The following is an 87,455-nucleotide window of genomic DNA, read 5'->3' on the forward strand; positions in this document are numbered from 1 at the left end:
CTCGATCCGGGTGGACGGGATCGGCGCGCTGGGCTCCTCGGTCACCGCCACCCTGGAGTACACCCCGGGCACCGGACGCACGACGAACGTGTCCGGGCCGACCACGGTGTCCTCGACCGCCTACACCCTCACCAACGGAAGCCTCACCATCCCGATCGCCAACCAGGACGCCAACCGGGCCTACCGCCTGGTCCTGACCCCGCGCTGACTCCTCCCCGAGCAGTTTCCTCCCCGAGCGGTTTCCTCGCTGGGCGGTTTCCTCGCTGGGCGGTTTCCTCGCCGGGCGGCGAACGCATCGGGCCATCGGCACCCCCGAGCGCCGATGGCCCTTCGCGTTCCCGCGCACCCGGTGACCAGGGCGCTCGCGTGGTCGCCGGGCGGTCAGGCCGGCGCCGGGCCGCTGCTCTCGCGGACGATCAGTTCCGGCTCGCTCCAGACCGGAACGGCCGGCGCGGCCTCCGGGTCAAGCCGGCTCCAGGTCGGGCTCCAGCACGCTGATGCCCACCGAGAAGCCCGCCCTCCTGGCCGCCTCCTCCATGCCGCGCAGCGTGGCGGCCGCGCCGTACAGGGCGGTGTCGGAGGTCAGCACGGTGACCGACCGCGCCGGGCCGCCGGCCAGCGCCTGGGCCAGCCGGTTGGGGCGGTAGCCGAGCTCGGCGATGACCTGCAGGACCTTGGCCCTGGTCGCCTCGCTCACCCTGGCCTTGCCGTTGATGACACGGGAGACGGTCTGCTGGGAGACCCCGGCCACCCGGGCGACATCCCAGATGCTCGCGGACCGGCCGCGAGGAGCGTCGTCCATGTGACCGGTAACTCCCATAGCCCCAAATCTATCCCTTGCAAGCATTCGTCAAGCGAGGCTGATCACACTAGACCGCCGGAAATTTCCGAAGAGGGAGACGATTACGGTGTCTGGCACGACGCTACGGGTCCGCCTCCGCCTTACCGGGGGGCTGCCGCCGCTGGACCGAAGCGTCCCCGTGGACGCCTCCCAGCTGCCCGCCGACGCGGCACGTGAGCTGGAATCGCTGCTCAGAGCGCTGCCCGCCGAGGACTTCCGTGGCCTGTTCCCCCCACCGGTGCCCGATTCGACGTTCTACGAACTGCACGTCGAGCGGGACGGCGAGCGCCGCTCCTACTGGTACCACGAGGGCAGCCTGCCGCCCGAGATCCGGCCGCTCGTCCAGTTCCTGCTGAACACCGCAGGCAGCGCGTGACGCTGGGAGACTGGGCGAGGTACGCGATCATCGTCCTGGCGGTGGCGATCCCGCTCGGCTCCTACCTGTACGCCCGGAGGATGCCGAAATTCCAGCCGCCACGATGGACGAACGAGGAGTTGCGTACCTCCTACGAAGCCCTCAGCTCCGGCAGCCCGGCCGCCGCCGGGCTGGCCCGCCCAATCGGCACGCACGTGTACACCCTCGGTGTGGTCCAGGCGCTCTGGCCCGGCCCCAAGGGCAGGTACGACCTGCGCTTCCAGGTCAGGGTGCTCGACGCGACGGTGGTGACGGCGACCTTCGCGCAGCGACTGTGGTGGCGCCACCCCAACGTGCGTCCGGGTGACCTCGTCGTGGTCTTCCACACACCGGGAACCGGCTCCGGGCTCCTCACCCGCGTGTTCCGATAAATGGCAGAAACAGGGATCGAATGAGTTTTGACTGGTTCGGCGTCATCCTGGACTTCGGTTCCATGCTGGATGAGCCGGGATCCAAGGCCGCCATAGGGCTCCAAGCGCTCACCGACGACCTCGGGCTGAGATTCGTGCCCAAAGACGTGCCGCGGCACGAGTCCGAACACTGGGCGGACTGGCTGCAGACGGTAGGGGAAGCCGGGACGCCCGCGCTCCTGGCCCGGCTGGAGCACCCGAGCCTGGCGGTCCGGCGTGCGTCCGCGTTCGTGCTGACCTACTGCTCCGATCCCCTGCTACCCGAAGCACTGCGCGCCCACCTTGAGAAGGAGCAGGACGCGCCCACCACGCTCACTCTCCTGATCGCCCTCGGCGGGTTTCCCGAGCAGCGTGCGTACCTGCGCGAGCTCACGACCCCCACGCATGCGCCGATCACCCGCTGCGGCGCCGCGCTGGGCCTGGTGATGCGGCCGTTCAAGGTGTCACGATTCGAGGAGGATCCCACCGCGGGCGCCGAACTCGACGACCACGTGATCGAGGCGCTGACGATCGGCTTCACCGACGACGATGTCGCCTCCCACGTGCGGGAGCTCCCCTGGACGGAACCGGAGTGGAACCACCTCGAAGACGTCGTCGACATGCAGCTGCGCCCGCTCGCCGACGCGCTGGCCCGCTGGCTGACCAGGATGCTCACCCTGGTCCAGGACGGACAGGTCCACAGCACGTGGGCCGAAAGCCTGTGCTGGGACGCGGGCGACCTGCACAATCGCCATCCGGGGCTGGGCGAGCCGCTGGGCCGGCTCGTCGGGGAACTGCTCCGGCATCCGGAGACCAACGTGCGGCTGGCCGCCATGCGGAGCATCTCGTGCTGGCTCGGCGACCCGGAGGACCCGGCCAGGGCGCGCCACCTCGACCAGATCGCCGCCGCGCTCGACACGCCCGGGCTGGACGAAATGGCGCTCGGCGTCCTCATCACCCACGGTGACCCCAGGTGCGTGCCCACGCTGCAGCGGATGATCCGCGAGGAGTCCATGTCGCTCAGGATGGACGGGCCACGAAACCTGCAAACGAACACGACGCTGCTGAATTCCCTGCTGTCCAAGGCCGCTCCGTTCGCGGAGGAGCTGATGCCCGCCGTACGCGCCCGGCTGGCCTCCGAAGAAGACCCGCAGGAACTGGTGCAGCTGATCCGAGCCATCACGCCATGGGCCGGACTCCAGGCGGCGCTGCCCGAACTCCGAGGGTTGGAGGAGTCGCCCGAGCGCTGGACGTACGGAGAGCCGAAAGAACTCCGCAACCTCCTGAACCGGCTCGCGGGTTAGCCGTCAGGGTGCCTTCCACACTCTGGCGGGAGTGAAAACGGGGACGGCCTCGCCTCCTTCGGGGTGTTCGAAAGTGGCGCGGACCCGCAGGTCGGCCAGGTCCTCGGGGAGGTCCCCGGTGAGCTGGAGTTGGAGCCATGGGCCCTCGTCGAGTTCGACGATCCCGACTGTGTAGGGCGGCAGGCCCTTGGTGTGGACGACGGACCACGTCACCACCTTTCCCGTACCGGCGGCCGGGGCCCACGACAGGCCGGGCGAGGCGCAGTGCGGGCAGGTGCGGGCCTGGGGCGCGGACCAGCCGTCGCAGGTGTCGCAGTGGCGGATCAGCAGGTCGCCGCGTGCGGTGCCGTCGAAGAATTCGGCGGTGGCCGCGTCGCGCTGGACGATTCCCACGGGCATCGGCGGGCTCCTATCGCGGGTTCGGGCTGAGGATGAGGGTCGAGTGGTGGTCGAGCAGGCCGCCGTTGCCGCTGACCAGCACCAGGTCGTGCCGGGGGACCTGACGCTCGCCACCCTGGCCACGTGCCTGGATGACGGCCTCCGACAGCGGTGTCATGCCCCACATGTAGTACGAGGACAGCTGGCCGCCGCCGGTGTTGACCGCCAGCGAACCGAGCGCGCCGCCGGCCACGAAGGGGCCACCTTCGCCCTTGGCGCAGAAGCCGTAGTCCTCCAGGGAGAGGAGCACGGTGAAGGTGTAGCAGTCGTACAGCTCGACGACGTCGATGTCGGCGATGGTCACCCCGGCCATCTTGAGTGCGGTCGGGCCGGAGATCGCCGCACCGCTGACCAGGCCGAGTTCGCTGCCGGGGCCCATGACATAGCCGGGATGGGCCTGGCCCCAGCCGAGGATGTGCACGGCCGGTTGGGGCAGGTCGGCGGCGCGGTCGGCGGAGGTGACGATGACCGCGACGCCGCCGTTGCTGACCAGGCAGCAGTCGAGCAGGTGGAGGGGCTCGGCGATCCACCGGGAGTTCTGGTGGTCGGCCAGGGTGATCGGATCGCGCATCTGGGCCAGCGGGTTCTTCGCCGCCCAGGCCCGCTGGGCGACCGCGATGTGGCCGAGTTGCTCGCTGGTGGTGCCGTATGTCCGCATGTGGCGGCGGGTGGCCAGAGCGTACATCGTGTTCGCGCTGTAGATGCCGGAGGCCGCGGCCAAGCCCTGCCAGCCGGCGGGTCTCCTTCCGGCGCCCGCGTAGGCGGCCCCCGCCCCTGACGAAGGGTCCTTCAGGGGGGCGTCGGCGAAGACGCAGGCCACCACGTCCACCATGCCGGACTCAACGGCCATGGCGGCGTACTGGACCATGGCTCCGGCGGAGGAGCCGTACGCCTGGACCTCCGACAGCAGTCGCAGGTCGCGCAGGCCCAGGTCCCGCTGGAGGTTAAGGCCGACGTCGCCGCTGATGCCGGTGTTGGTCAGCAGTCCGTCGATGTCGGACACGGTCAGGCCCGCGTCGGCGGCGGCCAGCCGGACCGCGTCGGCGGCGAACTCCGGTGCGGTACGCCCGTAGACCTTGCCCATCTCGGTGATGCCGAGACCGGCGATGACGGCGCTCATCGGCCCTCCCACACGGGGGCGCGCTTCTCGGCGAACGCGCGCGGCCCCTCCTTCGCGTCCGCCGACTTCATGATCAGCTCTGCTTCGGCCGCCGAGCGGGCCCAGGCGGCCTCCTCGGAGAAGCCGCGGGCGATGCGCTTGCTGGCCTGCACCGACAACGGCGCGTTGGCGCAGACGCGCCCGGCCAGCTCAAGCGCGGCCGCGACCACCTGGTCCTGCGGCACGACCCGGTTGACCAGACCGAGCCGGAGCGCCTCGGCGGCCGGGACGGGATCGCCGGTCAGCAGGATCTCCATGGCGACCTTGGCGGGCAACTGCTGGATCAGCCGGAACGCCCCGCCCGCGCCCGCGATGATGCCGCGTTTCACCTCCGGCAGGCCGAAGGCGGCCGTTTCTGCGGCCACCACCAGGTCGGCCCACAGGGCGATCTCGGTGCCACCGCCGAGCGCGAACCCGTTGACGGCGGCGATGACGGGCTTGCTGATCGGATGCGTGACACATCCGGCGAATCCCCAGTGCGGTTTCAGCCCTTCGGTGGTGAACTCGCCCCGGGCCACCGCCTTCAGGTCGGCTCCGGCGCAGAACGCCTTGTCCCCCGCCCCGGTCAGCACCACCGCCCGGACCGAGGGATCGGCGTCGGCCTCGTCGAGGGCCTCCCCCACGGCCCGGGTCAACGCGGCGTTGACGGCGTTGCGTACCTCCGGGCGGTTCAATGTGATCAACATGACGTGGTCACGGCGCTCGACGAGCGCGGCGGGCTCAGTCATGATCGGCTCCTTCCAGTACACCGGCCTCGATCAGGGCCTGAATCTCCGACTCGGCCAGGCCGAGCAGTTTGGCGGCCACCACCCGGGTGTGCTCCCCCGCCAGGGGAGCCGGGCGGAGTTCGGGGTCGGCCACCCCCCGGAACGTGGCGGGCCCGTTCTCGGTACGCACCACATGGTCGACATGCGGCTGGCGCATCTCCCGCAGGAACCCCCGCGCGACCAGCTGCGGATCCTCCAGGTACTCGATGACCCGCTGCATCATCCCGGCGGGCACCCCGGCGGCCTGCAGAACTTCCATGCACTCGCGCGGCGGCCGGGCAGCCGTCCAGGCGGCGAGGTCCGCGGCGACCTCGCGCAGCCGGCGCCGCTGCTCGTCGGTCTCGGCCGCGACGACGATCCACTCGTCGTCGCCCGCGCACGGGAAGATCCCCTGGAAGAGATCCCCCTGGTCGCTGAACGAGCCAGGCGCCAGCGACTCCTGCAGGAAGTTCGTGGCGAACTGGGTGAGGATCGTCTCGGCCTGCGCGACGCTGACCGTCGCGCCCTTCCCGGTACGGCGCCGCGCGATCAGCGCCGCCAGCACGCCCACCGCGCCCACCCGGGCGGCGATGTGGTCGGGATAGATCGTGATGGCGTCGCAGAACCCCGCCTCGACCCCGTGGTCCCGCCACAACATGGTCAGCCCGGTCGAGGCGCGGACGAGCGGGCCGTACCCCATTCGCCTGCTCCACGGCCCGGTCGCGCCGAAGGCGCTGCTGTCGGCCATGATGACGCGCGGATTCAGCGCGCTGATGACGTCGTAGCCGATGCCGAGGGACTCCAGCGTGCCCGGCTTGAAGTTCGACAGGATGATGTCGGACTCGGCGGCCAGCCGCTTGAACAGCTCCAGCCCTTCGGGGGAACGCAGGTTGATCCCCGCGCTGAGCTTGTTGCGGTGGCCCCAGGTGAAGCTGACGCTGATGGTCTCCCCGGTGAGCGACTGGCGGCTGCCGTCCGGGTACGCCCGGCTCTCAATCTTGATGACCTCGGCGCCCTGGTCGGCCAGGAGCCGCCCGAGCTCGGCGCCGACCACGATCACACCCAGGTCGAGCACCCGCAACCCTTCGAGCGGCCGCCGTTTCGGCGGGACGGGCCGCTTGGCGGGCGGGGCGGGCCGGGTCTCCCCGAACACCTCCGCGTTGTGCTCTCCGACCTCCGGCGCCCGGCGCCGGAAACCGGCGCGGACGCCGTTGACCTCCAGGTACCCGGACGGTAGCCGCCCGGTGAGTCCCGGGGCGACCTCCGCGTCGATGAGACCGCCGCGTGCCAGGAAGTGCGGGCTGTCCAGCACCTCGCCCGGGTCGAGCAGGGCCGCGATCGGCACCCCTCGCTCCTGGCCCTGGGCGACCAGCTCGTCGCGCGTACGGTCCCGGAACAGATCGCCGATCAGCACGTGCAGCCGCTCGGAGGCGCCGAACCTGGCAGCCAGGTTGTCGTATTTCGGGTCGGCGAACTCCGCGGGCTCACCGAGCCAGCCGTACATGCCGCGCCACTGGCGTCTGGCCAGCACGCAGATCCGGACGTAGCCGTCGGCGCAGGGGAAGATCGGGTAGAGGTTGCCCGCCGCGGGCCGGCCGCGTGGCAGGGAGGTGGCCGGCACCCCGCCGGTGGCCGAGCCGCCGATGCCGAAGCCGGGGTCGAGGACCTGCGCGGTCATCTCGTACACCGAGCAGTCGACGTGGTCGCCCACCCCCGTGTCGAGCCGGTTGTAGTACGCCACCAGCGCCGCCCACGCGGCCTGCACGGCGGCGGACTCCCGCGCCAGCGGCCCCGGAGGCAGGACGGGCTCCCGCTCGGGGATGCCCGACCGGGAGAGCACCCCGCCAAGGGCCAGGTGGGTGCCGTCGGTGCCGACCCAGTCGCGGTAGGGCCCGGTCTGCCCGAAGTCGGTGATCGACACGACGACCAGGGCCGGGTTGCGGTCGTGCAGCGCCGCCACGTCGAGGGTGCCCGGACGTTCGGTCTCGATCAGGATGTCCGCCCCGGCGGCCAGGTCGAGCAGCCGGGGATCGTCCAGCGCCAGGGTGACGCCGCGTTTGCCGGCGTTGTGGGTCGCGAAGTACAGGCTCACTCCGTCGTGCAGGGGCGCCCGCTTCCGGGTCGGCGCCCCTCCCGGCGGCTCGACCCTGATCACGTCGGCCCCCAGGTCGGCGAGGAACCGCCCGCACATCTCGGCCTTGCCGTCGGCCAGGTCGATGACCCGGACACCGGCGAGGGGAAGGCCGGTGGGCATGGTTGATCACCCCAATCCGGGAGATTTCAGGTGGATGGCGAGAGGATGTCATGGCTGATTCCGTTCTGTGAACGTCCGAATCCGCAACGTGGTCGTTGCCGGATCCGCAACGCGTGCCTTGACCCGCGGCGACGCCCCGGCACAGACTCCCCGCTATGGACGTGCAGCAACTCCGGTGTTTCGTGGCCGTTGCCGAGGAACTGCATTTCGGCCGCGCCGCCGAGCGGCTGCACCTGACGCCCTCACCGGTCAGCCGCGCCGTCCGCGACCTCGAACGCGAACTCGGCGTCGCCCTGTTCGTCCGCCGCTACCACCAGGTCGAGCTGACCTCCGACGGCCGGGCCCTGCTCGACCCCGTCCGCGACGTCCTGCTCCGCGTGGACAGCCTGAAAGGCCTGGTCAACGCCCCGACGGCGGCCCGCCGCGTGGTGCACGTGGGCGGCACCCACCTGTCCCCGCCCGCGGTGATGGACCACCTGCTGGCGATCACCGAGCAGCGTTTCCCCGGCCACGAGATCGAGGTGACCACGGCGCCGTCCGCCGAACTGCTGCCCGGCCTGGAACGCGGCGATCTCGACCTGGCTCTGGTGCACCTGCCGCTCGACCGCTCCGACCTGGACAGCCTGGTCGTGGCCCGGTACACCTTCTGCGTGGTCACCCGTGCCGACGACCCGCTGGCCGACCGCGACGAGCTGAGCCTGGGCGAGCTCACCGAACGCACCATGACGATCGGCCCCGCCACGGTGCAGCCGACCGTGATGAACCGCTTCCACAAACGGCTGAAGGATGCCGGGATCACCTCGTTCCACCGTATGCCCGACCACGACTCGGCCCTGCTGGCCGCCCACATCCGCCGCAGCCACGGCCTCGCGCTGACCCTGCACCCCCGCCACGGCGGCAGTTCCCGCGTCTTCGACGACGCGGCCTTCGCGGTCGTACCGCTCCGCGACGACCTGGAGTTCCTGCTGGGCGTGGCCTGGGTGCGCCACCGGGCCGACCAGGACGAAGTCGTCCGTGACCTGGTGCGGGCCGTACGCCAGGAGTGGGCCGGGCACACGCTCACGCTCTGACACGTTGCTTTTCCGCGCACGTGCACATGTGGGGATGCGCGATGGTCAACATCGCCGTGGGCTGCCTACGTTCAGCGCACCACATCGATCTGAGCCTCGTGAGGTCCGCGCGAGCCGGCTCATCCTGTGCAAGGAGCCGTGATGTCTCACACCCCCCTCGACTCGTCCGCCCCAGAACCGGCAGCCCTCTCGGCCGGTTCCATCAACGCCCGCATCGACGCGATGCCGAAGGTGGGCCTCAGCCGCGCCGCCTGGTTCGCGCTCATGCTCTGCTTCTTCTTCGCCAACTACGACATCTCCGTCCTCACCATCACCCTGCCCTCGATGCGGGACGAGTTCGGCCTGGCCGGCGCCCAGCTGGGCTACCCCATCACCTGGAACCTGGTCGGCTACTGCGTCGGGGCCTACCTGTTCGGCCACATCGCCGACCGGCACGGCCGGCAGCGGGGGCTCCTGCTGACCATCGCCGCGCTCGGCGTCGGCGGGCTGCTCACCGCGTTCTCGTGGGACGTGTGGTCGCTGACGTTCTTCCGGTTCCTGACCGGCTGCGGGATGGGGGCGGTGCTGGCGCTCTGCTCGGCGTACATCGGCGAGCTGGCCCCCAAGCACCAGCGCGGCGGCTACCTGTCCCGCCTCTACACCGTCGGCACCGTCCTGCTCCTGCTGGCCGGCTTCGCCTCGCTGCCGGTGTTGTCGAACTTCGCCGGGGGCTGGCGCTGGCTGCTGGGCTTCGGCGCACTGGTGCTGCTGGTGCTGCCGCTGGTCAACCGCAGGGCCCTGGTCGAGTCGCCGCGCTGGCTGGTCACGGTGGGCCGGGCCGGGGAGGCCGACCAGATCGTCCGCGACATGGAGTCCCGCGTCGGCCTGCCGCCCGGCGGGACGAACATCACGGCCGAGGCCCCCGTCGAGCAGGCGACCACGTCGGAGGAGGAACGGGTTCCGGCCCGTGCCCTGTTCAAGGCGCCCTACCTGTCCCGGATGCTCATCATCCTGGGCTTCTGGTTCATCTTCTACCTCGCCATGTACGGCTACGCCAGCTACCTCCCCCTGATCCTGGAAGGCATCGGCATCTCCACCTCCGACGCGGTCCTGGTCAGCGTGCTGACCAGGGCGATGCCGCTGATCTCGGCGGTCGCGGCCATGCTCCTGGTGGAACGCATGGAACGCCGGACCATGGTCGTCATCGGCACGCTGGTGTTCGCGGCCTCGCTGCTGCTGATCAGCCTCAACCTCGGGGAGACCGTGGCGACGATCGGCGCGCCGTTCAGCTCGTTCGGGATCGCGTTCATGGCGACGCCGGCGTACACCTACACCGCGGAGGTCTTCCCCACCCGCGCCCGCGGCACCGCCTCCGCCATCGCCGACGGCGTCGGACACCTCGGGGGCGCGGTGACCCCGTTCGTGGTGCTGCCCATCCTCACCACCTACGGCGCCCGCCCGGCGTCGTTCGCGATGGTGGCCCTGCTGCTGGTCGCGGCCGGAATAATCCGGCTCGGCGTACGCACCCGCGACCGGGCGCTGGCGGAGATCGCCACCTGACGTACTTACTGAGTGGCCCTCGACGCGACCCGCGTTCGAGGGCCATTCTGGCGTGGCCACGGCTGACGCCACGGAGTAAGTCAAGCCTTACTTTTCGCGTTTTCGTCCCCATACTGGATGGTCGGGCGGGAGGAGGCATCGGGGATGCGGGAAGACGGCGAGGAGTCGCGGCAGGTCGCGCTGGAGCGTGCGGTGGTGGAGGCGATGTACCGCCGCCTCGATCATGCTCTCGCGGAGGCGCTGGCCGCGCGTAAGCGGGCGCTCGCCGTCGAGATCGACGGTGCCGGGGATCTGTACGCACGCGACGTCGAAGTCGCACGGCTGACGCGCGTGATCGGGGAACTGCGCGGCGCGGAGCGGGCGCTGTGTTTCGGTCGCATCGACGCGGTCGCGGGCGGGTCGTTGCACATCGGCCGGACCGGACTGCGTGACGGGGACGGCGGCGACCTGGTGCTCGTGGACTGGCGCGCGGACGCCGCACGGCCGTTCTACACCGCGACCCCCGTGTCGCCGCTGGGGCTGCGCCGACGGCGCCACCTGCGGCTGGACGGTCGCACGGTGGTGGGCGTCAGCGACGAGATCCTCGACGGGTCCGTACCGGCCGATGAGGATGTCGTCGGGGACGGTCCGCTCGCCGACGTGCTCGGCCGACCACGCAGCGGCCGGATGCGCGACGCGGTCGCGACGCTTCAGGCCGAGCAGGACGCGATCGTCCGGTCACCCCATCAGGGTGTCACCGTGGTGCAGGGCGGGCCGGGTACGGGCAAGACGATCGTCGCCCTGCACCGCGCCGCCTACGTCCTCTACGCGTTCCCCCGGATCGCCGATCGGGGCGTACTCGTGTTCGGTCCGAACCACCGGTTCCTCGACTACATCTCCGACGTGCTGCCCTCCCTCGGCGAGAACGACGTGCGGCTCGCGACCGCGACGGACCTGGTGGGCGTGCGGCCGAGCGCCACCGAGTCCGACGCGGCCGCCCAGCGGAAAGGACGGGGAGAGCTCGCGGTCGCCCTCGCCGGCTGGGTACGCGACCGGCAGCCGCACGGTGTCCCCTTCGAGATCAAGGTCGGTCACGACACGCTCGTCCTGGACGGGCGGACGGTCGACGACGCCCGCACCCACGCCCTCCGGGACGGTCAGGCGTACAACCCCGCGCGTGCGCTGTTCAGAGAGCTCGTGGCCGACGAGCTCGTGGACCTGCTGGAGCGACGCGCGATCGAGACGCTCGACGAGATCGACGCGGACGTGGCGACCATGCTCGACCTGGACCTCGACCAAGCCGTCGCCGCGGACCTGCGCACCCTCGGTCTCGACGAGACCGTCCCCACCGCCGACCTCCCCGAGTTCGACCGGGACGGGATCCGCGCCACGCTCATCGACGACTCCGACTTCGAGGCCGCCATCGACACCGTGTGGCCGCGCCTGGACGCCACCACCGTCCTGGCGGATTACCTCAAGTCCCCTACGGCGGGACTCACCCACGCCGACCTGGCCCTGCTCGACGAGGTACGCAGCCTGGTCGACGGACCGCCGGAACAGGTCTTCGGTCACATCGTGGTGGACGAGGCCCAGGAACTGACCGAGATGGAGTGGCGGATGCTCATGCGCCGCTGCCCCGCCCGCTCGATGACCGTCGTGGGCGACTTCGCGCAGTCCGGATCGGGTACGACGATCCACTCGTGGACGGCGGCACTCGGACCCTTCGTCGGCACCCGATTCGAACCGCACACGCTGACCGTCAACTACCGCACCACCGCGGAAATCCTCGACACCGCCCTCCCGCTCCTCGCCCGCATCGCGCCCGACCAGGAGATATCCCGTTCCATCCGGCACGGCGAACCGCCCCGCATCGTCCACGTCGCGCAGACCGGCCTGCTCGACGACCTCCGCGAACGGCTGCGCCACGAGGCCGAGGCACACCCCGGCGAGTTGGTCGGCGTCATCAGCACTGCCGGACGCGCAGCCGAACTGGCCGCCGGGCTCGACGGAACGGGGGCGATCACGATCGCGGCCCCCGACGCCCGCGGGCTCGAGTTCGACGCCGTCCTCGTCGTCGACCCCGCGGGCATCGAGGCAGGTCGCACGGCCGGCCCTCGCGACCTGTACGTGGCGATGACACGTGCGACCAAACGCCTGTACGTGATCTTTAGTTGAAGCCGAAACCCGGCGGCAGGGGGCTGCGCCTGAACAGCCCGGCCGGTACCGAGTCGGCGATCGCCTTGTAGCCGGTCGGGTTGAAGTGCAGGTGGTCGCCGACGTCGTAGGCGGGCAGGAGTTGCCGCGGGTTGGCCGGATCGCGGGTCACCTTGTCGAAGTCGATGACCGCGTCGAAGCGCCGGCTGCTCCGGATCCACTGGTTGACCCGCTGGCGGGCCGCCTCCCGGTATCCGGCCGGGTCGTCGTACGGGCTGTTGCCGCCGAAGGCGGTCAAGGTCGCACCGTAGACGCGGATGCCCTGTGCGTGGGCGCGCAGGATGATCTGCTCGTACGCCGCGATCAGGTCGGCCGCGACCTGCTGCTGGGCGGCCGCGGTGGCGTCGGCGGTGCCGATGTCGTTGACCCCCTCGAAGACCAGCAGCCATTCCACCCCGCTCTGCGCCAGCACGTCGCGGTCCACCCGGGCCAGGGCGTTGGGGCCGAGCCCGTCGTTGAGCACCCGGTTCCCGCCGGCGGCCTGGTTGAGGATGGCCACCTCGTCGGCGCCGTGCCGGGTGCGCAGCCGGTCCAGCAGCTGGTCGGGCCAGCGGTTGTTCATGTTGGTGGTGGAGCCGCGGCCGTCGGTCAGCGAGTCGCCGAGCATGACCGCCGCCGCGGTCCCGTCCTTGGCCCAGGTCTCGACGCCGCTGAGGAAGTACCAGTGGTCGGTGGGGGTGGCGCCGGGCAGGTCCACGTCGGTGACGTGGTCACCGGCGAGCAGGTGGGAGGTGGTCCGGGAGCCCGGGTGGGAGGTGATGTTGTTGGACGCCTGGCCCTGGGCCAGGTAGACGGTCACCGTGAGGTTGGTCCCGGCGGCGACCTTGAAGTTCAGCGGGTCGGAGACCGCGAGCGCGCCGACCGGGATGGAGACCGAGGGCCTGCCCTGGAAGGTCACCGGCCGGGCGGTGCCCGCCTGGATCGAGCCGACGCCGGCCTGGCCGCCGGCCGGGAGCGCGATGGAGACCTTGGTGATGGGCAGGGCCGTGCCGCCGAACGCGTTGGAGAAGCGCAGCCGCAGCTGCCCGCCGCCGATGGTGACCCGTACGGTCTGCCGCAGCGTGGCGTCGGCCATGACCAGGTTGTCCTGCGTGAACGGCGCGGGCGGCATGTTGTTCGGCTCCGTCAGCTGCGGCATCGACACCCAGCTGTTGACCCAGTGCCCCTTCATCGCGGGCGTGACGGTGACACCGGTGGCCACGCCCAGCGCGGGGTACACGGTGACGACGGCCACCGCGAGAACCGCCGCTATGGCCAGCTTGACGATCGTGTGGTTTCCGTACGCGGACATGAAGCGTTTCATCAACCGGCCTCCCGCCGATACTGCTCATTTCGAGGTACCAGGTACGCCGACGGCATGGCGAAGCCAGGGGCTCCATCCGGGGTACGTTTCGCCAGCGCCGCTCTGTCCGGCCGTCGGCCACCCGACGAGCCGTCGTACGCCGCTGACCACTGGGAGCGCGCGTGTTCAGCCGCTTCGGGCCTCAGTTTCAGCCGCCGCACCACAGGCGTCAACAAGATCTGTCAACACCCACTGCGACCACGCCGACGGCAGCGACCCTGAGCAGGGATCATGCTTCAGAAACTTTTGGAAGCAACCTGAAACTTTCGGACCTCGGATGCGTGCCCGGCGAGAGCGGCGGCTTCGGCGGCAAGTTATCGATCAAGACCGACAAAAGCCGGGCCCGGTAGCCGACCTTCGCTTCGTTTCCAAGTGACCTGCAAGACGGCGATCTTAACGTGCTGCGACATGGGAAGACGGCTGATGATCTACGTCCTGTTGATGACCCTCACCGGGTGCGGGATGGCGGGGATCACTAACGAAGGTCAGGTGAACGGCTCGATGAGACAGGGGGACATCGAACCCGGCGTGCTGAAGGGGCGGGTGGTCGACGCGGCGGGCAGTCCGATTCAGGGGGCCGAGGTTGTCGCCGACAACCAGTTGCTTTACGACAGCAACGGGGTCGTACGGACGAATGACGACGGTTTCTACCGGGTCGAGACGAACATCGGGGCGACCTTCCACGCGACGGGAACGGTGACCAGGCAGTACAACGGTCAGGACTACACCCTGAACCTGGCGCCCGACGACGACGGCCCCTTCGCCGGGCCGAGCGGTGCGATCAGGAACTTCACCTGGAAACTTTCGGGGAAGCGGGCCGACGGTCTCGGCTTCTACGGCGGCAAGGTGCTCTTCAACCTGGACATCACCGATCCGCTCAACCCGAACGCCTTCCTGGAGGACGAGAAGGTGCAGCTCACTCTCACTCCGGACGGTCCCTTGATCGACGGTTCCGAAGGGTCCCCGATCGTGGGGATGGCGACGAGAAACGGCGACGGCTCCGGCCTGGAGGACGTGCCCATCGGCCGTTACCGAATCACCGCCGACTACGAGGGCCGCCCACTCGCCGTGAAGCCACGCAGAGGCGGCGACTACGCGACGGAGGTCGTCGCCGACTTCGCCCCCATCATGACCGGCGTCTACTTCATCGAGTTGGAGCTCGCACTCCCCCGCGGGTGACGGCGCCGCCATACAGGGCCGACGTCGAGGGCGCGTTAACGGAAGTAGAAGAACCGGCCGCCGCCGGCTTCGATTTCCGGGAGGGAGGTTGCGGCCATGCCGAGCGTGTCCACGCCGGACTGTGGATAGCCCGCGCGGCGCAGGACGGCTCTGGCGTGGTCCAGATACTCCGCCAGCACGGCGGGCGTGCGGACCTGCTCGGCCTGCTCGGCCGTGTCGAAGATCAGCCAGACGGATACGTCGTCCGGACTGCCGTCGAACGGGCCGATGATCTGAAGGTCGACGGGCCGGAGCTCCAAACCGTCGAATCCGTCGGCCTCCAACTGCTCGCTCAGAAAGATCATATGGGCAAAGTGGATCTCCGCCTCCTCCGCCTCCCGCTGCTGACGGAGGCGCTTCCTGGCTCTCTTGTTCAGCGGCTTGTCGGTCACGACTCCGTCTCCTAGCCGTGGTTCGGTCCTGCCGTCACGATGAGCCGTTGATCGTGCCGTCGGTCAACTCGTACCCGATACATTTCTGTGACCCTGGATTCGGGTTTTAAAAATCGCCGAGCAAATTCGGCCCCGACCCACCCTTTGTTTGCGCGGCCCAAAAATCGCTGAATCTGCACAGACAATGCGCGCGCTTCATTATTTCCAGCAAAACCACTCGCATGGGTATTTATTGGAGAAATCACGCGCCAATCAAACTTGTAGCCTTCCAGAACATTGCTGGGCCTGTGGCTCCACCAGTACGTTCCGCCGTTGGTATCAGTTGCCGATTTCTTAATCAGGGAGAAAGCGACATGTCTGAAACCTTCGTTCTCATTGCCGGTGGCTGGCACGGCGGCTGGGCCTGGCGACCGGTCGCTCAGTACCTCCGCGCCGCCGGCCATCGCGTCCTCGCCCCGACGATGCCCGGCCTGAACGACGGCGACGACCCCACCGCGTACGAGCTGTGCGACGTCATCTCCTACGTCGTCGACCTGGTCGAACGCAAGGACCTCCGGGATGTGACCCTGGTCGGCCACAGCTGGGCAGGCTACGTCATCACCGGCGCCGTGCCCCGCCTGGTCTCCCGCCTCCGCAAGGTCGTCTACTGGAGTGCCTTCGTCCCCGCCGAAGGCGTCCCGCTCTTCGGCGAGGTACCCCCGCCGTTGCAGGACCTCCTGACCACCCTGGCCAGGCAGTCCGCCGACAACACCGTGCTGATGCCCCTGGAACGCTGGCGGCAGGCCTTCATGCAGGACGCCACCCCCGACGCCCAGGGCATCGTGCACTCCCTGCTGGTCCCCCAGCCCTTCCAGTACCTGACCACCCCCGTCGCCCCGGTCGACTTCGCCCGGCTCGGCGTCCCCGCGGGCTACGTCCTGACCACCGAGGACATCACGCTCACCCCCACCGACTGGACCCGCTTCACCGGCCGCCTCGGCCTGACCCCCACCCTCGCCCCCGGCAGCCACGAGGCCTGCTTCACCCAGCCGGACAGCCTCGCCCGGGCCCTCCTCACCGCCTGACCGATCACCCGGCGCCGAGGCCGCCCCGCTCGACGAGCTGGCGTCACTACTCAACATCATCCATATCCATATCTACTGATGACCGATGGGGCACCCTTGAACGGTGGGAAACGACGGCAAACTGGCCCGGCGGGTGGCGGACGTGGCGGAGAGCGCGTTGGCGCAGCGGAAGCACGTGACGGCGGTCGACGTGATCTGCGGGCTGCGGTGGTCGCGCCCACGGGACGTCGACACCTGGCGGCAGGGACGCGCCGACAGCCTGGAGCGGGTGACCGCGGTCGACGCGGCGAAGATGGCGGACGCGGTGGCCCTCCTGCGCGAGTGGGCGCAGGCGCGCGGGCTGACCGCGACCGAGACCGCGTACGTGTCGGGGAGCCGGGACCGGCGGCAGCTCCGGTTCACCGCCGACGGCGGCGAGGAGCTGGAACAGCGGTTCAGGGTCGAGTGGTACTCCCCCGAGCTGAGCGAGGCGCGCCGCAGGCAGCTCACCGAGCGCCGGAACAAGGCACCGGACCTGGTCGTCGTCGCGAGCTCCGGCCCGTGGTCCTGCGGAGGCTGCGGAGCCACCGGGCCGTACCTCATCATGGAGGACGACCAGCCGCACTGCCTGTCCTGCGCGGACCTGGACCACCTGGTCTTCCTGCCGGCCGGTGACGCGGCGCTGAGCCGCCGGGCCAAGAAGGAGAGCGTGCTCTCCGCGGTGGTCGTCGAGTTCAACCGCCGCAGGAAGCGCTACGAGCGGCGGGGCATCCTCGTCGAGGACGAGGCCCTGGCCCGCGCCGAGGAGCAGTGCCTGGCCGACGAGGAGGTACGGCTGCGCCGGCGCGAACGCGACCGGGTGCGGCGTGAGGAGGGCGACGTCGAGTTCCAGGCGGCGCTGGCCGCGGAGATCCTGCGCCTGTTCCCCGGCTGCCCGGACGAGCGGGCCCAGGAGATCGCCGTCCACGCCGGGCTGCGCGGCAGCGGCAGGGTGGGCCGCACCGCCGCCGCCCGCGTGCTGGACGAGCAGGCCGTCACGCTGGCCGTCATCGCGTCAGTACGGCACCTGGACACCGACTACGACCACCTGCTCATGGCGGGCGTGCCCCGGAGGGAGGCGCGGGACCGCATCCGCCACCGCATCGACCAGGTGCTCACCACCTGGCGCGCCTGATCTCACGAGCCGGCGGCGCGGTCGATGGCCTTCTCCACGTCGCCCACCCGATCCGCGAGCAGGCCGATGGCGCCGACCGCGCGGACCACGGGGTTGTCCTCGGCCCCGCCCAAGGCCCGCGCGCGCAGGTATCCGGCCTTCACCTCGGCCCAGCGGCGTTCCTGCCCCGCGCTCATCCTGCCGCGCAGTTCGGCCAGTTTGAGCAGGTTGGCCTCGGCCTGCGTGGTCAGCGTCTGGGCCTCGCCCACGTAGTGGTCGTCGATGAGCGCCTCGACCTCGTCGTCGTTCATGACGGGGACGATCCGCTCGGCCAGCTTGTTCATGTTCCGGTAGGACCCCTGGAGCCGGAACGGCGGCTCCGTACGCGAGCTGTCGGCCTGCGCCGCCGACGCGATGTACGCCTGGTTGACCGCCAGCACCACTTCCTGGACCCGCAGCAGCCGCCGCAGGACCGCGGTGATCTGGTCCAGCTCGACCTTCGGGTACGGGTGACCGAGACGGTCGGCCCTGGCGTCGGCGTCACCCCGCGCGAGCCGGACGAGGAGCTCCACGTCGGCCCGGTCCCGCGTGGACAACGGCGCCAGCACGGGGTTGGAGGTGAGCGCGTTCTCGATGTAGCTCAACGCGAACAGGTCCTCCCGCCCCGACAGCACGTCACCGAGGTTCCACACGTCGGCCCGGTTGGCCAGCATGTCGGGGACCCGGAACACCTGGCCGGACTCCGTGTACGGGTTGCCCGCCATACAGACGGCGAACCGCTTGCCGCGCAGGTCGTAGGTACGGGTCCGGCCGCCCCACACGCCCTCCATCCGGCGCTGGGCGTCGCACAGCGAGATGAACTTCTGCAGCAGTTCGGGCGAGGTGTGCTGGATGTCGTCGAGGTAGAGCAGGACGTTGTTCCCACACTCCAGCGCGAACGACACCTTCTCGATCTCCTGCCGCGCGGTCGCGTCCGGCGCGTCCGCCGGGTCGAGCGAGGTGACGGCGTGCCCCAGCGCCGGGCCGTTGACCTTGACGAACACCAGGCCCAGCCGGCTCGCGACGTACTCCATGAGGGTGGTCTTGCCGTACCCGGGCGGCGAGATGAGCAGCAGCAGGCCCATCTGGTCGGTCCGCCGCGCGTCCCCCGCCGCCCCGAGTTGCTTGGCCAGGTTGTCGCCGACCAGCGGCAGGTACACCTCGTCGAGCAGCCGGTTGCGCACGAACGCGCTCATCACCTTCGGCCGGTACTCCTCCAGCCGGAGCCGGTCCCGCTCACGGGCCAGCAGCTCGCCGCGCCGCCGCTGGTAGTCGCGGTACGCCGGGACGCGCTCGGTGCGGAACCTCCGCGTACGGGCGAGCACCTCGTCGAGACGGAGCGGGATGCTGCGGCCGGTCAGGCGGGGATGGGCGCCGAGCAGCCCGTCGACGGTGACCGACAGGGTCGCGGCGGCGTCGCGTCGCGGCAGGTCGCAGAGGTGTACGGCCACCGCCTCGGCGAGGTCGCCCTCCCCCGCCGCCACGCCGGGACCGGTGGTCAGGAAGGACCGCAGCCAGGCCGTGACGAGGTGGTGCCGGGCGGCCAGATCGTCGCCGAGCGCCCGCAACTCGTCCTCGACGTCCGTAACGGAGCCGCCGATCGCCTTACGGAAGGCGTCGAGCAGGCGGCGGGCGACGGGACCGGTGGCGAAATCGGGGCCGGTCCCGGCCAGTTCCTCGACGAGGTAGTCACCGGCCACGCCGGACTCCTCCGGCCGCAGGCCCCGGTCGCGCAGGAAAGCCGCCGTCTCCGACGCCAGCTCGGCGGCGAGCTCGCCGATCGCGGCGGACGCGCCCGCGCCGCCCCCGGGCCCGAAGACCGACCTGGCCCTGGCCAGGGACCGGGCCCGGACCGTCCACGCCCGCCGCCGGTCCTCGCCCGCGCCGAACGTCCAGAACAGCTGGGCGGCGGCCCGCGCGCCCGCCGGGAACCGCAGCAGGCCCGCGCCCGCGTGCAGGGGGAGCAATGCGCCGAGGATCGCCGCGGCGTCGTGATCGTGGACGCCGCGCTCGTATCCCTCGTCGTAACGGGTCTCGGCGACACGGCGTACCAGGTCGAGCAGGCCGCCGGAGCCGGCCGCGGCGTGCAGGACCTCCAGCGTCGGCCCGCCCTCGGCCGCGGACTCGGCCTGGTCGAGGATCGAGGTGGCGAGGTACTCGGCGCGGTAGACGTCGGGAGACTCGGAGACGAGCAGCTGGTCCCAGAAGGCCCTGGTCTCCTCGAACGACTCCCCCGGCGGCACCGGGGACCGGTAGCCGGTCCCGGTGAGGGCGAAGGCCATGCGGCCGTCCATCGGGACGAGCGTGAGGTCGACGGGCTGGGTGTTGACCGAGAACCGGTGGCGGCCGAGGCGGATCGTCTCGCCGCCGTCGGCGTACAGGTCGAGCCGGTCCCGCAGCGCGCGGCCCGCGTCGAGGCGGGCCGCCTTGACCTGTCCGTCGAGCTCGTCCGCGCGGACCTGGTCGCCCAGCGACCGCAGCTCCGCCGCGACCGCGCGCAGCTTGGCCACCATCGGGTCCGCGGCGAAGTACGCGTTCACCTCGTCGATCGAGGCCAGGCCGCCGACCCGCCTGCGCACGCTGTCCAGGATGCGCCCGGCCGAGGTGGCCAGTCGCTCCGCACGGCGGGACCGCGCGTCCAGCAACGCCTGCTTGCGCGAGGAGAACGCCTCGTAGACGTCTGTCCGCTTGGCCTCGAGCTCGGTCGCGAAGTCGTCGAAGTCCCCGAACCTGGACTCCAGCTCCTCCAGCCTGAGCAGCAGCCTGCCGAGTTGCTCGTCGCAGCGTTCCGGCGTGTCGGCCAGCGCGAGCGCGCCGGTGACCGCCTGCCCGAGCAGGGCGAACTCCGCGGCGAACTGGGCCCTGCCCTCGGTCGCGAGCAGCTCGCGCCGCCGCGCGTCGAGCGTGGCGCGGGCCCGGTTGACGCCCGCGAGCACCTCGGCGATGCGCTCCAGGATGCCGGTGCGCACGGTCGCGTCGGCGATGTCCAGGCCGCCGACGACCTCGGTGAGGACCTCCAGGCCCTCGCTCTGGCCGGTGAGCCGCTCGGCGACCGCCCCGGACTCCGCGACGGTCCTGATCGCCTCGGCGTCGGCGACCAGCCGCTCGACGTCGGCGTGGTATCCGGCGAACGCGCCCTCCTGCCGGAGGAACGCGACGGCCCGCCGCGCGGCCTCCGCGATCTCGGTCTCGAACTCCGCCGCCAGCGTGTCCACCCGCGCCACGTCGACGTGGCGTCGCTCCCGGAGGGTGACCAGGCGGCCCTGCGCGCGGCGCAGTTCGGCGAGCTGCCCGACCCACTCGCCCGCGGTCTTCGGCGCCTCGCCGCGCGCCTGCCGTACCAGGTCCGCGATCTGCGCGGCGACCTCGTCCAGCGCGGTGGCGGCGGCCTCGGTGAGCGACTGGACGCTCTCGAACTCGTCGAGCACCTGCTCGGCGCTCGACCGGGTGGCCTCGAGCGGCGCGCGCAGGCCCTGCTCGTCCAGCCAGTGGTACTGGTCCTGGATCCGGACGCAGGCGGCGACCAGCGCCTCGAAGACGGGAGCCGCCGGCGCCATCTCGTCGACCATCCGGACGACGGACAGACAGTCGGATATGCCGCGTACCAGCTCGGCGTTGCCGATCCGCTCCAGGGGCCCCGTGCCGACCGGCCGGGCCGCGGCGAACTCGTCCGACACGTACGGCGTCTGCCAGATCTGCATGGGATGGACCCGGGTCGGCTCCTCTGGCGCCGGGCCGCCGGGGACCCGGAAGTAGACGAGTGTGCCGTCCGCGAAGAGCGAGTACCCGTGGCACGTGATCGGGTTGCTCACCTCCTTGCGGATCACGTTGTACGGCAGCAGCAGCGACCGCCCATCGGCCCGCGCGTGGAAGACGTACAGCACGTCCTCGCCGTTCGGCGACCGGATGACCCGCTCGAACTCCAGGTCGGCGACGTCGACGTCGAAGGTCTTCACCGCGCCGGTGGTGAGGTGGTAGCCGCCGGGGAAGATGATCCCCTGGTCCTCGGGCAGCCGCTGGCAGGCCTGCCCGATCCCGTCCAGCCGTACCACGCCCTTGGTCCTGGTGTTGAACACCAGGTGCCGCCACTGCTTCTCGTTGTACGGCCGGACGCGCAGCAGGATCAGCGGGCCGACCCTGGCCCAGTGCACCTCGGCGTCGGCCAGGCTCTGCAGCGGCTCCGCGACCGGTTCCCGGTAGATCCCCTCGCCGGTCTCGGTGTTGTTCTCGATCTTGATAGTCAGGTCGCCGCCGATGGTCTCGACGAACAGCTCGTCGTCGATCGAGATGTGCGGGTGGCGGCCGAGCACGTGGTCGTCCCTGGTGGTGGTGGTCCACTCGAAGTCGTGCGGCGGCGGGAACACGTGGTCGCGCTCGCCCCGGTTGTCGAGGTAGGCGACCTCGCCGTCGGCTCCGAGGTTCCACCGCAGGACGCGGACGTCCTGGGGCCCCGTCTGGAAGACCGCGAGCAGCCGCCCCTCCAGCCGCCTCAGCTGCAGCAGCCGGGTCTCGCTGTAGTAGCGGTACAGCTCGCCGAAGTCGCGCGCGAACCCCTCGTCCTCGAACAGCCCGGGAACCTCGTCGAACCGGAACGCGTCGCCGTCGCGACTGAACCGGTGGAAGGAGAACACATCGCGCACGGTCGTCTCGGACCGCAGCCCGATGAACACGTTGTAGCCGAACAGCATGACCCCGCCCACCGACACGATGTCGCGGGGCACGCAGTTGTTCTCGGTGCGGACCCGGGCGGTGCCGAGCAGGCGGAACTCGGTGCCGCCGAAGGCGTCGAGGCGTTGCGCGTTCAGCGCCTCGACGCGCCGCAGCAGCTCCTTGGCCTGCTCGGCGAGCCTGCTCCGCAGCACCTCGTAGGTGCTGGACTCCAGCTCGGACACGGGCACGGCATCGGTCGTCGACGCGGTCACTGGTCTCCCGTCGGCCCGCTCAGTGGGCGGCCGAGTTGAGCGCCGAGACCGGCTGCTCCGCCAGGCCGAGGCGCTGGGCCGTGCTCAGCAGGTCCTGGAGCTTGCCGGTGTCCGGGCCACCCGCCTGGATGAGCTTGACCAGCAGCGCCGACAGGGTGAGGTTCCGCACGTCGGCGCTGTCCACCGAGCCGAGCAGGCGCACCAGGTCCGCGGGCAGGCTCGCCGTCCCGTCCAGGTACGGCCCGGCCAGCGCCCGCGTCACCGCGGAGTTCTCGACGAAGCCGTCGATGCTCCGGCCCGCGGTGATCGCGCCCATCAGCCGGTCGAAGAAGACGGTGTCCCCGCCGACGATGTCGATGTCCGCGCTCTCCAGACCGGCCGCGAGCACCGTCGCCTGCGCGTCGGCGATCTCCCGCTGGACGTCGATGCTCCTGATGCGGATCTCCTTCTCGGCCTCCAGCCTGAGCCGGTACTCCTCGTGACCGCGGCCCGCCTCGTCCAGGGCGGCCATGGCCTCGGCCTTCTCCTTGAGACCTTCGGCCTCGGCCTTCAGCTTCTCGCCGATGGCGGCGGCCGCGGCGAGCGCCTTGGCCTGCTCGCCCTCGGCCTCCGCCTTGAGCCGCTCGCCGACGGCGAGCGCGGTGGCCAGACCCTTCTCGCGTTCCACCACGGCCTCGGCGCGGCCGACCTTCTCGATGGCATCGGCGTCCCGCTCGCGTACCTGGACCTCGGCGAGCCCGGTGGCGGCCGCCTCGGCCCGCATACCCTCGGCGAGGCGGATCTTGGCCTGGGCGTCGAGTTCGGCGGCCTGCTGACGGGCCTCGGCGAGGATGCGCTCCTCGCGCGCCCTGAACTCGGCGGCCTTCTCGGCGGCCTCGGCCGCCTTGATGTCCTTGACCAGGTTCTCCTGCGCCTCGGCCTCGGCCTGGATCACCAGCGCCTGGCGGGTGCGCTCGGCCTCCTCCACGACCCGCAGCCGCTTGATGCTCTCCTCCTGCTCGGCCACCGTCCGGTCGACGGCGATCCGCTCGCGGATCACCTCGGCGATCGACCGCTTCTCGACCTCGACTTCCTTGTCCTTGGAGATGCGCGACAGCTCGGTCTCGCGCTCGCGCGAGATGACCTCCAGCAGGCGGTCCTTCTCGATCCGCTCGGTCTCGATGGCGATGACCCGCTCGCGGTTCTTCACCGCCACCGCGATCTCCCGCTCCCGGTTCTCCCGCTGGATGCCGAGCTGCTCCTCGGTGCGGATCTCGGCCGCCTGGGCCCGCAGCCGCTCCTCCGCCTGCACGCGGGCGGTCTCGGCCTCCTCCCGGGCCCGTACCGTGTCGACCTCGCGCCGCTGCTTGGCCTCGGCGTCGGCCTGCCGCCGCTCCAGTTCGAGGATGGCCTCCCGCGCGTCCACGTTCTGGCGGGTGATCTCCTTCTCCTCGTTGCGCTGGTACTCGTTGGTGCGGACGTGCTCGATCGCGGTCAGCTCGGTGATCTTGCGGATGCCCTGGGCGTCGAGGATGTTGGCCGGATCGAGCTGCGCGAGCGGGGTCTGCTCCAGGAAGTCGATGGCGGCGTCCTCCAGGCTGTACCCGTTGAGGTCGGTGCCGATGACCTGGATGATCTGGTCGCGGAACTCGTCGCGCTTGGTGTAGAGATCGACGAAGTCGAGCTGCTTGCCGACGGTCTTGAGCGCCTCGGAGAACTTGGCGTTGAACAGCTCCTGCAGCGTCACCTCGTCGCTGGCCCGCTTGGTGCCGATGGCCTGGGCCACCTTGATGACGTCCTCGGTCGTCTTGTTGACCCGGACGAAGAACGTGATCCGGATGTCGGCCCGGATGTTGTCGCGGCAGATCAGCCCTTCGTGGCCGGTACGGGTGATCTCGATGGTCTTCACCGAGATGTCCATGATCTCTGCCTTGTGCAGCACGGGTAACACGACGGCGCCGGTGAAGGTGACGTCGACCCGCCGGGTCTTGGAGACGATCAGCGCCATGCCCTGTTCGACCTTGCGGTACAGCCGGCTGATCAGGATCAGCGCGCCGATGAGTACGAGGAGGAGCACGGCGAGGAACACGCCCGTCCCAGTGCCGATCACGTCCATCGCATATCCCCCTATTTATCTATTTGTCGAGGTCGTAGGCCATGACCCAGAAGAACTCGCCCTCGGGGTCGTAGTCGAAAATGAGCGCGGAGCTGCCGGCGCGCAGGTCGTCGCCGCCGGTCTGGCGCACCTGGACGAGAGCCGAGGATCCGTCGTCCGCCGTGACCTCGGCCTGGCCGAAGTCGGCGCTGACCCGTCCGGTGCGGATGACGCACATCCGGCCGACGAAGTCCTTCCGCGACGGCGCGGCGATGGCCGGGAACAGGCGGCGGATCGGCAGTACGGCGAGGCGGGCGGCCAGCCAGCCGGCGAACAGCGCCACCACGAGAACCGCGGCCCGCGCGGCCGTGCCCTCCACCAGCGCCACACCGGCGAGGCTGACGAACCACGCGACGGCCACCATCAGGGAGACGGCGACGGTGACCGGCACCCCCTGAAGGCCGAGCCCGTCCAGGAGGTCGTCGGGCAGCTCATCCCCCAGACCGGCGAACAGCGCCACCAGCCAGTAGCCGATGACCACGACCAGCATGAAGCTGAAAAGCACCGCCGGAAACTCGAGCACTGCCTCGACGAACCGCCCCATTGCCCCCCACCGTTTAACACGTCTCCCCGTGAGTTACAGGGAATTATGGCAGCAAATGGACATAAATTCAGCATAAAATCGACTCAAATGCGGGCACTTTTCCCGCTCGCCACGCGTTGTGCTACGCGGGTTCCCGCCACAGGACATGCGTCTGGCCCCGCCGTTCATACGGCGGGGCCAGCGGCTTCCAGGCTCGGTGGGACCGGACTCGGATGCGTGCGACAAGGCCGCCCGCCCCCGGAAATCTCCGGAAGCGGGGGGCCTGTTCCGCAAGCGTCCCCACCGGGGCGGGCCTACGGGGCCGGGTAATCTGTGATGTACACCGGCGCACCGATCTTGGTCGTGTCGGCCGCGTCGCCCACGCCGTTGACGACATGGTCGATCGTTCCGGCGCTGAGGTTGACGGTCATGATGTGGTGCAGCTTCACGCCCGGGGTCTGCGGAACCTCGAAGCCGTTCTCGGTGTGGATCGACGGGTTGTTCTGGTTGAAGACGTAGACCCCAGCCCCGTAGAGGCGGTGCGTCTTCACGCGGTCGCCGACCTTGTAGCCGGCGTAGCCTTCGACGTTGCCGTTCATCCAGTCGGCCTGGGTCGGCGGGTCGTACGGCAGCTCGTTCTGGTACAGGATCGTGGTGCCGTCCTCGCCGTTCCAGACGGTGTTGTACCGCTGGAAGTGCTCGACGAACAGGCCGGTCGCGGTCACGTGGTCGCCGTTGATGACGGCGCCGGTGCGGCCGGTGTTGGTGTTCCAACGCTGGGTGTCGGTGAAGCCCTCGACCCCGTGGTCGCCACGCCACACCCAGGTGTGGTCGATGAGCACGTGGTCGCTGTTGACCTCAAGCGCGATGTCGGTCTTGCCGATGTGCGGCCCGCCGACGCGGAAGTACACGTCGGACAGCGTCGTCGGGTTGTTCGGCGAGCCCTTGCTCTTCCCGTGCTTCTTGCCCACCCGCAGCAGGACAGGCGACTCCTTGAGACCCGCGTCGATGGTCACACCGGCGACGATGGCGCCCGTGACGTCGGCGACGTCGAGTGGAGTCGCGCCGTTGACGGCGGTGAGCGTGGCGTGCCCGATACCGAGGACGACCGTGTCCGGACGCTTGACCTCGATGCTTCGCGCGATGTCGTACATGCCGGGCGTGAGCAGCAGGTTCTTGCCGCGGGCCAACTGGTTGTTGATGACCTGCACCGAATCCGACGGCTTGGCTACGAAGAAGTCGCTGATCGGCAGCGTACGGCCCGGGGTCAGGCCGTCGGCCCACGTGATGCCGCGCGTGTTCTTCCTGGCGGCGGGCACGCGGACGTTGTACTTGCCCTGCGCGTCGACGTACAGGTAGGGCTTCTCGCGGCTCACGGGGGTGGTCTCGAGGGTGGTGTACGGAGGACTCGGGAACGCGGACTCGTCCGGTGCGCCGACGACGCCGGCGAAGACCTGGTTCCAGACGGCGTTCGACCAACCGGCGACCTCGCTGTCGCGGGTCAGCCACTGCTGCTGCGATCCGTTCGTGACGGACGGCAGCTTGGAGTCGGCGATGAAGCCGCCGCTGGCGTACTGCGGGCCGGCGGTGCAGTAGTCCATGAGCGACAGGTTGCCGCCGCTGATGTTGAGCCGGCGCAGGGACACCGCCTGGGACACGGCCCAGAAGTTCGCCGACGCCCGGCAGCCGTCCTGGCCCAGCGCGTTGACGTTGATCGACAGGTTGGACAGGGTGCGCCAGAAGTTGACGAGCGCGAGGCAGTTGCCGGTTCCGCCGTCTGCCAGGCAGCGGTTGTAGACCTCGACCTTGCCGTTGATGACGACATCGGTGGGCGAGGCGCCCAAGCCCGCGATCTCGGTGTAGTAGCCGACCTTGATCTGGAGCGGGGTCTCCGCGGTGCCGTACGTGCCCGGCATGAAGAGGTACGCGTGGCGCGTGGTGCCCATCTCGTTGTTGACCTGAGCCGCGTGCGCCGCGTCGAGGGTCGCCTGGATCGTGCTCACCGGCATGCTCGGATTGAAGACGGTGACGTTCGGCCCGAAATCAGGGGCGCCGGAGGTCGGGGATGCGGCGGTTGCGGGCGTACCTGCCGTCATGACGGCAGTCGCCAGCACGATACCTAACGTGAACGCCCGACCGATCTGCAGGCGACGCGGGCGCCGCCTCATGACACTCGCGCCGCCGGGAGGCTGGGTCGTCATACGGTTCGTCCTTTCCGCTGCACGCGCAGCGCTTCATGGACAGGATCATTGGGGGGTGGATGAGAACCTTCGACGGGCAGTCGACACCGCTGAGCGAGAGCGCTCTCTCGCCACGTAAGGCTTTTATCAAGGACTGAAGTATTTCCTTGTTTCTATCGCGTGAACTGGCCGGAGCACAAGTACACGCCTGCCCCTTGTCCCGCTTCAAAGTCGCCGAAAGGCCTCTGACCTGCGGGTCGCCCTGAGGTGCCGGTGCGAGCTACGCCTGAAGCCGGGCCCTTGGCATCCTCCGTGCGACCTCGGTGTTCGCCAATCGGTCGTGAAGCGCTCGGCCATCGGGGTCGAGAAGTGTCCACAGCCCGTACACGACGAGCGCGAGCGGCCCGACGGTCGGTTCGAAACCCAGGAGCGGGAAGAGCAGTGTACGAACAGCTGTCTTCCGCGCCGTTGGTCGTGCTGTTGTCTCTGCCGAAATGAGCTGGATGCGCAGAAGTCGCTTGCCCGGTGTCTGTCCCCACAGGCTGTGTTGCACCCAGAAGTACAGGAACACTCCGGTCAGGGTGAGTAACCGTTCGGGCTCCAGGTTGTCCAGGGAGAGGGCCGACCAGCCCAGAATCCCGTAGCCCACGTGGATGTAGGTGTCGATGCCGGCCAGGACCAGGATGGCCGGGATGACGAAGGTGAGGAACGCGATGATGATCGCGTAGTCGACCAGCAGTGCCACCGGTCGACGCCAGGTCACCCCACCCGGCGGAGCGACCGGCGGGCGTTCCGAGGTGACGGTCGCCCGAGTGATGAGCAGAACGAGCGCGGCGGCGCCCAGAAGGCAGACCTGAGTGCTTCCCCAACTGCTCGCCACGGTGGCGAACCACTCGGCGCTGAGAAGGGGAATCGAGTTACCGCAGCCTTCGGGAAACACGTAGAAAGGGGTGACCGGCTCGATGACCGCGGTCAGGACGAGAACGCCTGCCGTTCGCCGCCCCACACTCCGCGGATCTCTGCCACGCAGGCAGGCGAGAAACCCGACCAGGACCAGCAGCGCGGGCAACGCCAACGCCACTACGATCTCCAGGATCCTGTCGAGATCACCGCGCAGGGGATCCAGCAGGAGGTCCAGCGGTGATGTCTCCCATCGGCCCCCTCCTGCGCAGGCATAGAGCTCGACCCCGCCTGGCTGGAGTCGATAGCGCCATTCCTCCCAGGTCGGAAAGGCCGCAACGACCGCGGCCGCCGTCCAGGTCAGCAGCGCCGTTCTCGACAACCGGGGGGAACTCGACAATGCCGTCCCTTTCGTAGACTGCGGCGCACCTTACGGTCGTCGGGATTTCAGGGGAGGAAATACATCAGGACGATCGCCGCCAGGGTCGCGGTGACGCCGATGAAGATGATCAGGTCGCGGGTGGGACCCCGGGGGATCAGGGTGCGGTGCACGGTGATGGGGTAGCGCGCGAGTAGGAGGATTGTCGCGGCGATGACCAGAGGGATCTGCACGTAGACGAAGGGCGAGGTCGGGACCAGGGCACAGAGGTCGGGGTCGAGCCATGCGATCGCTGGGAGCAGGACGCCCAGGGCGTACAGGCCGATGATCGCGACGAGTGTCGCGCGGTGGGAGACGAGGAAGGCGAGGACGGCGACGATTGTCAGCGGGCCGAGGTGCAGGCCGTAGAGCGAGGTGGCGTCGTACACGTGGATGACCGCCTGGGAGAACAGCGTCGGCAGGTCGGCGTAGTCGCGGGTCCCCATGTAGTGAGCCCCGACGACCTCGTCCGACCAGGAAAGAAAGACCATCTCCTGCCAGGAAGGATCCGGATATAACGGGACAAAAAATGACAACGTCCACCAGGTGGCGGCCGCCAGTGCCAATCCCCACGAAATAAGCTGTCCACGACCGGGATTGTCGATCCGGAGCGGCTGAGTTCTGGCCAGCACGAGCGCTCCGGCCGCCAGTGCGTACGCGACGATCGCCAGCCACGGACTGAGCATGATCGTGGGCTCGTCCACGCATGGATTCCCAAGCGGAAGGGTGAACCACTGCCCCGCCGCGAACAGAACGCCGAGACCGGCCACGACCGGTGCCGCCAAGCCGGTACCTCGCACGCCCAGGGCATCCAGCACGACCAAAACACCGACAATAACCGGCAGAAAGGCCGGCCCCAGCAGGTTGACGTTTCCGACCACGATGTCGAGAAGGGTCGGCTCCCTCACCGTGTACGCAGCACAGAGGGAGGTCATGTCCCATCCCTCCGTGGGCATGACCAGCTGCACCATCCCCGGAACGGCCATCAGACCCACCGCGGCTATCCGGGTAGCAATCACCCGACGAGGGATGGTCCCCGACTCCTGCGACATCCACGCCCCTTCTCCCCGAAACAGATCGACACGATATCGGCCCACCCCTCCCCGAAGATCGGAAACGACCTTGCAGTTGCATAACACGACTTATCGACATTTATTCGCCGAATTCAATTGACTGAGTCCGTAGAAATGTTTCGGCATTTCCGGAACCCGTTATCGCTCACTCGTCATGCACGAGGGGATGCGGCTGGTCAGGATCAGCGGGCAACCATCCCCGGCTGCCAGGCGTAGGTAGGGGCATGAGACTGGATGGGAGCGGGTGAGCGCCCCGGAGGGGTTCGCCGAGTTCGTCGCGGCTCGGGGCACCAGCCTGCTGCGTACGGCGCACCTCACCTGCGGTTCCGCCCAGGAGGCGGAGGACGTGCTGCAGAGCGCGCTGGAGCGGGCCTGCCGAAGCTGGCACCGGCTTCGCCGGGACACCGACCCCGAGCCCTACGTGCGCCGGATCATCGTGAACCTCGCCATCAGCCGGGCCAGGCGCCGCGCGCTGCTCCGCATCATCCCCACTGCCTCGCCGCCTGAGACGCCGACCACGAGGACCGATGTCGAGCTGCGGCAGGTGCTGATGAGCGGGTTACGCGCGCTCCCACCCCGCCAGCGGGCGGTCGTCGTCCTCCGCTACTGGGAGGACCTGTCGGAGGCGCAGACCGCGAGGCTGCTCGGCTGCTCGGTCGGCACGGTGAAGAGCCAGGCCGCCAAGGCGCTCAACCGCCTTCGCGCGCTGCTGGGCGAGGAGGTGGCCAGCAATGTCGGAGCTTGAGGTCGAACTGCGCAGGGCGATGGCGGAGGAGACGGCCGAGCTGCGGATCTCCCCCGATCTGGTGGACCGGGCCGTACGGGGTTCCCAGCGGCGGCGGGCACGGGCGAAGCTGGTGGCGGCGGCGATCGCGCTGTTCGCCACGGCGGGGACTGGACCGGCCTACCTCGTAGCCACCGGAGGCCACGAGATGGTCGTGGAGGATGTCCGCGCCGAGATCAACGGCGTTGAGGTCCGCTATCTCCCGGAGGGGCTCGTCAGCCCGGAACGGGCCGAGGTCACGCTGGGTGACCTGCGCGGTGAGTCGCTTCGCTGGTCGGAGGGCGACCGGCTGGTCGAGATCAGCGTGTACCGGACCGGCCGCCAGATGGCGGACGCCATGGACGTCCTCGCCCTGAACGCCCTGCCGGACCCGGTCGAACCCGCGAAGGGGGATGGTCCCGTCGTCTCGCGCGACGGCACCGACAGGCTGTGGGTCCCGCAACCCGGGGTGCTGCTCCGGGTCACGGCGTCCCCGTCGTTGAAGGACGATCTCGACCGGATCGCCAGTGGGCTGCGCGTGCAATGGGCGGGGGACATCGCCGGCATGCGGGTGACGTACATGCCGGACGGCCTGCGGTCCTCGGATGAGATCAGGCTGGTCAACGACGGTCTCGCCCGGAGCTGGTCGTTCAACGAAACCGACGGAGTCACGGTGGAGGTGGTGTACGGCCTGCGCGCCAAGGACCTGAAGTCGCTACAGGTGGTCTCCTGGCCGACCGACGAGCAGCTCGTCGACCTGCGCCGAACCTCCGTCAGGGGGTCCGCGGCCGTCGAGGGCCGGGTCGTCGGGGCGGGGAGCGGGCTGGACAAGGGCTGGATGCGGATGTGGGTCGTGCGGCCCGGTCTGGGCGTCCGGATCTGGGCGTCGAGTGACGCGGCCGCCGACCTGCGGCGGATCTCCGAGGGAATCGAGCCGATCAAATCCAACCTCTTGGAGTTGGTGGACGGAGTGGGGGCGCCCGCCCTTCCTCCGGAGCTCCGAAAGGGTGCTGAGAGCCAGGAACTGGGCCAACACTGGCGGGAAACCACCCGCTACTGGGGAGACCGGCCAGGAAAAGGCGCTTACGTGGCCATGTCGGTGTACCGGGGCCAGGCCGTGGACTCCGGGGAATGGCAGCAGCCGGAACTCGTGCCCTGGCTGACGGATATTCCCGGTGCCACGAGACAGCAGGCCGCCGTTGGGGGGAAATCCGGCACGCTGCTCACCTGGAGCGAGACCAGGCGCGTCAACGGGATGCCAAGACCACTGCAGGGCCGCCGGTTCGTCTGGACCGGGGAGACCGGCCTGGCCCTCGCGATCACGACTGTGGTCGATGCCGCAAGCTCAACGGCGTACGCGACCCTGGACATGGACACGCTCGTCCGCGGCATCCACTGAAGCCTCGGTCAGCGCGTCTGTGTCTTCTGGTCGCGGAGCGCCTGCTCGACGGCTTCCCGTACGCGGGCGTCCTCACGCTCCTTCCGTCCCGCGCGCCTACGGCGTACGAGCAGGATCGACCCCACGATGACCACGACCAGGACGACGAACAGCAGCACCTGCGTCCACGGGACGGCCCAGGCGTCCGCCGAGGCCAGGACCGGCTCAAGCGAGGTGGTGGAGCCCGACGCGTCGGTGAGCAACGGCATCAGGATCGTGGTCGCGCCCAGCCTGACCGCGGGCGCCACGCCGTGGACGGGCACCGTCATCTTCCAGCTCTCCCCCGGGAGCAGCTCCGGCGGCGCGGGGATCTCGCCCGCGTCCGCCGACAGCCACCCGAAGGGGCCCGCGACCGACATCGTCTGCTTGGCCGACAGGATGGCGTTGCCGGTGTTGTGGATCGTGTAGCTGATGGTGGCGTCGCCCGAGCCGAAGGGGTTGAACGAGCCGGAGTAGTCCATGCGCAGGTCCTCGATCGCGAGGCTCGGCTTGAGCTCGCCGCTGACCCGCAGCTTGATCCGGACACCGAGGCGCCGGTCCACGTTGATGCCCTCGGCGGTGTCGGACTGCGTCAGAGAGGTGAGGATGCCGCCCATGTAGTCGCCGGGCGGGGCGTTGTCCGGAACGCTGACCTTGAAGGGGATCTTGACGGACTTCCCTGGCTGGATCGCGACGCTGTCGCGGTCGGCGTGCACCCAGGCGCCGATTCCGACGGACTTCTTGTCCTTGGGGAACAGATCGAGCTGGCCCGTGTCGGTGGTGAAGCCGTCGGCGGCGTAGACGGCGAGGGTGACCGGAGCCTTGCCGCGGTTGGCGACGACCAGGGCGTCTTCAAGCAGCCCACCGTCGTTGACGACATAGTTGAAGCTGGACCGGTCGGCGCCGTAGCTGTTGGAGTCGGTCCTGACCGTCCAGGCGACCTCGCCGTCGTCGGCCAGCGCGGGGCCGGCCTGCAGGCCGGTGACCGCGCAGGCGGCGAGCAGGGCCAGCGCGGCGGTACGGACGAGGGCGGCGACGGCAGTGGTCCGGCGCGTTGCGAGGGCGTGCATCTTGGGATCCTCGGGCGATCTTGGGCGGGGTCTGGAACGAGCCAGGGGGTGGGCACCTTCCGGTGCCCACCCCGCCGGGTCAAACGGGTCCGGTCAGCTGCTCAGCGCAGTGATCGTGAGGGTCGCGCGGTAGCCACCCTTCTCGACGCTGCCCGGGATCTTCAGGGCCAGGTCGGCGCCCAGCTTGGCGACGCCCTTGGGGTGGCCCTGGTTGGCCCAGCCGAGTCCGCGCGAGACGGACAGGCCCGTGCCGTGGTCGTCGTAGGCCGAAGCCACCGCGCCGCTGGCGAAGGCGCCGGCGCCGTCCTCGAGCACCCGCGGCGTCCAACCGAGGTAGGCGCCGGAGAAGGTCTTGGCGGCGTCCTTGAAGTCACTCACGCTGGCCGAGATCGACCAGGGCGCGAGCGAGCGGCGGTTGTCCGACACGACGATCGGGTTGATCTGGCCGGTGGCCTCGAAGAAGTTGCCGTCGTGGTCCACGGCGGTGCCGAGGTCCACCAGGCCGTTGTAGCCGTCGATCGTCCAGCCGAACTCGCCCGGAGCGGCGTTGGGCACGCTGACCTGGAGGGCCTGGCCGTCGCCGTTGTACGGGTGGATGGTCACCTTGTCGACGAGCGAGCCGACCGGCTGCCCCTCAGGGGTGTTGGTGCAGGAGAGGCCACGCTCGACCGCCGCGTTCGGAGCCGCGCAGGTGCCGCTCCGGATGTTCTCCACGACGAGCTTGTCCTTGCGCACGCCGACCTTGACGTAGGTCCGGACGTGCTCCTGGTTCTGGACCGAGTTGTACCAGTAGCTGTTCGGGTTCAGCGGGTCGGCGCCGTTGCCCGCGCCGCTGCTGGCGCTGCTGTCCGGCTTGGTGATGTCGTAGTACTTCGAGCCCGAGGCCGAGTTCGACGTCACGTACAGCACGCCGCCAGGACCGGGGTACACCTCGGCGGCGCCGGGCTGCTCGTCCGGGTTCGCCTTCTGGCTGTTCTTGATCAGGTAGCTGCGGGAGTACGCGTGGTCGTGGCCCTGCAGCACCAGGTCGACGCCGAGGTTGGAGAAGGCGGTCGGGAAGTCGACCCGGCGCACCTTGGCGTCGCTGTCCTTGGCGTGGCTGGCCGGCGAGTAGATCGCGTGGTGGAAGACGAGCACCTTCCACTTGGCCTCGGAGCCGTGCTGGTTGATGACATCGGTCACGTACGCGACGTGCGCCGCGTCGCCGCCGCCACCCTGGGAGGTGGCGTAGCTGTTGCTGTTGATGTCGATGAACAGCGTGTCCTTGTAGATGAACCAGTAGTTCCCGCCGGAGCTGTTCCCGTTCGGGTTCCCGTTGGAGTACAGCGGACCCGACCGGTCGTTGTTCGGGATGGTGAAGTGCTGCTCGTACGCCTTGCTGCCGACGTCGTGGTTGCCGATGGTGGCGACCCACGGGTACTGACGCAGCTTGTCGGGGGCGAGGAAGGCGTTCCACTGGCTCTCGGTGCCGGCGGTCTCGACCTGGTCACCACCCGACACCAGCAGCTCGGAGTCCGGGTTGGCCGCGAGCGCGACGTCCAGGGTGTCCTGCCAACCGGCCTGGTCCTTCGGCACGTCGCCGGAGGAGCCGATCTGCGGGTCGCCGAAGAACAGGAAGTCGTAGTCGCCCTCGAAGTCCTGCGTCTTGAAGGAGTACGTCGAGGACCAGTTGCCGTCGGAGCCGACGCGGTAGGAGTACGCCGTCTGCTCCTGCAGGTTGGAGATCGTCGCGTGCCGGTTGAAGCCACCGCTGGAGGCGATGTTCGCCGCGCCGGCGGCGTCGAAGGTGAGGGCGTCGGCCGGGAACTCGCCGTTGACGAGCTTCGCGGTCGGGGCCAGCTGGACCTGCTGCGCGTTGTCGGCCGAGGAGTACCAGGTCACGGTGCGCTGGGCCTCGTTGGCGCCGACCCCGAGGATGATGCCGCTGAACGTGGCGGCGTCGGCGCTCGCGGGGGTCCCCATGCCGCTGCCGAAGGCCACGGCCAAGCCCAGAAGCGCCGCGGTGGCCCCTGCGGCCACGCGGCGCCGTACCAGGCCGGGAGCCTGCGGTGAGGTGCCTAATGTCATGGTTAAAGTCCTTTTTGTACCTGTACGTGCAGGAAGCGGCATTCAAGGTCGCGCCGTCCGGTGAACCGACCGTAAATGCCCGATTTCTGGCTAATGGAATGTCCTAAAAGACCTTGCGATCTCAGGACCCGAGCACCCGCTCGACGAACCAGAACAGCCCCATGGCGGACACGCCCGCGGAAACCACACCCGTCGCCCAGAGACCGGCCCGCGGCGCACGGCGCCGCAACACGCTGAGCAGCGGGAAGAGCGCTGCGATGAGCACCAGTTGAACGACCTCGATACCGACGTTGAACACCAGCAAGGACCAGAGCAGGGTCCACGACCACGCCTCGTCGATCCCCAGCGCGCCCGCGAAGCCCAGCCCGTGAACGAGGCCGAAACAGAACACGACCCCGAGGCGCGTCCAGCCCGAACGGTCCAGGGCGAAGTGACCGCGGCTCAACGTCTCGATCTCGCCGGCATGGCCGCCGCGCCGCCAGATCCGCCACAGGTGCCAACCGGCGACCACGGCGATCGACAACGCGATGACGGGCTCCACCAGGCTCGCGGGCACCTCCACCAGACCGAGGGCGGCGAGCATGAACGTCACCGAGTGCGCCAGGGTGAAGCTGGTGGCCACCAGCACGATCTCGCGCAGCCGCCGTGACCCGGCGATGAGCGCCAGCAGGAACAAGACGTGGTCGATCCCGAACAGCAGGTGTTCGGCACCCAGCAGGAAGAACTCCCAGAACCGCTCGTACCAGGCCTGACCAGTCGAGAAGGACGGGCGAGCGGCATCGAGCGCGGCACTGCCCGAGCGGCCGTCGAGTTCATAGGTGACGATCGTCTTGGTGTCCTTGACGTACTTCTCGGCGTCGGGAAACAGCCCGCTCCGCACCTCGTGATCGTCACTCCGCTCCGGACAGGCCCAGTCGAGCAGCAGAACGGCGTACGGCACATTCTCCCGCTCGGCGATCGTGAACTCGCCTGCCTGGGCCGGCGTGCAGCCCCTGACCGAGAAGCGCTTGGTGACATACGTGACGGCCGACGCCGCATGCGCGTTGAGCGCCGCGGCCTGTCCCTCGGTGTCACCGGCCTCGAATGCGGGGATTCCTGCCTTGAAGAGGGGATCATTACCCTCGAAGTCGGCGGTGGAGACGACGAAGAGGTCGTACTCGAGCTCCAGTTTGGTCCGCAGGTGACCCTCGTCCGCGGTGAGGTGGACGTACACGGTCGAGGTGAACCCGTGGGCGAGCGCCGGCCCGGCGCCCAGAAGAACGATCACCGCCGCGATGATCCCGACGAGGACACGGCGGACCCGTTGTGACATGTGGCTCCTTAAGTTGCCAGAGCACGTTCCACCTCACGGGTGAATCCCAGCCGTCCCAACGGCGAACTACAGGAAAAATAACCCCATAACTACCTCTCAGCCTCAAATCGGGAGGAAACGGGATAGGAGGATGTACGCGCACCACCCGCTACACCTCGGAGGACGATCCCCTTGCGCCCCCCGCTTCGGACCGTTGCCACGCTGGCCGCGACCGCCGCGCTGGTCACCGGATGCGGCTCCGGCGGCGACTGGTCCCAACCGCACGCCAAGCCCAGCGCCATCGGCACTCTCGCCCCGGGTTTCATCGCCCCCTCCACCACGCCCGTCCCCGAGGCGACCATCACGCCACGGCCCGGCTCCTGGAGCGACGTCCACCCGTCGAAGGACTACCGCGTGGTCCTGCTCACCACCGGTGACGACCAGCCCACCAGGACCCTCGTGGCGGCGGTCGAGGAGTGGGCGGAGGAGGAGGACGTCGATCTCAGAACAGTCGTCGCCGACCACCCGTACGACCTCGTGCCCAGCATCACCGAGGCCATCGACATGGGCCCCGACCTCATCGTCAGCGCGGGCAACGGCTTCGTCGACCCTCTGGCCCTGGTCAGCCCGAGCCACCTCGCGCAGCAGTTTCTCGTCGTGGGGGCGGAACTGGCCGAGCCCACCCACAACGTCACGGCCGTCGACTGGTCCGGCGCGTCGTTCCGCGGCGAAGGGCTCGGCATGTCCTCGACGTACGAGCCCGCGTCGTTCACCCCCGCCCGCTGCGCGGCCGCCGTGAGGGCAGGCGTCGCGGCCGTACTCAACGACCTGACCGGGATCGTGATCTGGCTCGACGAAGTCTGATCCTCACAGGGCGGCGGCCCGCTCCAGGAAGAGGTCGCGTTCACGGACGTTCCGGGTCAGCTCGGCCGCGCGCCGGAACTCGGCGGCCGCCTCCTCGGCCCGCCCGAGCTTGGCCAGGAGGTCCCCGCGGACCGCGGGCAGATGCGCGTACCCCCGCAACGCGGGCTCGTCCCGGAGGCTGTCGACGATCTCCAGCCCGCGCGCGGGCCCGTACGCCATGCCGACCGCGACCGCCCGGTTCAGCTCGACGACCGGCGAGGGCGTCAGGTGCGCCAGCAGCCGGTACAGGGCGGCGATGCGTTCCCAGTCGGTGGCCTGCGGGGTCAGCGTGCGAGCATGGCACGCGGCGATGGCCGCCTGCAGCCCGTACGGCCCGAGCGTGCCCAGCTCCTCGGCGCGGCGCAGCGCGTCCAGGCCGCGGCGGACCAGGAGCCGGTCCCAGCGGCTGCGATCCTGGTCGAGCAGGAGGATGGGGGTGCCGTCGCGGGCGGTCCTGGCCGGAATGCGCGAGGCCTGGATCTCCATGAGCGCGAGCAGTCCGTGGACCTCGGGTTCCGCGGGCATCAGCCCGACCAGGACGCGGCCGAGGCGCATGGCCTCCTGGCACAGCGACGGGCGGATCCAGTCCTCACCGGCGGTCGCCGCGTACCCCTCGTTGAAGATCAGGTAGATGACCTCCAGGAGGGAGGCCAGCCGCGCCGGCAGTTCGGCGGGCGGCGGCAGCTCGATCGGGATCCTCTTGTCGGCGAGGGTGCGTTTGGCGCGCGAGATGCGCTGCCCGACGGTGGGCTCGGGTACGAGGAAGGCGCGGGCGATCTCGGCGGTGGACAGGCCGCCGAGCAGACGGAGGGTGAGCGCGAGCCGGCCCTCGACGGGCAGCGCGGGATGGCAGGCGGTGAAGATCAGGCGCAGCAGGTCGTCGCCGATGTGGTCGTCGAGGGCGTCGTCCAGCTCGGCTTCCGCCGACTCCTGGCGGAGTTCCATGTCCCGGCCGAGCTCCTGCAGCTTGCGCTGGTAGGTGTCGCGACGGCGGAACTGGTCGATGGCCCGATGCTTGGCGGTGAGCGTCAGCCAGGCGCCCGGATTGTCGGGTACTCCCTTACGCGGCCACTCTTCGAGCGCGGCCACCAGCGCGTCCTGCGCCAGCTCCTCGGCCAGCCCGATGTCGTTCACCATGCGGGCCAGGGCGGCGATGACCCGGGCGGACTCGATCTGCCACACCGCCTCCACGGCCCGATGCGAATCAGCTACCGTCATGCGTCCTGGATACAGCATCCGGCCGCGGACGTGGTCCGCGGCCGGTGGAGCTGTGGGTCAGGCCGGTGGAGCTGTGGGTCAGGCCGGTGGGGCGAAGTCCTCGGGCCCGAACAGCCGCAGCACGTCCGCTTGGCCCTCCCATCCCGGCCACAGGTCACGGTGCAGCTTGACGAAGCGGGCGGTCCATTCCACGGCCTCCTCCTTGCTCCTCACCTCGTACAGCGCGTAGCTGATCACCTCCTTGGCCTCGGCGAACGGCCCGTCGCTGACGGTCAGCCGACCCCCGCTCACCTCGACCCGCGCCCCCTCGGAGCTGGGGGCCAGGCCGCTGTTGTCGAGCAGCGCCCCGGCCTCGGTGGCCTCCTGACCGAGCTTGAAGATGGCCTCCATGAGGTCGGCCGGCGGCGGCCCGTCCGGCTGGGCGGCGACTTTGAGCGTGACCAAGTAGCGCATCGTGAAACTGCCTTTCTCTATGACTTGGAATGGGAGATCAGACGGTGTGGCGGGAGAGATTCAGCGACACCAGCGTCAGCCAGCTCCAGACCGCCACGATGCCGGCGACGAACATCAGGTTGGTCCAGGCGCTGCCGCCGCCACTCGCGATGCCGACGAACGAGCCGAGGAACAGGGTGCCGGTGACGCGCGAGTACAGGGCCCAGCCGTTTCGGCGCTCACGGGCCTGCCGGGAGGCGATGACGTAGCAGGCCGCCGCCATACACAGGAACCCTACGCCGCCGACGGCCATGTGCAGGGTCCCTGACAGGGTGACCGTACCCGGGCCTTCCGGTGTTCCCACGGGAAAGCCCATCGCGGGATCGGCGGGGAAGATCGCCGCACCGATCATGCTGGCGCCGAACGTACCGACCAGAACCGGCGCCCATCGGGCTCCCCGTCCGGGCGCCAAGGCTTGGCGCAAACCGACGGCGGCGGCGATGGTGGCCAGCGCGGTGACCACGAAGTTGGCGCTCTGGATCCAGCCGAGCTCGCCGTTGGCCAGAAAGCTCCACGGGTGACGGGCCAGGTCGAAGCCCTCCCGGGTGAACGCCTGGGCCAGGGCGACGGTCACATAGAACGGACCGGCGACGACACCGCAGCCGAGCAACAGTCGCTGGGCGGAGATCGAGCGGGTGTGGGCAAGCTGCTGGGTCATGATCGTCACCCTCGTATCGACGGGACCGGCCCATCCGGCCCTCTGGATACGCTGCGAACGAGACGAGGCGGTTTCGACACACGCCCGGAAGATTTTCAAGATTTATTCGGACTCGCTGCCAGGCGGCGGGTCCGCACTGTCGTTCACGCCCATCACCCGCACGGACGGAGTTTCGGCAGGAACCCCATGACCTGCGATCACGTTCGGGTCAGGGGCGGGGTTCTCCCGTGCTGTCGCCTCCGGTCAGCTCGTGCACAATCGCCGTACGGAGCGATTCCGCGGGCGCATACGACGAATGACGCCCAAGTAACGCGCACAGGTGCTGGAGCTGACGCAGCGCGGCCACCGACCGTGTCTCCTGAGCGCACGCCAGCGCACGGGCGCCCGTCTCGCAGGCGCGTTCCAGATCCTTGGCCTCCGCGTACGCCCTGGCCTGGCGTGCCCCGAACAGCCCTCGGGACCGGAGGGAACGTTCCGGAAGCGCGGCCACCGCCTCACGCAGGATCTCCGCGGCTGCGCCGAACAGCCCCAGCCGGTAGTAACACCACCCGCGGATCAGGTCGTCGATCTGGTGGACTTCGGCCCGGCCCCGATCCTCGGCCCGAGTTTCTCCCGTACGTCGCAGCTTCGCCGCCTCGGCCAACTCCTCCTCGCACTGGGGACGGTCGCCCAGCATGGCGTATGCCTGGGCGGCGCAGCGGCGGGCCGCCGCGCGGGTCGAGGCACGCGCGCCCGTCTGGGACTCGGCGAGGCGACTGAGGCTCAGCGCCTTGACGGCCCTGCCCGCGTACATGTGCATCTCCGCGCGACGGACCACCGTGTACGCCACAATGTCCAGGTCCCCGCCGTCCCTGCCCAGCTCGGCCGCCGAGTTGGTCTGCCGGATGGCCTCATGCCAGTCCCCGGCGTCCTGCGCCAGCCACCCGGCCAGTTCGGCGCTGCGTGCGGCCAACGGGAGCAGCCGGACACCACCGGGGATCTTCTTGACCAGCGGCACGATCGCCCTGGTGTGTCGGAGAACTTCGGAAAGCACGTCGGAGGCGGGCCGCTGCTGCCCGTCGCTGCACAGCTGCTGGTACAGGCTGAGCATCACCCGGTAGAGGTCCTCGACATGACCGTCTCCCGCCCCCACACCGTAGTGGTCACGTGGCCGGCCTGGTTCCGTCTCCCCTTCGGCGGGTCCGGCGGAAGGCCGCCGGTCGGGAGGCGGCGCGGGGTCGGATCGCGGTTCGGGGGCCCGCATGGCGACGTCGACGTCTCCGAGCAGCGCCGCGAGTTCGCCCCCGGCGCCCAGTACCCGGTCGCACGCGAGAGCGAAGGCGTCGTTGGGGGGCCGCTCGCCCTTCTCCACTCGGCTCAGGTGACTGGCACTGCAGGGGATCTCTTTCGCCAGATCCCCCTGGGTCATTCCTTTCCGTTTCCGGAGCTCGCGCAGGCGTGTGCCGAATGACGCGGGGGAACTCATCGTCAGGAGCCCTCAGGGCCACCGGTTGAAACCGCATTCCCTGGCACAGCGGCTGACAACCTCGCTCCCGCCAGTCGAACTACAGCCTCTTCAACCACGCGGTTATCGTAGGACCTTTACGAGTGATTTGCCATGACTTCCGGCGCTCCCGCCGTGCCGCATCGGCGTTATCCGTGATGCGCAAATGTGCGGCACAGATCCGGTGGCGGCAAGATTGCGCATGCCTTGCGCACACCATGCGTCCTTACCGCACGTCCAGTCTGTGCCTCAAGCTTGTATCGAGCCCAGTTGGAAGCGGACAGGAGTCGGTAAATGAGCGCAAACGACCATAAGGTGGTCGCGGTAATCGACTTCGGAACACACGGCACCGGGTTCGCCTGGACGACGATCTCGCCGCTCAACGACGACATAGCGACCCGCGATGTTTATTACTTCACGAATTATTCGAACGCGCGGGTCGACTACCCGAAGAACCTGACCGCCATTCTGCTGCGGGATGACGGCTCAACGGTGGCCTGGGGCCACCGCGCCCGCAAGATGTGGGCCGAAGCCTGTGACTCGGGCACGACGGCCGGCCTCGGATACGCGTACGCGTTCAAGATGGCACTGCAGTCGACCGGCACAAACATGGATATGCCAAGCTCAGGCGGGTTTGTAGACGTCGGCGACCGTGACCGGGTGTACCGGCTCATCGTGGCCTACCTGAGCGAAGTCCGTTCCGCGGCGATAGCCGAGATCACTCAGGCGGGATACCTGGAAAAGGACATCCGCTGGTGCCTCACCGTCCCCGCCATCTGGGACGAGGAGGATAAACACCTCATGAGGCGGGCCGCCGTCGCCGCCGGACTGCCCGATGGCGACGATCGGCTGCTGCTGTCCATCGAGCCCGAAGCCGCCGCGCTCTACTGCTACCTCCGCATGGCCGAACTCGCCGACGGCTCGGGTCACACCGAGCGGCTCGGGCTCAACGTGGACGGCGCCCGCTTCATGGTGATCGACTGCGGGGGCGGCACCGTCGACATCACGGCGTACGAGACCTCCGCCTTCGGCAGCGAGCAGATCTCGCTGCGTGAGATCGGCGTGGCCACCGGGGGGCGGCTCGGCTCTGAGTACATCAACCACGCCTTCCGTACGAAGGTGCTGGCCGATCGTCTCGGTCCCGCGGTGCTTGAGCGACTGAGCGCGGACTACGCCGAGGAGTTGCTCGCGCTGGACGCCGAGTGGGAACAGCGCAAGGTCACCGCCGAGACCGAGGAGAGGAATGGTGTCGCGCACATCGTGGACAGCGTGGGGATCCGCCTGTCCACGACGGTGTGGGAGATGCTGGATCAGCCGGTCAAGGAGCGGCTCACCCGCGAGAGCGGCGGCAAGCCCGGACGGATCACGATCTCGGCCGCGGAGGTCGAGGCGCTTTTCGACCACGTCGTGGACGGGATCGTGCAGAAGATCCGGGAGCAGTTGACCGAGATCGGCCGCCTCGGCAACGGTCAGTTGCCGGAGACCCTCGTCCTGGTCGGCGGGTTCGCGCGAGCGGGCTGGCTCCGGGCTCGCCTCCATCGGGAGTTTTCGGACAGACACCGCATCCTGGTACCGCAGAATCCAGCGCTGGCCATCCTCGAAGGGGCCGTGCACTACGCGTACCGGCCGGAGGTGCTCCTCTCCCGGCGGTCTCGTTACACCTACGGGTTCGCGCTCGCGATGCCGTGGGAGGAGGGCATCGATCCACCGGAGCGGAAGCTCGTCAGCAGCGAGGGCGAGGAGTTGTGCCGCGGCCGGTTCGAGATCGCGGTCCGGCGCGGCCAGAGCGTCGCGGTAGACGAACCCTTCTCCTTTGGGCTCGTGCCGACCAAGACCGCGCAAGAGGTGATCCGGGTACGGCTGATGCGCACGCGCAAAACATATCCGCGCTATGTGGACGAGGAAGGCTGCGAGCAGATCGGCGAACTCACCGTCGACATCCGCGACTCGGTCGGCAGTCCGATCAGCAAGCGCAACCTGCTCCTGTTGTTGTACTTCGGGCGCACCGCCATCCAGGCCGAGGCCCTCAACCCGGTGACCAACCAGAAGTCCGAGGCCACCGCCGAATTCGAGCACATGCGTTAGGGAGGTCGCTAATCATGAATTGGCCTCGGAACAGCAACGAGGACCCACGGGCGGGAAGTGCCCTGCCGACGAACCATCAGGGCGGCGAGGACCAGGCGGCGACACTCGCCGCCCACAACGAGCGACTCTCCGCTGCGGAGAATCGCGGGCATCGCGAATCCCGGGTGTGGCTGGACAACCAGATCTCGGCCCTGCGCCGGGAGTTGTCCGGCATCATCACGGCCACCCGTCAGGAGGTCGACCCGTTGCGCGGGTATGTCGGCACCCTGGAGCGCCGGATCGCCGATCAGACAGACCAGATGACCGAGTTGCGGGATCGGATCGCCGTGCTGGAGGAACGACTCGGCGAGATGATGTCGGTCATCGACCTGCTCCGCGCACAGGTCCTGGAAAGCAGAAAGGACCTGACCAAGCAGGACTTTCTGGTCCAGTACAAGCTGGCTGACCGGATCAAGGCGCTCTTCGGCGAACGCTTCCCCGAGCTCACCGAAGCGCGGCAGGCGTACGAAGCCGACGCGCACCGGAAGGCGGGCACCACGCCACCACCGCCGCTGCGTCGGGAGGCCGAGCTGGTCAGGGAGATGTGCGCCATCTTCGCGGCAGGCGGCCGGAACCTGGTGGACGACCTCGTGGATCTGATCACCGCTGGTGGTCAGGTTCGGTTGAACGCCTCGAGGTCCGCCCTGGTGACCCGGGTCGTCAAGGAGGCGCAGATCCTCCGTGACGCCATCGAGCAGACCGGACACCCGTACCTGTTCGTCTTCGACGTCCCGCACGGCACGCCGGCCAACTCCGCCGAGCACGAGCTGTGGGCGCACTGCCATGAGGGCCAGCTGGTGGACTTCGTCGTGACCCCCGCGTACGTGGTCGCCGACAAGCGCTTGGCCATGCCGCACGTCTTCACCATCGGCGGAGGTGTCTGAGATGGAGATGATCGATCTACGCCGGCTGGTACGGCGCATCCCGCTGGCGGCCGACCGCGCGTTGACCGAGCTCGTCAACGATCTGCGGACCGCCGAGAACATGACGGCCACCCGTCGTAGGCGTACCGGCTTCAAAGGTCTTGTCGACCAGATCAGCGGTGCGGACCGGCGCCGCGGCCTGGAGACCGACGAGTCGGTGGCCCGGGTGCAGGGACACCTGTTCTCCTGGGCCCAGGACCTCAGCAAGCATGCGCGTTTCACCGACCTCTACCTGGGGTTGGTGGCGACCAACATCGAGGAGCTGCAGAACCGGGTCGCCTACGCCGAGAGCACCGCGTACCAGTCGCGGGGGGAGATTCGGGAGCTGGCCGGCCTGGTCGCCAGTTTCATCGACCAGGCAGACCGCCGGTTCGCGGAGGTGGACCGGAAGATCGCCGTACTGGACCAGCGGCTCAACTCGCATGCGGTGGTACTGGAGACACACAGCGAGCTGCTGGCCATGCACGGACTCCTCATCGACGCCCAGAAGAAGGGCCTGCTGGTGCTGGACCGCAGGGTCATGGAGGCAGGACTGCGCCAGGACGCGTGGGAGGACATGGATCTGGCGGTCAGCCGCTGGCGACACCAGGGCACCTACGCCGGCCTGCCCTGGACGATCCAGGTTCCGCTGCTGGCCAGGGAGATCGCCGCAGGGCATACCGGGCTGTACGAGTTCGTCACCGGCCGACAGGACTGGCGGGAGCGCCTGGCCGACCACGTCCTTGGTGACGCCCGCACCCGCCAGGCGCGAACTGACCTGGAATGGGATGGCAAGCGCAGCGTGCGCCGTCTCGTGGAACGCACCATCGAGCTGCTGGACGGCAGCGAGGACGGGCAGATCGTGGCCGAGGTGATGGGCATCGGCCTGCCGGGCGATCTGCGCCCGCCGCACCGCCCGGTGAGCTACGCACTCGCTCGCGGCCTGGAGCTCAGCGCCCGTGACCCGCGAACGAGCCCGAAGGAGATGGCGCAGCGGGCGGTGGACGAGACTCGCGCCGGCTGCGGCTACCTGCCCGACTCCCTCACGCAGGAGGAGTTCGTACGCAAGGTCATCGAAGAGCAGGCCGACGCGGCCAGGCGAGCACGCGCGGACCTGCGTAGGCGCGCACCGATGACGACGAAGGAGAATCGCGATGGGTGAGAACTGGGGACAGCTGCGGGCCCGGCTGGGCGAGCTAAGCAGCCGCCCGATCCCAGAGCCGGCGCCCCGGTTGGAGCTCCCCGCGTTACCGGCGGACGGTACGGCGGAGCTCGGCTACCGCTTCGGCCTGGTGCTGGCCGGAGGTGCGGCCAAGGGGGCGTACCAGGTGGGCGCGGTGGAGTGCCTGGTCCATCATGGGATCAAGCTGCACGCGGTGGCGGGCACCAGTATCGGCGCGCTGAACGGTGTCGTGCTCGCCAGCGCGCCCACCCTGGCGGAGGGGATGACCAGGCTGGTGGCGCTGTGGACGACATTGACCAACCAGTTCGGACACAATCCCGACGGTGGCGCGCAGCTTCAGTCGCGGCTCGTCCGGCTGCTGGGTACCCGGAGCGAGCTGGAGCGGCTGATCGAGCAAGCGGTGGACGAGCAGATCATGGCGACGGGCGTCCCAATGCGGGTGGCCGCCTTCCCCGTGCCGCCACCCCTGCCGAAACTGGCCCATCTGGTACTGCCTCCGGCCGCCGTCGGTCACTTGAAGCTGGCCCAGGAGGCATACAACTGGGTACGCGGCACACTGGGGATCAAGAGTGAGATCATCACATTGAACGGGAGATCAAAAGAGGAGATCACTCGGGCCGCGCTCGCCAGCGCGGCACTGCCGTTTCTCTTCCCGCCGCGGTCGGTGGGCGGGCGCTACTACCGAGACGGCATGCTCGGCAAGACCAACACGCCCATCCGGGCGCTGGCCGAGCAGGACGGCTGCGACATCGTCCTCGTGGTGCACCTGTCACCTGGCGAGCCGGTGGCGCCGGTGGAGCGGGAGGGACTCACCCTGCTGCAGATCCGCCCCGATGACGAGTTGGTCGAGGGCGGTCCGTTGGGCCCTCTCAACGGCCTGCTCGACTTCTCCCCCACCAACTTCCAGCGGCTGCGCTCGCGGGGGTACGGCGACATGCAGCGGACGCTGACCGAGTTGGTCCAGTTGCTGAGCACCCGGGACAGATCCGCAGCAGCCGCCGGCTTCCTGGCGGACCGGATGCAACGCGTACTGGAGAACCGGAGCCGACTCTGGCCGCAGGCGGACCCGCTGCTCCCGCTCTGGACGGGCGAAGCCCCCAACGAGTACTCGCGTGCCGCTTGAAACGCATGGATGGCGATAGTTCTGCGCCTTCGGCATCGTATTCGCGCCACCCTGATCTCGGCCCCGGCCAATGAGGAAGTTGCGCCGGGGTCACCCCTACGCGGGCTCGACCTCGACGTCCTCGGCCTCCGACCCTTGTCGATCGCCGGGGCTGAGTATGGGTACTCATGAAACCCTCGCTCGGATAGCGTCCAATTGGGGTCATGAGCGATCATTCGCCCCGGTTTTCCCGAACCTCGCTGCCAAGGGTCCTCGCCGCCGGTCTGGTGGGATCCTCTCTCCCCCTCATGGCGTTCGTCGCCGCGTTCGTCGCGGACAAGACGGGGCTCATGCACTTGATCTGCCCTACCGGTGGACTGGAATGCCTGGCTCCGCTGGCGCTGATCGCCATCGGCGGCGGCAGCGCCGCGGCATGGCCGCTTCTGTGGCTGGTGAGAGTCCGCCCAGCCTGGGCTGTCGCCCTCCTCGGGTTCGTCTTCAACCTGATTCTCCAGAGCCTCGTCGCCCAGGTGATCCCGAGCGGGCTGGACAGCCCCATGCTGTTCGTGAACAGCGCGCTCTCCTTGGCGCTCGCCGCCCTGATCATCAGACCGAGAAGCCGGCAACCCATCAGCACATAGCCTCGGCCACCGTCTCGTGGCAACGGTGGGGGCGACCGTGCCGCCGCGAACTCCTCGACCGCTGGGGCGTACTTCGATTATTAGAGTCACACTTTAGAGTGCTACTCTAACTTCATCGGTCGCCCGCGCGCCTCGGCATGATCAGCCGACGTGGGCTTTTGGTTCCTTGTCGCGCGCCCGCCCCCTCCACCGGAAGGACAACGTTTCCGTGCGGACTCCCCTGCTCTCGTATGCCCGCAGCCGCCGCGTATCCGCCGCACTCGCCATCGGTCTGGCTTTGAGCGTCGCCGTGCCCGCCCTGTCCCCACTCCCCGTACGGGCGGCCACCACGACCCTGTCGGCCCCCCAACCCCGCCCCTGGGGCCCGTACTACGCACCCGGCCGATATGCCCAGGCCACCGGAACGATCACTGTCTTCCCCGCCGCCATCCATCCGCTGCAGATCCCGTACGCCAGGATGGTGAAGATCGACGGCGAGGTCCGCGACCTGACCTCCCCGGCAGTGACCTTGGCCAACACCTGCGGCTGGGCTATGTTCCGCTTCACCCACAGCCCGACCTATACGAGCTACGAGCACGTCGCTACCTGCACCTTCCTGACCCCCAGACTGATCCGCCTGACGAAAGAGAACGTCCGCCAGGTGGAGATGCAGGTCTGCGCCGGCCCCCTGACCGTCAAGGCCCCCCGCTGCATCACCGACGGCACCTGGCAGACCCTCTACATCGCCAGATAGTCACCGGAAGCGGTCCGTGCCGCCGGACGAAATCGAAAGGCCACCTCCCGATCATGGGAGGTGGCCCGACTTCTTAGGGGGTTTCCGTCCGCTGCTGCAAGGTGTAGAGGCGGATCTCGATGCCGTCGGGATCGGTCACGCCTCCGACCAGCCAGCCGATGCTGCCTTCAGCGATGCCCGAGTGTGGCACGCCGAGGTCGTCCAGGCGGGCGGCCCACGCGCGCAGCGCGGCCAGAGTGGGCACACCGAGCGCCAGGGGATCGAATCCCCCGAGCGCGGTCGCCCGCCCGGGCTCCTCGCGCAACGCGATCATGAGGCTCTGCCCGGCGTCCCGCATGGCCACGCCGCGCAACTCGCCCTGCTCGACGAACTCGATCGCCACGTCGAGGCCCAGCACCCGTTCGTACCAGTCCGCACTCTTGCGCACATCGGACACGGGCAGCTTGATGTGGTGGAACCCATGGAGAACGGTCAAAGCCCTCTCTCCCCCATATTTGTAGTGATACTCTAAAGTGATACTTTAAGTTTGTGACTGACGTCAACACCCGGAACCGGCGCTCCGCGCCCACCAGGCGGCGCATCGTGGGGGCGGCGCACGAGCTGTTCGCCGTGCGGGGTTATGCGGGCACCACCTTCCAGGAGGTGGCCGACGCTGCCGGGGTGTCGGTACAGACCGTCTACTTCCACTACGGCAGCAAGAGCCAGCTGCTCAAACACGTGGTCGACGTGGCCTCGGCGGGCGACGATGAACCCGTCCCGCTGCTGGAACGGCCGTGGTTCACCCAGCTGCGCGCGTCGGCCGACCCCCGGGAGGCGATCGTGCGGTGGGTGCACGCGAGCGGCGTCATCTTCGACCGGGTGGCGGCGATTCTGGCGGTGGTCCGCGACGCGGCGTGGGGGGACCCGGAGATGGCGGAGCAGTGGCGGGCGAACGCCGAGCAGCGGCGAACCGCGCACGACACCTTCGTCGGCATCCTGGAGGGGCTGGGCGCGCTATGCCCGGAGCTCGACCGGGAGCGGGCGACCGACGTCACCGTTGGACTGCTGTCACCGGACCTGTTCCTGGTGCTGCAGCGGGAGTGCGGGTGGGACACGAGCCGCTGGGAGGAGTGGGCGGCCGACCAGCTGGCCCACGCCCTGCTGAAAGGCTGAGGTCACGTGGCGGGCTTGTGCCGCTGGTAGTGGCGTGCGACGCGGGTGCGATTGCCGCAGCGGGCGGCCGAGCACCAGCGGCGGCGTGGATGGGCGGGCAGGAAGAGCAGTACGCAGTCCTGGGCCTCGCACTGGCGGATGTCGACGACGGCAGGATCGGCCAGCAAGTCGGCGGCGGCCTCGGCCAGCCATGCCGCCAGCCGTGCACCGGGGGTACCGGTGCGGCGGCGGGTCACCGTGACCACCTCGCCGTTCCAGGTCAGCTCGCTGATGGCGGGCGCGTCGCGCTGGGCCTGGTTCAGGGCCGCTAGGTCGGCCGCCGCGGGAGGAGCGGCGTGGCGCGCCTGCTCGACGGCGCCGGCGGTGTGCTCGCGAACGGTGTGGACCGCGGCCAGATCGGCGGTGGTGAACGCGACGTCGGCGAGCTCGCGCGCCTCCGGGAACCGTTCGGCCTGCCGACCGAGCCATGCGCGCAGGTCGTCGGGCGTGACCAGCAGGTCGCCGATGGACGGACGGGTGTTGACCAGATCCAGCGCCAGGCGCTCCCCCGTCGGGAACACGATCTCGCTCATATATCTAATGCTACCTAGGCGTATTGACGCGTTAGTCCATGTCTGCCTAGGCTAATGTGTCTTCAGTCAAGAAAGGAATTAGGGATGCCGATTCCTCGTACTGTCCACCGTCACCTCGACGTCAATGGCGTCCGCGTCTTCTACCGGGAGTCGGTCCCCGACCGGGAGGACGCGCCCGTACTGCTGCTCCTGCACGGCTTCCCCTCCGCGTCACATCAGTTCCGGCGTCTCATAGACGCTCTCGGCAGCCGCTACCGCCTGGTCGCCCCCGACTATCCCGGCTTCGGTCACACCGAGGCACCCGACGACTTCGTCTACTCCTTCGACCATCTCGCCGACGTCATGGAGGACTTCGTCCAGAAGCTGGGCCTGAGCAGGTTCGTCATGTACGTCTTCGACTTCGGCGCCCCGGTCGGGTTCCGCCTCGCCGAACGCCACCCCGAGTGGATCGCGGGCCTGGTCGTCCAGAACGGCAACGCCTACTCCGAGGGCTTGTCGGACAGCGCCCGCGGCCTCATCGCGCTGCGCCCCGAGACCCCCGGCTCCGAGGAGATCGTGCGCAACCTTCTCACGCTGCCAGGCACCCGCTCCCAGTACGAGACCGGCGTCGCCGACCCCGAACTGCTCACCCCCGACAGCTGGACCCTCGACCAGCACTTCCTGGACCTGCCCGGTCGGAAGGAAGCCCAGCTGGCGCTCATGTTCGACTACCACTCCAACGTCCAGCTCTACGACAGCTGGCAGGGCTGGCTCCGCCGGCACACGCCGCCCACCCTCATCGTCTGGGGCACCGGCGATCCGTTCTTCCCCGAGCCCGGCGCGCGGGCGTACCTGCGCGACGTGCCCGACGCCGAACTCCATCTGCTCGACACCGGCCACTTCGCCCTGGAAACCCACCTCCCGGAGATCGCCCCGCTCATCTCCGGCTTCCTCGACGCGAACGCCTAGACAGGTGCACAGGCAGGTTCGGGTCGTTGCGCGGCCCGAACCTGCCTCGGCGGGCGGCGTCAGACGCGCCAGCCCCCGCTGTCCTTCGCCACGATGGCACCGCCGATCAGAAGCCACGCGCTCACCGGCCGGGAATGGTTGTACGGGCTGGAGCCGCCGTTAGGCTGCGCTTCGAATTCGATGAATCCGGCACCTCGTGTGGTGTCTTCGGTGTCGATCGCCTGTGTGGCGGAGTTCGCGGAGACCCATCGGTAAGAAGTGGGATATCCGGGCGCGCAGGCGGCGTTCGCCGGCTTTGGCGTGTCACCGGTGTCCGTGGCCGGCGACCTGGTCTGCCCGTCGCCCGAGTTCTGGACCAGGTTGGTGTAGAAGTCCCCGGGCTTCGCGTAGACGCACTGCTGCAGATTGACATAGCGCAGGGTCAGCAGGTCCAACGCCTGCGTACGGCTGTTGCCGGCCACCCATCCGGTGCCGGGGCACGCACCCGTCGGGCTGGCTTTCACGTTGCTGGAATTGGTTTGTGGCTGCTGTGCGGCGACAGTGGCCAGTTCGGCGCCGGAGTTGTAGACGCATTGCTGGAGGTTGAAGTAGCGCCGGCCGAGCAGACTGATCGCCTGAGTGGCGCCGCTGCCCGGCTTGTAGCGGTAGGCGGCGTCCCCCGGGCCGCAGCTGAGCGGCTTCGGATCGTTGGAAACTCCCGTCCCTGTCCGGAAGGGAGTGTTGGGCACGTTCGCCACAAAGGACATGAAGTTGTCCGGACCCGCGTTCCCATAGGTGCATCCCTGGAGGTGGAGATAGCGCTTTTTCCCACGCTCCAGGACCCCCTTGGTCAGGTCGCTGGGTTCGGCGAACAATCCGGCGGTCGGGCTGATCCGGAGGTTCCATCTCTGGCCGTCGATGGTGCCCAGCCCCGTCTCCGGAAGCCCTCCGCCCCAGACCGCGTCTTCGTTGATGGGTCCGGTCTGGCCGCCGTCGGTGTTGCAGGCGAGTTCACTGTTGTCGGGTTTGGCGGGATCGGACGTTCTCGGAGAAAGGCAGACCTTCGTGGTGCCGGCAACGAGCGTCGAACGGATGTGCGCGAGAACTGAGGCGTCCCGGTAGGCGGCGGAGTCGCTGTTGTTGTACCAGATGCGCGTCAGCCAGCTCGACGGATTCGGAACCGGCAGGGAACTGCTCCAGGTTCTCCCGTTGTCAGTCGAGTAAACGATCTGGATATTGGTGGCGGCGTACGCCGGAACAGCCGAACCCACATAATATCCGGCCAGGGCGGTCGTCGCGACCAGAGCCGTGACCATTGAACGTTTCATACGTGACGCTTCCGCCATGACATGCACACTCTCCACTCTTCTTCCATTCACACGCCGATATGGCATGCAATTCGGATTTCCCCCAGAAACACCATCCACAGCAGGAAGGCTTTCTACGGCGAGGATATCGAGGGCGCTGCGCAGCACGTCGCTACCGAAAACTGTGTCGCCTGATTCGACTCGGTATTCGTCAAGGAATCTGCCGCGTCATCATTATTGGTCCCGATAACATGTGGGGACGACCGGAGACTAGCGTCCGCGCAGGTAGGCGACCACCATTTCGCCGACCATGCGGCGTTGCCTGGCGCGATGTTCGGGAGCGGTCATCTCCCGGCCGAACAGGGCGCCGAAGGTGTGCTGGTTGGCGACCCGGAAGAAGCAGAAGGCGCTGATCATCATGTGCACGTCGATGGGGTCGGCCTCGGTGGTGAACTCGCCGCTGACGAGGCCCGCCTCCAGGATGCGGGTGATGATGTCCAGGACCGGCGTGCCGAGGTTGGCCAGGACCTCGGATTTGCGGATGTGCTCGCCCCGGTGGATGTTCTCGATGGCGACGAGTTTGATGAACTCGCGGTGCGCGTCGTGGTGGTCGAAGGTCAGCTCCGCGAGGGTGCGGATGGCGGAGGTCGGGGCGAGGTGGGCCACGTCCACGGTCCGTTCGGCGGTGCGGACCTCGGTGTAGACCTTCTCCAGGACCGCGATGTAGAGCTGTTCCTTGCTGCCGAAGTAGTAGTAGATCATCCGCTTGGTGGTGCGGGTCAGGTCGGCGATCTCGTCCACCCGGGCTCCCGCGTAGCCGTCGCGGGCGAAAACGCGCTGGGCGACCTCCAGGATCTCGGAGCGGGTCCGGTCGGCGTCGCGTTGGCGTGCTGCGCTGGGGCGAGTGCCGGACGGGGAGGCCATGCGGCCCATCCTACTTAGCAGGAGCATCCCCCTCCCGGGCGTGCTGGGCGGCCAGCCGGACGGGGGCGTTCACCGCGCCGTACCCTTGGTAGCCGCCGATGCGCTGGACGAGTTCGAAGAACACCCGGCCGATGGTGATCGTGTAGAGGTGCAGGAACTCGCCGTGGTCGTCGCGGTCGTACATGATCCCGAGGGTGCGCAGCTCGGGGTCGAGGTCGTACCGGGCGTCGAGGTCGTCGTAGTAGTTGGCCGGGATGGGGAGGACGAGCTCCGGAGGCAGGCCGCGGGCGGTGGTGACGAGGTCGTCGCAGGCCAGGGCGAGGTGTTGCCAGTGGACGCCGACGTTGAGCACCATTCTGACGGGCCCCGCGTGCATGGCGCGGCTGCGCAGCAGGCCGTACGGGTCGGGGACCTCCAGGCTCTGCTGCGGGCCCAGCGCGAGGACGCTGCGGTAGAAGAGCGCGGCCTCGTCGAAATTGAGCCAGGGCTGGGCGAGCGCCACATGATCGATATGGGTGATATTTCCGGACGTGGGGAGGTCGCCGGAACGGCAGAACTCGATCCGGGTGCCGTCGGGCGCCGCGATCGCGTTCGGCTGGACCACGGTGGCGAGCAGGGATTCCGCGCGTCTGACGGATCCCGCGGGATCGGGGCTCTCCAGGCCGATCGCGGTAAGCGCCGGGCCGGCGTCACCGGCCGTCCGCAGGTGCAGGCGCGCACCACCCTGCTCCCACACCTCTTCACCGGAACCCGTACAAACGAATCCAAGGACACCCAGCAGATCTCCCAGCGGCGCGGGATCACCGGCAGTCACCTCGGCGAAGGCGAACCCGGTAGGGACGATCTGCGGCGGCAGGGCGGAATCCGCCAGGGCCAGTAGAGACCGCCGCCCGTCCAGCGCGGTACGGCCGGCGTCGGCCTGCCGGAACACGTCGTTGAAGACCTCCAGCGACAACGGCCCGGTGTATCCGGCGCGGAGCACGCGACCGACCAGATCGGGCAGATCGAACATGCCCTGGCCAGGGAAGCAGCGGTAGTGGCGGCTCCACTGGAGAACGTCCATGGCGAGCAGGGGCGCGTCGGCGAGCTGCAGGAAGAAGATCTTCTCGCCGGGGATGGCCGCGATGCCGATGGGATCGGAGCCGCGCGACAGGATGTGGAAACTGTCCAGGCAGGTCCCCAGACTGGGATGCCCTGCCAGCTCGACGATCCGCCACGCGTGCAGATAGTCGTTGACGTGCCGCCCCCAGGCCAGCGCCTCGTACGCGATCCGGATCCCGTGCTCGGCGGCCCGCGACGCCAGCAGCCGCAACTGGTCGGCGGCCAGTTCGTCGGAACCGATCGCCGCGGGAGAAACGTTCGAGCAGACCAGCAGCAGATCCGCGCCGAGCTGTTCCATCAGGCGGAACTTGTGCTCGGCCCGGCGCAGGTTCGCGGCGAGCAGGTCGGGGGGCACTGCCTCGAAGTCGCGGAACGGCTGGTAGAGGTCGATGCTCAAGCCGAGATCCGCGGCCCTGAGCCGGACCTCCGACGGGGACATCGGGGAGGCAAGCAGGTCGTTTTCGAAGATCTCGATGCCGTCGAACCCGGCGGCGGCGATCGCGGTGAGCTTCTCCGCCAGGGTGCCGCTGACCGACACGGTCGCGATGGACGTCCGCATCTCAGGCCGTGACCAGGTCGGTGAAGTGGGCGAACATCCGCTCGACATCCGGTTCGAGGCCCGTGAACAGGCGGAAGGCGTGGGCGGCCTGGAACACGACCATGCCGCCGCCGTTCAGGGTGCGGCAACCGCGCTGTTCGGCCTCGCGGAGGAGTTCGGTCTCCATCGGGCGGTAGACGATGTCGGCCACCCACAGGCCGGGATGGAGCAGGTCCGCGGGGAGCGGCATGCCCGGGGAGTGTGCCATGCCGGTCGGGGTCGCGTGGACCAGGCCATCGGACTGCCGTACCAGTTGGGGCAGGTCGGAAAGATCGGCGGCCCGGACCCGGCCTCCGCCGAGCCGCTCCGCGAGCGCCTTGGCGCGGCGGGGGTCGGCGTCGACCACGCTGATCTGCTCGGCGCCGAGCGTGACCAGCGCGTACGCTACCGCGGCCCCCGCACCTCCGGCGCCGAGCTGGACGATCCTGCGTCTGGGCGCGTCCGGCAGTCCCCGGGTGAGGGCCTGGGCGAAGCCCGTCCAGTCAGTGTTGTGGCCGATCGCCCGGTTTCCGGAGAAGAGGATGGTGTTGACCGCACCGAGGGCGGCCGCGTCCGGGGACAGCTCGTCCACCACCGTCATCACAGTCTGCTTGCACGGATGCGTGACGTTGAACCCGTCGAACCCCAACCTCTGCGCGGTACGGACCAAGTCCCCCGCCGCCTCAGCGTCCACCCCGAGCACGTCGATGTCGATCACCCGGTACAGGTAGCGCAACCCGTGGAAGCCGGCCTCCCGTTCGTGCAGCAGCGGGCTGAGGGACGGCCCGATACCCGACCCGATCAACCCGATCAAATAGGAGGTCATCGCCTGGCCCCTTCCTATGTACGAACTAGTGAGTTAGCAACCATTCACGACCACCCACCAAGTCCCCATAAGACCAGCTCATCCGCAAAATTTCAGCTCTTGACACTTGAGGACGCTCACTGCACCATGCAGGAACTCCACCTGTTAATGAACTATCTAGTTCGTAACAATCCCGGATCACACCCCCCAGGGAGCAGTCGTGAGTGATCATCCCCCCGGCACCCAGCAGGGCACGCCGCGCAAGGCTGCCGTCGCCGCCTGGATCGGCAGCGCACTGGAGTACTACGACTTCTTCATCTACGGCAGCGCCGCCGCCCTGATCTTCTCCGACGTCTTCTTCGACGCCTCCGACCCCGCGACCGCGACCCTGCAGTCCCTGGCCACCTTCGGCGTCGCCTACGCCGCCCGCCCCGTCGGCGCGTTCGTCCTCGGCCACATCGGCGACCGCTTCGGCCGCAAGAAGATCATGGTCTTCACCCTCATCCTGATGGGCGTCTCGACCTTCCTCATCGGCTGCCTCCCCTCGCGCGACCAGATCGGCGGCCTGGCCCCCGCCCTCCTGGTCCTCCTGCGCGTGCTCCAGGGCCTGTCCGCAGCGGGCGAACAGGCCAGCGCCAACTCGATGACCCTGGAACACGCCCCCGCCGACCGCCGCGGCTACTACTCCAGCTTCACCCTCAACGGCACCCAGTTCGGACAGATCCTGGCCACCCTGGTCTTCATCCCCGTCGCCGCGCTCCCCGAGGAACAGTTGCTCAGCTGGGGCTGGCGCATCCCGTTCTGGCTGAGCGTGGTGGTCGCCGTCGCCGGGTACGTCATCCGCCGCCGCGTCGAGGAAACCCCCGCCTTCGCCCAGTCGGTGGCCGCCGGAACCGTGGCCAGGATGCCGCTGGCCCTCCTCTTCCGCGACCACTGGACCAGCGTGCTCCGCGTGGTCTGCGCCGCCCTGATCGCCACCGTCAGCACGATCTTCACCGTCTGGGCCCTCAGCTACGCCACCAGCGACGAGATCGGCCTGGACCGCGCGACCATGCTCTGGGTCAGCAGCGCGGCCAACGCGGTCGCCCTGATCGCCATCCCGCTGTGGGCGAAGCTGTCCGACCGGATCGGCCGCAAACCGGTCTTCCTGGTCGGCGCGATCGGCAGCCCCATCATGATCTTCGCGTACCTGGCCGCGATCAATTCCGGCAGCTACCCGGTGATCTTCCTGGTCGGCATGGCCACCCTCGGCGTCGTGTACAGCGCCTCCAACGGCATCTGGCCCGCCCTGTACGGCGAGATGTTCACCACCGGCGACCGCCTCTCCGGCATGGCGATCGGCACCCAGATCGGTTTCGCGGTCGCCGGCTTCGCGGTCGCTTCGGCAGCGGGCATCGTCACTCCCGAGGGCTGGCTGGGCCTGCAGGGGTGGGTCGGCGTGGGCATCTTCACCGCCATCCTGTGCGCGATCAGCGCGGTCGCGGTGGCGACCACCCGGGAGACGTACCGAATCCCCACGGAGGACCTGGGCCGTACTCCGGCCTCCCCCTCACCCGCGACCACCTCGGCCGCCTGACCGTCGAGGTTGACAGGGGCTTGGTGCTCGGAACTACCGAGCACCAAGCCCTGCGGCATCAGGTCTGGACGGCTTGCCTTACGGCCGCGGCCATCCGCGCGATGTCCTCACTCGTTGTCTGCCAGTTCGACACGGCCACCCGCATGACCGGCTGGCCCTGCCAAGCGCTGGCGGTGAGAAACGCCTCGCCGCCGGCGCGTACCGCCGCGAGTATCCGAGCTGTCGCCTCCGGATCGGCGAAGCGCACCAGCACCTGGTTGAGCACCACGTCGTTGCAGACGGTGACCCCGGGTATGTCGTCGAGCAAGGCGGCCGCTTCGCGGGCAAGCGCACAGCAGCGGTCCACCAGGGCGGCCACGCCGGTACGGCCGAGGGAGCGAAGCGTCGCGTAAGCGGGGAACGCGCGAGCCCGGCGGGAAAACTCCGGGGCGAGGTGGAATTGCACGACGTCGTCACCGGGCGACGCGACGTAGTTCGCGACCACACCGAGCGCGGCGGCGTGCGCCTGCCGATCCCGCACCGCCACGACGGCGCTGTCGTACGGCACGTTGAGCCACTTGTGCAGGTCCACTGCCCAGGAATCAGCGAGTTCCGCACCTCTGGTCAGCTCACGGCACATGGGTGACGCCGCCGCCCAGAGCCCGAACGCGCCATCAATGTGCACCCAGGCATCGCGCTGCCGGGCCAGCGGAATGAGCTCCGTAAAGGGGTCGAAGGCGCCGGTGTTCACATTCCCGGCTCCCAGGCAGACGATCAAAGGACCGTCGACCTGGGCCAGCAGGCTGGCGAAAGCGTCCGGCTCCACGCGGCCCTGGTCGTCCACGTCGACGGGTGTGACACACCCCGAGCCGAGGCCCAGATAGCGCAGCGCGCCGTCGATCGTGATGTGGCGTTCCCGGCCGGCCAGGACGGTGATCCGTGGCGCGCCGAACAAGCCGTCCCGCTCCACATCCCAGCCGGCGGCGCTCAGGACCGCGTGCCGGGCAGCGGCCAGCCCCGTGAAGTTCGCCATCTGCGCGCCGGTCACGAATGCCGCCGAGGCCGACGAAGGCAGCCCGAGCAGGTCGAGCAGCCAGGACAACGAGACGCGCTCGGCCGCGGCGGCAGCGGGTGAACTGTCCGGCATCGTCGCGAGCTGATCCCACGCCGAGGTGAGCCAGTCGGCGGCGACGGCGACTGGGTGCGAACCACCCACGACCCAGCCGTAAAACCGTCCGCCGGTGCTGGTGACCAAGCCGTCGTCGAAGTCGTCAATCATGCGGTGCAGCACTTCCCGGGGTGCCTCCCCCTGCTCGGGAAGCCTTTCGGGAAGACGCCGCACGATTTCGGCGCAGGTCGCAACGGCGTCTACGCGGCGCTTGCGAGCGGAGTCGAGATAGGTGATCGCCGCCTGGGCGGTGTCACCGAGCAGGTCGGCCAGCGGCATGTCTCTATCGTCAGAGCTTGAGTACGGCATCCGATCACAATGCCCTGGGCGTGGCCTGTCCCAAATAGCCAATCCGGAAGTGGTGGCCTGGTTTTCCGTGCCCGGCGGGTGGGCGCCCGCTGATCATGGATAGGAGCGCTGACGCTTCGCGTGGCGGCCGGACTGACCAACGCTGATCGTCCCATTCCTTTCAGCAGTGCGGTCAAGATACGCGTCAGTTTGGGCTCGCGTCAGTGGCTCAGCCATCAAGGACCCCGGACCCGGATGATTAGGGACCTTTGTCCCTGGAGCGTCACCTTCACCGGTGGTGGACTCAGGACTCGTCCACTGCCTGGAGATTCGAAGGACGACACCGTGTCGATCACCGATTACCCCACCCATGGTTTCCGCGCCGAGCACCGCCAGATCCGTGATCTGGCCCTGGTGGGCGCCTTCCGGTTGGGGGATGTGGCTCGAGTCAGGACCTTGGTGTCGTGCATGTCGGCCACGGAGGGGTCCATGTATCCGGGTCTGGTCCCCATCGCCGGCCAGGACCACGTGGCCAAGCTGTTCACCGACCACGACGGCGCCATCCGGGAGCTGAGCGAAGTGTCCCGAGCCGCTGGGCTGGACACTGAACGGAGCATCAGGCTCACGCGGAAGCTTTTACAGCACGTCAGCGACTCCGACGGATTAGCGGTCATAGCGGAGGACGACGTTGTGCACATCCTGACGACCGTCGAACGCGACCTCGACGTGCCGGCGGGGGCGGACCAGGCGCGGGGTCAGCGTGTCTGAGCCGCAGCCGGTCCTCATCCAGGGCGGGATGGGCGTCGGCGTATCCGGATGGCGGCTGGCCCGGGCGGTGGCGCAAACCGGGCAGCTGGGTGTGGTGTCGGGAACCGCCCTGGACGTCACGTTGGCCAGGCGGTTGCAGCTCGGTGACCCGGGTGGCCACGTGCATCGGGCGCTGGCCGGATTCCCGGTGCCCGAGATCGCCGAGCGGGTCGTCGGCCGCTACTTCGTCCCGGGTGGTTCGGGTGCCGGCGTGCCGTACCGGCCCATCCCTCGGGTCGGGCTGCGGCACAACCGTTTGCGGGACGAACTGACCGTGGTGGCGAACTACGTGGAAGTCATGCTGGCGAAGGAGGGGCACACCGGCCTCGTCGGCATCAACTACCTGGAGAAGATCCAGATGGCCACGCCCGCGGCCGTCTATGGCGCGATGCTCGCCGACGTGGACTACGTGCTGATGGGCGCAGGGATCCCCGCGGAGATCCCCCGCCTCCTCGACGATCTCACGGCACATCGACCGACCGAGATCTCGGTGACCGTGGCGGGCGCGGAGGACACGCGGCACTCCGTGGGCCTCGACCCGGAACGGCTGCTCGGCCGGAGGCTTCCCACAGTCCGGCGTCCCCGGCTGCTCGCGATCGTCTCCTCGCACGTCCTGGCCGCCTACCTGGCGCGGTCACCGCAGACCCGTCCGGACGGCTTCGTACTGGAATCACCGGTGGCGGGCGGACACAGCGCACCACCCAGAGGGCAGATGCGGCTCGACGCGGTCGGCGAGCCCGTGTACGGCCCGCGCGACGAGGCCAACACCGCCAAGGTCGCCGCACTGGAGCTGCCGTTCTGGCTGGCCGGCGGCTACGGCACGCCGGACGGCCTGGCACGGGCGAGGGCGGCAGGAGCCGCCGGGGTCCAGGTGGGTTCGGCTTTCGCACTCTGCCGCGAATCGGGCCTCGACCCGCAACTGCGGCGCCTCCTGCTCCGCCGCATCGCCCAGGGCGACCTGACGGTGCGCAACGATCCGCGGGCCTCGCCAACCGGCTTCCCGTTCAAGGTCGCCGACCTGCCGGGCACCCTGTCCGACCCGGACGTCTACGCCGCCCGACCTCGACTGTGCGACCTCGGCTACCTTCGCGTGCCGTACACCAGGCCCGACGGCGCCATCGGCTACCGCTGCCCAGCGGAGCCGATCGAAACCTACATCCGCAAGGGACGACCTGAGGAGGAGACAGCCGACCGCCTTTGCCTGTGCAACGGCCTACTCGCCGCCATCGGCCTGGCCCAACATCGCGCCGACGGCTACGCCGAGCCCGCCCTGGTAACCCTGGGCCAAGACGTCGGCTTCCTGGACGGCCTACCCGAGGACCATTCGGCCGAAGACGTGGTGAACCGCATCCTGCTCGGAGCACCAGCATGACGCCGAGACGGCTCGCGCCACAAAGGGGGCACGCCCAGTCCAGGTGTGACTCACATGTGTCCCACGATGACTCACGCTGTCACCCGGCGGCTATCGGGATAGGTAAGGATAGGGCACTACGGATTAAGAGGGGCGCGGCCGACCAGGTCCGTCAGACCGTCGCCCCCTTCCGCCGCCGCTGAGCCGATCAGGCCTCCCGGGTCAGGAACTGGTGGAGGCTCCGGCAGGCCCGGATCAGCGAGGTCGAACCGCGCTTCTTCGCGTGGGCGGCCACCTCGGGGATCTCGCCCCGCGCGCCGACCCACGTGGCGATCTCGGTGGCCAGTACGACGGCGTCGGTGTGCGGACGCTGGGCCCGCTCGCCCTCCCTCGGGAGGAAGACGGCCAGGAAGTGGCGCAAGATCGTCCATACCTCGGCGTGCGCGCCCTGCTTGGCGGCCAGCTCCAGTGAGGGCAACGCGCGGTCGGCCTCGTAGCGGGTACGACGGCCGAGCAGGCCCAGCAGGCGGCCAGTCTCGACGGCGGGAAGCGCGCCCTTGGCCGCCAGCTGAAGCAGTGGGGGCACCGCGTCGTCACCCTCCACGGTAAGGAAGTAGGCCAGGACCAGAGCCGTCGCCGGGCCGGACGCGCCTTCGGCCAGGGCCAGGTTGCGGAGGTCGTCGATCGCGATGTCGGGCGGGTCGAAACGGTCGATCAGACCGATCGCCAGATGGGCCGCCGCGAGCTCCCGATGGTAGGGCGTCATGCCGGGCCAGAAGTGACGTGACCCGCGCCGGAACGGGCGCATCCCAGGCACGGTCAGCAGGGCGTCGAGGTGGGCGAGACCGGTGGGCTCCACGGGTTGCCAGCTCACGTTGGCGATGCCGCGCTGGTCGAGGACGTGGTCGTCGTAGGGCACGACGCGGGAGCCGAGGTCGAGGGTCCAGGTCAGCTCCACCTCCGGGGATGGAGGCGCGCCGCGCTCGAACCAGCGGGCCACCACCGCAGCGGCCGCCGAGCCGATGCCCTTCGCGCGTTCGGCCAGGTCGGGGGCGGGGTGGGGCGGGAGGCGTAACAGGGCCTGTTCCAGGTCCAGCGGGAGCGGTTCGCAGCCGGATTCCGCGCACACGGCCAGGCGGTTGAGCAGGGTCTCGGGGTCGAGGTGGCCGTCGGCGCGGGTGGGGGTGGCCAGCAGTACCGGGGGCAGGGCTCCGGCCTTCGCCGCGCGCAGGAGTTCGTCGAGGCGGGACAGGAGGAAGGCGTGGGGGCGGGCGCACTCCCGCAGGTGGCGGAGGCGGTTCCAGGAGGCGGGCGCAGGTCGCGCCTCCGGGTCGTAGAGGTCGGTCTGGACGTCGATCGTCCGCAGGATCTCCTCCTGTACGTAGTCGGGCATCTCGTGGAGCGGGACGATCGTGCGGAGGCCGGGGAACAGCTGGAAGGCCGTGGCCGCGACGTTCACCATGCCGTCGTACAGAGCCTGTCCGAGGCCACCGGACAGGCCCGGGAAGGCATGCTCCGCGTCGGCCCGCTGCTCCTCGGAGATCGTCTTCCGGTACGACGGGCGCTGCCTCGGCGGACGGGACATGGGCGGCCCCGGATCTTCGCCGGGGTTGACGAGTTCCCTGGCCAGCGCGGTGCACCAGTCACGCGGGGACTGCCACGTCGGCGCGTCGTAGAGCACCGGCCGCAGGTGTTCGCCGAACCGCCGGGCCAGCGTTTCCTTCAGGGAGTCCGGGTTCGTATGTGCCTCCCGCGTGACCGCCGCCAGCCACGCCTCGACGTCGATCCAGCCGATCTCCTCCGGCGGGCCGCTCTCCAGGCCGGAGGTGGGGAACGGGCCGGGGGTGGTGGCCTCGGGCAGGCGGCCGGGGGTGAAGTCGCTGGTCCAGCCTTCGGTGAAGCGCTCGAAGAGCTGCCGGGCTGAGGCCGGAGGCAGCAGTTCGGCCGCCTCCAGGATCGGGGCGGGGTCGGTGAGGTGGTCGGCGTACTTGAGGGTGAGGGTGACCGCGCGGTCGCGCACCTCGTGAGAGGCGTGCGCGTACGCGTTGGTCAGCGCGGTGACGTGGTCGGCCACACGTTCCGGTGTGGTGGCGAGGTCGCGGTCGAGCCAGGTCAGGCCCTTCACGGCGAGCTTGGCCTCTTGGCGGAAGGTCATCGCCTCGATGGCCTCGGCGACATCCGCCGGATCGAGCCGCGCCTGGCGCACCTGCTGCCAGGCCAGCTCGGCTACCGGGCCCGGCGCGGCGGGCAGCAGACGCAGGTAGTCGCGCAGCCGCCCAGCCGACTCCTCCGGCGTGGGCGCCACGAGCGTGTGCAGCCGGACGAAGAAACGCAGGTCCTGCGCGTCCCCGCCGAGCAGGAAACGGCTCACGCAGCCGGTGATGATCTGCTCGCGCGGCAGCGTACGGGCGGCCAGGGCCAGCCAGCGGGACGGCTTCGGAGTGAGCGTCTCGTTGACCAGCGCCCGGCCCGCGCCGGCCGCCTCGAAGATCTTCGGAAGCAGGTGGGGCGTGAGCGGGTCCTTGGCCACGCCCACCGCCGACAACCAGGCCGCCACCAGCGGCTCGTGGTCGGGTGGAGTGACCTCGCCGTCGCGCAGCAGTTCCAGGGCCAGCGGCACGATCCGGTCGTCGGGACGGCGGATGCGGCGCGCGAGCCGTACCGCCAGATCGGCACGCCAGGCCACCGGGCGACCGGAGACCGCCTTCACCAGCCGGTGCGGGCTCGGCGCACCGGACCAGCGGGGATTGAGGTCGCGCTTCATCAGCCACGTGGCCGCCCCGGCCGGCCCGGCAATGGTCGCCGCGCCCACCATCATCAGCACCTCGGACAGGCCGGTGACCTGGTCGTTGCCCGTCCAGTCGAAGGCGTTCCAGCCGACGGTGGCGGCCAGCAGCGGGCTCTCGCGGAGCTCGGCGAGCAGGCCCGGCAATTCGGCGGCGACGGTGGCCCGCTCGGCGTCAGTGAGCTTCGGCAACCGCGACGCCAGACCCTCGGCGTCGCGGTTGAACACGAGATTCCTGATCTCGGTACGGACGTCGTCAGAGGTCATGACGTGGCTCCGGTGAGCTGGGTGTGGAGGCGCTTGCACTCGTGGACGAAGCGGATCGTCCGGCGGCTCCGCGCGAACTCGGCGACGACCGGGATCTCCCCGCGCACGCCGGTCCAGCGCGCCACGTCGGCGGCGAAGGCGACGAGTTCGGTGTGGGTCACGGTGATGCGCTGCCCCTCGCCTGGCAACATCCCGGGCAGCAGGGCGCGCAGGATGCGCCACACCTCGTGGTGGCCGCCGGCGTCGGCCAGCTCGGTCAGGGCCACGATGGCCGGGCGGGTCTCCCGCCAGGTGCGGCGCAGCACCAGCGCGAGCTGGCGGCCGATCGCCTCGGCGGGCAACTCGCCCCTGGCGGCCATGCTCAGCACCAGTGGGATCATGCCGTCCACGCCGCCGGCCAGGAGGAAGGCGAGGATCACCGCCGTGGACTCGTCCACCGGGCCCTGGGCGATCTCCAGGCCAGTGATCTCCGTCGGCGTCACCGACGCGCCCCAGTAGCCGCGCAGCAGGTAGGGCAGGAAGTTGACGGCCACGACCTCGCGGTGCGAGGGCAGCATGGCGGGCCACGCCCGGAGCAGGCCTCTGGACTTGTCGACCGTCCGGTCGAACGGCTGACGCAGCAGCACCTCGTCGATCAGCCGATGGCCGGTCGGGGCGGTCACCCGCAACACGGGCTGCAGCCTGACCTCGGTGAAGTGCTCCGGTTCTCCGTCGCCGAACTCGACCATGGACGCGCCCACCATGTGGCGCCACACGTGGCCGCACTCGGGGTCGGCCATACCGTCACCGGCGAGCCAGCGGGCGGCCGAGCGCGCCGCCTCCGAGTCGACCTTGGCGGCCCGGTCGGCCGCGGCCTGGTGGCTGCCCCGGGGCAACCGCAGCAGCGCCTGCGCCAGGTCGGCCGGGGGTGGCTCCACGCCGGCGGCGGCGCAGGTCTCCAGCCGGTCGACCAGCACGTCGGGGTCGAGGTGGCCGCTCATCCAGGTCGGCGTGGCCAGCAGCACCGGCGGCAGGGTGCCGTTGCGGAGGGCCTCGGCGAGTTCGGCGTAGCGGTGCAGCAGGAAGTCGTGGGGCGGGGAGACCCGATTGGGGTGGGGCAGCTGGTTGCGCCGCCGCCACTCGTCGTGCTCGGGCAGCTCCTTGGGCATGAAGGAACGCAGCCGGGGCGGGACGAAGACGACGGTCACCTGCACGAGCGGCTCACCCGGGCTCGGCGGGGGCACCTGCTCCCCTGCCCGCATCGCCGCGATCCGCGCGGGGTCCACGCCGAGCTCGGCCATGTGCTCGTAGGCGAGGTTGAGGATGTAGAACGGCATGGCCTCCACGGAGTCGTCGTACAAGACGCCGGGCCTCGTCCGCACCGGATGGTGGCTATCCGGCATTGTGTCGTCGCAGATCTCGTCGTCGTCATACCACGGCTGCCCGACGTCGGTGGGAGAGCCGTTCAGGTGGATCCGGCCCTTGGCGAAGGGGATCTGCCGGTCGCCCTCGTGGGCCACCGCCCCGTCAGGGCCGTCGTCGCTGGTCCAGGTGATGAAGAAGGCGCGCAGCGGGGTGTCGTCGTCGAGGTAGCGGCCAGGCCGGTAGGCGCCGCCCACCGTGATCCGCCGGGGCCTCGGCTCCGGGTCGGGCTCCTCGCCACGGGTGAGGGCGCGCACCCTCACGGAGTGGTTGCCGCCGTCCCAGAACTTCTCCGGCCCAAACGGCGGCAACTCCGGCACGCTCCCGGGAGTGACGAGCTCGGCGGACAGCGCCGACTGCCAGTCGTCGGGGTCAAGACGCACCTTCTCGGACCGCCAGTAACCCTGGTCCTGCTCGACGTGGGGCTTGAGCTTGCGGCGCAGTTTCGCCCGGTCGTCGGCGATCCCGGCGACGAAGGCCGCCAGCCAGCGCTCCTGGCCGATCCAACGCTCGTGATAGTTGGGGGAGATCGACGGCTCGGGGAACCGCCGCGCCTCCGGCAGCTCAGGCAGCGGCGGGAACTCCCTCTGCTCCAGCAGTTCCTCGATCGGTGTCTCCCCGCCGAACTGCTCGGCCAACTTCGCGCCCAGGTCGGCGGGGAGGTGTCCGACGCCGTCGAGGATCGCCTCGGCGTGGTCGGCGAACAAGTCGGCGTATTTCAGGGTCAGCTCGACCGCGCGGTTGCGCACGTCGAAGGACTTGTGCGCGTACGCCGTGGTCAGCGCGGTCACAAAATCGGCGGCCGCCTCGGACGTGGCCCGGATCGCCTGGTCGAGCCAGCGCAGGCCCGTGGCGGCGAGCTTGGCCTCATCCCGGAAGGTGAGCGCGTCGACCGCCTCGACCAGGTCGGCGTGGTCAAGCGGCATCACCCCGCGCACCTGCCCGGCGGCCAGCTCGGCGACCGTACCCGGAGCCGAGGGCAACAACCGCAGATAGTCGCGCAGGCGGGGCGCGGACTCCGCGGGCGTGGGGTCGAGGAGCATGTGCAGCCGGACGAAGAACCGCAGGTCCTGCGCCTCACCGCCGCGCAGGAAACGGCTCACGCAACCGTCAAGCACCTGCTCCCTGGGCAGCTCGCGGGCGGCGGCGGCCAGCCAGCGAGATGGCCGGGGCTCCAGCCGCTCGTCACGGAGGGCACGGCCCGCGCCGTCGGCGTCGAAGACACGAGGCAGCAGCACAGGGGTCAACGGGTCGTCGGCCACGCTCGGCGCGGCCAGCCAGGCGGCCACCAGCGGGTCGTGGTCCGGCGGCACGGCGCCGGACTCACGCAGCAGCGCCACGGCCAGCGGTGCGATGCGGTCGCCGGGACGGCGCACCCGCTGGGCCAGCCGGACCGCGACATCGCGACGCCACTCCCAGGGCCGGGTGGCCGCCACCCGGCACACCTGAGCGACGTTGGGGCCCTCGGCCCAGCGGCGGTTGACATCGCGGCTGGTCATCCACGTCACGGCGGCCGCCGGTCCGGTGATGACGCCGACACCGGTCAGCAGAAGCGCGGCGGCCAGTTCGTCGAGCAGGTCGCCGACCTCCCAGGCGGCCATCTCCTCGAAGTCGTCGGGATGTTGAGCGCGCACCTGCTCGGTGCGGGCACGACGCAGCTCCTTGACGAGGCCGGGCAACCGCCCGCCCAGCTCGGCGCGCTCCTCCTCGGTGAGCGTGACCAGCCGGTCGGCCAGGCGGGTGACCTGGTTGCGGGTGACCAGATCACAGATCTCCGTCCAGAGGGTCATCGGGAAACCTCCACGGCGGTGCGGGCGACGATCCGGGCGGCCAGCACGTGTTTGCACGGCCCACGGGAGCCGCGATGGTCCCACCACCACTCGCAGGTGCAGGAGCCGTCGGCCAGCGAGACCCGGCGCGCGCCGCCCGAGGTGTGGACGGTGGCCAACTCGCCTTCGAGGCGCACGGCGCCCGCGTCGACGAGCTTGCGCGCCTTGGCCAGCCGCGGGTTGAGCAGGATCACGTTGTCCTTGTCATAGGGCAACTCACGGTGGAAGTGGGCGGCCTCCGACAGGTCGTAGCCGACTCGGCCGGCGACGCCGAGCTGCGTCAGCGCGGCCCGCACCCGGTCGGCGGGGATGCCCGCACGGTCGGCCAGCAGGCCGATCTCGACCTCGGGCTCGAAGTTGAGCAACATGCCCACCAGGTCGGCGTCGTTCTCGGCCTCGTCGGTGGCCAGGTCGTCGAGCACCGCGCCCTCGCCGGAGAAACCGCGCCAGCGCTCGGGCGAGAGGGTGAGCGTGTAGCGCATGCCCGGCAGCTCCAGCTCCCAGGCGCTGGAGGCGGCGTCGGCCGGGCCGTACACCCGGAGGGACTTCGCGAAGCGCAGCAGCGGCAGGAGGGTGCCGAGCCGGTTGGGGCCGGCGAGCTGGACCGAGCCCGGAACCTGACGGTCGGAGACCTTCAGGTCTCGCCCCGCCTGGGCCACCCACACCATGCCCTTCTTGGGCAGCCCGCGCAGGAACCGCACCGCCGCCATGCCGGTCAGCTCACCGCGCTGGTCCATGCCCGAGGCGATGACCTGCACCTCGGCGAAGCCTCGTAACCAGCGCTCGGGCAGCGGCACCTTCTTCTCCACCACCGCGCCGTCCATCGTGGTCACGACCAGCTCGTCGAGCCCGACCCCAAGGTGCAACGGGTCACGCGCGCCGATGCGCGCCAGCGCCTCCCGGAGCGGCGCGTTCACGTCGACGTTGGTGGTGCCCCGGTCGAACACCTCGCCGTCCAGCGCGCCGTTCAGCAGATCAAGCCGGGCGTACACGCCGCCACAGGCCGAGAACGACTCGAACCGCAACCGGTCTCCATTGCATGTCACCACCGGGTCGCGCACCCAGCCGGGCCGCGCCTGCGGCTGGTGGTAACGGGCCAGCGCCACATCGGCGACGCCGAGCAGGGCAGCCGCGGCGGGGGCCGCCTGGGTCACCACGCCGCTGAAGAACCGGGGGGCCACGGCCGGGCCGGACAGGGCCCGCCCGCCGGAGGTCGCCAATCCGAGACGACCATCGACAAGGGAGGAGGGCGCGGCGTACGTGTACGCCTGCGTCGCTGAAGTCATGGCCGGGACCTTAGATCGCCCCACCGACAAAACCCGCGCAGCAGATGCCGAGGAGATGAAGAGATCCTGCGAACATCCACGCCTGTGGGGTGCTTAGCCGTAGTGCTTGACCTGGGGGTTTCGTGGCTCGAGCATGATGAGGACTCGGGGATCCTGCTGACGGTGTCGTGCTCCTTCCTCTACCTCAGCCTCGGGCGCGCGAGTTTTGGCACGGCACAAGCCCGGGTTGTTCGCGAATGGAGAGCCCGCGGTCCACAACGGTGATGACCCAGCTGAGTTTCCAGTCCCCCTACCGGAAGAGTCGGTCGCTGGGAGTCGCCATACGGTGGGTGGAACTGTGCTGGCTCACCCAGGTACGGATGGCTGCGATGGATTGGGCGCACTCCCAACCGTCGTTATATTCCGTCACCTGGTTCTTGGCCCAGCCCGCGATTATGCCGTCAACCCGGGCCTCACCAAGGAGCTTGCCGACGTACCAGGTGTCGTTGTAATCGGTCGTCCATGAGAAGGTCGCGGCAAACGCGCCGGCGTCGCGAGCTTGGGCGGCCTTCTTCAGCTCGGCACATGTGTACCAGCTGGCCTCGGTGCAGTTGCCGAACCCGCTGCGGATGTCGGAGTCGCCATAGTCCATCGACCGGTGGCCGTTCGGCAGCCCCGACCCATGCGTGGCGTAGGTGTTCTGTACCGACGACAGTGAGCCGGTCGTGGTGATTCCCTCCAGCGGGCCGAGTCGACCCTGGAGACTCCTCCAGCCTCGCCCTCCGACATCGGGGTCGCTGCCACCGTGGTATTCGTAGAAGCCGTAGAGGACCTGAATGCCGGCGGCGACAAGTCTCTGTGCCTTGTCGCGTAGGCCGGCCACGCTGCATGTACGGTTCTGCTGCTCGCCGCAGTAGTTGGGGTCCTTGATGTCGAGCCAGATCAGTGACAGTCGCCGACCGGCCCAAGCCTCGGAAACGATCTTATCGAAGATGCTGTCGATGCTGGGGCCGAGGCGGTTGTTCCCGGCGGTGGAGCAGTCGTGCCAGGCCCGCCACTCGTTCGGATTCCACCAGGCGCACACATCGATCTCGATGGCGTTGGCGCCGTGCTTGATTGCAGCACTTACCCCGTCGAGGGTGTTAACGCGGTGGGCGATGGCGTAGATCGGCCGCTGCCCGGCGGCCGAGGCCGTCGGGACGCTGACGAAGCACGCTGCGGCGAATGCACACAGCGCGGTGACAAACCCTGCCGCTCGGCGTGACGGACGGGACCGGCGCCACCCAATAGCGCGCTCACCACGGGCGCGGGCCGCCTCGGAGTTGGACACGGAGACGGGCACGGCGGCTGCGGCGGCTTTGGTGAGGGCGACACCGGCAACGGCAGGGACAGCCATATGATGCTTCTTCATGCCTACCTTCCTGGTACGCGAGGGTCCACCGTGGAGCAGTCAATCGCAGATCGCCGACATCGGCAATAATTGTTAGGAAACTTTCTTGTTAGACTCGGACGGTAGCGAAGCGTGTCCGGTACCAGAACTGATGCCGATCGCTTGACCTGGCCTTCCAGGCTCGGCTGCCGTGATGTTTCGTCTGCTGTACCTGCTGATGGGCCGGGTGTTTGGCCGGCTGGTCCTGCTTGCTCGGGACACTGCCGCCAAGCAAGTCGAGATCTTGGTACTACGGCACGAGGTGACGGTGCCGCGTCGCCAGGTCACCCGTCCAAAGCCGGACTGGGCAGATCGGGCGCTGCTGTCCGCCCTGGCCCGACTGTTGCCCCCTCACCTTCGGCTGCATCGCATCGTCACCCCCGGCACGCTGCCGGCCTGGCATCGCAGGCTGGTCAAGTAGAAGTGGACCTACCCCGCCAGGGCAGGCCGGCCGCCGATCTCGCCGGAGGTCCGTGAGCTGATCGTCCGGCTCTGCGCCTGCCGATAATTCCATCCGTCCAAGGTCACGGCCTTGCAGGCAAGATTTGATTCCTGAAGAGGAGCCAGTGCGGCAGTATGACCGGTCATGCTCCTTCGCCTGGCCTACCTGGCCGTCACGAACACCTTCGCGGCGCTGCGGCTGCTCCCGATGGGCATCGGGACAAGGAGATCGAGATTCTCGCCCTGCGTCACCAGATCACTGTTCTCGAACGGCAACTCGGCGTCGGCGCTCGGGTGAGGTTCGCTCTGGAGGATCGAGCGTTCCTCGCCGCTCTCCTGACGCCGCTGCCCCGCGACGTCCTGCGCCGGCTGAGGCTCCTCATCCGGCCGGATACCGTCGTGCGGCGGCACCGCAATCTGGTGAAACGGCGTCATGCTCGTGCCTGCGTGCCGAAACGTCGCGGACGCCCGCCAACCGTCCGTTCCGTCCGAGCCCTAGCCCCGTGGCGCGGTCAATAGCGTTCTCAACGCCGCCCACACGATCCGCGAGGAGACCGATGGCGCCGACGGCGCGGACCACGGGGTTGTCCTCGTCCCCGCCCAGGACACGCGCGCGCAGGTATCCGGCCTTCACCCTCGGCCCAGGCTTGGTCGAGTTGCTCGACCGCTGAAGTTCGTGACATGGACAAGGGGGACTGTCCGCTCACCGGCGGGGCTCAGGTGCTGCCGTTCCCAGCGCGCTGCGGCCAGCGGCGGGGCATGGCATGGCCCGGGAACCAAACACCCCGCTCGGGCGGACGAGTCGGGCGTTTTAGTTATATCTCTGTTTGGAAGATCGCCATCGTGCGCAGACCGTTTGCGAGTTAGATAGTTTGTTGATTGATATTTATACCCACCGGAAGCACTCGATACTTATGGATGACCAGGAAAAAGATCGAAACGAATGGCTAGAGCTGGGCCTGTGATACTCGGCCGAATGGGTCGGTTATGTGTACGGACAGCGCGCGCAGTACTTCAATCATTTCCTAATTGCTGCCGCATTCCTTTCTGCCGGATATGTTACCGCACTGGGTGCACGCCTCTATATTGTGGCTGCCATTGTCGGACTTGTGGGGTCACTTATTTCCCTCGTGTTTCGACAGATGGATAGACGCCTCCGAGAGTATGCTCATGCCGGCGAAAAGCCTCTCAAAATCATGCAGGCACGCCTCGCAAATCTTCTGGGGGTCGATGAGATGAAGATCCTTGAAGCGTTGGATCGGCCAAAGAGTTGGTACGCCCACTCGCTGCTTCTGAACGTTGTTTTCCTTGCATCGTCAGCGTGCTTCTTGGCGGCGATGATCTTTGCGCTTCTCAAGACATGAGGCAGGCCCGACACCCGCCCCGTTCGATGAGACCCCCTCCCCGCCTGCCTGCACCGCACTCGTAACACAGCCACCCATAACGCGAATCGCGGTATCTCGATCCCGGAGTGCCGCAAGATGCGGCCAGGTTATAAAGGTCACTGAGGTTTTCTCGACGAGTTTCATCGGGGCGTTAGGGGTGTTTTCGGGTCGATTCAGGCGATAGCCATACTTGGCGGAAACCCCTGATACAGGCGTGGAGCCCTCGGTAGGAAGTGGTTCACCACAAACTACGTCCCACACCGAAAGGCCCCACGTGATCGCCCATCCTGCCACGCTCGACGTCTCCCGGGACCTGGTTCGCCATGTCCGCTCCCTGCTACGACAGGAGCGCGCACGGCGGGGTACACCGAAGAACAGCAGGGCGCTGACGTGCTGGAAGCACGCGGTGTTCGCGCTCTCCTGGTTCCGATCCCGGCCCAACATCACCCTGCACGGCGCCGCGTTCGGCATCTCAGCGGCCACCGCCTACCGTTACCTGCACGAAGTCATCGACGTCCTGGCCGAGCAGGCCCCCGACCTTCGCCAGGCCCTGGAACGAGCCGCCGCCGACGGACTGTCCCACCTGATTCTGGACGGCAAGATCTTTCCCTCCGACCGATGCCGCGCCAAGACCACCAGCGTGAAAGGCGAAACCATCGATGCCTGGTTCTCTGGAAAGACCGGCGACTTCGGCGGCAACGTCCAAACCTTGTGCGAACCCGACGGATTCCCGATATGGACCTCCGACGTCGAGCCTGGCGGCATCGCCGACATAGAAGCCGCCCGCCGGCACGTCCTCCCCACTGCCTACCCCTACACCAAAACCCTGCCGATCCTGGCCGATCCCGGCTATCAAGGCGCAGGTCACGGCGTCCATGTCCCGTTCCCGCAACCTGCCGACGGCAATGTCCTCAGCCGCTCCAACCGCACCTACAACCGCATCCAACGCGCCTTACGCTGCCTGGGAGAACGCGGCTTCGCCCTTCTCGCCGAACGCTGGACGGCACTGAAACACACCAGCCTCGCCCCCAGCAGAATCGGCGATCTCGTCCGAGCCGCACTTGTTCTCGTCCACTTCGAACACGGCCGGATCACTTAAATTCACAGAGAAAACGTCACTGCGACGAATTCCCCTTCGCGTCAACGCTCGAGGGGCGGCGCACCTGACCTTCGACTACTCCGTGCGTATCATCCCTGCCAGTGACAACTGCTCTTCAGGGGCGCGGACGAGCGTGTTCTACCAGCGCCACCGCATCCGCGACAACTTCGCTTTCTGGGTAGACATCATCCCACTCGGACAACCAACACCGATCAGCAGCGCACCCGGCGTCGTCGTCACCGATCCCCTCCCGGAGGAACTCCCCGAACTTGATCACCTGACCTGTACGATCGACGGAATCGGGGCCAATTTCATCGGTCCCGTCTAGCCAGACCGGTACCAAGGTGAGGGCGGCATCCTGCGCCGCCCTCACCTTTCCTGTTCACCCTCATTCAGAGGATTCAGATGGCTGTGATCGACGCTGAGAACGCCTGCGTCACCTGGGTCAGAACCGGCGCCCTCGACGAGGTGGTGCGCGTCTTCGGAGGAGATCCGGACACGGGCACTGAGGAGACCGTCGACGGGCTGTTCGGCATCGCGTACGAGGATCTGGACGAGGACGCCAGCGGGGTCGTGCTGGTGGCCCGGCATGGCGAGTGGGCCGTGCTGGTGGAGCCGTTCGCGTTCCGCGGCGGCAACCTGGCGCTGCTGGGTGCGATCACGGCCTCAGGGGAGGCGTACCGTGTCGCCTGGAACGTCAACATGGTCAACTCCATCTGTTATGTCCGCGATGGCGAGGTCGTCTCCGTGTTCGACGCCTTCGACCTGGAGGGCGCGACCGGCAGGGAGTGGCTGGACGGCCTGCCGGTGAGCGAGGCGGACTGGCGGGCGAATTGGCAGGCCACCGCGTTCGCCGTGGGCGAGGAGTTGTCCGGGGTCAGGATCGACGAGGATTGGCTGACCCGCCGGCACGCGCTCTATCAGTTGCGCCGCCCGGTCTTCACTCGCACGGCGCCGAGGCTGCGGGTTGATGAGCGGATGAGGGCCATCGCCGGGGCCGACCCCCGGATCGCGCGGATCATCGCCGAGCCGACGCCGGACAAGCTTCCGGAGATCGTCCGCATCGCCGCCAGCCTGGCTGTGACGACCGCGGGCATCGGCGGACCTCTGGTCGAGGAGGCGCTGGGCCTGATCGCGGAGGGCTCGCGTTCCAGGGAGGTGGTCATACGGCTTCGCGGCCTAGAGAAAGGCTTCACCGCGCGGGCGTGGGAGGCCTATCACGCCTCGCCTCCTGAGACCCGTGAGGACTCTATCGGGCCGGGTCATGACACCACGTACGGCCGGTGGGTGATCAAGTCGGTTGCGGCGCAGGCGCTGGGCCTGGCGCTGGACCCGAACGCTGACCTGCCCACGATGGCCCTGGAGGTCGTGAACACGGCCGGTGGGACCTACCTCAGCGAGGAGAACGGTGACATTGCCCGGCACCACGCACTCGGGATGGTCGCCGTCTTTCTGGAAGGGGCTTAGTGCGGTGGTCGGGACTGGTCATCGGTGAACGGTCATTGAAGGGGTCGGCCGCCTTATCGCCGTGAGGGTGGGCGCGTTCCCGCCGTTGGGCCTCCAGCACCTTGGTGTGGCGGGCGTTGGCATTGCGCCAGCGCATTAGGTGTCCGAACCGGCGCTGTAGCCTGTGGGATGCGAAAACTCAGATATACATGTAAGCGATCAAAGGTGGCTCAAATTCGCCATGAAAGCCGCAGGTTAGGAGTTCGAGTCCTCCCGGCCACACATATACAGAAGACCCGCGACCAGGTCGTAGAGATCAAAGTGACTGCAGCCCCGGTAGAGCTTCCTTGCCAACTTCCACGAAACCGTGCGTGATCTCGTTGGCACCGGTGAGCAGGAGCAGCAGTTGATCCTGGACCACTACGAGTTGTCCGACGCCATCATCGAATTTGGCCAGGGCCGCGGCGCTCCCCAATCCGTCGATCATCTGTCCCTTGCCATACGTGGCGCCCTTGACGAACTCCGCCGCACTGAGGGTGGGATCAGACATGCGTACCGAGAGGTTCAGCGCGAAGGTCCCCGTCGTGTAATCGCATGTACCGACGTGGTTTCCGTCCACGGGCCTCATGCTTTCCCGTGCTTGGACTTCGGAGACGCCGAAGACCTCGCCAATCCGTTCTGCGGACACCAGCCCACACGCCTCCACCACGGTCTTCCCATCGTCTTGGAAGACGACGCCGCCGGGGGGGTGAGGGCTGAGCGGCGGAATCGACGACTCCGGCCCGATCGACGTTCCCGTCCCGGCAGCCGTATCGGTGACTGGTGGCTTGGCACACCCGGCGGCCATCATCAGCAGCGCGACAAATCCCAGGAGTGTACGGGACATGCCGGTCACCATAGTTTCTTTGGCTGTCCCGTGCCAGAACTGGTGCCGAGCGGTTGACCTGTGTGCCTGCCGATAATTCCATCCGTCCAGGTCACGGCCTTGCAGGGCTTCTCTTTTAGGCAGGATTCGATTCCTGAAGGGGAGCCAGTGCGGCAGGATGACCGGTCGTGCTCCTTCGCCTGGCCTATCTCGCCGTCACGAACACCTTCGCGGCGCTGCGGTTGCTCACGATGGGAGATCGGGACAAGGACATCGAGATCCTCGCCCTGCGTCACCAGATCACCATCCTCGAACGGCAACTCGGTGCCGACACCCGGGTGAGGTTCGCGCCCGAGGACCGAGCCTTCCTCGCCGCTCTCCTGGCGCCGCTGCCCCGCAACGTCCTGCGCCGGCGGAGGCTTCTCATCCGGCCGGATACCGTCGTGCGCTGGCACCGTGATCTGATGAAACGGCGTCATGCTCGTGCCTGCGCGCCGAAACGGCGCGGGCGCCCGCCGACCGTGCGTTCTATCCGCGCCCTCGTCTTCCGCTTAGTCCAGGAGAATCCATCCTGGGGCTACAGGAGGGTGCACGGAGAGCTCACCACGCTCGGCATCAAGGTGGCGCCGTCCACGGTCTGGGAGATCCTCAGGCAAGAGGGCATCGATCCGGCACCCGGGCGGGCGTCCACCACCTGGGCCGATTTCCTGCGTTCCCAAGCCGACGCACTGCTGGCCTGCGATTTCATCGAGACCGTCACCCTTGACGGGCGGCATCAGTACATCCTGGCTGTCATCGACCACGCCACCAGACGCATTCGGGTGCTCGGCACGACCGCACATCCGACCACGAATTGGGTTGTGCAAGCTGTCAAGAATCTGGTGATGGATCTGGAGGACGCCGACTGCCGGGCCTGCTACCTGATCCGCGACCGGGACGGGAAGTTCCCCGCGCTCATGGACGAGATCCTCGCCGATGCCGGCATCCAGACCATGCCCACCGGTGTCCAGATGCCACGGATGAACGCGATCATGGAACGGTGGGTGCAGTCCTGCCAGCGGATCACGAGCTTAGCCATCCGCCGTCGAGACCGGCTCGGCGGAGTCCTCCACGAGTACGCACATGCCGCTTGAACTGCATGGATGGAATTTCGGCAAGCACAAAGCCGAAACCGGACCGCCAGCCCCCATCGACCTGGCCAACCACCGAGTCCATCGCAGAGCTATCCTCGACGGCCTCACCAGCGAGTACCAGATCGCCAGCTGACACCACCGAGAACCGGCAGGTCAGACATCGAATCCTATTATTGAGCCCCACAGGCTTGGTCGGGGTGCGGTGCTCATTTTGTTCCGGCCCAAGGTATCGCAAGTCAGGTCTTAGTGTTGGTTAAATGGCGACCGATCATTCCGATGAGGATCGCTTTCGTACTGCCCGCCGTGTCGTCGTGGAAGTAGATACGGGGCGAGATCGACCCTTTAGAGTCGAGTCTGATATGGGCGTCCATATACATGGATCCGCTTGGGTCAACTGAGATCGGGACGGGGAAGTAACGCTCGTTGGCCCACTGGTTGCTGACGGTCTCTGATTCGGCTGGCACCTGCTTGATGGGATAGGGATCGCCGCCCGCGGGCGGCTGTCGACAGAAGTCGAGAAAGCCGCCCGAGAATCCCTGCTCCGAGATGGAATACTCGGCGTAGCTGTTAGTGATTGCAAAGCTCGCCAGGCTTTTCCTGACCATACAAGAGCTTTGCGGGCGTCGGTGTCGTCCAATGCCAAGGTATTGGATCGACGACCCGTGAACTTAATTCGAGGTAGCTCATCGAGCCGCTCTAACAGTTCCTCGAAGGACGTCGGTGGAGTATACCAAGCAGATTCCCGGTAAGGTGAATGTCGCGGATCGAGGTTGCAAGAGCCAGTCAGGATGCCTGACCCGAACGACGAGTGATCGCAAGGTGTCGGGAACCGTTGCCAACCTCAACTACCGTGCCGCGATAAGAGCGTGTAAGAAACTCAGCAAGACCGGCTTCGTGAAACCTTCCTGCGACGAATACCCGTTCGCCTCCACTCATGAGGGTTCCGCACATGCAGGAAAGAACTACTCCGTCGCAATCGTCGAGAAGTCCGACAACTGCAGCGGTGGATCGAAGCTCGGGAACTGGTATCTGTACAATCGAATTCTCGAGAAAGATCCATTCTGGGTGTATGTAATCAGGAAGGGAGAGACGGTGCCGCCCGAAACCATCCCGTCGGACGGGCCTGAACCCCATCACTGAGTGCGATAGCTGATTTGCCGGACGCAGTCCGCCGACAAATGGTATGGTCGGCGGACCGCGTCGCCAGTGGCTAGCCCTGCCGAAAAGGCAGTAGAGAAAGGTTGTTGGCGTGATTGACGATGAATACCTTGCGCGTTTTGAGGACTGGTTCGGCAACGCCGATACCTTGACCTGGTGTGCGACGACCTCCCTGGCCGATGTGCTCAATGCCTACGGGGTGGCGGCTGACCAGGTGCGGACCGGTGAAATCAGTTTTCTCGATGAGTTTCGCTTGTTCGTTGGAAAATTGGGCAATGGAACGCTGGTCGTTCAGTCGAACGGGTACCCTAAGGATGATGTGCTGTCAGCCCTCTCGCTGTCAGGTCCCTGCCTCAGCGTGGGATGGAGTGACACCACGCCTCCAGGAGTTTCCTATCTGGCGGAAGGCCGTCTCGTCGTCTCTTTCGATCCATTCGAATGGGACTTCGCCTCTGTTCCTGATCCGCAGAGTGTCGAAGAGTGGGCCGAGAGTACTGCAGCGGGCCCTGAAATGTGGGATGACCACTGGGCCGTGGCTGCTCTGGTTACTGCGGAATCGCTGTGCCAAGCGAGGGTCGACGACGAATGGGTGCGCACGCCTCACACCGTGATCTTCTAATCTGGCGCTGCAACGGAATCAACGGTGCTTGTTCCTGGCAACACGTGTGGGGTGCGGAAACTCAGCCACCGAGGCTGACCTGGGTGTGGTGGCTTGAGCATGATGAGGTCTCGGGCATCCTGCTGACGGTGTTGTGGTCCTCCCTCTACCTCATTCTCGGGCGTGTCTTTCAGTTCCTGGTCCTGCTGGGTCACGGTGATCGGGCCAAGGCGGCCGAGGTTGTGGTGCTTCGTCATCAGGTCGCCGTATTGCGCCGTCAGGTGAACCGGCCCGATCTCCAGCCGGGCGACCGGGTCGTGCTTGCGGCTCTGTCGCGGCTGCTTCCCCGCTCGTCGTGGGATGTCTTCTTCGTCACCCCGGCGACGTTGCTGCGCTGGCACCGTGCCCTGGCCACGCGCCGGTGGACCTTGCGCCTGCCGATAATTCCATCCGTGCAGGTCACGGCCTTGCCAGGCAGGCTTCGATTCCTGAAGAGGAGCCAGTGCGGCAGGATGACCGGTCGTGCTCCTTCGCCTGGCCTATCTCGCTGTCACGAACACCTTCGCGGCGCTGCGGTTGCTCCCAATGGGGGATCGGGACAAGGATGTCGAGATTCTCGCCCTGCGTCACCAGATCGCCGTCCTCGAACGGCAACTCGGCGTCGGCGCCCGGGTGAGGTTCGCGCCCGAGGATCGAGTTTTTCTCGCCGCCCTCCTGGTGCCGCTGCCCCGCGATGTCCTGCGTCGCCTTCGGCTTCTCGTCCGGCCGAATACCGTCGTGCGGTGGCACCGCGATCTGGTGAAGCGGCGTCATGCTCGTGCGTCCGCGCCGAAACGGCGCGGACGCCCGCCCACGGTCCGTTCCACCGCGTCCTCGTCCTGCGCCTGGTCTGGGAGAATCCGTCCTGACCAGGAGGGTGCACGGAGAGCTCGCCACGCTGGGCATCACGGTGGCGGCGTCCACGGTCTGGGAGATCCTCCAGCGGGAAGGCATCGATCCGGCGCCCGAGCGGGCGTCCACGACCTGGGCCGACTTCCTGCGTTCCCAAGCTGAGGCGCTGCTGGCGTGTGATTTCATCGAGACCGTTACCTTGGATGGGCGGCGTCAGTACATCCTGGCCGTCATCGAGCACGCAAGCAGACGCGTCCGCGTACTCGGCACCACCGCGCACCCAACCGCGAACTGGGTCGTCCAAGCGGTCAGGAACCTGGTGATGGATCTGGAGGACGCCGGTTGCCGGGTCCGGTATCTGATTCGCGACCGGGATGGGAAATTCCCGGCGTTCATGGAGGAGATCCTGGCCGGGGCTGGCATCCAGACCGTGCTCACCGGTGTCCGGATGCCGCGGATGAACGCGATCATGGAACGGTGGGTGCAGTCCTGCCGCCGCGAACTCCTCAACCGCTGCCTGCTCTGGAACGAACGCCATCTCCTGTACGCCCTGCGCGAGTACGAACGCGTCTACAACCAGCACCGAGCCCACCAGGCTCTCGCCCAAGCCGCCCCGCTGCGTCCTGTCCCGGATCCGATCACCGATCCCGAGCGAATCGCGAGCTTGACCGTACGCCGGCGAGACCGGCTCGGCGGAATCCTCCACGAGTACTCACATGCCGCTTGACCTGCATGGACGGAATTTTCGGCAGGCGCAGGCACCGCGCGTGCCCAGTCCGTGCCCATGAGCAACCAATGAGCAACACCTTGCGATCTCGCCTCGATATCGAGGCCCCAAAACGGGAGGAATCGGCAGGTCAAATTGGGTCAAAGGTGGTGGGGCGCCAGGGATTCGAACCCTGAACCTACGGATTAAAAGACGAATTTCTTAGTGCCAATTAGTGCCACAGACTATCTATTTCTATCATTCCGTTCATATTTTCCGCCGTCACAATACCCGATAATGACGCACAATGTTGCCCCGTATCGCATGCCCATGAGCAACCACCGAGCAACCATCAGCTACCCTGGCCGACTTTAGTGAAACACGATCGCGTACTCTTGACCTTGCATCTTGCCAAATTGTCCGAGCCGTCGTGCAAAGCTGACCAATCCTTGAAGCCGTAGTCAGGACACGCCTCTGCTCCAAATTTGGCTTCCTACCGAGTCGCGTTGCCTGTCAACGCAATCCGCAGTCGTGAGATGTCATGTCCGCATGAAGATTTTGGCCGCCAAACTAGAGAGAGCGGCGGATTGCAGCAGGTTTGCTGCCGCTTCGGCTGATGCGGCGACCATTCGTTGAATTGGCCACTCAGGCATTTCCTGAGCCGCCATGACGGCGTTGATGACTACCTTGGCATCTGGGCTGGCATTAACCCGGATCTGCCAATCGCTACCGCCATGATCCCGCACCTCCCCCAGCGCATCTATGATCCACTGGCGTGCCCGCGTCCGCGCCGCGGGCTCATCGCGTGGATCGTCGCTGGCGAGGTCTGGAAAATCTGATGCCATTTCTCCTGCCCCGTCTGGAGCGATCTGGGCAATGATCGACAAAGCCTTAAGTCGGACACTCCTATCATCGTCTGGTTCTTCCTCACTGATAATGATAGACGCATGTTCTGCGGCTCTTTCGAGCAATTCTCTAGCCAGTTCGCGTGGCGTGCAGATATAACCGTCTTTGCCTAGATGCGCGTTCACTTCGGTCGACGTCAGCTTGGCTGCGTGACCGACAACATTCAAGATCCCACACACCGCCCCATAGAGGTCACCCTCATCGTCGAGAGCCGCTTCAAGTGCGCGGTGCATATCATCATACGCATCGCCGTCATCCTCTTCAAAAGAGTGTGAGCTCCCGTCATCTGGGTCGGTCAGCGCCTGCGCACGCACGAATTCCCTCATGGCAGAATGTGTAGCCGCTGGCATGTCAACGCCGTCAACAGCTGCCCGGACCGGCCCTGTCCCCACCATCACCAGCGCCGAATGAACGAGCTGATGAAAAGTGCCGATGTCACTCACAACGATGTTGATGAGCCATCGGCCCTGTTCGGTGTCCAACAGTCCGGGTCTGCTGATCGCAAGCCAAAGTGCGGAGTGAGCAGCTGCCGCGCTTTCCAGCTGCTCTTGATCCTGGTCGATGACCGCGCCGATTCGTTCGGTCTCCAGCTCGGCCAAGAGCGCCACAACATCGTCGTCGCCCAGATCATTCAGCAGTTCCCAAGCATTGCTTACGTGTGCAAGAGGGGAGGCGAGCGCCGCCAGCGTTTTCAGACCTGCCCACAGCAACTGCCTCAGCTGGTCGGCACTGCGCTTGTCAACCTGCCTGGATGTCTCGCCCTCGCGGACTCGGTTCCAGTCGAGTTCATGCTTTTCCATGAACCTCTCGATAAGGAGGTGACCACGCATATCGTCGTCGGTCCAACCTTCGGTTGCGTTCTCACGAGCCGTTCTGCGAGCTCTGCGCAACAGGTCGGCGGCGAGCGCGGGGTCCCCCGCCCCCTGGGCGGTCAGCTTGGCGCGAGCGCCCAACCGCGCGTCCAGCCGGGCAGCACGGATCAGCAGCGTCCCCAGAGCTTGGACGAAGGCGCCTCCCCATGGATGCTCGGCGGCGCCTGCGGCAATGTCGTACGGATCGACCGCTGGACTGCCCACCCGGCGGCCGGGCTCCCACAGCGACCGAACGGCACCGGCAAGGAGGTATCGGGCGTTCATTGCCAGAAGGTCCTTGTCCAGAAGCGCCTCCGGTGGCCAGTGCGGGCGCGGTTGCTGCTCGTCGTCATCGAATGGAGGCAGCCAGTTGTCAGCGTCATAGGGCTCGTCGTATCGAGAAACACTCATCTCGGCGACGGAGTAAGCGAGCAGTTCAGGGCTCCACGTGGTCAGGTGGCGGCCGAGCGCGGCAACCGCGAGCGCAGCTTGTTCGAATTCGGCCCCCACCAGCAAGATGTAGATGATCGCCCAACCCGGATACCCCAGGATGCGGTAATCCTGGATCGACCCACCTTCCTCGTGCTCATCGTCCGGCTCATCCTCGGATACGACCCGCGGCGAATCCCACCCTGCCTGTATGGCCGCTGCGACCGTATCCATCCAACGATCTGCATCCACCGAAGTTGGGTCCCCGCTGGATATCGTGATCTTTCCGAGGTGTGGCATGGTGCCTCCCTGCCTGTTGAAGCTTTCGGGATGCAGAGAATTCGGCCCGTGATATAGCTCATTCAGTGGCCTATCGCTTATACCATCCAACCCTTGATGAGGTTGCGAGTGTCGAATATTTGCCGTGCAACTGAAGGCCCGATGCTGCCCGGGGTGGCAGCCGCGTAGGTCAGCGTTCCGTCCTCGGCGACGACGGCCGGAGCGCGGGGGGTGCGGCGGACCTGGGCCGCGGACTCCGCTCGGACGTCAGGGCCCTGATCATCCTCAGCAGATGGGGAAGGATGTGGTCGTTGGCGCCCGGGGTGAACCGGCCCGCGTCGTGGGACAGCGGGATCGTGATCGTCATGATCATTCCCTGCTCTCGCAGGTGTGGTGCGGTCACAGTGCAGTGGTGATCTTTTAACAGGGTTGCGGGTGACGCAGCCTGTGTCCGAGCGTTGGTGTCCATCACCTTGCATGGGGTTCACGGGAGAAGTCGGTTGCTTGGTTTTTCCGTGCAGGCACGGATCACGGCCTCCCGGTGCTCGGACTTCGTTTCTCGGATTGCCAGTTCCAGCCTTCGGGTCCGGGAGTCCTCTTGATGCACAGTGGTGCGGAACCGCAGCCACCACCCGACGAGGACACAGACGATGCCAGCGAACAGCACGCCCTCGGGGGCGGTGGACAGGGCTTCCAGGGTTTTCATTCGTCGCTCCTCGCAACAACGGCTGGGACGAACAGAACAGTGACCGGCGGCTCGGATTTCCTTCTAGTGTGAGGAAATTGTCGGGAAACCCGGGAGGGATGCCGTGCCGCCGGGCAGGCCGCGCAAGCACGATCGCGAGAGGCATGCGGAGCTCCAGGAGCTGGTCGCTTGGTTCGAGCGGCAGGTCGAGTTCTCGAATCGCCGATCTCTTCTGGCCGCTTCGGCTCGGCGTGGATTTCCGCTGCCGAAGAACGGTGTGTACGAATTCTTCCGGCGAGAGAAGCTGCTCGACTGGCAGACGACCGCCTTGATGGCCGCCGCCCTGGGGCAGGAGGCCGGTGCGGTTCGGGAGCTGTGGCAGCGGGCCAGGCAGTCCCTGCGCGCCAAGCAGCCGCCGCTGGAGGCGGGCGCCGCTTCGTGGGATGACCTGCCCGTACCCGAAGGCTGGTTGTGGGAACTGCTGATCGGGGTGCGTGACGCGCCCGACCGGTTCCCATATCGGCTGCTCGACGTTTCTCCCCCTCTGTTGTCCGAGGTTTATGTCGAGCAGGACGTGCAGCCCGCGGTGCCCCGTGGGTCGCACGACGGGTCGGCTGAGAAGCATCCCCGGGCCGCCCCGCTCGCAGTGGGGAAGTCGCTGCGCCAGGTCCTCGGCGAGCACGATCACCTTTTCATCACCGGGGGACCCGGCACGGGCAAGACCACTCTGGGGAGGCACCTGATCCGGCAGATCGCCCAGGCGTGGCTCTCAGAGCTTGGCGACGAGGTCCCGTGGTGCGCCGAACCGGTCGTCGGAGTCCGTATCACCGCCGCTGACGTGCTCGCGGCCCACAGTTGGGCCGAAGCGCTGGTCAGTGCCTCCTGGACGAGTGTGCTGACCGCGCCGATCGATCCGAGGATCTTCGGAGGGCGGACGCACGGGACGCGCTGGCTCGTGGTCGTGGACGGGCTCGACGAGGTCGCCTCGCCCAGGAACCGTGAGATCGTGCTGCGCGCTCTGGCCGCTCGGGCGGAGCATGGCTCGGCCTATCGGCTGGTCATCACCTCGCGGCCGCTTCCGCAAAAGGAGCTGGAGCCGTTTCAGTCGCGAAGCGTTGGTTTCTACACGCTGAGCGGGTTCGACGGCGTTCAGCAACGGGCTTTCGCCGAACGCTGGTTCGCGGCGCAGAAGATGGAGGATCCGGCCAAGGCCGCGACGGCGTTCCTCGAAGAGGTGGAGAACGCGGGACTCACCGAACTGATCAAGGTTCCGCTCTTTGCCACGATCGCGGCCACGTTCTACACCAGGAAGCCTGGACGCACGCTGCCCCGGGGACGGATCGAGCTCTACGAGAAGTTCCTCGAGGAGCTTTCCGACGTGCGCTCGCACCGGGTGGACATTCGCGAGCGGCTCCGAGTCCGGTGGGAGGAGCTGGGCTGCGCCGGGACCATGGACTGGATTCTCGCCAACCAGGAATGCCTGCGGCTTCACCTGGCGCAGGTGGAGACCGGCTGGCAGCCGTTGACGCTGGATTCGGCGGTCGGCTGGCTGCGCGCGAACCTGCCAGACGGGTTGCGGCTACGCGACGGGATGGAAGGCGACCTGGGCCGGCTGCTCGCGGAGACCGGAGTATTGGTGTTCGACGGAACGGAGCTGTCGTTTCTGCACCGGTCGTTCGCCGAGTTCATCGCGGCCAGACAGGAGGCGGCCGGGATTCCCGCCGAGTTCCCGGGCCTCGTCACGTGGATGGAACGGGTCCAGGCGGAGACCTCGCGGAACTATGTGTTCTTCACCCTCGCCCATTGGGTCCTCCGACAGGGGAATGAGGCGGCCACGGTCGTGCGGCTGCTGCTGGCGGAGAACCTGCAATACAGAGTCATGGCGCTGCGTCTGGTCACAGCGGGAATCCCGATGGGGGCCGAGCTGGAAGGGGCCGTGATCGACCGGGTGCTGAGCGAGCCGTTCGAGTCGCGCGGGCGCGGGTATTCGCGACCCGATCACGAACTCTTCACCGAACTGACCGAGCTTCGAGGCAACGAACGGCTGGCGGAGCGTTTGCAGCGTCTCTCGCGAACTCACGGGCTGCCGATCGCGTTCCGGGCCTCCGCGGCGGCCGCGTACGCACGGGTGGCTGATCTTCCGGGTGGAGTGCGTTTGCTGCATGAGCTGGCGGACCAGGTGGACGACCCCGAGGGGTTGATCGGGATCGTACGCCATCTTGCCGTGCTTGACGCGCCCGCGGCCGGAGTCAGGATCCGGCTGTTGAGACGTGTGGTCGACGGCGATGAACCATGGCGACGGGTGCAGGCCATGTCAGAGCTGATCGAGCTCGGTGAGAACGAGGGAGCGGTGGAGCTCGCCCGTTTCATTCTGGGAGGTGGCGAGCAGAACGGTCCCTTGCTCGAGTCCGCTGGGGAGATCTGGCTGGCCGTCGAAGGTGAATCCGCCGTCCCCGAGATCGTTCGGGTCATAGCGGACCGGAAGCGGAACAACGAGTGGGCGCACGCTGGACTCGCCAAGCTGTTGTTCTTCGCCGGTGACGCTGTGGCGGCGGAGCCGCATGCGCGTGAGGTCCTGCTGAACAGCGTGGCTGACGATGACATCCGGGAGGTCGTCGAGGCGTGGATTGAGACGGAAGGAGCCGGTGGAGCGGAAAAAATCGTCGCCGCGTTTGACGGCTTCATCAAATGGAATACCGATGGGCGGTCCCACGTCGCCGGTCAGCTTCTGGCACTGGGGCACCCTGAGGCAGCGGTCGAATTATCCCGCCGGATTCTACGGGGACCAAGTAAGCCCTCTTCGCATGAGGCTTCGTGGGCTGTGGAGGTGCTACTGTCCGCGCGGGGTGAATCCGTTATTGACGAAGCGCTGCATTGGTTGGACGAGCACGATGTCAAACCAGGTAAACTCCACATGCTCACGCAGCAGATGATCGACGACGGGTTCGCGGCGGCGGCGTGCGTTCTTGCTCGGCGGATCATGAATTTCGCCGGGGCGACTGAGAAATCCTTCACCTGGGCCGCCGACATTCTTCTCATCCACGTCGGCTCCAAGGCCGGCGAAGAGATCATTCAGGCGCTTCGCGCTCGTCCGATGGGTTCCACAACGCTGACGGCGGCGCTGCTGCCCGTCGTGTCGAAACACCAGCAGAAGGAGGCCACCGTCGCGCTGTGCCGGGAGGTCTTCTTCGACCCCGGGCGGACGGTGGACGAACTTCTGAAGGCCGTGCGCGCCTGGATTCTGGTGGCTGGGCCAGAGTCGGTTCCGCAGATCATGTCGCTGGTCGAGGCGGTGTGCGGGCTCTCCGGTGACGAGCGCGCCAGGCTTGCCGAACTCCTGAAAGCCGAAGGCGAGGTTGGCGCCGCCATCTCCCTGTGGTGCGCGGTGAGCGTGCAGCCCACCCTCTCGTCGGAACTCCGCTGGCGGGCGGTCGAACAGCTTCTGGACGTGGGCGCTGCCGAGAAGGCGGCCACCACATTGAAAGCGGCACTCGCGACCACGTCCGACGAGGTCGAAGGTGTGCGCCTCCGCCAACTTCTCGGTTGGGTCGATCCCGCTTTGTCCCGAATGGCTGTTACCGACATACGCATACCACCGTGACCACCAACACTGTCACCGACACGATCAGGCGAGCATCGGCGATCGCCGGATCGTTGTTCCTCCGTTGAGGAGGAAGGTGATGGCGATGGGTGAGAGCCATCCGGTGGTCTACAAGCGGTGCGGCTGCACCGGGCAGAGAGGGCGATGCCCGAGACTGATCGATGAGGGGCATGGTTCGTGGTACTTCGCGGTGCAGCTGCAAGGTCTGTCAGGGTGGCGGGAACGCTTTCGGCGCGGAGGTTACGCAAGCGCCGGCGAGGCCGAGCAGGTCGGGCGGCAGCTGATCGCGGCTGAGGAGGGTGGTCCGATCGGGGCCGGGTGCACGATGGCGCAGTGGTTGCGGTGCTGGCTGGCGACCGTTCAGGGGATCCGGCCGAGGACGCGTCAGGGGTATGCGGATCACGTCCGGCTGCACCTGGTTCCGGCGCTGGGGCGGGTCAGGTTGTCGGAGCTGTCTCTCCGCGATGTACGGCGCATGTTCACCGCGTTGGCCGGACGCCGGACCCGGTATGGGAGGCCGTTGGCGGCGGCGTCGCTGGAGCGGATCCGCGCCACGCTGCGGGCGGCGCTGAACGAGGCCGTCCGGGAAGGTCTGATCGACAGCAATCCCGCCCGCGCTGTGAGGTTGCCAGCCGCGCCGCGTCCGAGGGCGCAGGTGTGGACCGAGCGGCGGGTGGCGGCGTGGAAGGCCACCGGCGAGAGGCCCACGGTGGCGGTCTGGACGATCCCGCAGCTGGTGGCCGTCCTGGACGGCGTCCGCGAGGACGCCCTCTTCCCGCTGTGGTGGCTGGCCGCGCTGCGCGAGCTGCGCCGGGGCGAACTGGCCGGCCTGCGCTGGATGGACCTCAGCCTGGAGACGGGCGAACTCTCCGTGGCCCAGCAGTTGGTGCACGTCGGTGGGAAGCTGGTGGCGTTCCCGCCCAAGAGCGTGGCCGGCAGGCGCACGGTGGCGCTGGATCCGCAGACGGTCCGGCTCCTGCGCCGTCATGAGCATGATCGGCGGGCCGAGATGACTCGTCGCGGCCAGGCGTGGGACGACATGGGATACGTCTTCACCCGCCAGGACGGCAGCCCGGTGGCGCCGGACTACCTGACCTACCAGTTCCATAAGCTGGTAGACAAGAGCGGGCTACCACCCGTGCGGCTGCACGACCTGCGGCACGGCGCGGTCACGATAGCCTTGGCCGCGCACGTGGATCTGCCGGTGGTGCAGGGCCAGATCGGGCACGCCAGCATCGTGCTGACCGCCGACACCTACACCTCGGTGCTGCCGGAACTGCACCACCAGGCGGCCAGGGCGACGGCCCGCCTGGTGCTGTCGGCGGCGCGCGGAACCGCCCGCAAGGTGCGCCGGGGGTGGTGCGGCTGGATGACCCAGGTGTGACCCATCTGTGTCCCAGGCCATGATCGACTGATCTGCCGTACGGGAGAACGCCCAGGTCAGCGGTGGTGGGGCGCCAGGGATTCGAACCCTGAACCTACGGATTAAAAGGCAGGCTATTTATTTCTATCATTCCATCCAGGTTTATCGCCGTCAAAATGCCCGATCAGGATGCGCGATGTTGTCCCGTATCGCATGCCCATGAGCAACCACCGAGCAACCATCAGTTATCCAGGGCCCCGGCGTATCGAGGTTTCGTCCGGGTTTGGTTTCTCCGGTACCGCTGAGCCTGGGGCGCGGGCTGCGTACGGAGTGAAGAGCGGGGTAACGACTGGCCAAGCGCCCAACGAGGAAGGGCA

73 protein-coding genes and 2 pseudogenes are annotated in these 87,455 nt (G+C 68.1%); 37 read left to right on the forward strand and 38 right to left on the reverse strand.

Annotation, left to right across the window (positions count from 1 at the left end; translation table 11 throughout):
* Window positions 1-208: pseudogene (locus tag KIP79_RS29605) on the forward strand (CBM35 domain-containing protein); the annotation flags it as partial.
* Between the two features lie 255 nt (window positions 209-463).
* Here KIP79_RS29605 and KIP79_RS29610 read toward each other — a convergent pair.
* Window positions 464-802: a LacI family DNA-binding transcriptional regulator gene (locus tag KIP79_RS29610; RefSeq protein ID WP_214108233.1), complete on the reverse strand. Its 339-nt coding sequence runs from the start codon at window positions 800-802 to the stop codon at window positions 464-466.
* 106 nt (window positions 803-908) lie between these two features.
* On the opposite strand from KIP79_RS29610, the gene KIP79_RS29615 reads away from it, so the two are divergent.
* Genes KIP79_RS29615 through KIP79_RS29625 form a run of 3 tightly spaced genes read left to right on the forward strand, consistent with a single transcriptional unit; the run spans window position 909 to window position 2,949 of the window.
* The gene (locus tag KIP79_RS29615; RefSeq protein ID WP_214108234.1) at window positions 909-1,217 is read left to right on the forward strand and encodes a protealysin inhibitor emfourin; all 309 of its coding nucleotides are present in this window, start codon (window positions 909-911) and stop codon (window positions 1,215-1,217) included.
* Window positions 1,214-1,627 (forward strand): hypothetical protein, encoded by a 414-nt coding sequence (locus KIP79_RS29620; RefSeq protein ID WP_214108235.1) that lies wholly within the window; start codon window positions 1,214-1,216, stop codon window positions 1,625-1,627. The genes KIP79_RS29615 and KIP79_RS29620 overlap by 4 nt, the downstream gene beginning before the upstream one ends.
* Before the next feature lie 20 nt (window positions 1,628-1,647).
* On the forward strand, window positions 1,648-2,949 hold the full coding sequence (locus KIP79_RS29625; RefSeq protein WP_214108236.1) for a hypothetical protein: 1,302 nt from the start codon (window positions 1,648-1,650) through the stop codon (window positions 2,947-2,949).
* A 3-nt stretch (window positions 2,950-2,952) separates the two neighbouring features.
* Here the strand turns inward: KIP79_RS29625 and KIP79_RS29630 are convergent, their stop codons facing one another.
* The 4 genes from KIP79_RS29630 to KIP79_RS29645 are packed head-to-tail and all read right to left on the reverse strand — an operon-like array spanning window position 2,953 to window position 7,546.
* Window positions 2,953-3,348, reverse strand: coding sequence for a Zn-ribbon domain-containing OB-fold protein (locus KIP79_RS29630; protein ID WP_214108237.1), 396 nt, complete (start codon window positions 3,346-3,348; stop codon window positions 2,953-2,955).
* 10 nt (window positions 3,349-3,358) lie between these two features.
* Window positions 3,359-4,507 carry a thiolase family protein gene (locus tag KIP79_RS29635; RefSeq protein WP_214108238.1) on the reverse strand — a complete coding sequence of 383 codons (1,149 nt, stop codon included), beginning with the start codon at window positions 4,505-4,507 and terminating at the stop codon, window positions 3,359-3,361.
* A complete protein-coding gene (locus KIP79_RS29640) occupies window positions 4,504-5,274 on the reverse strand; it encodes a crotonase/enoyl-CoA hydratase family protein (RefSeq protein WP_214108239.1) in 771 nt (256 codons plus the stop codon). Before KIP79_RS29640 ends, KIP79_RS29635 begins: the two co-directional genes overlap by 4 nt.
* Window positions 5,267-7,546 carry a CaiB/BaiF CoA transferase family protein gene (locus tag KIP79_RS29645; protein ID WP_214108240.1) on the reverse strand — a complete coding sequence of 760 codons (2,280 nt, stop codon included), beginning with the start codon at window positions 7,544-7,546 and terminating at the stop codon, window positions 5,267-5,269. Before KIP79_RS29645 ends, KIP79_RS29640 begins: the two co-directional genes overlap by 8 nt.
* Before the next feature lie 155 nt (window positions 7,547-7,701).
* On the opposite strand from KIP79_RS29645, the gene KIP79_RS29650 reads away from it, so the two are divergent.
* The 3 genes from KIP79_RS29650 (at window position 7,702) to KIP79_RS29660 (ending at window position 12,309) form a co-directional block, all read left to right on the forward strand.
* Entirely contained in the window at window positions 7,702-8,616 is a 915-nt protein-coding gene (locus tag KIP79_RS29650; protein WP_214108241.1) for a LysR family transcriptional regulator, read from the forward strand.
* A gap of 141 nt (window positions 8,617-8,757) precedes the next feature.
* Entirely contained in the window at window positions 8,758-10,155 is a 1,398-nt protein-coding gene (locus KIP79_RS29655) for an MFS transporter (RefSeq protein WP_214108242.1), read from the forward strand.
* 144 nt (window positions 10,156-10,299) lie between these two features.
* Window positions 10,300-12,309 (forward strand): HelD family protein, encoded by a 2,010-nt coding sequence (locus tag KIP79_RS29660; RefSeq protein ID WP_250214055.1) that lies wholly within the window; start codon window positions 10,300-10,302, stop codon window positions 12,307-12,309.
* Here the strand turns inward: KIP79_RS29660 and KIP79_RS29665 are convergent.
* Entirely contained in the window at window positions 12,302-13,651 is a 1,350-nt protein-coding gene (locus KIP79_RS29665) for an SGNH/GDSL hydrolase family protein (RefSeq protein ID WP_250214056.1), read from the reverse strand. The two genes, KIP79_RS29660 and KIP79_RS29665, sit on opposite strands and share 8 nt — an antisense overlap.
* Before the next feature lie 447 nt (window positions 13,652-14,098).
* Between KIP79_RS29665 and KIP79_RS29670 the strand changes: the two genes are divergently transcribed.
* The gene (locus tag KIP79_RS29670; protein ID WP_214108243.1) at window positions 14,099-14,869 is read left to right on the forward strand and encodes a carboxypeptidase-like regulatory domain-containing protein; all 771 of its coding nucleotides are present in this window, start codon (window positions 14,099-14,101) and stop codon (window positions 14,867-14,869) included.
* A 35-nt stretch (window positions 14,870-14,904) separates the two neighbouring features.
* Here KIP79_RS29670 and KIP79_RS29675 read toward each other — a convergent pair whose 3' ends face one another.
* Window positions 14,905-15,300: a hypothetical protein gene (locus tag KIP79_RS29675; RefSeq protein WP_214108244.1), complete on the reverse strand. Its 396-nt coding sequence runs from the start codon at window positions 15,298-15,300 to the stop codon at window positions 14,905-14,907.
* A gap of 353 nt (window positions 15,301-15,653) precedes the next feature.
* Here KIP79_RS29675 and KIP79_RS29680 point away from each other — a divergent pair, with 353 nt between their 5' ends.
* Both KIP79_RS29680 and KIP79_RS29685 read left to right on the forward strand, forming a co-directional pair.
* Window positions 15,654-16,364, forward strand: coding sequence for an alpha/beta fold hydrolase (locus KIP79_RS29680; protein WP_214108245.1), 711 nt, complete (start codon window positions 15,654-15,656; stop codon window positions 16,362-16,364).
* Window positions 16,365-16,467: 103 nt separating this feature from the next.
* Complete coding sequence (locus KIP79_RS29685) at window positions 16,468-17,517, forward strand: DUF2293 domain-containing protein (RefSeq protein WP_214108246.1); 1,050 nt, start codon at window positions 16,468-16,470, stop codon at window positions 17,515-17,517.
* A gap of 2 nt (window positions 17,518-17,519) precedes the next feature.
* On the opposite strand, the gene KIP79_RS29690 is transcribed toward KIP79_RS29685, so the two are convergent.
* The 6 genes from KIP79_RS29690 to KIP79_RS29715 form a co-directional block, all read right to left on the reverse strand.
* A complete protein-coding gene (locus tag KIP79_RS29690) occupies window positions 17,520-22,457 on the reverse strand; it encodes a DNA repair ATPase (RefSeq protein ID WP_214108247.1) in 4,938 nt (1,645 codons plus the stop codon).
* A gap of 19 nt (window positions 22,458-22,476) precedes the next feature.
* Window positions 22,477-24,552 (reverse strand): flotillin family protein, encoded by a 2,076-nt coding sequence (locus KIP79_RS29695; RefSeq protein WP_214108248.1) that lies wholly within the window; start codon window positions 24,550-24,552, stop codon window positions 22,477-22,479.
* 19 nt (window positions 24,553-24,571) lie between these two features.
* The gene (locus KIP79_RS29700) at window positions 24,572-25,135 is read right to left on the reverse strand and encodes a hypothetical protein (RefSeq protein WP_214108249.1); all 564 of its coding nucleotides are present in this window, start codon (window positions 25,133-25,135) and stop codon (window positions 24,572-24,574) included.
* A gap of 293 nt (window positions 25,136-25,428) precedes the next feature.
* The gene (locus tag KIP79_RS29705; protein WP_308169958.1) at window positions 25,429-27,228 is read right to left on the reverse strand and encodes a pectate lyase-like domain-containing protein; all 1,800 of its coding nucleotides are present in this window, start codon (window positions 27,226-27,228) and stop codon (window positions 25,429-25,431) included.
* Window positions 27,229-27,574: 346 nt separating this feature from the next.
* A complete protein-coding gene (locus KIP79_RS29710; protein ID WP_214108250.1) occupies window positions 27,575-28,594 on the reverse strand; it encodes an RDD family protein in 1,020 nt (339 codons plus the stop codon).
* A gap of 47 nt (window positions 28,595-28,641) precedes the next feature.
* Window positions 28,642-29,547: a hypothetical protein gene (locus KIP79_RS29715; RefSeq protein WP_214108251.1), complete on the reverse strand. Its 906-nt coding sequence runs from the start codon at window positions 29,545-29,547 to the stop codon at window positions 28,642-28,644.
* A 382-nt stretch (window positions 29,548-29,929) separates the two neighbouring features.
* Here KIP79_RS29715 and KIP79_RS29720 point away from each other — a divergent pair, with 382 nt between their 5' ends.
* Together KIP79_RS29720 and KIP79_RS29725 are read left to right on the forward strand one after the other, a co-directional pair.
* The gene (locus KIP79_RS29720; RefSeq protein ID WP_214108252.1) at window positions 29,930-30,430 is read left to right on the forward strand and encodes a SigE family RNA polymerase sigma factor; all 501 of its coding nucleotides are present in this window, start codon (window positions 29,930-29,932) and stop codon (window positions 30,428-30,430) included.
* A complete protein-coding gene (locus KIP79_RS29725; RefSeq protein ID WP_214108253.1) occupies window positions 30,417-31,847 on the forward strand; it encodes a hypothetical protein in 1,431 nt (476 codons plus the stop codon). Before KIP79_RS29720 ends, KIP79_RS29725 begins: the two co-directional genes overlap by 14 nt.
* An 8-nt stretch (window positions 31,848-31,855) precedes the next feature.
* Here KIP79_RS29725 and KIP79_RS29730 read toward each other — a convergent pair whose 3' ends face one another.
* The 3 genes from KIP79_RS29730 to KIP79_RS29740 all read right to left on the reverse strand — a co-directional run bounded on the left by KIP79_RS29730 (window position 31,856) and on the right by KIP79_RS29740 (window position 36,314).
* Complete coding sequence (locus KIP79_RS29730) at window positions 31,856-32,935, reverse strand: COG1470 family protein (RefSeq protein WP_214108254.1); 1,080 nt, start codon at window positions 32,933-32,935, stop codon at window positions 31,856-31,858.
* A gap of 93 nt (window positions 32,936-33,028) precedes the next feature.
* Window positions 33,029-35,002 carry a purple acid phosphatase family protein gene (locus KIP79_RS29735; RefSeq protein ID WP_214108255.1) on the reverse strand — a complete coding sequence of 658 codons (1,974 nt, stop codon included), beginning with the start codon at window positions 35,000-35,002 and terminating at the stop codon, window positions 33,029-33,031.
* Window positions 35,003-35,123: 121 nt separating this feature from the next.
* On the reverse strand, window positions 35,124-36,314 hold the full coding sequence (locus KIP79_RS29740; RefSeq protein ID WP_214108256.1) for a HupE/UreJ family protein: 1,191 nt from the start codon (window positions 36,312-36,314) through the stop codon (window positions 35,124-35,126).
* Between the two features lie 171 nt (window positions 36,315-36,485).
* Here KIP79_RS29740 and KIP79_RS29745 point away from each other — a divergent pair, with 171 nt between their 5' ends.
* On the forward strand, window positions 36,486-37,157 hold the full coding sequence (locus tag KIP79_RS29745; protein WP_214108257.1) for a type 1 periplasmic-binding domain-containing protein: 672 nt from the start codon (window positions 36,486-36,488) through the stop codon (window positions 37,155-37,157).
* 3 nt (window positions 37,158-37,160) lie between these two features.
* Here the strand turns inward: KIP79_RS29745 and KIP79_RS29750 are convergent, their stop codons facing one another.
* The 4 genes from KIP79_RS29750 to KIP79_RS29765 all read right to left on the reverse strand — a co-directional run bounded on the left by KIP79_RS29750 (window position 37,161) and on the right by KIP79_RS29765 (window position 41,029).
* On the reverse strand, window positions 37,161-38,414 hold the full coding sequence (locus KIP79_RS29750; protein ID WP_214108258.1) for an RNA polymerase sigma factor: 1,254 nt from the start codon (window positions 38,412-38,414) through the stop codon (window positions 37,161-37,163).
* 78 nt (window positions 38,415-38,492) lie between these two features.
* Window positions 38,493-38,867, reverse strand: coding sequence for a YciI family protein (locus KIP79_RS29755; protein WP_214108259.1), 375 nt, complete (start codon window positions 38,865-38,867; stop codon window positions 38,493-38,495).
* Window positions 38,868-38,904: 37 nt separating this feature from the next.
* A complete protein-coding gene (locus KIP79_RS29760) occupies window positions 38,905-39,564 on the reverse strand; it encodes a DUF998 domain-containing protein (protein ID WP_214108260.1) in 660 nt (219 codons plus the stop codon).
* 208 nt (window positions 39,565-39,772) lie between these two features.
* Window positions 39,773-41,029: a helix-turn-helix domain-containing protein gene (locus KIP79_RS29765; RefSeq protein ID WP_256447524.1), complete on the reverse strand. Its 1,257-nt coding sequence runs from the start codon at window positions 41,027-41,029 to the stop codon at window positions 39,773-39,775.
* A 312-nt stretch (window positions 41,030-41,341) separates the two neighbouring features.
* Here KIP79_RS29765 and KIP79_RS29770 point away from each other — a divergent pair, with 312 nt between their 5' ends.
* The 6 genes from KIP79_RS29770 (at window position 41,342) to KIP79_RS29795 (ending at window position 47,732) form a co-directional block, all read left to right on the forward strand.
* Window positions 41,342-43,132: an Hsp70 family protein gene (locus tag KIP79_RS29770; RefSeq protein WP_214108262.1), complete on the forward strand. Its 1,791-nt coding sequence runs from the start codon at window positions 41,342-41,344 to the stop codon at window positions 43,130-43,132.
* Between the two features lie 14 nt (window positions 43,133-43,146).
* Window positions 43,147-44,055, forward strand: a complete 909-nt coding sequence (locus tag KIP79_RS29775) for a coiled-coil domain-containing protein (protein ID WP_214108263.1) — start codon at window positions 43,147-43,149, stop codon at window positions 44,053-44,055.
* Between the two features lies 1 nt (window position 44,056).
* On the forward strand, window positions 44,057-45,235 hold the full coding sequence (locus KIP79_RS29780; RefSeq protein WP_214108264.1) for a hypothetical protein: 1,179 nt from the start codon (window positions 44,057-44,059) through the stop codon (window positions 45,233-45,235).
* Window positions 45,228-46,379, forward strand: a complete 1,152-nt coding sequence (locus tag KIP79_RS29785) for a patatin-like phospholipase family protein (protein ID WP_214108265.1) — start codon at window positions 45,228-45,230, stop codon at window positions 46,377-46,379. The genes KIP79_RS29780 and KIP79_RS29785 overlap by 8 nt, the downstream gene beginning before the upstream one ends.
* 203 nt (window positions 46,380-46,582) lie before the next feature.
* Entirely contained in the window at window positions 46,583-46,999 is a 417-nt protein-coding gene (locus tag KIP79_RS29790; RefSeq protein WP_214108266.1) for a hypothetical protein, read from the forward strand.
* Window positions 47,000-47,207: 208 nt separating this feature from the next.
* A complete protein-coding gene (locus KIP79_RS29795) occupies window positions 47,208-47,732 on the forward strand; it encodes a hypothetical protein (RefSeq protein ID WP_214108267.1) in 525 nt (174 codons plus the stop codon).
* A gap of 73 nt (window positions 47,733-47,805) precedes the next feature.
* Here the strand turns inward: KIP79_RS29795 and KIP79_RS29800 are convergent, their stop codons facing one another.
* Entirely contained in the window at window positions 47,806-48,207 is a 402-nt protein-coding gene (locus KIP79_RS29800; protein WP_214108268.1) for a VOC family protein, read from the reverse strand.
* 53 nt (window positions 48,208-48,260) lie between these two features.
* Here KIP79_RS29800 and KIP79_RS29805 point away from each other — a divergent pair, with 53 nt between their 5' ends.
* Window positions 48,261-48,884, forward strand: a complete 624-nt coding sequence (locus tag KIP79_RS29805) for a TetR/AcrR family transcriptional regulator (RefSeq protein ID WP_214108269.1) — start codon at window positions 48,261-48,263, stop codon at window positions 48,882-48,884.
* A gap of 2 nt (window positions 48,885-48,886) precedes the next feature.
* On the opposite strand, the gene KIP79_RS29810 is transcribed toward KIP79_RS29805, so the two are convergent.
* Window positions 48,887-49,456 (reverse strand): CGNR zinc finger domain-containing protein, encoded by a 570-nt coding sequence (locus tag KIP79_RS29810; protein WP_214108270.1) that lies wholly within the window; start codon window positions 49,454-49,456, stop codon window positions 48,887-48,889.
* Window positions 49,457-49,540: 84 nt separating this feature from the next.
* Here KIP79_RS29810 and KIP79_RS29815 point away from each other — a divergent pair, with 84 nt between their 5' ends.
* Window positions 49,541-50,404, forward strand: coding sequence for an alpha/beta fold hydrolase (locus KIP79_RS29815; RefSeq protein ID WP_250214057.1), 864 nt, complete (start codon window positions 49,541-49,543; stop codon window positions 50,402-50,404).
* 59 nt (window positions 50,405-50,463) lie between these two features.
* Here KIP79_RS29815 and KIP79_RS29820 read toward each other — a convergent pair whose 3' ends face one another.
* The 4 genes from KIP79_RS29820 to KIP79_RS29835 all read right to left on the reverse strand — a co-directional run bounded on the left by KIP79_RS29820 (window position 50,464) and on the right by KIP79_RS29835 (window position 55,118).
* A complete protein-coding gene (locus KIP79_RS29820; RefSeq protein WP_214108272.1) occupies window positions 50,464-51,699 on the reverse strand; it encodes a hypothetical protein in 1,236 nt (411 codons plus the stop codon).
* Window positions 51,700-51,960: 261 nt separating this feature from the next.
* The gene (locus KIP79_RS29825) at window positions 51,961-52,614 is read right to left on the reverse strand and encodes a TetR/AcrR family transcriptional regulator (protein ID WP_214108273.1); all 654 of its coding nucleotides are present in this window, start codon (window positions 52,612-52,614) and stop codon (window positions 51,961-51,963) included.
* 10 nt (window positions 52,615-52,624) lie between these two features.
* The gene (locus tag KIP79_RS29830; RefSeq protein ID WP_214108274.1) at window positions 52,625-54,274 is read right to left on the reverse strand and encodes a bifunctional sugar phosphate isomerase/epimerase/4-hydroxyphenylpyruvate dioxygenase family protein; all 1,650 of its coding nucleotides are present in this window, start codon (window positions 54,272-54,274) and stop codon (window positions 52,625-52,627) included.
* Window position 54,275: 1 nt separating this feature from the next.
* Window positions 54,276-55,118 (reverse strand): shikimate dehydrogenase, encoded by an 843-nt coding sequence (locus KIP79_RS29835; protein WP_214108275.1) that lies wholly within the window; start codon window positions 55,116-55,118, stop codon window positions 54,276-54,278.
* A gap of 199 nt (window positions 55,119-55,317) precedes the next feature.
* Between KIP79_RS29835 and KIP79_RS29840 the strand changes: the two genes are divergently transcribed.
* Window positions 55,318-56,673: an MFS transporter gene (locus KIP79_RS29840; RefSeq protein WP_214108276.1), complete on the forward strand. Its 1,356-nt coding sequence runs from the start codon at window positions 55,318-55,320 to the stop codon at window positions 56,671-56,673.
* A gap of 58 nt (window positions 56,674-56,731) precedes the next feature.
* On the opposite strand, the gene KIP79_RS29845 is transcribed toward KIP79_RS29840, so the two are convergent.
* Window positions 56,732-58,099: a pyridoxal phosphate-dependent decarboxylase family protein gene (locus KIP79_RS29845; RefSeq protein WP_214108277.1), complete on the reverse strand. Its 1,368-nt coding sequence runs from the start codon at window positions 58,097-58,099 to the stop codon at window positions 56,732-56,734.
* A 354-nt stretch (window positions 58,100-58,453) separates the two neighbouring features.
* Here KIP79_RS29845 and KIP79_RS29850 point away from each other — a divergent pair, with 354 nt between their 5' ends.
* Both KIP79_RS29850 and KIP79_RS29855 read left to right on the forward strand, forming a co-directional pair.
* Window positions 58,454-58,876: a hypothetical protein gene (locus KIP79_RS29850; RefSeq protein WP_214108278.1), complete on the forward strand. Its 423-nt coding sequence runs from the start codon at window positions 58,454-58,456 to the stop codon at window positions 58,874-58,876.
* The gene (locus KIP79_RS29855) at window positions 58,869-60,287 is read left to right on the forward strand and encodes a nitronate monooxygenase (RefSeq protein ID WP_308169960.1); all 1,419 of its coding nucleotides are present in this window, start codon (window positions 58,869-58,871) and stop codon (window positions 60,285-60,287) included. Before KIP79_RS29850 ends, KIP79_RS29855 begins: the two co-directional genes overlap by 8 nt.
* A gap of 187 nt (window positions 60,288-60,474) precedes the next feature.
* Here the strand turns inward: KIP79_RS29855 and KIP79_RS29860 are convergent, their stop codons facing one another.
* The 4 genes from KIP79_RS29860 to KIP79_RS29875 form a co-directional block, all read right to left on the reverse strand.
* The gene (locus KIP79_RS29860; protein ID WP_214108279.1) at window positions 60,475-63,318 is read right to left on the reverse strand and encodes a hypothetical protein; all 2,844 of its coding nucleotides are present in this window, start codon (window positions 63,316-63,318) and stop codon (window positions 60,475-60,477) included.
* Complete coding sequence (locus KIP79_RS29865; RefSeq protein ID WP_214108280.1) at window positions 63,315-66,509, reverse strand: DUF7824 domain-containing protein; 3,195 nt, start codon at window positions 66,507-66,509, stop codon at window positions 63,315-63,317. Before KIP79_RS29865 ends, KIP79_RS29860 begins: the two co-directional genes overlap by 4 nt.
* On the reverse strand, window positions 66,506-67,834 hold the full coding sequence (locus KIP79_RS29870) for an SWIM zinc finger family protein (protein ID WP_214108281.1): 1,329 nt from the start codon (window positions 67,832-67,834) through the stop codon (window positions 66,506-66,508). The genes KIP79_RS29865 and KIP79_RS29870 overlap by 4 nt, the downstream gene beginning before the upstream one ends.
* A gap of 289 nt (window positions 67,835-68,123) precedes the next feature.
* On the reverse strand, window positions 68,124-69,224 hold the full coding sequence (locus KIP79_RS29875; RefSeq protein ID WP_214108282.1) for a PI-PLC domain-containing protein: 1,101 nt from the start codon (window positions 69,222-69,224) through the stop codon (window positions 68,124-68,126).
* A 172-nt stretch (window positions 69,225-69,396) separates the two neighbouring features.
* Here KIP79_RS29875 and KIP79_RS29880 point away from each other — a divergent pair, with 172 nt between their 5' ends.
* Window positions 69,397-69,663 (forward strand): hypothetical protein, encoded by a 267-nt coding sequence (locus KIP79_RS29880; RefSeq protein WP_214108283.1) that lies wholly within the window; start codon window positions 69,397-69,399, stop codon window positions 69,661-69,663.
* Window positions 69,664-69,845: 182 nt separating this feature from the next.
* Here the strand turns inward: KIP79_RS29880 and KIP79_RS29885 are convergent, their stop codons facing one another.
* A complete protein-coding gene (locus KIP79_RS29885; RefSeq protein ID WP_214108284.1) occupies window positions 69,846-70,118 on the reverse strand; it encodes a hypothetical protein in 273 nt (90 codons plus the stop codon).
* 554 nt (window positions 70,119-70,672) lie between these two features.
* Here KIP79_RS29885 and KIP79_RS29890 point away from each other — a divergent pair.
* From KIP79_RS29890 to KIP79_RS29905, 5 genes and pseudogenes are all read left to right on the forward strand, one after another.
* Window positions 70,673-71,047, forward strand: a complete 375-nt coding sequence (locus KIP79_RS29890) for a hypothetical protein (protein ID WP_214108285.1) — start codon at window positions 70,673-70,675, stop codon at window positions 71,045-71,047.
* Window positions 71,048-71,474: 427 nt separating this feature from the next.
* Window positions 71,475-72,167: a transposase family protein gene (locus KIP79_RS29895; protein ID WP_308169961.1), complete on the forward strand. Its 693-nt coding sequence runs from the start codon at window positions 71,475-71,477 to the stop codon at window positions 72,165-72,167.
* Window positions 72,137-72,235 (forward strand): annotated as a pseudogene (locus KIP79_RS50395) (NucA/NucB deoxyribonuclease domain-containing protein); the annotation flags it as partial. The gene KIP79_RS29895 and the pseudogene KIP79_RS50395, both read left to right, overlap by 31 nt.
* 65 nt (window positions 72,236-72,300) lie before the next feature.
* The gene (locus tag KIP79_RS29900) at window positions 72,301-72,495 is read left to right on the forward strand and encodes a hypothetical protein (protein WP_214108286.1); all 195 of its coding nucleotides are present in this window, start codon (window positions 72,301-72,303) and stop codon (window positions 72,493-72,495) included.
* A 77-nt stretch (window positions 72,496-72,572) separates the two neighbouring features.
* Window positions 72,573-73,634: a DUF6461 domain-containing protein gene (locus KIP79_RS29905; RefSeq protein ID WP_214108287.1), complete on the forward strand. Its 1,062-nt coding sequence runs from the start codon at window positions 72,573-72,575 to the stop codon at window positions 73,632-73,634.
* Between the two features lie 295 nt (window positions 73,635-73,929).
* On the opposite strand, the gene KIP79_RS29910 is transcribed toward KIP79_RS29905, so the two are convergent.
* Window positions 73,930-74,499: a hypothetical protein gene (locus KIP79_RS29910; RefSeq protein ID WP_214108288.1), complete on the reverse strand. Its 570-nt coding sequence runs from the start codon at window positions 74,497-74,499 to the stop codon at window positions 73,930-73,932.
* A 167-nt stretch (window positions 74,500-74,666) separates the two neighbouring features.
* Here KIP79_RS29910 and KIP79_RS29915 point away from each other — a divergent pair, with 167 nt between their 5' ends.
* Both KIP79_RS29915 and KIP79_RS29920 read left to right on the forward strand, forming a co-directional pair.
* Window positions 74,667-75,611 carry a hypothetical protein gene (locus KIP79_RS29915; protein ID WP_214108289.1) on the forward strand — a complete coding sequence of 315 codons (945 nt, stop codon included), beginning with the start codon at window positions 74,667-74,669 and terminating at the stop codon, window positions 75,609-75,611.
* Window positions 75,601-75,744 carry a hypothetical protein gene (locus KIP79_RS29920; RefSeq protein WP_214108290.1) on the forward strand — a complete coding sequence of 48 codons (144 nt, stop codon included), beginning with the start codon at window positions 75,601-75,603 and terminating at the stop codon, window positions 75,742-75,744. The genes KIP79_RS29915 and KIP79_RS29920 overlap by 11 nt, the downstream gene beginning before the upstream one ends.
* A gap of 103 nt (window positions 75,745-75,847) precedes the next feature.
* Here KIP79_RS29920 and KIP79_RS29925 read toward each other — a convergent pair whose 3' ends face one another.
* Window positions 75,848-76,216 (reverse strand): hypothetical protein, encoded by a 369-nt coding sequence (locus KIP79_RS29925; protein ID WP_214108291.1) that lies wholly within the window; start codon window positions 76,214-76,216, stop codon window positions 75,848-75,850.
* A 115-nt stretch (window positions 76,217-76,331) separates the two neighbouring features.
* On the opposite strand from KIP79_RS29925, the gene KIP79_RS29930 reads away from it, so the two are divergent.
* Window positions 76,332-76,751 carry a NucA/NucB deoxyribonuclease domain-containing protein gene (locus tag KIP79_RS29930; RefSeq protein WP_214108292.1) on the forward strand — a complete coding sequence of 140 codons (420 nt, stop codon included), beginning with the start codon at window positions 76,332-76,334 and terminating at the stop codon, window positions 76,749-76,751.
* A gap of 109 nt (window positions 76,752-76,860) precedes the next feature.
* Window positions 76,861-77,388 (forward strand): hypothetical protein, encoded by a 528-nt coding sequence (locus KIP79_RS29935; protein WP_214108293.1) that lies wholly within the window; start codon window positions 76,861-76,863, stop codon window positions 77,386-77,388.
* A gap of 438 nt (window positions 77,389-77,826) precedes the next feature.
* Here the strand turns inward: KIP79_RS29935 and KIP79_RS29940 are convergent, their stop codons facing one another.
* Window positions 77,827-78,180, reverse strand: coding sequence for a death domain-containing protein (locus KIP79_RS29940; RefSeq protein ID WP_214108294.1), 354 nt, complete (start codon window positions 78,178-78,180; stop codon window positions 77,827-77,829).
* Window positions 78,181-78,283: 103 nt separating this feature from the next.
* Here KIP79_RS29940 and KIP79_RS49695 point away from each other — a divergent pair, with 103 nt between their 5' ends.
* Window positions 78,284-78,985: an integrase core domain-containing protein gene (locus KIP79_RS49695; protein ID WP_214108295.1), complete on the forward strand. Its 702-nt coding sequence runs from the start codon at window positions 78,284-78,286 to the stop codon at window positions 78,983-78,985.
* Between the two features lie 518 nt (window positions 78,986-79,503).
* Here the strand turns inward: KIP79_RS49695 and KIP79_RS29950 are convergent.
* The 3 genes from KIP79_RS29950 to KIP79_RS29960 all read right to left on the reverse strand — a co-directional run bounded on the left by KIP79_RS29950 (window position 79,504) and on the right by KIP79_RS29960 (window position 82,135).
* The gene (locus KIP79_RS29950) at window positions 79,504-81,450 is read right to left on the reverse strand and encodes a hypothetical protein (protein ID WP_214108296.1); all 1,947 of its coding nucleotides are present in this window, start codon (window positions 81,448-81,450) and stop codon (window positions 79,504-79,506) included.
* 169 nt (window positions 81,451-81,619) lie between these two features.
* Window positions 81,620-81,796, reverse strand: a complete 177-nt coding sequence (locus KIP79_RS29955; RefSeq protein ID WP_214108297.1) for a hypothetical protein — start codon at window positions 81,794-81,796, stop codon at window positions 81,620-81,622.
* Window positions 81,797-81,913: 117 nt separating this feature from the next.
* Window positions 81,914-82,135, reverse strand: coding sequence for a hypothetical protein (locus tag KIP79_RS29960; protein ID WP_214108298.1), 222 nt, complete (start codon window positions 82,133-82,135; stop codon window positions 81,914-81,916).
* Between the two features lie 103 nt (window positions 82,136-82,238).
* Here KIP79_RS29960 and KIP79_RS29965 point away from each other — a divergent pair, with 103 nt between their 5' ends.
* Window positions 82,239-85,715, forward strand: coding sequence for an NACHT domain-containing protein (locus KIP79_RS29965; protein ID WP_214108299.1), 3,477 nt, complete (start codon window positions 82,239-82,241; stop codon window positions 85,713-85,715).
* An 85-nt stretch (window positions 85,716-85,800) separates the two neighbouring features.
* Window positions 85,801-87,099 (forward strand): tyrosine-type recombinase/integrase, encoded by a 1,299-nt coding sequence (locus KIP79_RS29970; protein WP_214108300.1) that lies wholly within the window; start codon window positions 85,801-85,803, stop codon window positions 87,097-87,099.
* Window positions 87,100-87,455 lie beyond the last annotated feature (356 nt).

Origin of the sequence: Acrocarpospora catenulata (assembly GCF_018476525.1) — a bacterium.
Lineage (GTDB): Bacteria > Actinomycetota > Actinomycetes > Streptosporangiales > Streptosporangiaceae > Acrocarpospora > Acrocarpospora catenulata.

Coding starts and splice junctions, on each gene's coding strand:
- KIP79_RS29610 (WP_214108233.1), bottom strand. CDS start 802: ATGGACGACGCTCCTCGCGGCCGGTCCGCGAGCATCTGGGATGTCGCC.
- KIP79_RS29625 (WP_214108236.1), top strand. CDS start 1,648: ATGAGTTTTGACTGGTTCGGCGTCATCCTGGACTTCGGTTCCATGCTG.
- KIP79_RS29630 (WP_214108237.1), bottom strand. CDS start 3,348: ATGCCCGTGGGAATCGTCCAGCGCGACGCGGCCACCGCCGAATTCTTC.
- KIP79_RS29635 (WP_214108238.1), bottom strand. CDS start 4,507: ATGAGCGCCGTCATCGCCGGTCTCGGCATCACCGAGATGGGCAAGGTC.
- KIP79_RS29640 (WP_214108239.1), bottom strand. CDS start 5,274: ATGACTGAGCCCGCCGCGCTCGTCGAGCGCCGTGACCACGTCATGTTG.
- KIP79_RS29645 (WP_214108240.1), bottom strand. CDS start 7,546: ATGCCCACCGGCCTTCCCCTCGCCGGTGTCCGGGTCATCGACCTGGCC.
- KIP79_RS29650 (WP_214108241.1), top strand. CDS start 7,702: ATGGACGTGCAGCAACTCCGGTGTTTCGTGGCCGTTGCCGAGGAACTG.
- KIP79_RS29655 (WP_214108242.1), top strand. CDS start 8,758: ATGTCTCACACCCCCCTCGACTCGTCCGCCCCAGAACCGGCAGCCCTC.
- KIP79_RS29660 (WP_250214055.1), top strand. CDS start 10,300: ATGCGGGAAGACGGCGAGGAGTCGCGGCAGGTCGCGCTGGAGCGTGCG.
- KIP79_RS29665 (WP_250214056.1), bottom strand. CDS start 13,651: ATGAAACGCTTCATGTCCGCGTACGGAAACCACACGATCGTCAAGCTG.
- KIP79_RS29670 (WP_214108243.1), top strand. CDS start 14,099: ATGGGAAGACGGCTGATGATCTACGTCCTGTTGATGACCCTCACCGGG.
- KIP79_RS29680 (WP_214108245.1), top strand. CDS start 15,654: ATGTCTGAAACCTTCGTTCTCATTGCCGGTGGCTGGCACGGCGGCTGG.
- KIP79_RS29695 (WP_214108248.1), bottom strand. CDS start 24,552: ATGGACGTGATCGGCACTGGGACGGGCGTGTTCCTCGCCGTGCTCCTC.
- KIP79_RS29700 (WP_214108249.1), bottom strand. CDS start 25,135: ATGGGGCGGTTCGTCGAGGCAGTGCTCGAGTTTCCGGCGGTGCTTTTC.
- KIP79_RS29715 (WP_214108251.1), bottom strand. CDS start 29,547: ATGACCTCCCTCTGTGCTGCGTACACGGTGAGGGAGCCGACCCTTCTC.
- KIP79_RS29725 (WP_214108253.1), top strand. CDS start 30,417: ATGTCGGAGCTTGAGGTCGAACTGCGCAGGGCGATGGCGGAGGAGACG.
- KIP79_RS29730 (WP_214108254.1), bottom strand. CDS start 32,935: ATGCACGCCCTCGCAACGCGCCGGACCACTGCCGTCGCCGCCCTCGTC.
- KIP79_RS29735 (WP_214108255.1), bottom strand. CDS start 35,002: ATGACATTAGGCACCTCACCGCAGGCTCCCGGCCTGGTACGGCGCCGC.
- KIP79_RS29740 (WP_214108256.1), bottom strand. CDS start 36,314: ATGTCACAACGGGTCCGCCGTGTCCTCGTCGGGATCATCGCGGCGGTG.
- KIP79_RS29750 (WP_214108258.1), bottom strand. CDS start 38,414: ATGACGGTAGCTGATTCGCATCGGGCCGTGGAGGCGGTGTGGCAGATC.
- KIP79_RS29755 (WP_214108259.1), bottom strand. CDS start 38,867: ATGCGCTACTTGGTCACGCTCAAAGTCGCCGCCCAGCCGGACGGGCCG.
- KIP79_RS29760 (WP_214108260.1), bottom strand. CDS start 39,564: ATGACCCAGCAGCTTGCCCACACCCGCTCGATCTCCGCCCAGCGACTG.
- KIP79_RS29765 (WP_256447524.1), bottom strand. CDS start 41,029: ATGAGTTCCCCCGCGTCATTCGGCACACGCCTGCGCGAGCTCCGGAAA.
- KIP79_RS29770 (WP_214108262.1), top strand. CDS start 41,342: ATGAGCGCAAACGACCATAAGGTGGTCGCGGTAATCGACTTCGGAACA.
- KIP79_RS29775 (WP_214108263.1), top strand. CDS start 43,147: ATGAATTGGCCTCGGAACAGCAACGAGGACCCACGGGCGGGAAGTGCC.
- KIP79_RS29780 (WP_214108264.1), top strand. CDS start 44,057: ATGGAGATGATCGATCTACGCCGGCTGGTACGGCGCATCCCGCTGGCG.
- KIP79_RS29785 (WP_214108265.1), top strand. CDS start 45,228: ATGGGTGAGAACTGGGGACAGCTGCGGGCCCGGCTGGGCGAGCTAAGC.
- KIP79_RS29790 (WP_214108266.1), top strand. CDS start 46,583: ATGAGCGATCATTCGCCCCGGTTTTCCCGAACCTCGCTGCCAAGGGTC.
- KIP79_RS29810 (WP_214108270.1), bottom strand. CDS start 49,456: ATGAGCGAGATCGTGTTCCCGACGGGGGAGCGCCTGGCGCTGGATCTG.
- KIP79_RS29815 (WP_250214057.1), top strand. CDS start 49,541: ATGCCGATTCCTCGTACTGTCCACCGTCACCTCGACGTCAATGGCGTC.
- KIP79_RS29820 (WP_214108272.1), bottom strand. CDS start 51,699: ATGGTCACGGCTCTGGTCGCGACGACCGCCCTGGCCGGATATTATGTG.
- KIP79_RS29825 (WP_214108273.1), bottom strand. CDS start 52,614: ATGGCCTCCCCGTCCGGCACTCGCCCCAGCGCAGCACGCCAACGCGAC.
- KIP79_RS29830 (WP_214108274.1), bottom strand. CDS start 54,274: ATGCGGACGTCCATCGCGACCGTGTCGGTCAGCGGCACCCTGGCGGAG.
- KIP79_RS29835 (WP_214108275.1), bottom strand. CDS start 55,118: ATGACCTCCTATTTGATCGGGTTGATCGGGTCGGGTATCGGGCCGTCC.
- KIP79_RS29845 (WP_214108277.1), bottom strand. CDS start 58,099: ATGCCGCTGGCCGACCTGCTCGGTGACACCGCCCAGGCGGCGATCACC.
- KIP79_RS29860 (WP_214108279.1), bottom strand. CDS start 63,318: ATGACCTCTGACGACGTCCGTACCGAGATCAGGAATCTCGTGTTCAAC.
- KIP79_RS29865 (WP_214108280.1), bottom strand. CDS start 66,509: ATGACCCTCTGGACGGAGATCTGTGATCTGGTCACCCGCAACCAGGTC.
- KIP79_RS29870 (WP_214108281.1), bottom strand. CDS start 67,834: ATGACTTCAGCGACGCAGGCGTACACGTACGCCGCGCCCTCCTCCCTT.
- KIP79_RS29875 (WP_214108282.1), bottom strand. CDS start 69,224: ATGAAGAAGCATCATATGGCTGTCCCTGCCGTTGCCGGTGTCGCCCTC.
- KIP79_RS29880 (WP_214108283.1), top strand. CDS start 69,397: ATGTTTCGTCTGCTGTACCTGCTGATGGGCCGGGTGTTTGGCCGGCTG.
- KIP79_RS29885 (WP_214108284.1), bottom strand. CDS start 70,118: ATGACGCCGTTTCACCAGATTGCGGTGCCGCCGCACGACGGTATCCGG.
- KIP79_RS29905 (WP_214108287.1), top strand. CDS start 72,573: ATGGCTGTGATCGACGCTGAGAACGCCTGCGTCACCTGGGTCAGAACC.
- KIP79_RS29910 (WP_214108288.1), bottom strand. CDS start 74,499: ATGTCCCGTACACTCCTGGGATTTGTCGCGCTGCTGATGATGGCCGCC.
- KIP79_RS29920 (WP_214108290.1), top strand. CDS start 75,601: ATGCCGCTTGAACTGCATGGATGGAATTTCGGCAAGCACAAAGCCGAA.
- KIP79_RS29925 (WP_214108291.1), bottom strand. CDS start 76,216: ATGGTCAGGAAAAGCCTGGCGAGCTTTGCAATCACTAACAGCTACGCC.
- KIP79_RS29940 (WP_214108294.1), bottom strand. CDS start 78,180: ATGACGCCGCTTCACCAGATCGCGGTGCCACCGCACGACGGTATTCGG.
- KIP79_RS29950 (WP_214108296.1), bottom strand. CDS start 81,450: ATGCCACACCTCGGAAAGATCACGATATCCAGCGGGGACCCAACTTCG.
- KIP79_RS29955 (WP_214108297.1), bottom strand. CDS start 81,796: ATGACGATCACGATCCCGCTGTCCCACGACGCGGGCCGGTTCACCCCG.
- KIP79_RS29960 (WP_214108298.1), bottom strand. CDS start 82,135: ATGAAAACCCTGGAAGCCCTGTCCACCGCCCCCGAGGGCGTGCTGTTC.
- KIP79_RS29970 (WP_214108300.1), top strand. CDS start 85,801: ATGGGTGAGAGCCATCCGGTGGTCTACAAGCGGTGCGGCTGCACCGGG.